Below are 112,400 nucleotides of genomic sequence, written 5' to 3'. Positions count from 1 at the left end.
CGCAGCCGGCCCAGCCGATCCCGAAGCTGGCGCCGACCCGCACGGCCCGGCCGTCCACCCGGATGGGCGGGATGATCGCGTTCCGCAGCCGTACGGCCAGGTCCTGGGCGTCCGCCTTGCCCAGCCCGTCCGCGAGCACGACGAACTCGTCACCGCCGAGCCGCGCGACCGTGTCGCCGTCCCGCACCCCGTTGGTCAGCCGCCTGGCCACCTCGATGAGCACCGCGTCACCCGTGTGGTGCCCGAACCGGTCGTTGATCGACTTGAAGCCGTCCAGGTCGCAGAAGAGCACGGCCAGCCCCTTGGCGCCGTCGTCCTCGGGCCCGTCCGACGGCGCCACCGCGTGCACATGGCTGTCGTAGACCGGACCCGTACGGGCGAGGTGGAAGCCCTCGAACGGTTCGCCGCCGCCGTCCGGCAGGAAGTCGTGCCCGTCGATGTCCCCGCCGACCGCCGAGGCGAAGGCGTCCGCCTCGTCCGCGCCCGGCGGCCGCGAGCACAGCCGGGCGCTGAGCCGGGCCCGCAGCTCGGCGGCGTTCGGCAGGCCGGTCAGCGAGTCGTGGCTGGCACGGTGCGCGAGCTGCAGCTCGTGCCGCTTGCGCTCCTCGATGTCCTCGACGTGCGTGAGCAGGAACCGCGGGCCGTCGGCGGTGTCCGCGACGACGCTGTTGCGCAGGTTCACCCAGACGTAGGAGCCGTCGCGGCGGGCCAGCCGCAGCTCCGCCCGGCCACCCTCGGCGGAGGTCCGCAGCAGCGTCCCGATGTCCTCGGGGTGCACCAGGTCGGAGAAGGAGTACCGGCGCATCACCGAAGCCGGGCGCCCCAGCAGCCGGCACAGCGCGTCATTCGTACGCAGCAGCCGTCCGTGCTGGTCGCCGCCCATCTCGGCGATGGCCATGCCGCTCGGCGCGTACTCGAAGGCCTGCCGGAAGCTTTCCTCGCTCGCCCGCAGCGCCTGCTGCTCCCGCTCCAGCCGGACCAGCGCGCGCTGCATGTTTGCCCGCAACCGGGCATTACTGATCGCAATCGCGGCCTGGAAAGCGAACATCTGGAGCGCCTCGCGGCCCCAGGCTCCCGGACGGCGCCCGTTGCGCGGCCGGTCGACGGAAATCACGCCGAGCAGGTCGCCGCCGCCGGAGGAGGCCGAGTACATGGGCGCGAAGAGGCGGTCCATCGGATGCCACTCGTCGGGGAAGCGCGGCGTGGGCCCGGCGGCGTGCCACTGCGGGACGTCGTCGTCGTCCAGCACCCAGCCCTCGGTGTGCGGGATGAAGCACAGGTCGCCCCACCGCTGGCCCATGCTCAGCCGGCGCTCCCAGGACTCCCGGGAGCCGACCCGGCCGGACAGCAGGGCCTCGGCACCCGCACTGCCTGCGACGGCGGCCACCACGAGGTCACCGTCGGGGCGTACGAGATTGACCGCGGCGAGCTCATAGCCCAGCCCGGTGATCGCGCCGTCGGCGACGGCCTGCAGCGTGTCTGCAAGGCTGCGTGCGGTGTTCAGGTCGGCGACCACTTGGTGCAGCTGCCGCAGGGTCGCAAGACGGACGTATGGCTCCGACTCGGTCTCCATCGCTCGCTCTCCCTGAGACCTCGACAGCAACTCCAGGCTTCTTGTCGTCCTCTAGTCGTCCGATTGCCACGGCCACTGAATCACAGTGAGCTGTTCACCCGGTACACAGGGTCAACAATTACCCCCCGCTGTGACTCAAGTCACAGAACACGCCGGGAAGTTACCCCACTCCCCCGAAAGCCCTTTCCTCGCTTCCATAAACTTCCTGAACGCAAATTCCGCCGACCGGAGTCCTCGGTCGTCAGCCCTAGGACGCGGCTGGTCCCAGGGCCCGATGCGAACCGCACGCGGATCCGATTAGCGTTCATTGTGTGTTCACGAACAACCCTGCCGCCGCCGTCACCGACCCGCGCACCGCCCCCACCCCGGGCACGGGGCCGAACCCGGACACGGAGCCGAGCCCCCGTTCGGAAGAGGCGGGTTCCCGCCCGGAGGAGATCACCTCGCGCCCCGACGCGATCGTCGAGGGCCAGGAGCTGATCCCGCATGCTGGTGGGGTGAGTGCCGACGAGTTCCGTGCCGCCCTGTCCCGGCTCGCTGCCGGGGTCGTACTGATCACCGCCCTCGACCCGGAGGACGACCCGGCCGACGGGGAGGTCCCGGACGGCGAGGACGCGGGGATGACCGCCACCGCGTTCATGTCCGTCTCGCTCGACCCGCCGCTGGTCATGGTGAGCGTCCGCAACGAGTCCCGGATGGACGACATCCTGGAGAGGCAGCCCCTGTGGGCCGTCTCGGTCCTGACGGAGGGCCAGCGCAACATCGCCGGCCAGTTCTCCATGAAGGGCCGCCTCAGCGACCGGCTCCTCTTCGCGAGCGTCCCGCACGTACGGGGCGAGGAGACCGGCGCCGCACTCGTGAAGGGCGCGCTCGCCACGATGGAGTGCCGTACGGAACAGCGCGTCGTGGCCGGCGACCACACCCTCATCATCGGCCGCGTACTGACCGCCCACACCCCGCACGTGGAAACGAATCCCCTGACGTACTTCCGGGGTCGGTACCGGAAGCTGGGGTAGCCGGGGGCGGTACCGGAAGCTGGGGTAGCCGGGGGCGGTACCGGAAATTGAGGTGATCGGGGGCGGTACCGGAAGTTGCAGTAGGGGGAGCCGGCGGGTACGGAGAGGGCCGAGGCGGCTCAGTGCCAGTCGCGGCCCGAACGCCCCCGCTTCGTGTCACCGCGCTGTTTCTTCTCCCGCAGCCTGCGCTCATTGATGCCCCGCGGTATACGCGTCTTGCGGCGCGGCTTCGGCGGCGGCGCGGACGCCTCCGCCAGCAAGGAGGCGAGCCGTACCGCGGCGGTCTCGCGGTTCCGCCACTGCGAGCGGTGCTCGGAGGCCCGTACGGATACCACGCCACCGTCCAGCAGCCGCCCGCGCTCGGCCAGCCGCTGGAGCGCGCGCTCCTTCCAGACCTCGGGCAGCGCAGTGGTCGCGGCGAGGTCGAAACGCAGCTCCACCTGACTGTCGGAGGTGTTGACGTGCTGGCCGCCCGGTCCGGATGAACGCGAGAAGCGCCAGACGAGCTCCGCCTCCGGAAGGACGACCGAACCACGGATGACATAGGGCCCGGACATGGACCAATGATCGCGCGCCCGCGCCGGTCCCGTCACCCGCATTTCGCCGCCCGGGCCCAGTCCGGGCCCCGTCCGGCCCCCGAGCCGCATCAGGACTTGGCAAAGAAAGTAAAGCCAGCTGGAACCTCATGGTCCTCGACCGACGTTGTGCAGGGTGACGGTAGCTTCGTCCGGAGTACGGAGCCCGACGAAACGACGAGGAAAGGGCACTCCCATGGCTGTAAGCCTGTCCAAGGGCGGCAACGTCTCGCTCACCAAGGAGGCTCCGGGCCTGACCGCCGTCACGGTCGGCCTCGGCTGGGACGTCCGCACCACCACGGGCACGGACTTCGACCTCGACGCGAGCGCGATCGCGGTCAACCCGAGCGGCAAGGTCTACTCGGACCAGCACTTCGTGTTCTTCAACAACAAGGCCACGCCGGACCAGTCCATCGTGCACACCGGTGACAACGTCACCGGCCAGGGCGAGGGCGACGACGAGCAGATCAACGTCAACCTCGCCGCGCTGCCCGCCGACGTCGAGAAGATCGTCTTCCCGGTCTCCATCTACGACGCCGAGAACCGCAGCCAGAACTTCGGCCAGGTCCGCAATGCCTTCATCCGCATCGTGAACCAGGCCGGCGGCACCGAGATCGCCCGCTACGACCTCAGCGAGGACGCGGCGACCGAGACCGCGATGGTCTTCGGTGAGCTGTACCGCAACGGCTCGGAGTGGAAGTTCCGCGCCGTCGGCCAGGGCTACGCCTCGGGCCTGGTCGGCATCGCCCAGGACTTCGGCGTCAACGTCTGAGCTGACCCGACTGCCACGTCGGCCGACGGTCACCCCGGCTGACAGCCGCCTCGGCTGACAGTCACGTCGACTGACGGCTGAGTCGGCTGACGGCTGCCTCGGCTGACAGTCACGTCGGCTGACGGCTGACTGATGGAGGCCGCCCGCACCGCACCCAGCGGCCGCGGGCGGCCTCCGCCTGCTCCGGCCTGCTTGCTCCGGCCGGGTACGGGGCAGCTCCGGGGCAGGCTTCCGCCACTCCGGCGCGAACCTCCCCGCCCTCCGGCGCGCCCTTCTCGGCACTCCGCCGAAATCTCTCGCTTCGGGGCGACCGACCGACGACCATGCGGCCATGACCGGTACGAGCCACCACCCGCACGAGGACGAGCCGCCCACTGACTCCCCCACCGACGCTCCCGCCGAGGCTCCCACTGAGGTCTCCGCTGAGGCCCCCGCTGAAGCCGCCGCTCTGGAACCGCTGAGCGCCCTGCTCGCCGAGACCGACGGCCGCCTTCCGGACCCGCTCCTCGACGAACTGACGGACCTCTACGCCTCCAACGCCGAGTTCTTCGCCCTCAGCGGCGACTTTCCCGACCCGTACGCCCTGCGGCGGGACGAGGTCGCCTCCAGCCTCAACGCCGAACTGGCGCACCCCGCCGCCGAGGTACTCCTCGCCCGCGAACCGGGACGCGTAACGGCTCCCGGATCGGACGACCGGCCGCCGGGACGGCTGACGGACGACCGGCCGCCGGGACGACTGACGGGCCTGGCGGCCACCCTCACCGAACACCCCGACCCGATCGACCCGTACCCCTGGATCGGCCTGCTCCTGATCCACGGCGACCTGCACCGTTCCGGCCGCGGCAGCCACCTGGCGGCATGCGTCGAGGACCGGCTGCGCGCCTCCGGCCACGACGGCGTACGCCTGGCCGTCCTGGACAACAACCCCGGCGCGCTCGTCTTCTGGACCGCCCTCGGCTACCGCGCCATCGACCATCGCACGGACCTCGCCATGGGCCGCCCGTGCACGGTCCTGCACAAGGACCTCTGACCTCTCCACCGGCCCTGACGAAGACAGCCGACCGTGGCCCCTCGCGGGAGGGGTGGGGGGACGGACGTGGGACGGGCGTGGGCCGGACGTGGAATCAGGCCCGTGCCCACACCCCTCAGGCGGCCGCGATGCCCGGCCGCGCAGCCGGCGACACCACCCCGCCCCCCTCGGACTCGGCCTCGGCGCCTGTTCCTTCCCCCGGTGGGGTAGCGAGAAATGCCAGCTCATCGAGCGACAGTCCGAGCGTCGAGGCGAGGGTCGCCACAGTGAAGAAGGCCGGGGTGGGCGCCCGCCCCGTTTCGACCTTGCGCAGCGTTTCGGCGGAGATCCCCGCGGCTGCCGCGATCTCGACCATGCTGCGGTCACCGCGCGCCGCCCGGAGCAGCGCCCCCAGCCGCTCGCCGCGCTCGCGTTCCCAGGGAGTGAGAGGTGTACGGACCATGCCGTGATACTAATACCGGTAAACAAATACCGGTATAAAAATTGGGCGCATCGGTGAGCCACGACTCGGGCGATCGGCGACAGGGCGACGGACGGCACCGCGCCCCCACGCAGCCACCCGTCCCGCCGCACACCGGCCACCCCGCCGACCGACCACCGCAGCGCCCCGAACACGAAGGACCCGACCATGGTGGAGATCAAGACCGACACCGCCCTCGACGCGATGCGCGCCACCGGCCGCGTGGTGGCCGACATCCTCACGGCCACACGCGAAGCCGCCACCCCCGGCACCCGGCTGACCGAGCTGGACGAGATCGCCCGCTCGGTACTGCGCGAGGCGGGCGCCACCTCGCCCTTCCTGCACTACCGACCGTCCTTCGCGCTCACCCCCTTCCCCGCCACCATCTGCACGTCCGTCAACGACGCGATCGTGCACGGCGTCCCGGGCCCGTACCGGCTCCGCGACGGCGACCTGCTCAGCATCGACTGCGGCGCGGTGGTGGACGGCTGGGCGGGCGACGCGGCCATCACCGTCGCGGTCGGCACCCCGCGCCCGGAGGACCAGCACCTGATGGACACCACCCGGCGCGCCCTGGAAGCCGGCATAGCGGCGGCCGTCGTGGGCGCCCGCATCGGCGACATCTCGCACGCCATCGGCAGCATCGGCCGCGCCGCCGGCTACGGCATCCCGGAAGACTTCGGCGGCCACGGCGTGGGCCGACAGATGCACGAGGACCCGTCCGTACCCAACGACGGCCGGCCCGGCCGCGGCTTCGTCCTCCGCCACGGCCTCGTCCTCGCCATCGAGCCGATGTTCCTGGCCGGCGGCGGCAACGCGTACTACACGGGCGGCGACGGCTGGACGCTCCACACCACGGACGGCAGCCAAGCCGCCCACTTCGAGCACACCATCGCCATCACCCACGACGGCCCCCGCATCCTCACCCAGCCCTGACCCCACCTCCCCCCCATCGATCAGCACCACCGGAGAGGCCCGGACCGTTCCCCGGGCCTCTCCGGGCCAGGGACGGGCCGGGGGCGCGCCTCCCTCTCTCCTCCGCCCTCCGCATGGCTCCTGTCGAACCTCCCCCTGACCTCTCCCCGACCCCTGCCCGATCTCTCGCTGGCCTCCCCAAGCGATCACCTCAACCGGCATGCGACCATCACCTACGTGATCGACCTCGGCTACTCGCTCTCCCGGCGCTTCCCGGACCCCCCGCAGACGGACTACCGCACCGCGGACACCCGCGCGCTGCGCCACGACCTGTTCTGCGGTGACGTCTACCTCGCCGACACCAAGGCGGACCGGGAGCTGTCCACGGCCTGGGGATGGGTACCGGTACTGGACTTCGCCTGGGCCCTCTGCGACATCGTCGAGCAGCTCGACCGCGACCCCCACGGCAGCCGCGCCGCCCGTCCGCAACACGCCGAGCTGGACTTCACCGAGTCGTCCGACCGCGTGCTCTTCGAGCGCCGTTTCGGCTGGGTGGACGTCACCGCCGACTGGATGCCGGTCGACGAGGCCCCGCTCAGCTTCAACCACGCCGCGCTGCGCCGCGAGGCCCGCGACTTCCTGCACGACCTGATCGCCGACCTCACGGACATGCACGACGGGCTGGCCGACAACCCCCTCGTATGGGACCTCCAGGCCCGCTTCCCCCGCGTCTGATCATCCCCAGCTCCCCCGCGCTCCCAGCACTCCTCAATTGCTGACGGTCTAACCCGCCGAGTCCCCTGATCCCCCGAGCTCCCCTCACTCCACCGCAACGCCCACCTGGGCCGCGAACGCCGGTGCCAGGTCCATGAGCTGGGACGTGCTGATCACCGCGCCCGCGAGCCGGTCGATGCCCCGGGCGATGTCCAGCGTCGCCGCACCCCGCAGGTCGACGTCCCGCATCCGCACCTCGCTGAAGTCGGTACGCGCCAAGGTGCAGCCGTCGAACGTCACCCGCTCCAGCTCGGCCCCGCCGAAGTCCGCCTCCACCAGCACGCATTCCTCGAACGCGACGTCCCGCAGCTTCGCCTTCCGCAGGTTGAGGAAGTCGATCTTCCCGCCGTGCACCACGACCCGCTCCAGCACCGCGCCGTGCAGCTGTGTCCCGCCCAGCCGCGCGTCCCGCATCTCCACATCGCGGAACGACGCCCCCGACAGATCCGTACCGACGCCCCGCACCCCCTCCAGCACGCTGTCGATGAAGCGGGTCCGGCTCAGCACCGCCTCGTCCAGCGAACTGCGCCGCACCGCGCAGTCGAGGAACCGCGCGCCCCGCGCCGACTGCCCCCCGAAGTCCGCGTCCGCGAACTCCAGCCCGTCGTAATCCCCCTCCGGCTCCCACTCCCCTCCCTCATAGGCGACCAGTTCCGGCAGGCGCACCTCCGGCCGCCGTACGGCCCGCCTCGCCCGCTCGGCGTTCCCGGCTCGCCCGGCCACACGACCACCGCCCATCTCCGCACCCTTCCGTCTCCGCCCACGCCCCCACGCGCAGCCACCTCACGAGCCCGCCCCGGCCGGCATCCACCCGACACCAGGCGCCCGGCGCCCGGCGCCCGGCGCCCGACACAAAGTGCCCGACCCCCGCCCCCGGCAGCCGACTCCGCCTTCATCCCGACCCATCCTGCACCCGGCCACTGACATTCCGCCGGCGCCCGTCCCGGCCTGTGGATAACCCTCTCGGCGGCCCGCCGACGTGGTCGTACTCGCCCTCGGCGGCCGACCGCATCGGCCGGATCCAGGAACCGGGGCCCAGAAGGCATCGGCCGAAGCCCGGGACCGGCCCAGCCCGGCCGCTATCCCACAATCCCCATCTCCCGCGCCGTGTTGTTCAGCCGCCGTCCGCCCGTCTCCGTACACGTCACGATGTCCTCGATCCGCACCCCGAAGCGCCCCGGCAGGTAGATGCCAGGCTCGATCGAGAAGCACATTCCCGGCACCAGCGGCAGGTGTTCGCCCTCGACCATGTACGGCGGTTCGTGCGTGGTCACGCCGATGCCGTGCCCGACCCGGTGAATGAAGTACTCGCCGTACCCCGCCGCCTTGATCACCTTCCGCGCCACCCGGTCGATGTCCTGGCACGCGGCGCCCGGCCGCACCGCCTCGAACGCCGCCTGCTGCGCCTCCCGCACGATGTCGTGGACCTTGCGCTCCTCCGCGGTCGGCTCGCCCACATGCACGGTGCGCGTCGTGTCCGAGCCGTACCCGTCCTTCAGCCCGCCGAAGTCGAGTACGACCATGTCGCCGTCCTCGATCACGCGGTCGCCCGCCTCGTGGTGCGGGTCGGCCCCATTGGGCCCGGAGCCCACCACCGTGAAGTCCACCTGGCTGTGCCCGTATTCGCGCAGCAGCCGCGCGAGATCCGTCGCCACGTCGCTCTCCCGGCGCCCCGCGAACGGCACAGCCAAGATCTCCTCGTACGTGGCGTCCGCCGCCGCACCCGCCGCCGCCAGCCGCTCCACCTCGTACGCGTCCTTGACCGCGCGCAGCATCGGCAGCGCTTCAGTGAGCGAGGCGTACGCGCTGCCCGGCAGCGTCCGCTGCATCCCGAGGAGGTGCATCGCCCAGGCCGAGTCGGAGATGCCGTACCGCCGCTCCGGCTCCAGCAGTCCGGCCAGTACCGCGTACGGGTCCTCGCCGTCCCGCCACCCCACGACCTCCGTCGCACCGGCGCCGGCGGCATGCTGCGCGTCCGACCGCTCCAGTACGGGCACCAACAGGCGCGGCCGCCGGTCGACGGCGACGACCAGCGCGGTCAGCCGCTCGGTCACGGCGGTCGGCGTGTACCCGGTGAGCCACGCCAGATCGGGCCCCGGCGTCACGATCAGACCGGCCAGCCCGGCGTCCGCCGCAGCCCGCCCGGCCCGCTCCATGCGCCGCTCGAAGTCCTCCCGCGTCAGCACAGCGCCCTCCTCAACCCCCTTCTCAGCACCCTTGTCAATCCCCTCGCCGGCGCCCTTGTCCGCACCCGCTCGTGCACTTGCCGCCATCCCGGCCTCCCCATCAACCGCCGTCGTCCTCACAGAACTCGCCATGCCGGGAACTTACGCCGGGAACGGCCCATCAGAGCCCGACCGTGCCGCACAATCCAGCCCCGATCACTCCCCCGCCTCCCACCCGGCCGACAACCCCCCGGGCTCACATCAGCGCCCCCGCCCAGCGCGCATCCACACCCGCACCCGCGTCCCCACACGCAAACGCGCAACTCCCCCTGGATAGAGTCATTTCAAGTCGGGATACAGACCCGGCGTACCGATCCAGCACACGGACGACCCGGCGCACGCAGGCGGGAGGAACGAACGCCCCATGTTCACCTTCCAGCTGGCCTCGCTCGGCATTCCGGCGGGCATCGTCGCGAACGCCACGGACCGGATCGACGACATGCAGGGCACCCGGCCCGCCGGCTGAGTGCCGGTATGGGCGCAGCAAGCCGAGCGCACCGCGCGGTAGGACAGGGGTAGGGGCAGGGGCAGCCACTGCTGGCTTCCCTCTGCTGGGGAGCAGCCCGGTTCCCCGTAATGGCGCCCCCCGAAGGCGTGCCGCCCACGAGCGGCAGCTGGAGTGGCACCTGAAGGCCGCCGACGGCTTCCCGGTCCGGTTCCAGCGGAAGATCGCCGAGGTGCCTCGTGGATCAGCTGCTGAAGAGGCGCGTCGAGCGCGAGCGGTGATCGTTCCGCCGGTCGGCATAGTCCATCGTGGATGTCAAAACGCCCCGGCCGGGCCCTCAAAGGGGCCCGGCCGAAGCGCTTGCGCTGTTCAGCGCTCTGAGCCCCCTGTCGGATTCGAACCGACGACCTTCGCTTTACAAGATCTTTTATGGCGTCCGTAGACGTGCCTCACAGGACCCGTCCTGAGGCAATAACGTGTACAAAGGGTTGCTCTGGTTTGGCAGCGTGCCCCTCTGTTGCCGTCAATAACTGCCGTCAGCACCCGCGTCACTAGCTAGGCTGCCGTCATGCGAACCCCACCTGTCGACGTTGTGATGCGTGTCGTCCGGAGCTTACGGGCGCGCGGCATGGAGCCCGCGTTGGGTGGGTCCGGTCTGCTGGTTGCGCTCGGACTCACGGAGATCGCTCATGACTGGGATCTGACCGTTGACTCCCCCGAGGCCGCGGTGCGCGAGGCACTGGACGACGGTGGTTTCCGGTTCTCGGACGGGACCGGTGGCGATCCGCTGTACGCGACGCGGCGGCGGTTCATCATCGACGGCGGGGGCCACTCAATCGACCTGCTGGTGGGGTTCGCCCTGCGGTCTGCAGACGAGGTGGTGCCGTTGCCCTCACAAGTCACCGGGTCGTGGAGGGGGCTTCCGCTGGCGGACCCGGTGGTGTGGGAGCGGGCGTACGTTCTGCTAGGACGGCCCAAAAAGGCAGCCGCGCTAAGGCAGTGGCTAAACGAGGATCCTCAGGCCGAACGGCCTCAGCGTAAATTTCTTGGTTGAGCCACCTCAACGTGGGATCCAAGCCCGAGAACTACGCATTACGCGCTATCCGACCTTGACCTGCCACCGCCCGCCACAGTCCGCTCTCCCAGTTCCACCGCGCTCCCGTGGCCCAGTGGACGCGCTGGAATGGCGGCGAACGATCGGTCAATGCAGACCTCAATCATGGAGGTAAAGTTGGAAGATTTGAACGCATCTACAGCGAGAGACGAAAGCACCTCAAATCGACGACCTGTCCGGGGCGCGCTAGAGGTCACCGTCTCCTCTTCCAACCCTGAGACAGTGGCAGGCACCGACTTCTCGATATTCGTTGTAATACGGAATCCTTTTGACGTGCCAGTAACCCTCCATGAAGTGGAAACCCACATCCCAGTAGAACTCGTCGACGTGAACAGATTGCGACTCCTTCAGAGCGAACACAATTTTCCACTCAACGGACCGATTACCTCTCTAAAGGAATGGCGATGGAAGCGACGACTGACCCGACAGGTTAACGGCGGGGTCGCCACAGCAGTCGGAACGGAATTTTCACCAGAACAACCCGCGAGCGCCATTAGTAGTCACATATCCATCGGAGGCGAGGTGGGCGAGGGTGCCACCATCGCCAGCGTCCAGTTCACATTTCCAGAAAATCCAAGACCCGAGGAGCTTGATCAAATATTTCGCCGCCTGATCGATTACCGTCGGGGCACTGTCCCGATTACCTTACAACCAGGAAACTCAACCGTTAGACAATTCGTACTACGAACACGTTCATGGCTATTCTTTAAGCCGCTAGCTCATAGTTTTGAGATTCAAGTTAACTTCTCCCTCGATGGCGCCGACCATACAACGACCGTTGCACACGATGTGCTCATCAATGCCCCTCTACCATCTACGGCAGTAGGCGGCGTATTTGGCGCTTTAGTCGGTACCTCATTGCGGGCTCTGGGAGCTAACCCCGTTCCCGATGGAATGGCTTGGCTCCGAGGCATACTGACTGGAGTTCTTGCCAGCCTAGTAGTGGTTGTAGCGTTTGCTCGAAAATCGTCTGCTCAGCCTTTCGTCTCTATCGAAGATTTTTGGGGAGGTACAATCATAGGTTTCTCGGTTGGCTACTTTGGGTTCCAAGGTTTCGCCGACATGCTAAAGCCATCAAAATAGGACTCGTTATCGACCGCGGCGGCAGTGTGACAGCTGGCCGCGTTCACGACGTCTAACCTGGAGATTTTCTCCATCTCTCTCCTCACGGGATACACACAGGGGAGTCATGAAAGCCCCGGCTGGCACAACGACCGTCACAGCGCGACGACGGACAGACCCACTGATGAGCCCGGCGGCGATGTTGCTCTGACGACCTGCGCCGGCAACGCGCCGGGCCGGCGGCCATCCCGGTTTCTGGGCCTGTCAATGCCTCAAGGGGGGCAGCAAGCGATCTTGAGCAGCAGTGGCTGTGCGTAGGCATTGGCGTACGGGTTGGCATGGCCGGCATCTCGCAGTCCGACAACGACAGGTAGTTGCGGAACGCTGCATTCCTGCGATCAAGATCTACGCGCTGGCAGTGCCAGCACCAACGATTCGGATCATTTATCTGCCTCGGAACCGGTAAAAGCCCAGGTCAAGGCTTCGCCGAGGATGCCATAGAGACGCCCTGATGACAGCAGACGGCAAGCGTCATACCTTGATTTCATGGCGGCAGGTGAGCAGCAACAGGAGAAGGGGCGCGAAGGCGCCTACTTCGCTCGTGAGTGGCTGGAGAGTACGACTCGCGTGACGGTCCCATGGGTAGTCTATGAAGCGCCAGCCATGACAACGTTGAGTTTGCTGGACGGGAGCACGGAGTCCTGGGATCTGGCCGGTTATTTCACCGGCCCGAAGAAGAATATGTTCTATGCGGAAATAAAAGCTTACGCTAGCGACAATCAGGGAACGAAGTATCGAGAGTATCTTGCAGATTGCTACTCGGCTACGGCGAGAATGCTCAATGATGGCCCTGATAGACAGTATGAGTTCATGTGGATAACTTGGCATCCTTTCTTGTCGAGCTCATGGACACAACTATGTAACGCCAATATGATTGAAGAGGCTGCCAAGGGGCACCCCGACAAGCTTGATAGCCATGAGTACAATCCGGATATTGGGCAAATGGTGGCCGACAGGCTGTGGCTTATAGTCTTGTCGAGTAGGCAGCAGGAACTGATGATGGATCGAGAGTATCTCGGCCACATTCGTAACTACATCACAAAGGGGGTGTGAGGAGTGGGAGGGACTGTCGATTCCCAGATTCAGGATGCTCTGCATCAGTCTTCTCCTGACGCGGCGATTCGTGATGTTAAGCATGTTATGGCGAAAGAACTGCAGTCCCTGGATCCAAAAAGCGAGATCAAGGCTACAGATTACTTCAATCACACGTTCGTCCCAGATTTTGTTCTATCTTGGAAAGATGCGAGCGAGCGGGCTAGTCGCGACGTTTATCTGCGACTCAACGTTGAAGGCCCGTTCATAGAGCGGGACTTGGCGAGTCTGCACGAGGATTCACCTGCTTTCATCTCGATTGGCCGAGAGATCCATTCGGATCCTGACGCAGAAGCGGTGACAACCGAGTACGAAGACTGCCTCCTTTCAAGCGCCCTCGCCCTAGAGAATATCTCTAGCGAGAGGTCCCGAACGCCTCTGACTCAGATGCTTAAGACGTCCCTCCTGCAAGGTGGCAAGGGGTACTTGATTGGCAGGTCCGCGGATGGTGTTCAGAAGGCCGTAAGGCGAACCGATTACGCGCTTACGCACTTGGACACAGAAGCGGTTGCCGAGTCGGTAAGGACCGTGAATGAGCACTTCACCGGGGGCTTCTCTTCCCGCATGGAGCGGGTGATGCAGGTTCTCTGGTCAAGCAGGGGAGGCGATGTAGAAAGATTCCCTGGATCTGGGCGGCGAGGTGGGGCACTCTCCGCCGAAGAGTTGGCAGAGATTCTTCCGTTTCTTCTGCGACTCGAAGAAATCCCGAACACTGAATTTTGGAGGAGCCTCGGGGAAAACATAAATGTTCGACTGCTGCAAGATCTTGAATCTTGGTCGGCGAGTCCGAACCTGAACGTTCTTGTGAATGCCAATCTTGATCGCATAAAGGTGAAGAGTGCGGCGCTAGACCACGCACAGCCGGACCTATTCGAAGATCCGGACGCTGGCTTTTCCTGGAAGGTCGAAGATTCTGCGCTATGTTTGTGTTCGTCAGAAGTTCGCCTCAAGTTCGTGGATGACAGGCGTAAGACAGCTCATCGCAGCCACGTAGGATCGGTACCGCGCTGGAGCGACATAGAACGCCGTTTGGACGCCTACGGGATCGAGGGAATTGAATTTACCTCACCAGCCAGCAAGATGCGCATTCAAAGCAGCACGGTGGCAGGCCTGAGGGAATCAACAGATATGGATGCCCTGAGCACTGCTCTTGGTGAACTCGCGCGAGTTATTTCGGTTCAACTTAGGCTTCCTGGCGCACGGGATGATGTAGAGGTTGACTTCGATCGATCCGTTGTAGACGTGGTTGGATCCCCCTTGGGGCCTCACGTATTGGCGCACTATGGGCTCGATCTACTTTTCCAGGCCCCGGCTACCACACTCGAGGATCTGCGGTCTTTTGTGACTGCCGACGGGTCGCTCCCGTGGTGGCGAGAGAAGGGTATGGAGCAGCTCGCGAATCAGGACGAGTGAGCGAGTGGGCTCGCCCCGCCGTCGACGGCGGGGCCTGCGAGCTCCCGGGGTCTGCGCCTCGTTAACGCTAATGCCGGTTACGGAAAACTTCGGGGCGGGACGGGTGCGCCCCCGATCACAGCCGCTTACAGGCCACGTTCGGGGCCGCTGTCGAGGAGCGCGAACCAATTCCCACCCGTGAGGAACGCGTCAGGTTCATCCAACTCAGGTCGATGCGAGCAAACGGTGCCCATCGTGAGCCCGTACGTAAGGAGTGCCTGCCGGGGCCAGGGCGTCCAGTACACGCACGGCGTAGACCGCGCCCATGCGCTTCTCGACTTCCTTGGAAGTCAGCCATTCCACGGCGGTGGACTCTTCCGACGTGCGCTCCACGCCATCGACCGGCCGACACCGGAAGACCAGGGCCACGATGCCTCGCGTCATGTTCTTGTAGACGCCGGTCAGGCGCTCGACCGAGACGTGGATGCCCGTCTCTTCCAGCACCTCACGTGCGGCGCCGTCCTCTGGGCGCTCGTCCAGTTCGAGCACGCCGCCGGGAGGCTCCCACGTGCCGTTGTCTGCGCGTCGGATCGCGAGTACACGGCCGTCGTCACGGACAACGACGCCGGCGACCGAGACCGAGTGAAGCGGCATAGACGCGCCCTCCAGGTAGCGTTGCTTATGTACAGGAGCTTAGGAGGTCCAGAAGGACATGGCGCCCACACCCTCCAGGGATGCCGGGAAACCACGGTACCTACAGATCGCTGACGACCTGATCCAGCAGATTGAGGAGAAGGTTCTGCCTGCTGGTGAGCAGGTGCCCAGCGAAGCTGAGCTCATGAAGAAGTACGCCGCGTCGCAGGGCACGGTCCGTAAGGCGATCGGCGAGCTGCGTACGACGGGCCTCGTGGAAACGCGGCACGGCAAGGGGTCGTACGTGAAGCGCCGGCCCCCGGTACGGCGGAAGTCCTCCGACCGTTTCCGCCGCTCGCACCGCATGGCGGGCAAGGCGGCCTACTTGGCCGAGGCAGAGCAGTCGGGCAGCAAGGCCACCGTGAGCGTCCTCTACGTCGGGCCGACCGATGCTCCGGAGGAGATCGCCGAGAGGCTGTCGGTGCCGACAGGCACGAAGGTCCTCTCCCGTCGTCGGCTCTACTTCAGCGACGGCATCCCGACTGAGGAGGCCACGTCGTACCTCCCGTGGGACATCGCCCAGGACATCCCGGAGCTGTTCGAGGAAAACCCCGGGGGCGGAGGCATTTACGCCCGACTGGAAGAGCACGGGCACGTCCTCAAGGAGCTAACGGAGACGCTTCGCGTCCGACTTGCCACGAAACATGAGGTCGCGGCACTGAGCCTGAGCCCTGGTTCGCCCATCATTCACTTGACGCGCAACGCAGAGTCCGAAGCGGGCCGGGTGGTGGAGGTCTGCGACACCTACATGGCCGCTGATCAGTTCGTTTTGGAGTACCGCGTCCCGGCTGGTGACTGACTCGCCCTGCTTCTGAGCACCTGACCCGCCGCGGCAACCTGCGCGGCGGGTTGACTCATGTACAGGAGTTGGGCACTCTTCTGCATGTCACTCCTGCACATAAGTGCATGAGTGCAGGTGCTGCTGTTTGCGGCGGCACCGTCATGCCCGGTTCGGGATAGCTCGCGGTGCGCTGCGGGTCCTCGCACTGGTCGTTCCTTGAGAACTCAACAGCGTGACGAGGCCGCCGCCTCCTCCGATAAGGCGGCCGGCGCGGGACAAGGCCCGCGCACCAACCTCTCCGCAGCACTTCATGCTGCGGCCGGTTGCCTCCTCCGCCCGTCCGGTCCCGTGGCCTTACGGGCGGGGCTGAGGGGAGCCGGAACCTCCTGACTCCACACGAGCGCGGCCCCGGTGCTGGCACACCGGGGCCGCTTCTTTGGGCCGTTCCACAACGAGAGGAGCCCGACCCATGAAGCACATCGGCACTGTTCAAACCCCTGTTACCGACCGCGAGCCGACCGCAGCGGAACTGGACGCGATCGAGCACGAGATGCCGCTCATCACGGCGGAGGTCGAGCTGCTGGACGCCTACATCGTCACCCTCTACCGGCCGGCCTCCGAGCTGGACACCCGCCGCCTCCTCCGCACCCGCCGCAAGGTGCTGGCCGCCCGCCGCGCCATGGCCCACCGCCGCGGCCTGGACGGATCGCCGGAGGCTGCCTGATGCCGAAGACGTTCCAGGCCCAGATGGCCGACAGCGGTGGCCGGTGGCATCTGTACGTCGTGCTGCTGAGCACGCCGGTCAGCCAGTGGCCCGAGCACGAATGGCCCCGTACCGCTCCCACCCCGACGCTCACCGAGCGGGCCCGGACGCTGGCCGGCCTCGGCTATGAGGTCGCCCCCGCGGCCGAGTGGGAGTGGATCGAGGACAGCGACACCCCCGGCGACCCGGCGTCGCCGGTCCGGCTGATCGCCACCGTCACCGTCCGCCCCCTCCGCAAGGAGGGGAGGGCATGAGAACGGTAACGACGCCGCTGGTGGAGCAGGTCAGGGCGCTGAACAAGCTCCAGGCCGGGCTGACCGCCGTCCTGATCGTGGTGGCAGTGATCGCTCTGGTCTTCACCGCCACCAACGTGACCACCTTCGCTACCGACCACCACGTCTCCCCCTGGATCGCCTGGCTGCTGGACCCGATGGTGGCCCTCGCCCTGGGGGCGGTGCTCGTCTTCGACGGCCGACTGTCGGAGTACGGGGTGCACCCCTCCGGCTGGGCCACGGGACTGCGCTGGTTCGCGGGCCTTGGCACCTGGGTCATGAACTGCTGGGGCTCGCTCTGGCCGGAGGGCACCCCGTTCGGTGTTCCCCGCGCGGTGGATCCGGCGGGGCTGGTTCTCCACTCCATCCCCCCGGCCCTGCTGATCATTCTGGCCGAGGCCATCACCCACTACCGGCGCGCGATCCTGGCGAAAATCGCCGAGCTGCGCGCCCAGGTGGACACCGCACCGGCCGAGGGGGACGCGGTGGTGGAGAAGGTGGACGGCCCGGCCGTCCACCCGGCGTCCACTTCACCGTCCACCTCCCGCCCGGCCCCGGTGGCCACTGAGCCTGCGGTGCTGCGGGGGCGGCGGCCTTCGCTGGTCATCTGCGGTGACCGCCGGGTGTACCCCCTCGCCGTCCCTGCGGCGTCCACCCGGGAGCTGGAGGAGGCGCCGGAGCCGGAGAAGCTGCCCTCTGTTGAGGCGATGAACGTCATCCGGACGTGCTGGGTGATGGGCGAGACCATCGCCGAAGCGGCCCGGAAATCCACCCGGTCCACCTCCTACGTCCACAAGGTCTACCAGCGCCTGACCAAGGAGCAGGAAGCCGCCGAGACGGTCCAGGAGGCCGACCGGTACGCGCTGGAGGCCGCCGGATGACCGTCCTCATTTTGGCCTGGTGGGCGGTCACGGCCCTGGCGCTGACCGGCCTGGCAGCCATCTCGCCCCGCCGCATCCTGCCCGCCCTGTGCACCACCGCCGTACTACTGCCCGTCGCCGTGGGCCTCGCCCTGGCCTGCGCCGCCCTGTGAAGGAGGGCTCCGTGACCACCCCACCACCGATGCCCTCCGAACCGCCCACCGTTCACCTCCCCGAGCAGGGGGACGCCTCGGACGACTGGTGGAACCGCCTGTACGCCGACGAGGACTCCCCGCCCGCCGAAGACCCGGCCCCGCACCGGATCGCCGTGCCATCGGACCGCCTCCCGGACTGGTGGGCGGACAAGCCCGTCCACCTCAGTCCGGAGGAGGACACCGAGCCGGAGCCGGTGGATACCGACGCCGACGAGGTGGACGAAGAGCCGGAGGAGCTGGAGGAGGACGAGGACCAGGAGGACGACCTCGCCGCTCCGGCTCCGGTCTCGAAGGCTCCGGCCGCTGACTCCTTCTGGCGGGGCTGGGCGCCTGCGGGCACGGTCGGCATGCAGCTGCTGCACCCCACCCGTGGCCGCAAGGTCCTCTACAACGTCTCGGCCGCCGTCCTGGGCTGGGGCCTGAACGCCGTCCAGCCGCTTGAAGAGCTCATCGAAGCGTGCGGCCGGGAGTACGGCCGGGTCGGCGCCGTGGTGCTGGGCGGCGTCGTCGTGCTCGCTGTCGGCGTGCTGATCGACCACAAGACCCGGCACTGGTGGCCCCCGCTGGCCTGGATGTGCCGCATCCCCCTGGCCACCACCGTCCTCGCCTTCCTCCTCGCCCAGTTCTAAGGAGCCCCACGTGAACGCCCTCGCCGCTGCCGGCATCCAGTCCGGGCAGATCCTCGGCACCCTCGGCGCCTCCGGCGCCGCCCTGGCCGCCACCGTCTTCCTCATCGTCGGCATCAAGGGCAAGCACAAAATCAAGCTCGACGCCGACCAGGCCGCCATCGTCGGTCTGATCGCCGGGACGCTCTACGCCACCGCTGCCGCGGTGTGGAGCACGCCCGGCAGCATCGCCAAGGGCATGGCCGCCGCCGTGCAGTCCGGCGTCGGCGGCAACGTCGGCATGGGCGCCATCGCCCTGGTCATGGTGATCGTCCTCTACGGGATGAAGCTCAAGCCCCGGACCGCCGCCCTCCTTGGCATCGCCGCCGCGAGCATCTTCGCGGCCGCCGGCGGCATCTGGGGCATCGTCTCCACCTTCCTGGCCTCCGGCCTCAACCAGGTCCTCGGAGTGGCCTGATGACCGACGAAACGACAGGGGAGCGGCCCATCGAGGAGGCCGGCCCCGACCGGGCCCGCATCGAACTGCGGCCCTACCTGCCCAACCGGGAGGCGTTCGAGGCGCTGTTCACCGGCTCCACCGCGCTGCTCGGCCGGGGCTGGGCCTGGATCACGGCGGAAGACTGGAAGGAAGCCCTCACCCGCCTCGGCTACGTCGCCGGGGGCGGGTACGTCGCCGCCTACCTCGCCTGGACCCATCCCGCCTACGGGATGCCGGTCGCCGTGGTCGGCTGGTGTGCAGCAGCCTGGATGCACGCCCCCTCCCCTCCCCCGGCCGAAAGGCCGGCGTTCTTCGAGGAGGACGACGACCAGGAGGAGCTGGAGCTCGACGAGGGGCTGGAGGAGGAAGCCTCCCCCACCCCGGAGCTGGTCGCCGCTCTCGTACGGAAGCTCGCGGGCACCGAGCACCAGGGCGCCCACCTCGCCCAACTCCTCGACAACGGCCTGCTCGGCGACTGGGACCAGGACGACCTCAAGACCGCACTCGCGAGCTGGGACATCCCGACGGACAAGTTCAAGCTCTACCTCGGCGGCCGCCAACGTGTGCGAATAGGGGTGCGAGTGCGGGACCTCCCGGCCGGGCTCGGGGAGGCCCCCGCCGCGGCCGGGGAGGAGGGCCCGTCGGCACCCGCCCTGGCGCCCGCCCCGGCTGCCGCCCAGCCCCCGCCCGTGGCCGCCGCGTCGGCCGCCCCGATGGGGGTCGTTGCGGCCGCCGCTGAGCCCTCCCCTACCCCCGCTCCCGGGCCCTCTCCTGAGACCGGGGTAGCGAGGTAGAAACCGCAGGTCACAGCGGCCGCTACCTGACCGGCTACCTGCTCGCTACCAACCCCCGCTACCACTCCGAAAGGGGCTTCGGTGACCCTTCACCGCTACCGCTGCGACCGCTGCCGCAAGACCTGGCCGCCCGTCGCCACCCCCGAAGAAGCCGACGCCCAGCGCGCCCGACACCGTGCCATCGCACACGGCGGGGCCGCCCCGGACGGCGACGACATCTGGCTCCTGGAGGACCGGCCCATCGAGGGTGCCGGCCTCTCTCGTCCGGCTCGCCGCATGCTCATCGGCCTCGGCGTCGGCGGCACGGTAATGGCCGTCTGGAACTGGATCCACGGCCGGTGACGGTTGCCTGTCCGCCCCGCGGCCATCGCCGGGGCGGGCGGGGAGCCGGACAGCGGTCCGCTCCAAGAAAAAGGCCGGGACGACCGCGACTTGGCGGAAGAGGTCGTCCCGGCTCCCATCTCGCAGAGATAGGAGCCCCATAGTGGCATTACGCCGCGACATGCCCATCAGCGACCCCGGCCGGGAGGGCGAACGGCCGCAGGACGTACGCGAATACAGCCAGACCACCGGCGGTTGGACCCGCGATCCCAGCACTCGTCCCGTTCCCGGCACCCCGCAGCACACGGGCAGGGGAGGTCGGCAGTGAGCGAGAAGGAAACCCTGCCCCCGATCGTGTACGAGTGGTGCGCCACCTGCGGCCAGTGGGTCCCGGCCGGCCACCAGTGCGGCGGGTAACCGATGGACAGGAACAACCCGGCTGACCGCATCTGCCGCATCCAGCGCTTCGGCAGCACTCCCATCACACCCCAGCAACGCGCCGCCGCCATCACGCTCCTACGGAGCCTGCTGCGGGCCTCCTCAGTCCACGGCATCACCCTCGCCGACTGGGACAAGGTCACCGACCTGCCCGCAGCCTGCCTCGGCGTGATCATCACAACCCACCACTGACCCACACCACGAACAAGGCCCCGCCCGACCGGGCGGGGCCTTCACCTCACGCATGACAAGAGCGACCCGCGCCTCGTCAAAGTTCGGATCGCTCTCGTCTGCCAGAACTCCCCAGAGAACTGGAGACCTCCAGCATGACCCACCCCACCGACATCCGGCGAGCCTCCGGCAGGAGCCCGCGTGGCGAAGGGGGTGCCGGCAAGTGAGCGCCCCGCCCCCGCCCCGCTACGACAACGTCCGCACCCTGCCCAGCATCCCGGAGCCGCGGACCGACCGAACGCCGCCGCAGAATCTGGAGGCCGAGCAGTCCGTCCTGGGCGCCATGCTGCTATCCACCGAGGCCATCGCCGACGTAGTCGAGACGCTCGATCCCGGCGACTACTACCGGCCCGCCCACGAGACGATCCACCGCGCGATCTGCGAGCTGCACGACCAGGGCCAGCCCGCCGACCCCATCACCGTCGCCCACCACCTCGGCAAGCGCGGCGATCTCAACCGCGTCGGCGGCGCCTCTTACCTGCACACCCTCGTCCAGTCCGTGCCCACCACGGCCCATGCCGAGCACTACGCCGAGATCGTGCGGGAGAAAGCCGAACGGCGCCGCCTCATCGAGGCCGGCATGCGCTTGGTGCGGGCCGCCTCCTCCGCCGACACCGACGCCGACCAGCTGCGCGCCACCGTGGTCGAGCAGGTCACCGAACTGACCGCCCGGCCCGCGGACGTCACCAGCACGGATGTGGCGCCGTCCGGGCCGCCGAACCCCTTCTATGACCGGCAGCCGAGCCTGCACCGCCCCCACCGCCCCGGCCCCACCCCGCACCCGGACGTGTTCTGCGGCTGGGTGGGCGAGACGGTGCGCGAGCTGGACCCCACCACCGAGGCCGACCCCGTCGCGGTACTCGTGAACCTGCTCTCCGCAGCAGGCGCGATCATCGGCCGCCGCCCGCACCTGATGATCGGCAACGACCGGCACCCCACCCTGATCTGGGCCCTGACCATCGGCCCCACCTCCTCCGGCCGCAAGGGCTCGGCGACCTCCACGGCCCGGCGGGTGCTGGCCGAGGCGCTGCCGGACTTCTTCGGCCCCGAGCACACCCCCCGCGGGCTGAACTCCGGGGAAGGGTTGATCGAGTACGTCAAGGACGACGACAGCGAGGACGCCGCCCTCGCCAGCTTCGACAAGCGGCTGTGGGTCGTGGAGTCGGAGTACGCCGTCACCATGAGCCGCGGCCGCCGCGAAGGCTCCAGCCTCCCCGGCGTGCTGCGGCAGGCCTGGGACGGGGACTCCCTCGGCTCGATGATCCGCGACTCGCTGAAGGCGACTGACCCGCACATCGCGATCCTGGGCCACATCACCCCGGAGGAGTTCCGGGCCAAGATGCAGGACTCGGAGATGGCCGGCGGCACCTACAACCGCTTCCTGCCGATCTTCTGCCACCGCAACCTCATCCTCCCAGGTTCCCGCGGCGCCAGCCCCGAGCTGGTGGCCAACCTCGCCGCCGGCTGGCGAACCGTCCTCGACGATGCGGCCCGCGTGGAACAGGTGAAGTTCAGCCCGGCCGCCTGGGAGCTCTACTGCGACCAGGTCTACCCCGCCCTCAGCGACGACTCCGCCGGCGGCGTCATCGCCCAATTCACCGCGCGAGCCGCCCCGTACGTCCAGCGAGTCGCCATGGTCTACGCCCTGTGCGACCACACCGACACCATCTCCGAAGCCCACATGCGCGCCGCCTGGCAACTCCTCAACTACGCCCGCGCCTCCGCCGTCCACCTCCTCGGCACCGACATCGGCGACCCCAAGGTCAACAAGCTCGCCGACGCCGTCCGCGCCGCCGGCCCCGACGGCCTCACCGCCGACCGCATCCGCCGCCTGTTCAAGAACACCACCCGCGCGGAACGGGACCGGCTCGCCACCGAACTGCTGGAACTGCCGGGCTACAGGCGCCGCCAGAAGGCCTCCGGCGGCCGCCCGACCACCGTCCTGACCTACTCCGGCTGAGGGCGGAAAGGGCGGAAAGGTCGATAGGCCCACTGACCTGCAGAAACGGTGGGGCGAGAAGGGGTGCGAGAAGCGGGGCGGTAAGTCAGCTGCCCAGCAGGGCCGGGACTTACCGCACCCCTTCCCAACCCCCTTACTGATCCATTGAAACCGCAGGTCAGACGCCTTATCACCCTTATCGCCCTTATCGCCCCACTCACCTTCTCTCCCGCCTGAGCCGTTCCCCTGCCGAGGAGGCATGCCCCGATGCATGTAGTACCGCCCACAACACCGGAGGCTCTCACCATCCCCGAGGTCATGACCGCCCTGCGCCTGAGCAGGAGCAAGGTCTACGACCTCATCCGATCCCGTCAGTTGGCGAGCTTCACCGTCGGGCGCGCTCGGCGCGTCTCCCCCGACAGCCTGCGCGCCTTCATCCAGGTACAGATCGAGGAGAACGCCGCCTGATGGCCCCCCGCAAGAGGAACCCCAACGGCGCCGGCAGCATCTGGCAGCGCAAAGACGGACGCTGGGAAGGACGCGTCTACGTCCCGCAGCCCGACGGCACCCGTAAGCGCAAGACCGTCTACGGCGCCACCTGGGAAGAGTGCGACGAGAAGCGGCAGGAACTCGTTCGGCGCGACCGGCAGGGCATTCCGACGCCTTCCCGGTCGCCCAAGCTCTCCGAATGGCTGCCCTACTGGCTGGAGGAGTACGTAAAGCCGCAACGGAAGCGCACTACGTACATCAAGTACGAGATGCACACGCGGCTCTACCTCGTGCCACTCCTGGGCAGCCGCCGCCTGGAGTCGCTCACCACGGCGAATGTGCGACGGATGCTTGCAGCGGTCATCCAGCAAACGTCGGCGGCAACCGCGAAGGAGGCTCACCGGGTGTTGCGCACGGCTCTGACGGCCGCCTGCCGAGAGGAAGTGATCAGCCGCAACGTGGCGCAGCTGGTCCCTGCACCGCAGGTCGAGCCGCGCGAACTGCACCCGTGGTCGCTGGACGAGACCCTGACGTTCCTGGAAGCCGCGCGGCGCGACCCGCTGTATCCCGCATTCGTCCTCGCTATCGCGCTCGGCCTGCGACGGGGAGAGATCCTGGGCTTGCACTGGCGAGACGTGGATTTCGACCGGCGGACGCTGACAGTCCGGACCACGCTGAATCGCGGTGGCAAGGATCTGTACCTGGATTCGACCAAGAACCGGCGCGCGAGGGTGATCCCCGTTCCGCTCATGTGCGTGGCTCCACTGCGGTGGCAGCGCCTGCGGCAGGCCGGTCAGCGGTCCGATGCCGGCGCGAAGTGGCATACCAACGGCCTGGTGTTCACTACGCGCAGCGGGCTGCCCATCGAGCCGCGGAACCTCTACCGGTCCTTCCTCCGGATCACGGAGTCAGCCGGCCTGCCACAGGTCCGTCTGCACGACACCCGGCACGGCTGCGCGTCTCTCCTCTTCGCGGCCGGCGTCGCACCGCGCACCGTGATGGAGATCCTGGGGCACTCCCAGATCGCCGTCACGATGAACGTCTACACCCACGTGAATGACGACCATCGGCGGGAGGCGATGAGTCACATGGACCGGCTGCTCAAGCGGCGCCGGTAACAGGGAATGCCGTCAACTTCTACCGTCAACGCCCCCGTGATCGTCGATCACGGGGGCGTTTTGCCTGGTCAAGGCTAGAGCCCCCTGTCGGATTCGAACCGACGACCTTCGCTTTACAAGAGCGGTGCTCTGACCAGCTGAGCTAAGGAGGCGTGTCATGTGAAGTGTACCCAGGGGTGAAGGTTACCTGGCGGGGGGATTTCGTGATGTCCGACCTACTGACACCGGGTGCCCTTGCGGGTACCGTCCCTGGCAGTCGGTGCGCAGTGGACTACACCACCCGCGCACGGGCTGCCCACAATCCTTCCTTTACTCGGATCGTCCGGCACGTTCCTGCCGGTGAAGGGACATATCACCATGGCTACGGTCACGTATGACCAGGCAACCCGGATCTACCCGGGTTCCGACAAGCCCGCCGTCGATCAGCTCGACATCCAGATCGAGGACGGGGAGTTCCTCGTCCTGGTCGGGCCGTCCGGTTGCGGCAAGTCCACCTCCCTGCGGATGCTCGCGGGCCTGGAGGACGTCAATGGCGGCGCGATCCGGATCGGGGAACGCGACGTCACTCACCTGCCGCCCAAGGACCGGGACATCGCCATGGTGTTCCAGAACTACGCGCTCTACCCGCACATGACCGTCGCGGACAACATGGGCTTCGCGCTCAAGATCGCCGGCGTGAACAAGACGGAGATCCGGCAGAAGGTCGAGGACGCGGCGAAGATCCTGGACCTGACCGAGTACCTGGGCCGCAAGCCGAAGGCCCTCTCCGGTGGTCAGCGTCAGCGTGTGGCGATGGGGCGCGCGATCGTGCGTGAGCCCCAGGTGTTCCTCATGGACGAGCCGCTGTCGAACCTCGACGCGAAGCTGCGTGTTCAGACGCGTACGCAGATCGCCGGCCTGCAGCGCCGCCTCGGGATCACGACCGTGTACGTCACGCACGACCAGGTCGAAGCCATGACGATGGGCGACCGGGTGGCCGTCCTCAAGGACGGGCTGCTGCAGCAGGTCGACTCGCCGCGCAACATGTACGACCGGCCGGCGAACCTCTTCGTGGCCGGGTTCATCGGGTCGCCTGCGATGAACCTCGTGGAGGTGCCCATCACGGACGGTGGCGTGAAGTTCGGCAACAGCGTCGTGCCGGTCAGCCGGGAGGCGCTCAGCACGGCGGCGGACAAGGGCGACCGTACGGTCACCGTCGGCGTCCGGCCCGAGCACTTCGACATCGTCGAGCAGAACGGCAGCGCCGCGAAGACCCTGACGAAGGAGTCCGCGGACGCGCCGGCGGGCCTGGCCGTCACCGTGAACGTCGTCGAGGAGCTGGGCGCGGACGGGTACGTGTACGGCACGGCCGAGGTCGGCGGCGAGGTCAAGGACCTGGTCGTGCGTGTCAACGGCCGCCAGGTGCCGGAGAAGGGCAGCCAGGTGCACGTCGTGCCGCGGCCGGGCGAGACGCATGTCTTCTCCACGTCGACCGGTGAGCGGCTCAGCGACTGAGGAACTGAGAAGTCACCTGCCGCGCGAGGCGCGGAACGTGATGGGCGGGGCGGTTTCCCTTGTGGGGCCGCCCCGTCGGCGTTTGCGAGACGTGCTGATCGGCAGGGGGTGCGCTCCGGGCACTGGCGCCGGGCTCCGCCGGCCGTGCCGCGCCCGCCCTCAGAGACGTGGCCCGGTTTGAAACGGGGGATGGGATGGGGAGGTACCGGGCTTCCGGTTGTCGACAATTGGACGGGCAGTTCCGCCATTTCGAGCAGCGTGCGTCAACATCATTTAACCCGCGACAGGCGATTTCATCCCTCGACCGGGTGACTAAATGTCGCCATATCATCACTGCTCGCTACCATCACGGACGTGAACTCCGCAGCCCGGCGTATCGGCCGAACTCTCGCTCTCGTCCTGCCCGTCGTCCTCGTACTCTCCGGGACACTAGCCGTCACTCGCGTGCCGTGGGCCTCACCGACTTCCGAGTCGCAGATGCTCACCGCCTCGTCCGGTACGGCCACCAGCCATCAGCCGCGCAACCGTGCCCCGCAGGACCTCCTGCGAGACCGTCTGCTGGCCGAACTCCAGGAGAAGGACCCGGGAACCGCCCTGACGCACCTCCAGGAGGCCACCACCAAGCGGCCGTCGCTGGCCAAGCACTGCGCGTCCATCGCCCGCGCGCTGGGCCGTGCCGCGGTCCAGAAGTACGGCGCATCACACCGCGCCCAGGCGTACTCGCGGCCCGTCTGTGACACGTCGTTCGCGAGCGGGGTCGCCACTGCGCAGTGAGCGGCCACCCCGTAACGACCGAAGCAACCATCGAAGCGACAACCGAAGCGACAACCGAAGCAACGGCCGAAGCAACGACCGAAGTCGTAGCGACAAGGCTCGCAAGACTCGTCACTACAGCAGGACCATGTGACGAACGGCGTGGCGGACCTCGACGTACGGCCGTCGGACGGCAACTTCTCGTACGCCGGCCCGTACGTCGGCTCGTACGTCCGCCCGTACGTCGAGTGACAGGCCGCAGCGCTCGCACCCGGTCCGTCACAGCCAGCACATAGGGTGCGGATCATGACAGGTGTCCCGTATCCGCATCCCACGCAGGCCGTGGTCCTGGCCGGCGGTCAGGGCTCGCGACTCCGCCCGTACACCGACGACCGGCCCAAGCCGATGGTCGAGATCCCGGGCACCGGGACCCCGATCATCGGCCATCAGCTCGCCTGGCTGGCGGCCGAGGGCGTCACCGACGCGGTCGTCTCCTGCGGCCACCTCGCCGAGGTCCTCCAGGACTGGCTGGCCGAGGCCGAACTCCCCCTGCGGGTCACCACCGTTGTGGAGACCGAACCGCTGGGCCGCGGTGGCGGACTCAAGTACGCCGCCGCCTCTCTCCCCCGCCCCGGTCAGCCCTGGTACGCGACCAACGGGGACATCTGGACGCGCTTCTCCCTGCGCGAGATGGCGGACTTCCACCACGAACGCGGCGCGGACGCCACGCTGGCGCTGGCCCGGCCGCGAATCCCCTGGGGCGCCGTCGAGACCGATCCCTTCGGGCACGTACTGGACTTCATCGAGGCGCCGCCGTCGCCGTATCTGATCAACGCGGGTGTGTACGTCTTCTCCGCGGCCTTCACGGATTTGCTGCCGGACCGTGGCGACCATGAGCGCACGACGTTCCCGCGGCTCGCGCGCGAGCGCCGGCTGGCCGGTTTCCCGCTGCCGCAGGGCGCCTACTGGCGCGCGATCGACACGGCCAAGGACCTCACCGAGGCGGCGCAGGAACTCGCCCGGTACGGGCCCGGAGACGGGCACGGGCACGGCCGTGGGCGTGCCCATGGCCTGAGGAACGGGCAGGGGTAGCAGGGCCCCCGGGGCATGTCCCTCCCAGGGCACGCCCCTCCCCCCGCACACCTACCTCTCCCCCTCCACACACCCCTCCGCCACCCGCCCCACAGCCCTTTCAGGCGGTGGAGGGGTGGCGGAGAGAGGTACGGGGCGGGGAAGTGGCCCGGGCCCCGGGGGCGGGTGGGTCAGCCCAGGAGGCCGCCCAGGGTGCCGCCGGAGGAGGAGCCTCCGGAGGAGCCGCCGCTGGAGGAGCCGCTCGGGGAGGAGCCACCGCCCGTGGTGCCGCCGCCGGTGCCGGCCGTGGAGGTCGGGGGCTGGGTGGCGGGGGCGGGGTCGGCCGGGACCGACTGCTGGGGCGGGCCGCTCGTCGTACGGCCCGGCTGGGCGCCCTGGGTGGCGCCGGCCGTCTCCCTGGCCGCGCCCGGCTGCGAGGCCGACGGGGAGACCGAGGAGTCCGTACCGCGGGAGGTGCCCGCCGTGGGGGACGCGCTGCCCTGGGTGGCGCCGCCGATGCGGCCGTTGCTCGTACGGTTCGGGGCCTCGCGCGGGGTGTGCAGGGAGCGGCCGGGCAGGGAGTTGGTCGGCGGTTCGCCCGGCTTGGGGACGGTCGGACCGGAGGCGGAGCGTACGGCGCCGCCGAGGAGGGAGCCGATCAGCAGCGTCAGGCCGGCGACCACGGCGGTCATCACGGCGCCGCGGCGCAGCACCCGGCGTCGCAGGTCCCAGACCTCCACGCGGGGGCCGAGGTTGCGCCAGGCCTCGCCGGCCAGCCGCGCGTCCAGGGAGTAGACGGGGGCGCCCGCGATGATCAGCGGGCTCCAGGCGGCGAGGTAGATGATGTCCGGCGCGTCGTACACAGGAACGTTGCGCCAGCTGACGGTCATCAGGAGGGCCGCCGAGAGCAGCGCGCCCATGGAGGCGGCGACCCGCTGCCAGAGGCCGCAGACGGTCAGTACGCCGACGACGACCTGGAGGAAGGCGACGGTGAGGCCGGCGCCGACCGGGTGCGCGAGCGCGAAGTCGCGGAGCGGGGTGGCGAGCGCCCAAGGGTGCAGCGACTCCAGCCACTTCACCATGGAGCCGCGCTCACCGCCGTCGAAGTAGACGGGGTCGCAGAGCTTGCCCATGCCGGCGTAGACGGTGATGAAGCCGAGGAAGACGCGCAGGGGCAGCAGGACGACGCCGAGGTTCATCCGGCGGTCGGGGTAGAACGCCTGCTTGTCACCGGCGAACCGGCGGCCGTCGCCGTGGCGGGGCTCGAATTCGGCGTCGCTGCACGGGCCTTCGTCCCAGTCGGGCCCGGGAGCGCCGATGCCACCGGAGCCGCCGGACGCGGCGCCGTACGCACCGGCGTACGAGCCGTCGGCCCCACCGGCGTACGAGCCGGCCTGGGTGTCGGCGTGCGCCCCTTCGTGCCACGTGCCGCCCGCGCCCGCCGTGACGTACGCGCCGTTCTCGTCCGCGGCGTACGCGCCGTCGGACCAGGTGTCGTCCGTGGGGCGGGAGTGCGGGAGCCGGGGCATCAGCTCGGTGTCGTCGGAGGCTCCGCGGGGCCCGATCACACCGGGCGACGGCGGCGGCGCGAAGGCACCCGCCCCGTCCGGCCTGATCCGGGGCAGGACCTGGGTCGCGCCGGCGTCGTCGCTGTGGCCGCCCGCGCTGTTCCGCACGGCGTGCAGGAGCTGGGTGGTGGGCGCCGAGGTGTCGCCGGGCGTCGTACGGCCGCTCCAGACGACGGGCGCGCGCCGCCTGGCGGGGGCGGGTCCGGCAGCGGCGGTGCCGGACGCGGCGGCGGCCGTGGCACCCCGCGCGGCGCCCGCCGGCGCGGGGGCCGCGAGCTGCACGCGGAAACTGGCGTGATTGACGATGACCTGCGCGGGGTCGCACGGCACCTTGACCGAGCTCAGTACCGGCTCGTCATCGAAGCCCGGCGAGCGTCCCCCCGTAGGCCTGCGGGGTGTTCTGGTGTCCACGCTCATCTAACCGAGTGACCAGCGTTTAAGACACTGCCTTGACCGTGTCGATCTGTCCGAGACCCGTCAAAACTTCCCGGGTTGCACGGAGGGTGATGTTCTGCCCCAGGTTGGCGGCGTGGTTCGTGCCGATATGCGACGCGGTTGCCGGGCCCGGTGGGCGACGGCTGCCGGGTGCGGTGCGGGACAGCTGCCGGGTGCGGTGCGGGACGGCTGCCGGGTGCGGTGCGGGACAGCTGCCCGTCCCGGTACACAACGACCTGCCCGTCCCGGTACACGACGACCTACCCGCCCCGGTACGCGACGGCTCCGACGAGGCCGCACAGCGCATCGCGGGGGCGGACCGAAGCCCACCCCCGCGATGCGCAGCGCCACAGATGCGTCACGCCCGGCGGCGCGCCGCCTCCCACAGCACCACGCCCGCCGCGACGCCGGCGTTCAGCGACTCGGCGCCGCCCGGCATCGGGATGCGGACGCGCACGTCGCAGGTCTCGCCGACGAGGCGGGAGAGGCCCTTGCCCTCGCTGCCGACCACGATGACGACCGGGCCGTCCAGCACCTCCAGGTCCTGGAGCTCCATCTCGCCGTCGGCCGCGAGGCCCACGACCGTCATGCCCGCCTTCTGGTACGTCTCCAGCGCACGGGTGAGGTTGGTGGCGCGCGCGACCGGCGTGCGCGCCGCCGTACCGGCGGAGGTCTTCCACGCGCCCGCCGTCATCCCGGCCGCGCGCCGCTCCGGTACGACCACACCGTGGCCGCCGAACGCGGAGACGGAGCGGACGACCGCACCGAGGTTGCGCGGGTCGGTGACGCCGTCGAGGGCGACGATCAGCGGGTCCTCGCCGTTGTCGAACGCGGCCGCGGGGAGGTCCTCGGGGTGCGCGTAGTCGTACGGCGGGATCTGCAGGACCAGGCCCTGGTGGTTCAGGCCGTTGGTCATGCGGTCCAGCTCGGGGCGCGGCGCCTCCATGAGGTTCATGCCGCGGTCGGCGGCGAGCTGGAGCGCCTCGCGCACCCGCTCGTCGCTGTCGATGAACTGCTGGACGTACAGCGTCGTCGCGGGGATGTCCTCGCGCAGCGCCTCCACGACCGGGTTACGGCCGACGACCAGCTCCGACGTGCCCTTGGCACCGCCGCGGCGCGGGGCCGGGCGGCGGTGGGCCGACTGCTTGGCCTGGGCGTTGGCGATGCGGTTCTTCACATGTCCCTTGCGGGCGGACGCGGGCGGGGTGGGGCCCTTGCCCTCCAGGCCCCGGCGCCGCTGGCCGCCGCTGCCGACCTGCATGCCCTTCTTGTTGGACGTGCGGCGGTTCCTGCGCTGGCTGTTGCCGGCCATGGGTCACCTGTCTCTTACTGCTCTCGACGTCTCGCGACGTGGATGTGATGTCTGCTGCGTATGCGTATGCGTATGAGTGTCGCCCGCGGTGCCCTGTGCGGGCTACCGGGACGGGACTGCGCCGCCCGCGCCCACCGGGGCGCGACCGCTGCCGTCCGCGTCGCCGCCGTCCGTCACGACAGCGACCAGCGCGGCCCCGACGGGGTGTCCTCGATGGCGAGGCCGGACTGCTGGAGCTGGTCGCGGATCGCGTCGGCGGTGGCGTAGTCCTTGCGGGCACGGGCCGCCTGACGCTGGTCCAGGACCATGCGCACGAGGGAGTCGACGACGCCGTGCAGGTCCTCGCCGCGCTCGGAGCCGCCGCCGGACCACTGCTCGTCCAGCGGGTCCAGACCCAGCACGCCGAGCATGGCGCGCACCTCGGCCAGTCGGGCGACGGCGGCTTCCTTGTCGTCGGCGGTCAGGGCGGAGTTGCCCTGCCGGACGGTCGTGTGCACGATCGCCAGCGCCTGCGGGACGCCGAGGTCGTCGTCCATCGCCTCGGCGAAGGCCAGCGGCACCTCGTCGGCGGGCTCGACCGGTCCCCCGGCCAGCTCCACGACGCGCTGTACGAAGCCCTCGATACGCGCGAACGCGGATTCGGCCTCGCGCAGCGCTTCCTCGCTGTACTCGATCATCGAACGGTAGTGCGGCGTGCCGAGGTAGTAGCGCAGCACGATGGGACGCCAGCGCTTGACCATCTCGGAGACGAGCACGGAGTTGCCCAGGGACTTGGACATCTTCTCGCCGCTCATCGTGACCCAGGCGTTGTGCGCCCAGTACCGCGCGAACTCGTCGCCGTAGGCCTTGGCCTGCGCGATCTCGTTCTCGTGGTGCGGGAAGACCAGGTCGACGCCGCCGCCGTGGATGTCGAAGCGCTCACCCAGGTACTTGTGGGCCATGGCCGAGCACTCCAGGTGCCAGCCGGGCCGGCCGCGGCCCCAGGGGGTCTCCCAGCTGGGCTCCCCTTCCTTGGCCGCCTTCCACATCGCGAAGTCGCGCGGGTCCCGCTTGCCGGTCTCGCCCTCTCCGGACGGCTGCTTCAACTTGTCCAGCTCCTGGCCGGACAGCTCCAGGTAGCCGGGGAAGGAGCGCACGTCGAAGTAGACGTTGCCGTCGACGGCGTAGGCGTGGCCGCGCTCGATCAGGCCGCGCATCATTTCGATCATCTCGGGGACGTGTCCGGTCGCGCGCGGCTCGTACGTCGGCCGCAGGCAGCCGAGGGTGTCGTACGCGGTGTTGAACGCGACCTCGTTCTCGTACCCGATCGACCACCACGGACGGCCCTGCTCGGCCGACTTCTTGATGATCTTGTCGTCGATGTCGGTGACGTTGCGCACGAACGTCACGTCGTAGCCGCGGTACTCGAACCAGCGGCGCATGATGTCGAAGTTCAGTCCCGACCGGATGTGCCCGATGTGCGGGGCGGCCTGCACGGTCGCGCCACACAGGTAGATCGAGACGCAGCCCGGCGTGAGCGGGGTGAAGTCACGGATCTGCCGGGCGCTGGTGTCGTACAGGCGAATGGTCACGCATCAAGGGTAGACGGAACGAGGCAGTGCCCCGCGACCCGATGGGCCACGAGGACACAGAAGCGTGACACTCGCGGGCGTTCTGTCACACTTCGCGCGATATGGGGCCTGTGTGCGGTCCGGGGTGGGCCGGTCCCGGCGGTCCGGGGTGGGCCGGTCGGACAGTCCCGGATGGGCCGGTCCGTACGACCAGGCGGGCCGGTAGGTACGACCCGGCGCCGCGGGCGGGGACGGAGTGCGTCCGTCCGTCTCCGTACCCCGCCAACACCCCTGCGAAGCGCGGCATTCCCCCTCGCACCCCCGAAGGGCGCCGCGAAGGGCGACCTGGAAGGCCCCTCGGAAAGGCGCCCCTGGGAGGCCCCTCCGGAATGCGTCCCTGGGGGGCGGGTGCGCTCAGTTCGCTCGGTACACCAGGGCCGTGGCCAACGCGGCCAGGCCTTCGCCGCGGCCGGTGAGGCCGAGGCCGTCGGTGGTGGTGCCGGAGACCGCGACGGGGGCGCCGGCCGCGGCCGAGAGGGACTTCTGGGCCTCCTCGCGGCGCTTGCCGACCTTCGGGCGCACGCCGATGACCTGTACCGCGATGTTGCCGATCTCGAAGCCCTCGGCGCGGACGATGCGGGCGGCCTCGGCGAGCAGGGTCACGCCGGAGGCCCCGGACCACTCGGGGCGGCTCGTACCGAAGTGCGCGCCGAGGTCGCCGATCCCGGCGGCGGAGAAGAGGGCGTCGCAGGCGGCGTGCGCGGCGACATCGCCGTCACTGTGCCCGGCGAGGCCGTAGCCGCCGCTCGCGGCCTCGTCCCACAGGAGACCGGCACACCACAGCTCACGCCCCTCTTCAAAGGCGTGCACGTCCGTCCCGATCCCCACCTGGGGCAACGCGACCATGAGATTTTCCTCCCTGCGAGTGAACATCTAACCGTGCGAGAACTCCGCCCCGCCCCCGCTCGTCGAACGGGTAGGGGGCCCACCCCGCAGCCCCCGTATACGCCCCGCCCCCGCCCAAACCCCCGGGCGGCCAAGGCCGGCGTATCCCTCCCTCAGGCGCGCCCGTCCGTCACGCGTACCCGTCCGTCACGCGCCGGCGGGCCAGTACGGCCTCGGCGAGCACCAGGTCCAGCGGGCGGGTGACCTTGAAGGCTTCCTCGTGGCCGGGCACGACCACGACCGGCGCGCCGAGCCGCTCGACCATGCCGGCGTCGTCCGTCGCGCCCTCGCCGTCGAAGGTGACGGTCGTGTGCGCCTTGACCAGGGTGTCCCGGTCGAAGCCCTGCGGAGTCTGCACGGCGCGCAGCCGGGCGCGCTCCGGGGTGCCGACGACCGGCTCGTTCCCGCCGTCGGGATCCGGCCGTACTTCCTTGACCGTGTCGGCGAGCGGCAGCGCAGGCACGACCGCGGGGGCGCCGCCCCGTACGGCGGCGATCACGCCGTCGACGGTGTCGACCGGCACGAGGGGCCGCGCGGCGTCGTGGACGAGGACCACGTCGACGTCGTCGGGCAGCGCCTTCAGGCCGAGGCTCACGGACTGCTGGCGAGTGTCGCCGCCGGGGACGACCAGCAGTTCCGTGCGCTCGGGGAAGGTGTGGCCGTCCAGCAGCGCGCGGACTTCGGGCGCGCCGTCGGGCGGCGCGACCACGACGACGAGCGAGACGGCGCGGGAAGCGGCCATGGCGCGTACGGCGTGGATGAGCATGGGCGTGCCGCCCAGCGCGCGCAGGGCCTTGGGGGCGCCGGGGCCGAGGCGTACGCCACGGCCGGCCGCGGGGATGACCGCCGCCGTGCGAAGTCGGCGGGAATCTTCAGACATCGGTAGCACTCCGTGAGCCGGGGGTCGCACCCCGAATTTCGAGCGGCAGGTTTGTTTACTCGGCCGAGGTGGGTATGGCCTCACCGTGCCGGGCGCGACGCCCCGACCGGACCCTTCCGTGACGACCGGTCGAGCCAGCTGCCCGGGCCCGGCACGTCAGTGCCCTTCACGTCGGCCGACAGGCTCGATGACCAGGCCGATCGAGGCAGGTCATCGAGGCGGGTCGCGAACATCTTCAGACGCCGTCGGCAACGCAGAGATCGCAGAGATCCTCGACGTCGCCGGCAACAGAGTCGCCGACCGTACGGCGGGCTCGTGGCTCGTCAGTAGCTCAGTGGCGTCAGATATGCCGCAGCGCCCGGCAACGGACCGCTTCCGTGGGAAGCAGTCGTCGCTCGGGCACCGCGGCATTTTCGTGCTGAGCCATTCTTCTGCTGAGCACCGCCGAGCACACCACTGTGGGCGATCACTGTGGATACCCAGCGGCGTGGGAACCCAGCAGCGTCCGGCGTCAGGACGCGAGGACCTCGTCGAGCAGAGCCTCGGCCTTGTCTTCGTTGGTGTTCTCCGCGAGAGCCAGCTCGCTCACCAGGATCTGGCGGGCCTTGGCGAGCATGCGCTTCTCACCTGCGGAGAGTCCGCGCTCGCGCTCACGACGCCACAGGTCGCGAACTACTTCGGCGACCTTGATCACGTCACCGGAGGCGAGCTTTTCGAGATTTGCCTTGTAGCGACGGGACCAGTTCGTCGGCTCTTCGGCATATGGTGCGCGGAGCACCTCGAAGACCCGGTCGAGCCCGTCCTGGCCGACCACATCGCGCACACCGACGAACTCCGCATTGTCCGCTGGCACACGAACCGTCAGGTCGCCCTGAGCGACCTTCAGCACCAAGTAGGTCTTGTCCACGCCTTTGATCTGGCGAGTTTCGATGGCCTCGATCAGCGCGGCCCCGTGATGGGGATAGACCACGGTGTCGCCAACCTTGAACGTCATGTGACAGGTACCCCTTCCGTGGCTATCCATCCTAACACGGGAACGGTTGGTTCTGAATGGCGTTTTCGCAGGTCAGGGCGTATCTCGGGGCTTGACAACGACGGCCGTGACGTGCATCGACCGCCTGCCGGAAGCAGGTATTCGCAGGTCGGAGGCGATTCTTGAGCGCAGCGAAACACGTACGTCACAGCCCCGGAAGAGCCTGATCGAGAGGACGAACGTCCCGTTTTGCCGGGATCCGGATGGCGGGCTTCCAGTGCTCCGTTCGGTGTCTCACGATCACTCTCCCGATCAGTCCCGTCCGAATCGGAAATTGATCACGGCGTCACCCGGACGGGTGGGCCGGACATGATCAATTCGTGTGACGCGGCGCATTCCTTATGCCTTTGCCGTTATTCCTCCGACGGGCGCGGCGGATTCGCGCGCCGCGGCCACTCGAACGGACGGCAGGTGAATTCTTCCGGCAGTTCCCGTGAGGACTTCGGCAATCCGGCCGCGCACCGGCGGGACACCACACCGGTGAGGCGCGGAGGAAGCACAGGGGAGGTCGCCGGAGAAGGTGACCGGAGAAGGTGATCCGATGCGTTCCGGGTGGCCGGTAGTGACCATGTGACCGGTGCGTGATCGCTCAGGGGCGGGTCGGGTGCGGCGCCGCAAGGGCGGCTCGGTAACCTAGCGGCGCTGACACACCCTTAGGGCGGTTTTACGTACGGCGCCGAAGCACGGCGTACGGAAGGGCCGCCCAGCCGTCCACCGCGACCGGGCATGACCGTTCGGCCGCCAAAGCTCGTCCTAGGAGATGCCGCCGCCGTGAGCCGCAGCCTTCGACGCGGCGCCCTCGCCGCCACCGTCCTCACGCTCTCGATTGCCTCGCTCTCCGCGTGCGGGGCCGGAAACGACGCCGCGACGCTGCAAGTCAAGCCGGACAACGCCGCGACCTCCGTCGGCGACATCAAGATCCAGAACGCCACTGTGATCACCCAGCCGAAGCCGGAGGCCAAGGGCCCGGCCGCCGTGTCCGCGACGCTGTTCAACGGCGGCGCGAAGGACCAGACGCTGGACTCCATCACGCTCGACGGCAGCGGCACGCAGGCCGAGCTGAAGCCCGCCAAGGGCTCCGGCAAGATCACCGTGCCGGCCGGCGGCTCCGTCGTGATCGGGGGCAAGGGCAACGCCTCCGCCGTGCTGGCCAGCGGCCGCGAGGCGGTCAAGGACGGCGACGCGCAGCCCGTGACCTTCGCGTTCAGCCGCACCGGCAAGGTGAAGCTGCGCGCGTTCGTCGTCCCGGCGAACAGCTACTTCAAGGAGTACGGCCCGAGCGAGGTCCCGCAGCCGGGTCAGTCCGGCGCCGCCACGCCGTCGGGCACCGGCTCGCCGTCCGAGTCGGCGTCCGGCAAGCCGTCGGAGTCGGGCAAGCCGTCCGACGCCGCTTCCGCCTCGGAGACCGCGCACGCCGGCCACTGAGCCGTAGCCGCGCTACTGAGCTGCGTCGGCGCCCGAGCGGCGCCCACAGCCCGGCTGACGCCCGTCGCGCCCCCGCCGCCCTGCGGGAGCACGGCGGGCGCGGTTGTGCGTACGACGGCCTACGGGCGTACGTGAGGCGGGTACACGTACGTGCTCATCGCTGCCCCGCCGGGCAGCCGGCTCCGCCCCCAACGCCACAAGCGCCCCACCCGGATCGGGGCGGAGCGCTGGAGCGACGCACATACTCCTTGCAGGAACAGGTCAGGAACAGGTCAGGAACAGGTACAGGCGCTGGTACAGCTAAAGGCACCTGTCCTGGTGGCCTGTGCCAGTGATCGGCTTACGGCTCGAACTTGTACCCGAGGCCGCGGACCGTGACCAGGTAGCGCGGGGCGCCCGGGTCCGGCTCGATCTTGGCGCGCAGGCGCTTGACGTGGACGTCGAGGGTCTTGGTGTCGCCCACGTAGTCGGCGCCCCAGACCCGGTCGATCAGCTGCATACGGGTGAGGACCCGGCCGGCGTTGCGCAGCAGCATCTCCAGCAGGTCGAACTCCTTGAGCGGCAGGTCGACCTTGCCGCCGGAGACCGTGACGACGTGCCGGTCCACGTCCATGCGGACCGGGCCCGCCTCCAGGGCCTGCGGGGTGACCTCCTCCGGCTCACCGCGGCGGCGCAGGACCGCGCGGATGCGGGCGACCAGCTCCCGCGAGGAGAAGGGCTTGGTGACGTAGTCGTCGGCTCCTATTTCCAGGCCGACGACCTTGTCGATCTCGCTGTCCTTGGCGGTCACCATGATGACCGGGACGTTGGAGCGGCCGCGCAGCTGGCGGCAGACCTCGGTACCGGGCAGACCGGGCAGCATCAGGTCGAGCAGGACCAGGTCGGCGCCGTTGCGCTCGAACTCGTCCAGTCCGTCGGGGCCGGTCGCGGCGATGGCGACCTCGAAGCCCTCCTTGCGGAGCATGTACGACAGAGCGTCGCTGAAGGACTCCTCATCCTCGACGACGAGCACTCGGGTCACGGAAGGACCTCCGGGGCAGGATAGGGCGCACGTAGCGCTTCCGGGGAAGTGTGGTGGTGGGTGACGGCCGGGCCGCTGTAGGTGTCGTACGGACCGTCCTCGCCATCGAGGTCGTCCGGGTCTGATCCGGCGGGGTCCCGGCGGGCCTCGCGGTCGCGGACCGCGCCGGCTTCCGGAAGCCGCAGGGTGAAGGTGGAGCCCTGTCCTTCGGCGCTCCACACCGTGACCTCCCCGCCGTGCGAGGCGGCCACGTGCTTGACGATGGCGAGACCGAGTCCGGTGCCGCCGGTGGCGCGGGAGCGCGCCGGGTCGACGCGGTAGAACCGCTCGAAGATCCGGTCCCGGTCCTTCTCGGAGATGCCGATGCCCTGGTCGGTGACGGCTATCTCGATCATCGTGCCGCCGGCCGCCGGGACGCGGCGGCCGGCTATCCCGACGCGAGTACGGGCCGGGGAGTAGTTGACGGCGTTCTCGACTAGGTTGCCGAGGGCGCCGGCGAGCTGGCTTCTGTGGCCCCATACGTACAGGTCGGCCGTGCCGCCGACGGCCATGGTGATGGACTTGCTGCTGGCCTGCTGGCGGCAGCGGTCCATGGCCTCCTCGACCAGCTCGTCCACGTGGACCGGCTCGGCGTCCTCCAGGGGGTTGTCGTTCTGCACCCTGGAGAGGTCGATCAGCTCCTGGACGAGGCTGGTCAGGCGGGTGGCCTCGGCCTGCATGCGGCCGGCGAAGCGGGTCACCGCCTCGGGGTCGTCGCTCGCGTCCATCACGGCCTCGGAGAGCAGCGAGAGCGCGCCGACCGGGGTCTTGAGCTCATGGCTGACGTTGGCCACGAAGTCGCGGCGGACCGCCTCTATGCGGCGCGCCTCGGTGAGGTCCTCGACGAGGAGCAGGACGAGCCGGGAGCCGAGCGGGGCGACCCGCGCGGAGACGGCGAGGGCGTCGCCGCGGCCGGTGCCGCGGCGCGGCAGGTCCAGCTCGACCTGGCGTATCTCGCCGTCCCTGCGGGTGTCGCGGGCCATCTGCATCATCGGGTCGACGGCGAGTTTGCCGCCGCGTACGAGTCCGAGGGCGTACGCGGCCGAGCTGGCCTTGACGACGCCGTCGGCCTCGTCGAGGACGACCGCGGAGGACCGCAGTACCGACAGGACGGTGTCCACGCCGGGCGGCAGGACGGCGTCGGTGTGCAGGGAGGTACGGGTGGGTTTGGCCTGGTCGCGTTCGCTCCAGCGAAACGCCAGCATGGCGATCACGCCGGTACAGCATCCGGCGATCGCTGCCACTGCGGCGATGGCCGCGTCCACGTTCATGAGTCCAGGTTATGCGCCGGTTGTGACAGTTCCACAGCCATCCGAGGGTCACCTCGAACACCCGTTGCCGAGAGTTCACCTTCACGTCGGTACTGGTTCACTCCGGATGGGCGAACCGGTCGCATCCGGGCTCGAACGTGGGAGCGTGGGGATCGTAGACCCACGCCACCAGGGGCGCAGCCCACGTTACGACGCGGGGCGCGGCCCGGAGGTCGGCGGGCATCGCAGGCCCACACCGAACGACTCGATGCGAGAGAAGGTCACTGATGCGGGACGCGTACCACGAGGAGCTTGACTCGATCGGCGAAGGCCTGGTCGAGATGGCCAGGCTTGTCGGCTCCGCGATCGGGCGCGCCACCACGGCGATACTCGACGCGGACCTGAAGCTGGCGGAGAACGTGATCGCCGGCGACGAGAAGGTCGATGATCTGCAGCGGGACCTGGAGGCGCGGGCCATAGCCCTGCTGGCGCGCCAGCAGCCGGTCGCCACCGACCTGCGGATAGTCGTCACGTCGCTGCGGATGAGCGCGGACCTGGAGCGGTCCGGTGACCTGGCGCAGCACGTCGCGAAGCTGGCGCGGCTGCGGTTCCCGGAGTCGGCGGTGCCCCGGGACCTGCACGCCACCATCCTGGAGATGGGGCAGTTGGCGCAGCGCCTGATGGCGAAGGCCGGCGAGGTCATCATTACGAAGGACGTCGACCTGGCGCTCCAGCTGGAGCAGGACGACGACGCGATGGACCTGCTGCACCGCACGCTGTTCCAGCACCTGATGGACGACCGCTGGAAGCACGGCATCGAGACGGCGGTGGATGTCACGCTGCTGGGCCGTTACTACGAGCGGTTCGCCGATCACGCGGTGTCGGTCGCCAAGCGCGTGGTCTACCTGGTCACGGGCGAGCACGCGGACGAGATCGCGCCACAGGCGGCGGTCGAGGGCGCCTGAGCACTCCGCGAGCGGGGCGTGCGGGAGCGCGCGCCCCGATCCGTGCGGCCGCGCGCCGTTGGTACGCCTCCCCGGGTGGGTAGGGGAGGGAAGGAACCTCCCTTATGGCTGCCAACCAGGAGGCACTTCATGACCCAGTCGTCTGTTTCCAGCACTCCCGCGCCCGAAACGGCCAACGGCTGCTCGTGCGGCCCCGGCTGCGCCTGCGGCTGCCAGTCGGGCGGCCCCTGCCAGTGCGGCGGCAGCTGCGGCTGACCCGCCCGGAACACCCCGAGCCCCCTGCCCGCGAAGTTCGCGAGCAGGGGGCTCGTCGTTGCGGACACCGGTGCCGATCCCGACGGATCAGCCCAGTACGCTCCTTTGCTGACAGCCATGGGACCGCTTCCATGGCCGGGGGACGGGGACCGCCATGTTTGCGCTGGGCATCATGTTCATGTACCTGCCGGCAGCGGCGATCATCAGCTTCACGTGCTTCGCGGCCTTCCGCGCCCAACGGCACAAGGCCTTCAAGATCCTGGCTACGCGTTCCTGACACTGGGACTGCTCTGCGGCGGCACCCCCGTGACATTCCTCCTCTGGCCCGAACTCCTCACGTAGCCCGGCCCCACCACGGCCCAGCACAGCGACGAGCCCCTCACCAGCAGGAAAACCCGCAGGCAGGGGGCTCGTCGTTGCGGTGACGCAGTGGGCTTACTTCTTCTTGCCCTGGTTCTTTACTGCCTCGATGGCTGCCTTGGCGGCTTCCGGGTCGAGGTAGGTGCCGCCCGGGTTCAGGGGCTTGAAGTCGGCGTCGAGCTCGTAGGAGAGCGGGATGCCGGTGGGGATGTTCAGGCCGGCGATGTCGGCGTCGGAGATGCCGTCCAGGTGCTTGACCAGGGCGCGGAGGCTGTTGCCGTGGGCCGCTACCAGGACCGTCCTGCCCGTGAGGAGGTCCGGGACGATGCCGTCGAACCAGTACGGGAGCATGCGGACGACGACGTCCTTGAGGCACTCCGTCTGGGGGCGCAGCTCCGGGGGGAGGGTCGCGTAGCGCGGGTCCTCGAACTGGGAGAACTCGGCGTCGCGGTCCAGCGCGGGCGGCGGGGTGTCGTACGAGCGGCGCCAGAGCATGAACTGCTCCTCGCCGAACTCGGCCAGGGTCTGGGCCTTGTCCTTGCCCTGGAGGGCGCCGTAGTGGCGCTCGTTCAGGCGCCACGAACGGTGGACCGGGATCCAGTGGCGGTCCGCCGACTCCAGCGCCAGCTGCGCCGTGCGGATGGCGCGCTTCTGGAGGGAGGTGTGGACCACGTCGGGGAGCAGGCCGGCGTCCTTGAGCAGCTCACCGCCGCGGACCGCCTCCTTCTCGCCCTTCTCGTTCAGGTTGACGTCCACCCAGCCGGTGAACAGGTTCTTCGCGTTCCACTCGCTCTCGCCGTGGCGGAGGAGGATGAGCTTGTACGGTGCGTCGGCCATGCCTTTGAGCGTAATCGAAAAGGGGGGCTGCTCTGGCAGGGGCCCGGCCTGTGGACGCGGGGCCGCTCGTCTGTGACACGGCAGTGTCGTTTGACGGTTCGTGTTAATTGAATGGCGGACTGTGACCTGCGTATGTAGTTTCCCCTTGGCGGGTGTGCCACTTACACCACCCGCCTGCGTCGCTGCTTGGGGGGAGACAGAGTGAGACGGGGCGTCGTCGCGAGTGTGGCCGGGTTGCCACGGCAGTTCTGGTGGCTGTGGACGAGCACGCTGGTCAATCGGCTGGGAGCGTTCGTCGCGACGTTCCTGGCGCTGTACCTCACGGTCGAGCGTGGCTACTCGGCCTCGTACGCCGGTCTGGTGGGGGCGCTGTACGGGCTGGGCGGGGTGGTGTCGTCGGTGGTCGCGGGCGTGGCGACCGACCGGCTCGGGCGGCGGCCGACGATGCTGATCGCGCAGCTGACGACCGCGGGCTCGGTGGCGCTGCTGGGCTTCATGACCGACCCGGTGGCCATCGCGGCGGTGGCCTGCCTGGTGGGCATGGCGACCAACGGCTCGCGGCCCGCGGTGCAGGCGATGATGGCGGACATCGTCGCGCCCGAGGACCGGGTGCGGGCCTTCGCGCTCAACTACTGGGCCCTGAACATGGGCTTCGCGATCTCCTCGGCGCTGGCCGGGCTGCTGGCCCAGTACGGGTATCTGCTGCTCTTCATCGGTGAGTCGGCGCTGGTGCTGGCCTGCGCGGTGGTGGTGTTCGTGAAGCTGCCCGAGTCCCGGCCGGCGGCAGGGACGGTGGAAGGCGATGCGGCCGAGGGACCCGTACGGCGTGTGTCGATGACGACCGTGGTGCGGGACGGGCGGTTCATGACCGTCGTCGGACTGAACCTGATGCTGGCGCTGCTCTTCCAGCAGGCGTACGTGTCGCTGCCGGTGACGATGGGGCTGGAGGGGTTCACCAGCTCCGACTTCGGGCTGGTGATCGCCACCAATGGCGTGCTGATCGTGCTGCTGCAGATCCCGGTGACCCGGTTCATCGAGCACCGCAGCCCGGCGGCGCTGCTGATCGGCTCGGCGCTGCTGACCGGATACGGGTTCGGGCTGACGGCGTTCGCCGGGTCGGTGGCGCTGTTCGCGGTGGCCGTCGCCGTCTGGACGCTCGGCGAGATCATCAACTCGCCCACCCAGATGGGGCTGGTGGTGCGCCTCTCCCCCACCCACGGCCGCGGCCGGTACCAGGGGATGTACTCGCTGTCCTGGTCGGTGGCGGCGCTGGCGGCCCCGCTGCTCGGCGGGACCGCCATCGACCGGTTCGGGCCGGAGGCGCTGTGGGCCGGCTGCGCGGTCGTCGGCACGGTCGCGGCGCTCGGCTACGGGCTGCTGCTGCGGCGGATGAACGCCGAGGAGCGGGAACGGGCCGCGGCCGAACCGACCGCGGCCGAGCCGACCACGGCCCCGGACCCGGGCCCCGTCACGGACACAGCAGCCACCTCCGTCACGGAAGCAACTCCCGCCCCCGTCAAGGCCGCAGGCGCCGCTGTGCCTCGTACAGATTCCGTGGCCTGACCGCGCCGGGGCGGCCGTAGTCCGTCAGCCTGCTGTGCAGGTCGCCCGTGAAATCCGGCTTGTCGATCTGGCCGAACTCGCGGACCTTCGAGATGCCGGCGGTGACGCTGTACGGGGCCAGGCCGTCGATCTTCACCATGCCGGCGCGCCCGTTGGTGACACGGATGTTCCAGTGGGTGAAGCGGGCCCCGAAGAGCGGCCCCGCACGCAGGTCGCCGCCGTGCTCGCCGGTGTTGTCGATGGTGATGTCGGTACGGACGTTGGCGAACGGCAGGCCCCGGTGGGAGTCGAACGTGCCCATCTCCATCCGGCCGCGCGACCAGACGTTGTAGCTGGACAGGTTCTCGACGTTGATGCCGTGCAGGATGGTGTCGGGCCGTGCGGGGACGGTGCGCTGCTCGATCACGAAGTCCTCGAAGAGGTTGTCGTGCGCGCCCTCGCGGCAGTAGTAGGGATGGTGGGAACCGCGGCCCGCGACACGGGTGTTGCTGACCGTGCAGGAGGACGAGGCGGTCAGCCCGATGCCGTTGTCGACGTGGCGCGCGACGACGTCCCGCACCCAGCAGTCGTACGCGCACTGCAGGACGACGCCGTTGTAGCCCTTGTCGTGCAGGTGCGGGGACTGCGGCGTCTCGACCGCCTCGATCGTCAGGCCCTCGACCCCGGCGCCGGTGAGCGCGGGGACATGGGTGGTGAGCCGCGGGTCCCACTCCGGGCGTACGTCGAGGGGCAGCGGGCGCTCGAAAGTCACCTCACGACCCTTGATACGGACGATGCGTACGGGCCACTCGTACGGGACGAAGCTGTTGAGCTTGGCCCTGCCGTCCCAGCGGTACGCCGCGGGCCCCGGGCCGCCGCCCGCCATGTGCTGGAGGAGGGTGTGGTCCCGGTCGTCGGCCAGCCGGAGGAGGACGAGGGTGCCGGGGCGCAGGCGTGCGGTGTCGGCGACCGTCACCGACCAGTCGCCGCGGCGGGCGGAGCGTACGGCGGTGAGCGTGCGCCACTCGTCGCGCCGGTTGCCCGTCCAGCCCTCGAACGGCCAGTCCTTCCGCCTGATCGCCGCGACGAGGGAGTCGTAACGGGCCGTGGGGCAGAGCCAGACGAGGCCGCCGGTCCAGGACCAGGCGGACTTGTCGCCGCCGTACCGGCTGCCGTACGGGCCGATCAGCTCGGTGAGGTGCTTGGTGGCCAGCAGCTTCGTACGGCCGCTGCCCGCGCCCCGCAGCACCACGCCGTCGCGGCCGATGCGGATCACGTCGTCGATGCGGAAGGTGCCGGGAGGCAGGGAGACGATGCCCCCGCCACGGCGGCCCGCGGCCTCGATGGCGCGGTTGAGGGCGGGGGCGGAGTCCTTGCTGCCGTCCGGGGTGGCGCCGTGGTCGCGTACGGCGTCGATCACCGGTTCCGCACCGGCGGCCCGTGGCCCGCGCCTGCTGCCCGCCCGGCCGACGTACGGGATCTGCGGATGCCTGAAGGGGCGTGCCGTGTATTCGTCCCAGAGCGCCGAGCGACGGTCGGCCCCCGCGTCCGCCGAGACTACCGAGGCCGCCGAGGCCGGGAGAGCGGGCAGCGCCGCGGCCGCCGCAGCGGCCGTCGCGCTGCCCAAAAGGGTGCGCCTGCTGATGTCCATGGGCCGCCCTTCATGCAGGTGAAGAGGTGCATGGGAGAGGAGGCCGCGAGCATGGCACGGCCCCGCCGCGCGGCGGAAGAGCCGAGAACGGGCGCGACGAGATGGGCCGGAAAGTGCTACTTGTCCCGGCCGGTCAGGTGGGCGAACGCCGCCAGGTTGCGGGTGGACTCACCGCGCGAGACCCGCCACTCGTACTCCTTGCGGATCGCCGAGGCGAAGCCCATCTCCAGCAGGGTGTTGAAGGAGCCGTCGGCGTTCTCCAGGACCGTGCCGAGGATCCGGTCCAGTTCGTCGGGGGTGACGGCCGCCAGCGGCAGCTTGCCGGCGAGGTAGACGTCGCCGAGCCGGTCGATGGCGTAACTCACGCCGTACAGCCGGGTGTTGCGCTCCAGCAGCCAGCGGTGCACCGCTTCGTGGTTCTCGTCCGGGCGGCGGACGACGAACGCGTTGACCGACAGGGAGTGCCGGCCGACCAGCAGCGAGCAGGTGGTGGAGAGCTTGCGGGTACCGGGCAGCTTGACGACGTAGCTGCCCTCCGCGGGCGACTCCCACTCCAGCCCGGCGTCGTTCAGCGTCTCCTCGACGACCCGCCGCGCGTCCGCGGCCCTGCTGTCCTCAGCCATGCAGTGATCGTAGGCGACGGCGCCGCTCCTGCAACGCGGCGGTGTACACCTCGGCGGTGGCCCCGGCCGCGGTGTCCCAGCCGAAGGACTCGGCGTGCCGGGCGGCCGCCGCGCCCATCCGCAGCGTGAGCGAGGGGTCGTCGGCGAAGCGGCGCAGCGCGTGGGCGTAGTCCACCGGGTCGTGCCCGTCGACCAGGAAGCCGCTGACGCCGTCCTTCACGGCGACCGGCAGGCCGCCCACCGACGCGGCGATCACCGGGGTGCCGCACGCCTCGGCCTCGATGGCCACCAGCCCGAAGGACTCGCTGTACGAGGGCATGACCAGCACGCTGGCCGCCCGGTACCAGTCCGCGAGCTGGTCCTGGCCGACCGGCGGCCGGAACCGCACCACGTCGGCGATGCCCAGCCGGGCGGCGAGCTTCTGCAGCCCCTCGGGCTTGGCCAAGCCGCTGCCGCTCGGCCCGCCGACGACGGGGACGACGATGCGGGAGCGCAGCGAGGGGTCCTGGTCGAGCAGGACGGCCACCGCGCGCAGCAGGATGTCGGGCGCCTTCAGGGGCTGGATACGGCCGGCGAAGAGCGGGATCAGCGCGTCCTGGGGCAGGTCGAGGCGCCTGCGCGCCGCGGCCCGCTCGTCCGCGACGTCGCTGCCCGTCACGCCGCTCGCCGGGCGGAAGCGGTCGAGGTTGACGCCCGGGTGCACGACGGCGACCCGGTCCGGCTCGGCCTCGTAGTGCCGGACCAGCTCGCCGGCCTCCTCGGCGGTGTTGGCGATCAGGCGGTCCGAGGCGCGCACGATCTGCGTCTCGCCGATGACACGCGCGGCCGGCTCGGGGGTGTCCCCCTCCGCCAGCGCGGCGTTCTTGACCTTGGCCATCGTGTGCATGGCGTGCACCAGCGGGACGCCCCAGCGCTCGGCGGCGAGCCAGCCGACGTGGCCGGAGAGCCAGTAGTGGGAGTGGACCAGGTCGTAGTAGCCGGGGCGGTGGCCGGCCCAGGCCTGCATGACGCCGTGCGTGAAGGCGCACAGCTGGGCGGGCAGGTCCTCCTTGTTCAGCCCCTCGTACGGGCCCGCGTCCACGTGGCGTACGAGGACGCCGGGGGCCAGCTCGACGGCGGGCGGCAGGGTGCCGGTAGTGGCCCGGGTGAATATCTCGACCTCGATATTGAGCGAGGCGAGCTTCCTGGCCAGCTCGACGATGTAGACGTTCATGCCGCCCGCGTCGCCCGTGCCGGGCTGGTGCAGCGGAGAGGTGTGGACGCTCAGCATCGCCACTCGGCGCGGCTTGCGGGAGCCGCCCAGCCGCAGCCTGGCCGGACCGGTGAACTGGCTCTGGGGACGGCCGCGGAGCCGGGACACGTATTGGCTCACTGCGAGCTACCTCCCACATTCCGGCAAAATCCGGCGGAAACCGATCCTGGTACCGCCTCTCAACCGGCCAACAACGGAGTCGGCCGAGCCATTTCCCGCCAGGCGCCCGGCCCCGCCCTCTTTGCCAAAGCGTGACCCTGGCGGCGAGGGACCGGGCCCACCGAGCGCCTTGGCGGGCGACGGACCGGGTGCCCGACGGGTCCCTGACAGGTGACAGGCCGGGTGCCCGCCGCGCAGCACATAAAGTCATGTCATGGCCCGCAGCTCCCCCACGCCCCCGTCCGCACGCCCGGTCGGGAGCGCCACCCGCGGGACCACCAACCCCAACCGGCTGCGCCGCATGGACCGCTGGATCGCCGCCGTGCACGGCCCCCAGCTGCGCCGCGCCGCCGATCCGGTCGCGGTCGACCTCGGGTACGGGGCCGCGCCCTGGACCGCCGTCGAGCTGCTGGACCGGCTGCGGACGGCGCGCGGGGACGCGGAGGTGGTGGGGGTGGAGATCGATCCGGCGCGGGTCGCGGCGGCCCGGCCGTACGAGCGGGCCGGGCTGGTCTTCCTGCACGGCGGCTTCGAGGTGCCGCTGCCGGGCGCCCGGGACCGCTCCCCCGCGCTCATCCGGGCCGCGAACGTGCTGCGGCAGTACAGCGAGGCCGAGGTGGCCGAGGTCTGGGCGCGGCTGTGCGACCGGCTGGCGCCGGGCGGGCTGCTGGTGGAGGGCACCTGCGACGAGATCGGCCGCCGGCACGTCTGGGTCGCGCTCGGCCCCGAAGGCCCCCGCACGGTCACCTTCGCGGCCCGCCTCGCCTCCCTGGAGGCCCCGTCCGACCTGGCCGAACGGCTCCCGAAGGCGCTGATCCACCGCAATGTGCCGGGCGAACCGGTGCACGCCTTCCTGCGCGACTTCGACCGGGCCTGGGCGGCGGCGGCTCCGTACGGCGCGCTCGGCGCCCGCCAGCGCTGGATCCGGTCGGTCCTCGCCCTGCGCGACGCGGGCTGGCCGCTCGCCGACGGCCCCCGCCGCTGGCGCCTGGGCGAGGTCACGGTCCGCTGGGAGGCGCTGGCACCGCGCGGCGGCACGGCCTGAGGGGCCCGGCTCGCGGCACCGCCCCCGGCGCTCAGCGATCACACATCGCCGCAGGTGGAGCAGCAGTACGCGCCCCGGCTCAAGCAGTACGCAGTGCCGCCATCAGCGCGTCGACCAGGGGGCGGTCGCGGTCCTGGGTGAGGCGGCCGCGGGCCGCGGCCGGGGACAGCCAGGCCACCCGGTCGACCTCGTCGTTCGGGGTGAACGTGCCGCCGCACGCCTCGGCCGCCCAGTAGCGGACCTCCTTGGGGCGGCCGTTCACCTCGTAGTGCGCGGAGGGCAGCTCGGGGCCCGGCCGGCAGGCCATGCCGGTCTCCTCCGCGACCTCGCGGACCGCCGCGGCCGGCGCCTCCTCGCCCCGCTTGAGCTTGCCTTTCGGGTGCGACCAGTCGTCGTACTTGGGCCGGTGCACCAGCGCGATCTCCAGCCCGCCCGACTCCGGCGAGCGGCGCCACAGGACGCAGCCCGCCGCGAGGATCACCGCTTCGTTCATCCGCCGGTCCTTCCTCATCGGGGCCAGTCGCCGCGTTCCGGTGCGCGGTCCCGGGGCCGGAAGGCGTCGGACGGGAGCGGGTGCCAGGCGCGGGTGAAGGCGTAGCGGGCTGCCTCGACCTCGTGCCGCTGGTCGGCGTGGAGGACGCCGAGGGCGTAGGCGGTGGCCGGGGCGATGCGCGGGGTGCGGGCGGCAGCGGCGGCGGCCGCCGCGGCCTCGGCGGCGTCCCGGTGCCGCTCCAGCGCCCGGCCCGCCTCCAGCAGCCGCAGGTCGGTGACGCCGCCGTCGGCGACCTCCTGCGCGTACCTGCTGTGCCGCAGCAGCAGCCGGACCTGGTGCCAGGGGGTGTCGTGACGGTCGTCGGAGGTCAGCGCCGCTGCGTTGTACGGGTGCCCCGCGCGGGTCAGCGGCAGCGCGGCGACGGCCTCGGCCAGTCGGCGGTGCGCCTGGTCGGCCAGCGGCGGCAGCGCCTCGGCGGCGAGCCGGTCCGCGGCGTTCTTGTCCAGCGGGGCCTCGGAGGCGAGCACCGCCACGGCGTCCGCGACGGCGTGGAAGCGCGAGGAGCCGAGCGCCTGCAGGGCGGCGGAGTGGGCGCGGGTGCGGGCCAGGGTCAGCTGGCGGTCGAGCAGCGCGCCGGCCCGTGCGGCTCCCGCCGCGGTGGTGGCGGCCGGGTCCTTGGGGTCCCGGCTCCGCTCCTCGCGGGGTCCGGCGTCCCTGCCCCGCGCCGCGCGTGCGGGCGTCCGCTGCGGCGCCGGCCCGTCCTCGGGCGATCTGGAGGTGCCGCCCGGGTCGGCGGGGCCGGCCACGCGATGCAGCGCGCCCAGCAGGCGTTCGAGCCGGTCGGCGTAGGAGTGCTCGCGGGCCAGGGTGCCCGACAGCCAGCCCAGCTCGGAGCGGAGCTGGTCGGCCCAGGTCTCGTCGGCCAGCGGCCGGAAGGTGTGCAGCGCGCCGCTGATCCGGCGGGCCGCGGCCCGCAGCTCCCGGGCCGCGTCCCCGGCGCCGCGCGCGTCCGAGCCGCTCTCGCGGTGCAGCCGCAGGCTGCGCAGGAACGCCGTCGACTGTTCGTGGAGGTAGGCCGAGAACACCTCGCCGGCCGTGGCGCGGTCCGGTGGCGGCTCCGTCACCGCGCCGAGCAGGCCGGCGGGTGCGGGTGCGGTGCTCCGGTTCGCTCCGTGCGTCATGCCGTCCTCCTCACGGTGACCGTGGCGGCCGGGCACGCGGCGGCAGCCGGTCCGGCCGCGGCGGCCGCGCGGGCACGGCTCCGTCCGCAGGGCGGGGAGCTGGGCGGGGAGGGGTCATGTCGCAGGGCCACGCCGGCGCCTCCGGGCGTCGATGAGCATTTCTTGTACGTTCCGCAGCGGCTTGCCGTCCGCGTCGGCGGCGTGCCGGGTCCAGTTGCCGTCCGGGCCGAGGTGCCAGGACGAGGTCGCGTCCGACATGCCGGTCTCCAGCAGCCGGACGAGCGAGGCGCGGTGTCCGGGGTCGGTGACCCGGACCAGCGCCTCGATCCGCCGGTCGAGATTGCGGTGCATCATGTCCGCGCTGCCCAGCCATACTTCCGGCTCCCCTCCGTTGCCGAAGGCGAACACCCGGGAGTGTTCGAGGAAGCGGCCCAGGACGCTGCGGACGCGGATGTTCTCGCTCAGACCCGGTACGCCGGGCCGCAGGGCGCAGATTCCGCGTACCCAGATGTCCACCGGTACACCGGCCTGGGAGGCGCGGTAGAGCGCGTCGACGACGGCCTCGTCCACCATGGAGTTGACCTTGATGCGGACGTGCGCGGCGTGTCCGGCGCGGTGGTGCGCGATCTCCTTGGTGATGCGCTGGACCAGGCCGTCGCGCAGCGACTTGGGGGCGACGAGCAGCCGTCGGTAGGTCTCCCGGCGGGAGTAGCCGGAGAGCCGGTTGAACAGGTCGGAGAGGTCGGCGCCCACCTGCTGGTCGGCGGTGAGCAGGCCGATGTCCTCGTACAGCCGGGCCGTCTTGGGGTGGTAATTGCCGGTCCCCACATGGGAGTAGCGGCGCAGCATCTCGCCTTCCTGGCGGACGACCAGGGAGAGCTTGCAGTGCGTCTTGAGTCCCACCAGGCCGTAGACGACGTGGCAGCCGGCCTCCTCCAGCTTCCGGGCCCACTTGATGTTGGCCTGCTCGTCGAAGCGGGCCTTGATCTCGACCAGGACGAGGACCTGTTTGCCGGACTCGGCGGCGTCTATCAGGGCATCGACGATCGGTGAGTCGCCGGAGGTGCGGTAGAGCGTCTGCTTGATCGCGAGGACGTGCGGGTCGGCGGCGGCCTGCTCCAGGAAGGCCTGTACGGAGGTGGAGAAGCTGTCGTACGGGTGGTGGAGCAGGACGTCGCGGGCGCGCAGCGCGGCGAAGACGTCGGGCGCCGAGGCGGACTCGACCTCGGCGAGGTCGCGGTGGGTGCCGGCGACGAACTTCGGGAACTTCAGCTCGGGCCGGTCCAGCGCCGCGATGCCGAAGAGGCCGGTCAGGTCCAGCGGTCCGGGCAGCGGGTAGACCTCGGCCTCGGAGATCTTCAGCTCCTGGACCAGCAGGTCCAGGACGGCCGGGTCGATGGACTCCTCGACCTCCAGCCGGACGGGCGGCCCGAAGCGGCGCCGCAACAGCTCCTTCTCCAGGGCCTTGAGGAGGTTCTCCGCGTCGTCCTCCTCGACCTCCAGGTCCTCGTTGCGGGTGACCCGGAACATGTGGTGCGCGCGTACCTCCATGCCCGGGAACAGCTCTTCCAGGTGCGCCGCTATGACGTCCTCTATGGGGACGTAGCGCTGCGGGGAGGCCTCCAGGAAGCGGGAGAGGAGCGGCGGGACCTTGACGCGGGCGAAGTGGTCGTGGCCGCTGACCGGGTTGCGGACGACCACGGCGAGGTTCAGGGAGAGGCCCGAGATGTACGGGAAGGGGTGCGCCGGGTCCACGGCCAGCGGGGTCAGCACGGGGAAGATCTGGTGGCGGAAGAGGGTGAACAGGCGGGCCTGTTCCTTCTCGGTCAGCTCCGGCCAGCGGATCAGGTGGATGCCCTCACCGGCCAGCTCGGGGGCGACGTCCTGCTGGTAGCAGGCGGCGTGCCGGGCCATGAGCTCGCGGGAGCGGGTCCAGATCAGGTCCAGCACCTCGCGGGGCTGGAGCCCGGAGGCGGAGCGGGTGGCGACGCCGGTGGCGATTCTGCGCTTGAGGCCGGCGACCCGGACCATGAAGAACTCGTCCAGGTTCGACGCGAAGATCGCCAGGAACTTGGCACGTTCCAGCAGCGGCGTGGCCGGGTCCTCGGCCAGCTCCAGTACGCGTTCGTTGAAGGCGAGCCAGCTGCGCTCGCGGTCCAGGAAACGGCCGACGGGCAGCTCCACGCCGTCGTCGCCCAGCACGCCGTCGACGTCGTAGGCATCGAGGTCGGCGTCGAGATCCGGTTCCAGCTCGGGCAGGGGCGGGGCCACCGTGTGCGGGCGGTGTGCCGCGATCGAGCCGACCGAGGGCTGAGCCTGTGCGGACGGCGTCTGGGGCGTTGCCTGGGCGCTGGTCTGCTGGTCCATGACCTCATTGTTCCGCGCTCCCGGCCGGGAAAGCGCGTCGGGAGGCGGCGGGGCGGCTCGGAGCCATCGGTCACCGGCCGGCTGCGCGGAGGGCTGCATTCAGTGATGCTCGCAAGCGAGTTTGAATCGCCGGTAACGCAGACATGACGGACAGGCAAGCGGGGGGCCACCCGGAGGGGACATTACGGTGCCGGGCGACGGCGCGGCGGCGGGACACGTACCCCGCCGCCGCCCCTGACACACCGTCAACACCGGTGCGGGGGAACCGCGCTGTCCGTCACAGCTCGGTGCGGTACATCAGGTCCGTCTCGTGCGTGACGAAGCCGAGCCGCTCGTAGACGGTGACGGCGGGGACGTTGTCCGCGTCGACGTACAGCATCGCCGTGGGCACGCCCTCGGCGGCCAGGTGGCGCAGGCCGATCGCGGTGAGCGCCTTGCCGAGCCCACCGCCCTGCGCGCCGGGCCGGACACCCACGACGTAGACCTCGCCCAGCCCCTCCTCGGCGTGCTTCTTGGTCCAGTGGAAACCGACCAGCTCACCGGCCTTCTCCGCCAGAAAAAAGCCCTTCGGGTCGAACCACGACTCGGCCTTGCGGTCGTCCAGGTCACGCTGGGTGAGCGAGCCCTGCTCGGGGTGGTGGGCGAAGGCCTCGGCGTTCGCGGCGAGCCAGGCCGCGTCGTCCGTGCCGGTCCGGAAGCTGCGGACGGTGACGCCCTCGGGCAGCACCGGCTCCGGCAGGTCCAGGTCGGTCAGCGGGCGGCGCATCTGCCGCAGCTCGCGGAAGAGGGTCAGGCCCAGGGTCTGCGCGAGGTGGCGGGCCGCGGGGTGGCCGCCGTGCGCCCAGAGCCGGAGCCGCCGCCCGGACTGCTCCAGCAGCGCGCTGCCGAGCTTGCGGCCCAGGCCGTGGCCGCGGAATTCGGGGTGGACGACCAGTTCGGCGGCGGGCGCCTCGACCGGGTCGGTGTCCTCCAGCTGTCCGTATCCGACGACGCGGTCGCCCTCGGCCCGCACGAGGAAGTGCTTGACGCCCTCCCGGTGCCCGCCGCGCAGCTGCAGCCGTCCCTGCTCGGAGACGGCCGGCTGCCCGTCCGTCCGCGCCGCCGTCTCGATCAGCTCCAGTACGGCACCCGCCACGTCCGGCGTGAGCTCGTCCAGTACCTGCATGCCCCGGTCGGGCCGGCCCGTTTCCTCTGCAGCGTCAGTCATGTCCCGAAGCGTACGGCGCCGCGCGCGCCCGGTGACGACCCCCGTCGCGCCGTACGCGTACCCGGCCGGTCCGCCGTCGCCGTGCCGCAACCGTGCCGTCACCCGACACCCCTGTTGCGCTACGCGCGTTGACCGTAGGCTTCCGGTCGCTCGCACACTCCTGATCCGCTGTCCACGAGGGGGACGACCCATGTCAGATACTCCGCACCGGCGCCGCCGGATGCGCCGCCTGGCGGCCGCCGCGACGGTGCTGGCCGCCGCTGCCGGTGTCACGGCCGCGGCCCTGCCCGCCGGCGCCGGCACGCACGGCGGCCCCGGCCACTCCTCCCGCACCGTCGACGTGCAGCTGCTCTCCTTCAACGACTTCCACGGCAACCTGGAGCCGCCGCAGGGCTCCTCCGGCACCGTGGACGAGGAGCAGGCGGACGGCAGCAAGAAGAAGGTCGAAGCGGGCGGCGTGGAGTACCTGGCCAACTCCCTGCGCACGGCGCGCAAGGGGCACCCGTACTCCGTCACCGCGGCGGCCGGCGACCTGGTCGGCGCGAGCCCGCTGCTCTCCGGCCTCTTCCACGACGAGCCGACCGTGGAGGCGATGAACAAGCTGAAGCTGGACGTGACGAGCGTCGGCAACCACGAGTTCGACGAGGGGCGCGCGGAGCTGGCCCGGCTGCAGAACGGCGGCTGCCACCCCAAGGAAGGCTGTTACGAGAAGGGCCGGACGTTCGCCGGCGCCGACTATCCGTACCTCGCCGCCAACGTCACCGACGAGAAGACCGGCAGGCCCGTCCTCGAGCCGTACACGGTCTGGAAGCACAAGGGCGTGAAGATCGGCTTCATCGGGGTCACGCTGGAGGGCACGCCCGACATCGTCAGCGCCGACGGCGTGAAGGGCCTGAAGTTCCACGACGAGGCCGAGACCATCGACAAGTACACCAAGGTGCTGCGCAAGCAGGGCGTGAAGTCGGTCGTCGCGCTGATCCACGAGGGCGGCGCGCCCGCGTCCACCGCGTACAACTACGACTGCGACAGCCCGGGTCCCGGCGACGGCATCTCCGGGCCGATCACGGAGATCGCCAAGAAGGTCTCGCCGGACGTCGACGCGCTGGTCACCGGCCATACGCACCAGGCGTACGCGTGCACGATCCCGGACCCGGCCGGGCAGCCGCGGATGGTCACCTCGGCGTCCTCCTTCGGCAAGCTCTACACCGACACCACGCTGACGTACGACCGGAAGACCAAGGACATCGTGCGCACGGCCGTGAAGTCGGCCAACCACGTGGTGCACCGCACCCAGCCCAAGGCGGCCGACCTGACCGCGCTGATCAAGCGCTGGGACAAGCTGGCCGCGCCGGTCGCGAGCAAGCCGGTCGGGTACATCTCCGCGGACATCGCGGGCCGCGGCGCGACCACCCCGGAGTCGCCCCTCGGTGACGTGATCGCCGACGCGCAGCTGGAGGCGACGGCGGACAGCGGCAAGGGCGGCGCCCAACTGGCCTTGATGAACCCCGGCGGGGTCCGCTCCGACCTGGCGTTCAAGGCGTCCGGCAGCGAGGGCGACGGGGTGGTGACGTACGGCGAGGCCTTCACGGTGCAGCCGTTCGCCAACATGACGAACGTCGTCTCACTGACCGGGAAGCAGCTCATCACCGCGCTCCAGCAGCAGGTCAGCGGCGCCAACGAGGCCTCCCCCAAGATCCTCCAGGTGTCGAAGGGCCTCACCTACACCCTGGACATGACCAAGTCCGGCGCCGCCCGGATCGTCGTGGACTCGGTGAAGCTCAACGGCGAACCGGTCGACCCGGCGAAGAGCTACCGCGTCGCGATGAACGAGTTCCTGGCGGGCGGCGGCGACGGATTCGCCGCATTCAAGGACGGAACGGACAAGTACGTCGGCCCCTCCGATCTGGAGGCATTCACCGCGTACCTCAGTGCGCACTCCTCGGCGTCCGGCCCGCTGGCCCCGCCGAAGGCGGACCGCATCACCGTGGTGAAGTAAGGGCTCATATCCCCACTTACCGACAGTAAGACTTGCGTTCGACAGCCGTACGCATGGTGGGATGTGCCGATGCGACCCCCCACACGCATAGCCGCGTCACACGCTCCGCAGGACGCGCGGGACTCCCAGGAGACCCGCGCGTCCCAGGGCCCTGGTGCCCAGGGTGACACCCGCGAGATGTCGCCGGTCAACCCGTACGCGGAGCTGGCCGGGCTGGCCGACCCCGAGCCGGAGCCGGGCCCCGCGCGGTCGTACCTCAACGAGCGCGACGACAGCGACGACCCCCTGGGGCTCGGGCTGCGCGCGGACCCCGAGGACGAGGACGCCTGGGCGCCGCCGAACCACCGCAAGGCCCGGCGCGGCCTCGGCCGGTTCGCCGCCGTGCCGCTCACCGTGAAGCTGGTCGCCACGGTCCTGGTGGCCGCCTCCTTCGCGGGTCTCGCCGACCGGTTCGCCGTGCTGTACGCGCAGAACAAGGCCGCCGAGAAACTCAAGGACTCGCTGCACCTCGCGGCCGACCCCGAGGTGGACATCGAGGGCTTCCCCTTCCTCACCCAGGTCGCCGACAAGCACCTGGACCGGGTGCGGGTGGCCATCCCCGACCTGGCCGCCGACCGCGTCTCGCTGGCGAAGTTCGAGGCGACGGCGGAGGACGTCACGCTCGACGGCGACCTGCCCACCTCCCTCAAGGGCGGCACGGTCGGCCGGATGCACGGTGACGTGCTGCTCTCCTTCGAGGACATGAACCGCGAACTGGGTGCCTCACAGGTGAAGTTCAGCGAGCTGGGGCCCGACGCGGTACGCGCCGAGGGGCGGCTGCCGATCGCCGGGCACGAACTGCGGATGCGCGCCCGGGCCCATATCCGGCAGGCCGGCGACCGCGGCATCTCCACCGAGATCAGCGGCATGCGGCTGGACATCGGCGACATCGCGGTCTACCGCCCCGGCACCGGCAAGGGCGAGGGGCTGCAGCTGACCCGCAAGACCGCCCGGCAGCTCAGCCGGGAGGCCGCCAAGATCAAGGCGATGCTCGGCGTACCGGCCATCGCCGACCGCATCGGCATCCCGCGGGACACCATCGACGCCGCGCTGCACAACGAGAAGAAGCTGCACGACCTCGTCGGCACGCCGCGCTTCATCGGCAAGCTGATGAAGGTCAACCTCGTCGACGTCGTGTCCGACCACCCCTGGCTGCTGCAGAAGGTCGGCATCGACCCGAAAATTCTCGGCGGCCTGGCGGGGCTCACCAAGCCGGAGATCGCGGACCGCTTCGACCTGTCCTTCCGGCTCCCCAAGACCCCCGGTGACGTGCGGCTGCGCACCGTCTCCGTGGAGCGGGACGGCATCCGCGCGCGCCTGACGGGCACTCAACTCCCCTTCGGTGACGCGGCGAAGAAACGTCCCTGACCCGATACGCACGGGACACAAGGGGCGTCAGTAAAGAACCACGGACGCGGTAATTCCGTCGTATGAGGTGAACGAACGGTGCACCCGGGATGTCCGGGTGCCGACGTCAGGAGGAACCGTGCGCCACCGTTCCACCCCCACCGCAGCGCGCTGCGCCGTGGTGGCCGCGCTGCTCACCGCCCCGCTCGCCTTCGCCGCCCCGGCGAGCGCGGCACCCGCAGACACGCCGGCCGCCGCCGCGAAGGGCCCGGCGGGCACCGCCCCGCAGGCCGACTTCAACCACGACGGCTACGCCGACATCGTTGCCGGAGCCCCCGGCGGCACGGTCGGCGGCAAGGCGAAGGCCGGTTACGTCACCGTGGTCTACGGCTCGGCCTCCGGTGCCGCCACCGGAAAGCACCAGGTCATCAGCCGCGCCACCGCAGGCGTGCCCGGCGATCCCGCCGAGGGCGCCGGCTTCGGCGACCGCACCGTCGCCCGCGACCTGGACGGCGACGGCACCAGCGACCTCGTCATCACCGGCTCCGGAGGCCCGGTGGTCCTGTGGGGCTCCACCGACGGCAAGGGCGGCGCGAGCGGCCTGCAGGGCGTCGGCGGCCGCAACCTCACCGCGGGCGACTTCGACGGTGACGGCCACACCGACCTGGTGGCCGATGGCGAGGGCGACGAGAACTCCGCCGCCCTGCACGTGATGTACGGGCCGTTCACCCGGGCCGGGGCGCCCGCCCGTACCTCGGAGCTCATGACCGGCCACCTCTTCGACTCCGAGGACCTGGCCGCCGGTGACCTCAACGGTGACGGCCGGGACGACCTGGTCAGCATGCACGCGTTCGAGGAGATGTCGGAGTCGAGCGAGTTCTGGAAGGGCACCGCCGACGGACTGTCCACCAAGTCCACGGAGCTGCCGGACGCCGCGGCGGCCACGGTCGGCGACGTCGACAAGGACGGCTACGGCGACCTCATCTACCGCCCCGTGCCCGGCGGCGTCGTCGAGGACCTCCCGTACGACAAGGGCACGGTCAAGGTCGCGTACGGCTCGGCCGACGGCCCGAGCAAGCGCACCACGACGATCACCCAGGACACCGCGGGCGTCCCCGGAGCGGGCGAGGAGGGCGACCAGTTCGGCTACTCGCTCAGCGCGGGCGACGTGAACGGCGACGGCTACGCGGACGTCGCGGCCGGCGTCCCCTACGAGGACCTGACCTCGGCCTCCGGCGCCGCCCTGAAGGACGCGGGCAGCGTGGTCCTGCTCAAGGGCGGCAAGGGCGGCCTGTCCGGCACCGGCGCGCAGGCGCTCAACCAGACGACCACCGGGGTCCCGGGGGTCGCCGAGGCCGGTGACCGCTTCGGCGAGGCGGTCTCGCTGCTGGACACCGACAAGGACGGCAAGGCCGACCTCGCGGCGGGCGCGCCCGGCGAGGACGGCACGAGCCTGAAGGACACCGGCGCGGTGTGGGCCCTGCGGGGCGCCACCGGCGGGCTGACCACGACCGGCGCCGTCTCCTACGGCCCCGGCGCGATCGGCGCCCCCGAGGCCGGCGCCGGCCTCGGTTCGGGCTTCGCCCACTAACCGCCGCTCACGCCGTCCCCCGGACCCGGCTCCGGCGCGTGGTCCGGGGGTGGCGTGGCCGCTCCCGGCAGGGTCAGCTCCACCAGCGTGCCGCCGCCCTCCGCCGCGAGGAGCCGGACGGCGCCGCCCGCCTGCTGTGCCGTGCGGGCCACGATCGACAGACCGAGGCCGCTGCCGGGCAGGCTGCGGGCCGAGGGCGAGCGCCAGAACCGCTCGAAGACGTGCGGGAGTTCGTCGGCCGGGATGCCGGGCCCGTGATCGCGTACGGTCAGCAGGCCGCTCTTCAGGCGGACCTCGACCGTGCCGCCCGCGGGGCTGAACTTCACCGCGTTGTCGAGGAGGTTGACCACCGCGCGCTCCAGCGCGGCAGGCTCGGCGCGTACGTACCAGGGGTCGAGGGCGGCGTCGAGGGTGAGGGACGGGCCGCGCAGCCGGGCCCGTTCCAGCGCCGTCGCCGCGACGTCGTGCAGGGCGACGACCGGCGGCGCGCCGTGGCCGCCGGCCCCGTGGTCCGGCGTCCTGGACAGCTCCTGGAGGTCGCCGATCAGCGCGGCCAGCTCGCCCATCTGCGCCTTCACCGAGTCCAGCAGGGCGAGCTTGTCGTCGGCCGGGATGGCCCGGCCGGTGCGCTCACTGCGCTCCAGCAGGTCGATGTTGGTGCGGAGCGAGGTCAGCGGGGTGCGCAGTTCGTGGCCCGCGTCCGCGATCAGCTGCTGCTGGAGGTCGCGGGAGGCGGCGAGCGCGGCGGTCATGGAGTTGAAGGACCGGGAGAGCCGGGCGATCTCGTCCTCGCCGTCGGTGGGGATGCGGACGGCCAGGTCTTCCGTACGGGCGACGTGCTCGACGGCGGCGGTGAGCCGGTTCACCGGCTTCAGGCCCGCCCGGGCGACCCACAGGCCGGTGGTCGCGGCGCCCAGCACGCCGACCCCGGAGACGATCAGCAGCACCAGCGCGAGCTGGTTGAGCGGCTGGGACACCTGGTCCATGGGCGTGGCGACGGACACCGCCACCTGGTTGCCGAACGCGTCGGTGGCGGACCCGCGGGACGCCTCGGTCGAGACCCGCATCTGCGCCCCGTTCGCGGCCCGCGCGGTGTGCATCGCGTCCCGGGCCCTGCCCTGCGCGACCTCGACGTCCGCCCGGGTGGCGGGGATCTGCGACCGCTCCGGCGAAGTGCACACCCGGCCGTCCACCGACACCAGCTGGACGGTGTACGGGCCGGCCGGCGGGAAGCTGACGCCCTGCGCGGTGCCGTTGCACTCGGCGCTCAGCGCCCGTACGTACGCGTCGTTCACGCTGACGCTCTTCAGGGTCGCGTCCAGCTGCTCGGTGAGCCGGTCGCGGGTGATGAGCCAGCAGGCGGCGGCCGAGGCGGCGACCGCGAGCGCGACGGCCAGCGCGGTGAGCATCGCCAGCCGGGACTGGAGCGGCAGCCGGCGGTAGCGCTGGGCCGCTCTCTCGCGGACGTTCACTCGGCACCGCCGGAACGCAGGACGTAGCCGACGCCGCGCACCGTGTGCACCAGCCGGGGCTCGCCGCCGGCCTCGGTCTTGCGCCGCAGGTACATCACGTACACGTCCAGGGAGTTGGAGGAGGGCTCGAAGTCGAAGCCCCAGACGGCCTTGAGGATCTGCTCGCGGGTGAGGACCTGGCGCGGATGGGCCAGGAACATCTCCAGCAGGGTGAACTCGGTGCGGGTCAGCTCCACCGGGCGGTCGCCGCGGGTGACTTCACGGGTGGCCAGGTTCATGGTCAGGTCGGCGAAGGTGAGCGTGTCGCCCTCGTCGGGGGCCGCGCCTGCGGCCGCCGCGTAGGAGCTGCGGCGCAGCAGCGCGCGGATGCGGGCCAGCAGCTCGTCCAGTTCGAAGGGCTTGACCAGGTAGTCGTCGGCGCCCGCGTCGAGTCCGGTGACCCGGTCGCCGACCGTGTCGCGCGCGGTGAGCATCAGGATCGGCACGGTCAGGCCGCTCGCGCGCAGCCGGCGGGCGGCGGTCAGGCCGTCCATGCGGGGCATCAGCACGTCGAGCACGATGAGTTCGGGCCGGTGCGCCGCCACCTTCTCGACCGCGTCCAGGCCGTCCACGGCCTCGTCGGTGGCGTACCCCTCGAAGGCGAGCGAACGGCGCAGGGCCTCGCGGACGGCGGGCTCGTCGTCGACGATCAGGATGCGGGCGGACGTCTCGCCCTGCTCGGCGGCGCTCATGTTCTCGGTGACCTCGGTAGGGGTGAAGGGAGGGGCCAGGACCCTCTCAGCCTCGCACGGCGCGTCTGCGGGAGCGCCGCGCGGCGCGGGACGGGGACCGGTACGGCGCGTGCGGCGGGTCGTGGGGTGCCGCGCCGCCCGCGCTCAGGCTGACGGCCGTGGCGAGCGCGCGCCGCGCGCGGTGCAGCGGAACGGTGGTACGGGCCCGCTTCGTACGGGTCCGCGCGGCGCGGGTGCGTGTCGTACGGGTCGCTGTGGTGCGGTTCCTCGTGGTCATGGTGCCTCCTCGTACGTGTACAGGTGGCGGGTTCCGGGTCAGCTGTCCGTCGTGCCGCCGGCGCGCAGGTCGGCCAGGTCCGCCTTGACGGTGTTGATCGGTATGGCGAAGCCGAGGCCGACGCTGCCGGCGCTGCCGCCGCTGCCGGCGGAGCTGCCGGAGGCGGAGTACATCGCGGAGTTGATGCCGATGATGCGGCCGGACATGTCGATCAGGGCGCCGCCGGAGTTGCCGGGGTTGAGCGAGGCGTCGGTCTGGATGGCCTTGTAGCTGGTGGTCGAGTCGCCGGTGTCACCGTTGTACTGGTTGCCGCCGAACTCGAACGGCCACGGCATGTCACCCTGCGCCTGCCCCTGGCCCTGCTGCTGTTGCTGCTGGTCCTCCTTGGGCACGGTCACCTCGCGGTCGAGCGCCGAGACGATGCCGCTGGTCACCGAGCCGGTGAGCCCCTCGGGCGAGCCGATCGCGACGACCTGGTCGCCGACCGCCAGCTTGCTGGAGTCGCCGAGGGTGGCGTGCGTGAGGTTCTTACCGCCCTTGATCTTGATGAGCGCCAGGTCCTTGCCGGGGTCGGTGCCGACGACCCGGGCGGTCCTGGTGGAGCCGTCGCTGAAGGACACCGAGACGGTGTCGGCGCCGGAGACCACGTGGTTGTTGGTGATGATCTCGCCGTCGCCGGTGATGACCACGCCGGAGCCGGTGGACTCCCCCTCGGCGGTGCGGGCCTTGATCTCGACTGTCGCGGGGCTGACCGCCTTGGCGACCGAGGAGACCCCGCTGTTCGACGTGGCGCCCGCGTTGACGACGGCGGTGCTCTGGCCGCTGCTGCCGCCCTGCGTGGTGCTCCCGATGAGCGCGGCGCTGCCGCCGCCGATCAGGCCGGAGGCCAGCGCGACCGCGGCGATCAGCGCGACGGGGCGGCGCACCTTGCGGCGCGGTGCGCCCTCGGGGCCGCCGTCGGGGCCGCCGTCGGCGGGCGGGGCCGGCGGGGCGTACGGGGGCGGCGGCGGGTAGGCCGCCTGCGCGGCACCGCCGTGCGGGCCGAAGGACGCGTACGGGGTGGTCTGCCGGGTGTCGTACTGCGGGGTCTCTTCGCCGCTTCGGCGGTAGCTCTCGGTCATGTCTACGACTCTGCGAGCCGTGCATGAGAACGAGCTGAGAGCACCCTGAGAGGTCCGGCAGAAGTGGGTATGCCCGGTATAAAGACGCCTCCGGGGCGCGCTCAGCCCGTGCAGCCGCAGGACTGGCGGACCACCAGCCGGGACGGGTACTGCCGCAGCCGCTCCCGGCGCGACCCGGCCAGCCGCAGCGCGTCGTCCAGCACCAGGTCCACCGCCGTACGGGCCATCGCCTCGCGGTCGGAGCCGACCGTGGTCAGCGGCGGGTCGGTCAGCGCCGCTTCCTTCACGTCGTCGAAGCCCGCCACCGCCAGCTCGCCCGGCACGTCGATACGCAGCTCGCGGGCCGCACGCAGCACGGCGATGGCCTGGTCGTCGGTGGCGCACATGATCGCCGGCGGCCGGTCCGGGCTTTCGAGGAGCTTCAGCGCGATGGGGTAGGCCTCGTAGCGGTTGTACGGGGCGTGGAAGTAGCGGCCCTCGGTCGGGCGGCCGGCCTCCTGCATGGCCCGCCGCCAGCCCTCGACGTGGTCGGTGACCGGGTCGCCGGACTTGGGGGTCTCCTCCAGGCCGCCGAAGAAGGCGACGTAGGGGTGGCCGTGCTCCAGGAGGTGGCGGGTGGCGAGCTGGGCGCCGCCGATGTCGTCCGCCATGACGGCGACGTCGTCTATGGCGTCGGGGCGGCGGTGCAGCAGCACCACGCGGGCGTCCCAGGTGTCGATCTCGGTGGCGGCGTGCTCGCTGGGGCCCTGACTGATCAGGATGAGCCCGGAGACCCGCATGCCGAGGAAGGCGCGGAGGTAGTGAACCTCGCGCTCGTCCTCGTAGTTGGCGTTGCCGACCAGCACCATCTTGCCGCGCTCGGAGGCGGCGCGCTCCACGGCGTGTGCCATCTCCGCGAAGAACGGCTGGCGGGTGTCGGGGACGATGAGCCCTATGAGGTCGGTGCGCCGGGAGGCCATGGCCTGCGCGACGCGGTCCGGCCGGTACCCCAGCTCCTTGATCGCGGCGAGCACCCGCTCGCGCGTGGCCGGGGCGACCGGCCTCGGTCCGTTGTTGATGACGTAACTCACCACGGCGGTGGACGTCCCCGCCAGCCTCGCCACATCATCCCGCGTCACCTTGGCCACGCGCGGCAGTCTACGCGGGTGGTGCTACCGCTTGGCAGGGCGTACGCCGCCCGCCGCCGCGCTCCGGTCGGCGGTGTGCTCGCGCGCCTCGGCCGCGGCCCGCGCAGCGGCGCGTTCGGCCTGCTGGGCGGCCTTCTCCTTGGCCTCCTCGGCGGCCCGCTCGACCTTCTCCGGTACGACGAAGCGGTAGCCGACGTTGCGCACCGTGCCGATGAGCGACTCGTGCTCCGGGCCGAGCTTGGCGCGCAGCCGCCGTACGTGCACGTCGACCGTGCGGGTGCCGCCGAAGTAGTCGTAGCCCCAGACCTCCTGGAGCAGCTGGGCGCGGGTGAAGACCCGGCCCGGGTGCTGCGCGAGGTACTTGAGCAGCTCGAACTCCTTGAAGGTCAGGTCCAGGACCCGGCCCTTGAGCTTGGCGCTGTAGGTGGCCTCGTCCACCGAGAGGTCGCCGTTGCGGATCTCCATCGGGCTGTCGTCCGTGGTGACCTGCTGGCGGCCCATGGCGAGCCGCAGCCGCGCCTCGACCTCGGCGGGGCCCGCGGTGTCGAGGAGTACGTCGTCGATGCCCCAGTCGGCGGTGACGGCGGCGAGGCCGCCCTCGGTCACGACCAGGACGAGGGGGCAGCCGGGGCCGGTGGAGCGCAGCAGCTGACAGAGCGACCGGACCTGCGGCAGGTCGCGGCGGCCGTCGATGAGGATGACGTCGGCGCCGGGGGTGTCCACCAGGGCCGGCCCCTCGGCCGGGGCGACACGCACGCTGTGCAGCAGGAGGCCGAGCGCGGGGAGCACCTCCGTGGAGGGCTGGAGGGCGTTCGTGAGAAGCAGCAGCGAGCTCATCGCTCATCACCCGCCCGGGTCGTCCGTCGTCGCCTGTCCGTTCGGGTCTTCTGCACGCTTCGCTCGCCCATCGGTTCCTCCTCGGTCCCTGCCTGCGAGGACTTTGCGGCACTGCTTCGTACGGTCGCGGGCCCCGCGCCGTTGCGAGGTTCGCGTGCCTCCGGAACGTGAGCGTTCCAGCACGCTCCGCACCCATGGAGCGCGCCTGCGCTCATCCGCGCACCGCACGTCCGAAAGCACAAAAGGACCCGGGGGCTACGCTGCCCGGATCCTCCATGCCCGACAGAATAGCCCACATGCCTTCCCAGTCGACGGCCGACTTTGCGCGATCTTGTGTTCCTTCGATCACTTCGAGTGGCCGGCGCGTAGCCCTGTTGACGGACGACGGCGTGTGCATCGAGGCCGAGCGGCCCCCTGCGCCCACGCGCCGTCCGGCCCGCCGAACGGCCTCGTCGTGGTCCCCGCGCACGGCTTCACCGGCTCGCTGGACCGCCCCGCGCTGCGCCGTGCCGCCGCCGCGTTCGCGCAGTACAGCCCCGTGATCACGTTCTCGTTCCGGGGTCACGGCCGTTCGGGTGGGCGGTCCACGGTGGGTGACCGGGAGGTGCTGGACCCGGCGGCCGCGGTGCGCTGGGCGGGCACCCTGGGTCACACCCGTGTGGCCTCGGTCGGACTCTGGGGGCGCCTCCCACGCCTTCAGGGCAGTGGGGGAGGGCGGGTCGGTCGTGATCCGGCACGCGGCCCAGTACCGCCCGGAGCATGAGGGGCGCACAGGTGCGCACACCGACATGGTGGTGGCCGTGTGCGCCCCTGCCCGCTGGTATTACCGCGGTACCGCGGCGATGCGACGGCTGCACTGGGTGGTGGAACGGCCGCTGGGCCACCTCGTGGGGCGGCTGGGGCTGCGCACCCGTATCCACTCCGAGGCATGGGACCCGGTGCCGCTCTCCCCCACCGAGACCGCCCCGACGATCGCCCCGACCCCGCTGCTCGTCGTGCACGGCGACCGCGACCCGTACTTCCCGCCCGACCGTCCCCGCGCGCCGGCGGCCGCCGCCGCGCCCGGCTCCACCGATCTGTGGATCGAGCGCGGCTACGACCACGCGGAGAACGCCGCCGCCCCGGAACTGCTGGACCGGATCGCGGGGTGGCTCGGCACGCGGACGGCCGGGCCCGCCGGGGACTGATCAGGCGGCGGGCTTCCGCACCAGCTCGATCAGGCTGGTGAAGCTCTCCGTGCCGTACCCCGCCGCCACGCCCCGGCCGAAAAGGGCCGCCAGGGCCGCGGGGACCGTGGTGTCCAGGCCCGCGTCCCGCGCCGCCTGCAGCGCGTGCTCGGTGGTGGCCGCGCACATCGCGAGGGTCGCCTCGTCCCCCGGGTACCGCCCGGCGGCCACGTCCGCCGCGATCGCCGGCAGGAAGGACGACGCGGTCTCCGCCGCCCGCGCCGCGTACGGCAGGTACTCCGCCGCCGGGATGCCGTGCGCCCCGGCCAGCGCCTGGGCCTGCAGGTGCCCGGTCAGCGTGGTCCAGAAGACGGTCATCAGCGCCTGGTAGTAGACCTGCGAGAGGCCCGGGTCGGCGCCGCGGTAGTCGGCTTCGGTGAGCACCTCCAGCGTGGCGCGGTGCGCCTCGAAGACGTCCTCGGGGCCGCTGTAGAAGGTGGCGGACCCCGGCTGCCCGACCAGCGGCGCCGGGACCTGCACACCGCCGGTGAGGTACCGCGCCCCGCGCCCCGCCGCCCACTCCGCGCCCTCGCGGGCCCGCTCCGGGGTGTCGGAGCTGAGGTTGACCACGACCCGTCCGTCCAGCGCGGCCGCGGCCGGCTCCAGTACCGCGTACATCGCGGCGTAGTCCGTCAGGCTCAGCACCACCAGCTCGTTGGCCGCGAGCGCGTCCGCCACCGTGCCGGCCCGCGCCGCCCCCTCCGCCACCAGGTCGTCCGCCCGGCTCGCGGTCCGGTTCCAGACCGTCACCGGGTGCCCGGCCGCCAGCAGCGCCCGGACCATGGCCCGCCCCATCGGTCCGAGCCCGATCAGTGTCACGCCCTGCTTGCTCATGCCCACCCCTTCGACATTCACTAAAACGAGCGTTCTATTCAGAACGCGAGCACGATAGCACCGTCTAAAACGAACGCTCTACTCAATTGCGCGCGCGGATACGATCGGCACCATGCAGAAGACCAAGGGCGGCACGGCCGGGGCCGGGCCGGCCGGAACGGACGGCGGCCCGGCCGCCCCCGGCACCCGCGACCGGATCCTCGCGGCCACCGCACGGCTGCTCCAGCGACAGGGCTACGAGGCCAGCGGCATCAAGCAGATCGCCCGCGAGGCCGACGCCACCCTCGGCTCCGTCTACCACTTCTTCCCCGGCGGGAAGCAGGCGCTGGCGGCCGAGGCGATCCGGCACGGCGACGAGGAGATGACCGAGCTGCTGCGGACGGCGATGGCGAGCGCCGAGGACCCCGCCGAGGCCGTCGTGACCTGCACCCGCATGCTCGGCGAGGCGCTGCGCGCCTCCGGCTGGACCGACGGCTGCCCGGTCACCACCACGGCCCTGGAGACCGTCGGCCGCGCCCCCGACCTGGAGCGCGCCTGCGCCGAGGCGCTCCAGCACTGGCAGGACGTGCTGCGCGACAAGTTCCGTACCGCCGGCATCTCCGCGGCCGACGCGGCAGACCTGGCCCTCACCGTCATGAACACCCTGGAGGGCGCGGAGATGGCCGCCCAGCTCCGGCGCAGCGAAAAGCCGCTCCAGGTGGCGGGACACCACCTGGAGCGGCTGATCAGGCTGTACCTGTAGGCCCGCCGGCCGGGCGCGACGTCAGTCGGTCTCCGCCACGGCCTCCGCGAACTGGGCCGCGTAAAGCCGCGCGTACGCGCCGTCCGCCGCCAGCAGGGCGTCGTGCGTGCCCTGTTCGACGATCGAGCCGGACTCCATGACCAGGATCAGGTCGGCGTCGCGGATCGTGGAGAGCCGGTGCGCGATCACGAAGCTCGTCCGGCCCGACCGCAGCTGCGCCATGGCCTGCTGGATGAGGAGCTCGGTACGGGTGTCCACCGAGCTGGTCGCCTCGTCCAGGACCAGGATCGCGGGCTCGGCGAGGAAGGCACGGGCGATCGTGATCAGCTGTTTCTCGCCGACCGAGACATTGCCGCCCTCCTCGTCGATGACGGTGTCGTAGCCGTCGGGGAGGGTGCGCACGAAGCGGTCGACGTGGGTGGCCTTCGCCGCCTCGACGATCTTGTCCATCGAGGTGCCCGCGGGGGCGCCGTACGCGATGTTCTCCGCGATGGTGCCGCCGAAGAGCCAGGTGTCCTGGAGCACCATGCCGATGTTCGCGCGCAGTTCCTCGCGGGCCATCGCGGCGATGTCCACGCCGTCCAGCGTGATCCGGCCGCCGCTCACCTCGTAGAACCGCATGAGGAGGTTGACCAGCGTCGTCTTGCCGGCCCCCGTGGGCCCGACGATGGCGACGGTCTGGCCCGGGCTGACGGCCAGCGACAGGTCCTCGATGAGCGGCTTCTCCGGGTCGTACCGGAAGGAGACGCGCTCGAAGGCGACCTTGCCCGTGACGTGGTCGGGGCGCGGCGGCTGCTGCGCATCCGGCTCCTGCTCCTCGGCGTCCAGCAGCTCGAAGACCCGCTCGGCAGACGCGACGCCGGACTGCACCAGGTTGGCCATCGAGGCGACCTGGGTGAGCGGCTGGCTGAACTGCCGGGAGTACTGGATGAACGCCTGCACGTCACCGATGGAGAGCGCGCCCGAGGCGACGCGGAGGCCGCCGACCACGGCCACCAGGACGTAGTTGAGGTTGCCGATGAACATCATCGCGGGCTGGATGACGCCGGAGATGAACTGCGCCCTGAAGCCCGCTTCGTAGAGCGCCTCGTTCTCCTTGCGGAAGATCTCGGCGGACTCCTGCTGGCGGCCGAAGACCTTGACCAGGGAGTGCCCGGTGTACATCTCCTCGATGTGCGCGTTGAGCGTGCCGGTGGTCTTCCACTGCTGGACGAACTGCGGCTGCGCCCGCTTGCCGATCCGGGTGGCGACCACCACCGACACCGGCACGGTGATCAGCGCGACCAGCGCCAGCAGCGGCGAGATCCAGAACATCATCGCCAGCACGCCGACGATCGTCAGGAGCGAGGCGACGATCTGGCTGAACGTCTGCTGGAAGGTCTGCTGGATGTTGTCGATGTCGTTCGTCGCGCGGGAGAGCACCTCGCCGCGCGCCTGCTGGTCGAAGTAGCTCAGCGGCAGCCGGGCCAGCTTCTCCTCCACCTGCTCGCGCAGCCGGTAGACGGTCCGCTGCACCACCGTGGTGACGATGCGGGCCTGCACGAAGCCGAAGAGGGAGGACGCGAGGTAGATCGCGAAGACCCAGAGGAGCACCGTGCCGACAGCGCCGAAGTCGATGCCGTGGCCGGGAACCACCGGCATCGTGCCGAGGATGTCGGCCAGTCCGTCCTTGCCCTGATCGCGCAGGGCCTCGACGGCCTGCTCCTTGCTGATCCCCGCGGGCAGTTGGCGGCCGACGATGCCGGCCATGATCAGGTCGGTGGCGTGGCCGAGCACCTTGGGCCCGGCGACCGTCAGCGCGACGCTGACCGTGCCGAGCAGCAGCGCGACGGTGACGACGGCGCGCTCGGGCCGCATCTGGCGCAGCAGCCGCTTGCCCGAGCCCTTGAAGTCCATGGACTTCTCGGTGGGCTGGCCGCCCATGAAGCGGGCCGGGCCCGCGCCGGGTCTGGGGCCCGCCTGCGGGGCCGCCTTCCGCGGGGCCGCGCCCTTCGCCGGGGAGCCGCCCTTGTCCGGGGTACTCACGCCGCCTCCTGCTCGGTGAGCTGGGAGAGCACGATCTCCCGGTACGTCTCGTTCGAGGCCATCAGCTCGGTGTGCGTACCCGTGCCGACGACCCGCCCCTCGTCCAGGACCACGATCCGGTCGGCGCCGCGGATGGTGGACACCCGCTGCGCGACGATCACCACGGTCGCCCGGCCGGTCTCGCGCGCGAGCGCGGCCCGCAGGGCGGCGTCGGTGGCGTAGTCCAGCGCGGAGAAGGAGTCGTCGAAGAGGTAGATCTCGGGCCTGCGGACCAGCGCGCGGGCGATGGCCAGGCGCTGCCGCTGGCCGCCGGAGACATTGCTGCCGCCCTGCGCGACCGACGCCTCCAGGCCGCCCTCCATCCGCTCGACGAAGTCGCGGGCCTGCGCGGTCTCCAGCGCGTGCCACAGCTCCTCGTCGGTGGCGTCCGGCTTGCCGTAGCGCAGGTTGCTCGCGACGGTCCCGGAGAAGAGGTACGGCTTCTGCGGTACGAGGCCGATGGCGTCGGAGAGGGTGCGCGGATCGAGGTGGCGTACGTCCTCGCCGTCCACGAGCACCGCGCCGCCGGTCGCGTCGAACAGCCGGGGCACCAGCCCGAGGAGGGTGGACTTGCCGCTGCCGGTGGAGCCGATGACGGCGGTGGTCTCGCCGGGCCGGGCCACGAGGGAGACGTCCCTCAGGACCGGCTCCTCGGCACCGGGGAAGCGGAACTCCACGCCGCGCAGCTCCAGCTCGCCGTGGCGGCGCAGCTCGGTGACGCCGGCGGCGGGCGGGGTGACGCTGGTGTCGGTGGCCAGTACTTCCTGGATGCGCTCGGCGCAGACCTCGGCGCGCGGCAGCATCATGACCATGAACGTGGCCATCATGATCGACATGAGGATGTACATGAGGTAGCTGAGGAAGGCCGTCAGCGCGCCGATCTCCATGCCGCCGCTGTCGATGCGGTGCCCGCCGAACCAGACGACGGCCACGCTGGAGGCGTTCACGATCAGCATGACCAGCGGGAACATCATCGACATCAGCCGGCCGGCGCGCAGCGAGACGTCGTAGAGGTCGGTGTTGGCCTTCTCGAAGCGGGTCCGCTCGTGCTGGTCCCGGACGAAGGCGCGGATGACGCGGATGCCGGTGATCTGCTCGCGCAGCACGCGGTTGACGGTGTCGATGCGCTCCTGCACGCCGCGGAAGAGCGGCCGCATCCGCCGGACGACCGTCGCCACCAGCACGCCGAGCAGCGGGACGATGACCAGCAGCAGGCCGGAGAGCGGCACGTCCTGGTTGAGCGCCATGACGACGCCGCCGATCATCATGATCGGCGCCGCGACCATCATCGTGAACGTCATCAGCACCAGCATCTGGACCTGCTGGACGTCGTTGGTGGTGCGGGTGATGAGCGAGGGCGCGCCGAAGGAGCCGAGCTCGCGCGCGGAGAAGGACTGCACCCGGTCGAAGACGGCGGCCCTGATGTCGCGGCCGAGCGCCATGGCCGTACGGGCGCCCAGGTAGACGGCGCCGATCGCGCAGACGATCTGCAGCAGCGTCACGGCGATCATGAAGCCGCCGGTGCTGACGATGTAGCCGGTGTCGCCCGCGACGACACCGTTGTCGATGATCTCGGCGTTGAGGGTGGGGAGATAGAGCGTGGCCAGCGTCTGGACGAGCTGGAGCAGCACGATCAGGGATATCGAACGTCTGTGGGGGCGCAAATGCGCCATGGCGAGTCGGACCAGCACCCGCCGAAGCCTATGCGAACGTTTGCCCGCAGCAACCGATATTTCTGTCTTACGGGGTTCCGGCCGCGAGGCTTTGCCATCCCTTGCCCGGGGCAGCGCGTCCGGCGGCGTAGGCCATCATGGAGGCGGCAACGAAGGAGAAGGGGCCGTCCGTGACAACAACAGGCACCGTCCGCTACTGGGCGGCGGCGAAGGCCGCGGCCGGCACGGCCGAGGAGCCGTACACCGCACGCACGCTCGCCGAGGCGCTGGATGCGGCGCGCGCGGCGCACGAGGCGAACCCGGAGTTCGCCCGCGTCCTGCTGCGCTGCTCGTTCCTCGTCGACGGCACCGCGGTCGGCAGCCGCGACCACGCCGCGGTCCCACTGTCCCAGGGCGGCACCGTCGAGGTCCTCCCACCGTTCGCGGGAGGATGAGCGCCGAGATGAGCGACCAGCAGCACGGCCCGTACGGGCAGCGGTACGGGTCCTACGAGGACCCGGCGTACGACAACGGCGCGTACGGCGGTCACGCCTACGGCCAGGGCCAGGGCGGCCACTTCCAGGGCGGCCACCCGCAGGCCCCGTACGCCGGCACCCAGGATCCGTACGCCCAGGACCAGTACGCACAGGGCCAGTACGCCCACGCCCAGGGCCCGTACGCCAACGGCCAGGACCCGTACGCCGACCCGTACGCGCAGCCCCAGGCTCCGTACGCGCAGCCGCAGACGCAGACCTGGGACGGCGCGACCTGGGAGACCGAGGCGGGGCAGCCCGCGCACGCCCCGGCCGCGGCGGAGACCACGCACGTCCCCGCCCAGCCCGCGGCAGCGCAGCCGGCGACCGAGGAGCCCGCGCAGCGGGCCGCGGCCGACGACGACCTCGCGCACCTCGCGCCCAACCAGCGCGCCCGCGCCCTGGGCCACTCGCCGATCATTCCGCCCGGGTTCCAGCCGGCCGCGCTCACGGCGGGGCTCGCCGTGCTGCTCGCGCTGGCGGCGCCGCTGCCCCGGGTGTTCCCGGCCGTGGTGGTCGCGGTTCTGCAGGCGGTCACGGCGGCCGGCTGGTTCCGGCTGAACGGCATGTGGCCGGCCCGGCAGGGCATCGCGCTGGCGTTCCTCGGCGGCCTGGTCACCGACGTCGCGCTGCTGGCCACCGACCGCGAGGCCGCGCCCGTGGTGGGCATCGGCACGCTCGGCGTGTGGTGCCTGCTCGTCCTCGTCCTGCAGCTGCGCAACCGCAGCAGCGCGGACGAGCGGATGTACGCGCTGACCGCGGGGCTCACCTCGTCCGCGCTGGCGGTGCTGGCCGCCGGCCACCTCGCGGCCGAGCCGCACGCCACGGTCACCGGCGCCGTCGCCGTGGCGGTCGCGGTGCTCGCCCGCGCGCTGCCGCTGCCCGGACCGGTCTCGGTCGTCCTGGCGCTGCTGGCCGCGACCGGTGCGGGGATCGCGGCCGGACAGTTCGGCGGCGACGGCGCGGCCGGTGCCGTCCTCGGCTTCGCGGCCGGCGGCTGCGCGCTGATCGGCCTGCGGGTCGCCAGCTACGACTACCCCTCACGGTTCGTGCACCTGACGGCCGGCGTCGCGCTGCCGCTGGCGCTCGCCGCCCCCGCCGTCCACGTCCTGGGCCGCACGCTGGGCTGAGCGGTTTCCCGGTACCCGTGTGCAACCTCTTCAGGCCGGTCACGCTCCTTACGGAGGAAGCGTGACCGGCCTGTTCATGCCGTCGCACAAGGTGCCCGGTTAGGCTCGGCGTCACACCGAAGCATGGGGGGAAGGGGTTCGATGCGTGCTCTGAGAAGGCTCTTGGTGTTCGTGGTCGTCGTCGCGGCGCTGTTCGTCGCCGCGGACCGGCTGGCCGTGAACTTCGCCGAGGACAAGGCCGCCGAGAAGATACGGGGCAGCCTGGGGCTGAGCGAGTCGCCCCAGGTGTCCATCAAGGGCTTCCCCTTCCTCACCCAGGTCGCGAGCGGCACCCTCACCGAGGTCGACGCCTCGCTCGGCGGTATCGAGGCCACCGCCGAGGGGCACCGGCTGCGGGTCACGGAGCTGTCGGCCCAGTTCCACGACGTGAAGCTGAGCAGCGACTACACCTCCATCGAGGGCGCCGCCTCGGCGACCGGCGAGGCCCGTATCGGCTACGCCGACCTGACCAGGGCGGCGGGGGACGGCGTGCGCATCTCGTACGGCGGCACGAGCGGCGGCAAGAGCCAGGTCAAGATCTCGCCGGACATCCCCGTGCTCGACTCCCTCGACGTGGTCGGCACCGTCTCGACGGTGGGCGGCGACACGATACGGCTGCGCGCCGACGAGCTCCCGACGCTGTGCACCGCGGTCCCCGGCTGCGAGGACAAGGTGCGGGCCCGTACGGACCACGACTGGAAGCTGGGCGAGCTGCCGGCCGGGCTGAAGCTGGACCGCGTGACGACCACCCGCGACGGGATAGCGATCTCCGCGAAGGGCACCGACGTCAAGCTGCCGGGCTGACCCGGCGGCCGCCACGGAGCCCCTTGTCCATCCCTTGAGACGGGCTTGTCCGTACCGCGACCCGTGGAGGCCGTCCGGCCCGCCGCCGGACGGCCCGCGCACCGCCGTTCCCACCCTCCGCTTCCACATCGCGGACGCTCATGTCTCAGCATTCGACACACCGGTGACACGCCCCACCGTCCCTCTTTACGATCGGAGCCATGCAGAGCCTGATGAGCCGTTCCCGTACGCGGGGACAGGCGGATCTCACGAAGCGGCGGGCAGTCGACCTGTGCCGCGTCGCCGCCATGCTCTGTCGCTCTGTCTGACGGGTTTCTGCCACCCGTTCTCCCGGCCGTGAGGCCATTCCGCCTGTACCCCCGCGCAGCGCCGCGCGCCTCTGATGCCGCCGCGCGTACCGGCGTACTCCTGCGCAACCGCATCCGAAACTGCCCCGGAGGAGAAAACCATGAGCCGTAGCGACGTCCTCGTCGACGCCGACTGGGTCGAGGCCCACATCGACGACCCCAAGGTGGTCCTCGTCGAGGTGGACGAGGACACCTCGGCCTACGACAAGAACCACATCAAGAACGCGGTCCGTATCGACTGGCAGCAGGACCTGCAGGACCCGGTGCGCCGTGACTTCGTCGACCAGGAGGGCTTCGAGAAGCTCCTGTCGGAGAAGGGCATCGCCAACGACGACACCGTCGTCCTCTACGGCGGCAACAACAACTGGTTCGCCTCCTACGCGTACTGGTACTTCAAGCTCTACGGCCACCAGGACGTCAAGCTCCTCGACGGCGGCCGCAAGAAGTGGGAGCTGGACTCCCGCGACCTGGTCGACGGCTCGCAGGTCCCGAACCGCGCGAAGACCGAGTACAAGGCCAAGCCGCAGGACACCTCCATCCGCGCCTTCCGCGACGACGTCGTGAACGCGATCGGCAACAAGAACCTGGTGGACGTCCGCTCCCCCGACGAGTTCAGCGGCAAGCTGCTCGCCCCGGCGCACCTCCCGCAGGAGCAGTCGCAGCGCCCCGGCCACGTGCCGAGCGCCCGCAACATCCCGTGGTCGAAGAACGCCAACGACGACGGCACCTTCAAGTCCGACGAGGAGCTCAAGGCCCTCTACGAGGACGAGCAGGTCGACCTGGCGAAGGACACCGTCGCCTACTGCCGCATCGGTGAGCGCTCCGCGCTCACCTGGTTCGTGCTGCACGAGCTCCTGGGCCAGGAGAACGTGAAGAACTACGACGGCTCCTGGACCGAGTACGGCTCGCTCGTCGGCGTGCCGATCGAGCTCGGCGCCAACAAGTAAGCCCCGACCCCACCTTCCCTACCCCTCAAGGAATTCCCATGTGTGGAGCACAGGCCGGCGGCCCCGACGCGTCGACCATCAAGCCCGGCGAGACCACGATCCAGGGCAGCGTGACCAAGGACGGCGAGCCCGTCACCGGTTACGTCCGCCTGCTGGACAGCACCGGTGAGTTCACCGCCGAGGTCCCCACCTCGGCCACCGGACAGTTCCGCTTCTACGCGGCCGAGGGCACCTGGACGCTGCGCGCGCTCGTCCCGGGCGGCACCGCCGACCGCACCGTGGTCGCCCAGCAGGGTGGCCTCGCGGAGGTCGCCATCGCCGTCTGACGCAGACCGTCCCCGGACGGTCCGCGACACGGCTGGAGGGCCGCACCCCAGGGGTTTGGACGCCTTGGCTGGGGGTGCGGCCCTCCGCGCTTTCCCGCCCTCCCTACGGCTCGCCGTACGGAGGGCTCAGCGCTGTTCAGGCCCGTCGCGCGGATCTACCGTGGAGGTATGTCCGTGCAGCGCCGTCACCGCAGGTACTACGCCATGATGGCCACCTGCATCGCGCTCTTCGTCCTGGCGTGGGGCGTCGTGCGGCTGTGGTCCATTCCCGCGGCGGTGGCCATGTGCGTGGTCGCCATGGTCATCCCGCCCTTCGCGGCGATCGTGGCGAACCGCAGGGAGCCGGGTGAGCGCTGGTGGGACGAGTCCGGCGACCCGGAGTCCGACCGCTGGTGGCGCGAGCTGGACGACAAGGACCACAGGTGAGCGCCTGTCCGGCCCCTGGGGCGGACCTCACAGCGCCGTCGCTCCCTGCGGCGACTAGACTCACCTACGGTCCGTAAACCCTCACTCTGTCCGAGGAGCGCGCTCGTGCTTGAGGCATTCTTCACCGCCCTGCTTGTCCTGGTCGCCGTCGGCGTCGTCGCCTTCGCCGGTCTGACCTGGAAGAAGCTGTACCAGGGTCAGCGCTGACCGCGCCCGGACCGAGACTGTCCACCTCCTATAGATCGCCTGAGCTCTCATGATCGAGATCCCGTCCGACCTGAACCCGGCCCTCGTACCGCTGGCCTTCCTCCTGGGCAACTGGGAGGGTGCGGGCGTCGCCGACTTCCCCGGCACCGAGAAGTGCAACTTCGGGCAGGAGGTCACCTTCTCCCACGACGGCCGTGACTTCCTGGAGTACCACTCGCACAGCTGGGTGCTCGACGGCGAGGGCAAGAAGGTCCGCCCGCTGGAGTCCGAGAGCGGCTACTGGCGCATCGACAAGGACCGCAAGGTCGAGATCGTCATGGTCCGCGACCAGGGCGTCGTCGAGGTCTGGTACGGCGAGCTGGCCGACCAGAAGCCGCAGATCGACCTGGCGACGGACGCCGTGGCCCGTACCGAGGCCTCGGGCCCGTACAGCGGCGGCAAGCGGCTCTACGGCTACGTCAACAGCGACCTGATGTGGGTCGGTGAGAAGGCCACGCCGGACGTCCCGCTGCGCCCGTACATGTCGGCCCACCTGAAGAAGGTCGCGGACGCCGACCTCAAGCAGTGGGCGGAGAGCCTGCCCGAGGACATGCCCGACGGCGTCTCCTTCTTCAACCCGGACGGCACGCCCTACAAGCCGTAACACCCCGCCGACGGGCGTACCTACACTGGGGGGCGTGGTGACCACCGACTGGCAGAGCGACCTCCGCAAGCGCGGATACCGTCTGACGCCCCAGCGGCAGCTCGTGCTGGAGGCGGTCGACCGGCTGGAGCACGCCACGCCCGACGAGATCCTCACCGAGGTGCGCAGGACGGCGGGCGGCGTCAACATCTCCACGGTCTACCGCACCCTGGAGCTGCTGGAGGAGCTGGGCCTCGTCAGCCACGCCCACCTCGGGCACGGCGCGCCCACGTACCACCTCGCCGACCGGCATCACCACATCCACCTGGTGTGCCGGGACTGCACCGAGGTGATCGAGGCCGACCTGTCGGTCGCCGCGCCCTTCCGGGAGACGCTGCAGAAGACGTTCGGGTTCGACACGGACCTGAAGCACTTCGCGATCTTCGGGCGGTGCCGGGAGTGCACCGCGAAGGCGGGCGGCGAGGACGAGGCACCCGCGGCGGATCCCGGCTGAGACCGGGCTTCCCGCTCTCGCACCGGGACGGACCGGCCGACCGGTACTACCGGGACGTACGCTGGAGCACATGCTGCGTCCATCAGAAGCCAGCCCCTTGCTGTCGCTGCCCGGTGCCGTCCCCGCCGAGGCCCCCGACGAAGGCGTCGCCGCGCACTACGGCGACCTCTTCCGCGAGCAACGCGCCCTTGCGGACGGCGCGGGCTTCGTGGACCTCTCGCACCGCGGCGTCCTCGCCGTCTCCGGCCCCGAGCGGCTGAGCTGGCTGCACCTGCTGCTCACCCAGCACGTCAGCGAGCTGGCGCCCGGCCACGCCACCGAGGCGCTGATCCTCTCCGCCAACGGCCACATCGAGCACGCGCTCTACCTCGTCGACGACGGCGAGACGACCTGGCTGCACACCGAGCCCGGCACCCAGGAAGCGCTGCTCGCGTACCTGGAGAGCATGAAGTTCTTCTACCGGGTCGAGGTGGCCGACCGTACGGACGAGCTGGCCGTCGTGCACCTGCCGGCCGGCTCCATCGCCGAGACGCCCAAGGACGCCGCCGCCGTCCGCGAGACGCCGCACGGCCGCGACCTCTTCCTGCCGCGTGCCTCCCTGGAGGAATTCGCCGGGACGCACGGCCCGGCGATCGGCGTGCTCGCCCTGGAGGCGCTGCGCGTCGAGGCGCACCGGCCGCGGCTGGGCCTGGAGACCGACCACCGCACCATCCCGCACGAGCTGGGCTGGATCGGCACGGCCGTCCACCTCCAGAAGGGCTGCTACCGCGGCCAGGAGACCGTCGCCCGCGTCCACAACCTGGGGAAGCCGCCGCGCCGGCTGGTCTTCCTGCACCTGGACGGCAGCGAGGTGAAGCTGCCGGGACACGGCGCGCCGGTCCGGCTCGCCGCCGACGGCCCCGAGGGGCGCCAGATCGGGTTCATCACGACCTCGGCCCGCCACCACGAGCTGGGCCCGATCGCGCTGGCCCTGGTCAAGCGGAACGTGAAGGCGGACGCCGAACTCATGGCGGACACCACGGCGGCGGCCCAGGAGATCGTGGTCGAGCCGTAGCGGGGCCCGCGGCCCGCCGGGCCGCCTCAGACCTCCAGGAGCACCGTGAACGGGCCGTCGTTCGTCAGTGAGACCTTCATGTCCGCGCCGAACCGGCCCGTTTCCACCTGCGCGCCGAGCGTCCGCAGCTGCGCGACGACCTCGTCGACGAGCGGCTCGGCGACCGGCCCCGGCGCCGCCGCGTTCCAGGTGGGGCGGCGGCCCTTGCGGGCGTCCCCGTACAGCGTGAACTGGCTGATCACCAGCAGCCCCGCGCCCGTGTCCGAGCACGACTTCTCACCGTCGAGGATGCGTACCGACCACAGCTTGCGGGCCAGCTGGGCGGCCTTCTCCGGGGTGTCGTCGTGCGTCACGCCGACCAGGACGCACAGGCCCTCTCCCACGACCTCGCCGACGGTCTCGCCGGCCACGTCGACGCGTGCGCCGTTCACCCTCTGCACCACTGCTCGCATACCGCCATGATGCCGGTCGCCACCCCACACCACCCCAGGGGGTGCGGGGTGCTTTACCACCCGGACAGCCCAACCGCGCCGCCCGCCGTACCCCCACACGGACCGTTCGCGGGCCAATGACCCTGCGCGCGCACCTCTCGCAGTGGCACGATGCCTGCACGCGGTGCGCGGGACCACGTGGCTCCGGACCGCGCCGCACGAGGGGACGGACACACGCATGAGCACCGCCGGCACCGGGCAGACATCCTCCGGTTCCGTACCTTTTGCCCGTACATCCGCCCAAGGGGCAGCGGCGGTCTCCGCGCGCGGGCCCCAGCCCCTGCCGACGACGATGTCCACGTCCCGGCCCGAGCCGCCGCCCCCGCCCGGGCGCCCGGCGCGGCCCGGCGACCGCACCGAGGATGGCCCCATGCTCCCCGCAGGCCCGGCTCAGCCCCGCCCTCCGCTGCAACGCGACCGCTTCCGTCCGGCTCCCCGGCCCGACCTCTCGGGCCTCGGCCTGCCCGAGATCCGCAAGCTGCGCCGGGACGCGCAGCAGGAGGAGGCCGACCTCAGCTACGTACGGCGGCTGCTCCAGGGCCGGATCGACATCCTCCGCGCGGAGGCCGCCCGGCGCGCGGCGCCCCAGACCACGGTCCTGGACCGGCTGCCGGAGATCCTGACGGACGGGCCCTCGCGGCACCGCTCCTCGGCCCGGCACGTGACGGTCGGGACGCCGCACAGCGAGGAGTACCGCCGGCTGGCCGAGGACATGCTCGGCGAGGTCGAGCTGTCCGACCTGGGGGCGCGCACGGACGCCGAGCTGCGGGAGGCGATGGGCCGGCTGGTCCAGTACGAGCAGCAGGTCTCGCTGCGCCGCCAGTCGCTCCAGCGCACGGCCGACGATTGCAGCGCGGAGATCGCCCGCAGGTACCGTGAAGGGGAAGCACAAGTAGACGACCTGCTCTCCTGATCCGGCGGTCCCCCGCCGTCCGGTCCTCGTGGGAGGCGGGTCCGCGACCCCGGAAGGCCCGCGATGACCTCCTCCGCCGACACCCCCGGTGCGATAACCGAGCAGCAGCCGTCCCTCCCGCCCGTGCTCGCCGAGGTCGTCCGCTCCGGCTTCGTCGAGGGCGTGCACCGCGGCTCGCTGGTCGTCCTGGCCGCGGACGGCAGCGTGGACCTGGCCCTGGGAGACGTGGCCGCGCCGGTCTTCCCGCGCTCCACGAACAAGCCGATGCAGGCCGCCGCGATCCTCCGCGCGGGCCTGGACCTCTCCGGCGAGCGCCTGGCCCTGGCTGCCGCCAGCCACTCCGGAGAAAGCTTTCACCTCGATCTCGTGCAGAAGATGCTCGCCGAGTACGACCTCGCCCCCGAGCAGCTGCAGACCCCGCCCGACCTGCCGCTCGACCCGGCCGAGGCGGAGAACTACCTGGCCGCCGGCAAGGTCCGCGACCCGCTGACCATGAACTGCTCCGGCAAGCACACCGCGATGCTCGCCGCCTGCGCCGCCAACGGCTGGCCCCTGGAGAACTACCTCGATCAGCACCACCCGCTCCAGCGGCTGGTCCTGGAGGCCGTACGGGACGCGAGCGGCGAGGCCGTCGACCACATCGGCACCGACGGCTGCGGCGCGCCCCTGATGGCCCTCTCGCTGACCGGCCTGGCACGCGCGTACCGGCACTTCGTCCTGGCCGCGCCCGGCACGCCCGAGCGCCGGGTGGCGGACGCGATGCGCGCCCACCCGGAGTACGTCGCGGGCACCCGCCGCCCCGACACCTGGCTGATGCGGGAGATCCCCGGCGTGCTGTCGAAGATGGGCGCCGAGGCCGTACAGGCGCTGGCGCTGCCCGACGGCCGCGCGCTCGCCTTCAAGATCGACGACGGCGCGACCCGCACGCTCGGCCCGATACTCGCCCGCACGCTGCGCCTCATGGGCGTCGATGCCCCGGTCCTCGACCGCATCGCGGACGTCCCGCTGCTGGGCGGCGCCGAGCGCGTGGGCGAGATCCGGGCGGCGGCGTTCTGAATCGGCGGCCGGCGCGCTGACGTTCGCGCCCCCGCGGCACGGCGTTAATCCGGGCGACAACCCGTCAGGACGGTGGCTAGCGTACGCACATGAGCCTTGAGGTGCGCGCGGTCGACGAGGCGGAGTTCACCGGCTGGATGGAGGCGGTGGCCACCGGCTTCACCCGGCCGCCGGGGACGCTGACCAAGGAAGAGCTCGAATTCCGCCGCGGCGGCGTCGACTTCGCCCGTCTGCAGGGCGGTTTCGACGACGGGCAGTGCGTCGCGACCTTCCGCAGCTTCGCGCAGGAGCTGACCGTCGTGGGCGGCGCCCGGGTGCCGGCCGACGCCGTGAGCCAGGTGACCGTCTCACCCACGCACCGCCGCCGCGGCCTGCTCAGCCGGATGCTCGAGCGGGACCTGGCCGCGGCGCGCGAGCGCGGCGAGGCGGTGGCCACGCTGATCGCCGCGGAGTACCCGATCTACGGGCGGTACGGCTTCGGGCCCGCCACCCACTTCACCGAGTGGCGCATCGACGTGGCCCGCGCCCAGCTCGGCCCCGGCCGCCCGGGAGCGGAGAGCGGCGGCCGGGTGGAATTCGTGAGCCCCGCCGAAGTGCGCGCCCTCGGCCCGGCCCTGCACGACCGCTTCCGGGCACAGCAGCACGGCGCCGTCTCGCGCGACGCGCGCTGGTGGCAGCTCGCGACCGGCGAGGTCCAGTGGCCGGCGCTGGAGTGGAAGGACCCCTTCCATGCCGTGTACCGGTCGGCGTCCGGCGAGGTCGACGGTCTGGTCACGTACACCTGTGACGACCGCTGGGAGCAGAAACAGCCCGAGCAGACCGCCTACGTCAGAAAGCTGATCGCGGTCAGCCCGGAGGCCGAGCGCGCCCTGTGGCACTTCCTGTGCTCGATCGACTGGGTGTGGCACGTACGGACCGGGGAGCGCCCACCGGACGACACCCTGCCGCTGCTGCTCGGCGACCCGCGCGCCGCGAACATCGAGGAGCACGCCGACTACCTGTGGATCCGCCCGCTGGACGTACCGCGCCTGCTGGCGGCGCGGACGTACGCCGTACCGGGATCCTTGGTACTGGAGGTGGCCGACGCTGCCGGGTACGCCGCCGGCCGGTACCACCTCGACGCCGGGCCCGCGGGCGCCACGTGTACGTCCACGACGCGCTCAGCCGATCTCACCCTGGACGTACGCGACCTGGCCTCGCTGTACCTGGGCGACGAGTCGGCCACGCGACTCGCGGCGCTCGGCCGCATCCAGGAGGACCGGGCGGGAGCGCTGGCCACCGCGGACGTACTGCTGCGGGCCGCGCGGCGGCCCTGGTGCCCGGACATGTTCTGAGGCGTCCTGCCGCCGACTCGCCGCCCGCGGCCCTGGCCTGCATAAAGTGGCGGGTGCAAGCGCACACCACGAGAGCAGGAGGCCGACAGCATGAGCGAGACGACCCCAGGCGCGCAGGGGCCCGAGTCGATCGAGCACGCGCACGACCCCGAGGTGCTGCAGCTGGCGGCCAAGGTCTTCGACCTGGCCCGGCGGGGCGACACCGACACCGTCGCCGCCTACGTGGACGCGGGGGTGCCCGCCAACCTCACCAACGACAAGGGCGATTCACTCGTCATGCTGGCCGCGTACCACGGCCACGAAGCGACCGTCGAAGCCCTGCTCCAGCGCGGCGCGGACGCCGACCGGCCCAACGAGCGCGGCCAGACCCCGATCGCGGGCGCCGTCTTCAAGGGTGAGGACGCCGTCGTACGGCTCCTCCTCAGCCACGGCGCCGACCCGAACGCGGGCACGCCGTCGGCGGTCGAGACGGCCCGCATGTTCGAGAAGAAGGAGCTGCTCCAGCTGTTCGGCGAGGGCTGAGGGGCGAGGGCTGAGGGGCGGGGGCTGAGAAGCGGGGGCTGAGGAGTGGCCTCGGGGCGGGTGCACGACAGCCGCCCCTCGGAGGCGGGTGCACATCCGGAGGCGGGTGCGCATCCGGCATGGCGCCCGATCACGATCACGCTTGACCTCAAGTTTTATTGAGGTTTTAGCGTCGTCTCTGCATTCGCCACCACACCTCATTCCAGAGAGGCATGTTCATGTCTGCAGAGACGCTCCACCTCGCCGTCATCGTCGCCAGCACCCGGGAGGGCCGGTTCGCGCCCGTCGTCGCGGACTGGTTCACCGGGCACGCGGCGGCCCGGCCGGACCTCGGCGTGGACGTCCTGGACCTCGCCGAGATCCAGCCGTACGCGCTGCGCGGCGGGCCCGACGCGGAGGCGTTCGCCAAGCGCGTCGACGCGGCGGACGCCTTCGTCGTGATCACCCCGGAGTACAACCACTCCTTCCCCGCCCCGCTCAAGCACGCCATCGACCTGCTGCACGCGGAGTGGCAGGCCAAGCCGGTCGGCTTCGTCTCCTACGGCGGGATCTCCGGCGGCCTGCGCGCCGTGGAGCAACTGCGCCTGGTCTTCGCCGAACTGCACGCCACGACGGTCCGCGAAACCGTCAGCCTCCCCATGGCCGGCCAGCTCTTCGACGGCCGGGGCCGGCTGCACGCCCCGGAGGGCCCGGACCGCGCGGCCGCCGTCCTGCTCGATCAGCTGACCTGGTGGGCCCACGCCCTGCGCGACGCCCGGCTGGCCCGGCCTTACGGGGCCTGAGGGGACGGCGGGACGACGGGACGGGGCGGCTAACGGTCGTCGCCCGGGATCACCCGGTCCACCAGGGCAGCGATCAGCCCGTCCGTCTCCTCGCCCGGCACCACACCCGGCAAGGTGAGCTGCTCCAGCATCAGCCCCGTCATCGCGAGGTACATCAGCATCACCGCCGTACGGTCCCCCGGCAGCCCGCCCTCCTCATGGAAGCGGATGTCGTCCTCCAGCACGCCCCGCAGGGTGGCGGTCAGCTCCGCGCGCAGCTCGGGCCGCCGGGTGGCCTCCAGACGCAGCTCCAGCATCGCGAGGTAACCGGTGCGGTTCGCGGTCACCCGGCGGTTGATCCAGCCCATCAGCTCGGTCACCAGCTCACGCCCGTGCGGCGCCTTCATGACCTCGGTGACCTCGTCCGGGTCCGGCGCGATGCGCTGGTGGATCTGCCCGGTGACCTGCGCGAGCAACGCGTCCCTGCTGGCGAAGTAGTTGGAGGCGGTGCCCTTCGGCACGGCCGCCTCCGCGTCCACGGCGCGGAACGTCAGGCCGCGCGCACCGTCCCGCGCCAGCACCTCGATCGCCGCGTCCACCAGCGCCGTACGCCGCTCCGGATTGCGCACCACCGGCACCCTCCTCGCAATTCCCTGCAATTCCCTTGCAACCACTACACCCAACGTACTACAACTAGAGTACTTCGAGTCACTACAAGCGGAGTGGTTGGTGGCACCGTGCCACCGACCGGGAGGGAACCGCATGCGCTTCGAAAAGCTCGGCATCGCCGTACTCAGCGACGACACGGCCGCCAGCAGCCGCTTCTACACCGACCACTTCGGCTTCACCCAGGTCGCCGACCTCGGCTGGTACGTCAGCCTGCACCATCCCGAACACCCCGCGTACGTCCTCGACTTCGTCCAGCGCGGCCACGAGAGCATGCCGGCGGGTTTCCGCACCCAGGACACGGCGGGCCTCTGCCTCGCCTTCCTCGTCGCGGACGCGGCAGCCGAGGAGGCCGCACTGCGCGCCCGGGGCGTACGCATCACCGAGCCGCTGCGCGACGAACCCTGGGGTCAGCGCCGCTTCAACCTCGAAAGCCCGGAGGGAATCCTCATCGAAGTCCTCCAAACCATCGAGCCGGACCGGGAGTGGATGGCGGCGAATGGGGGGTGAGGCGCCGGCTTGGGAGGTGAGGCGTCCGCTTGAGGGGTGAGGCGCCGCCTTGGGAGGTGAGGCGCCGCCTTGGGAGGTGACCGTTCCCTTGGGGGGAGAGACATTCCCTGACGCTGCCCCTCGGGGGCCCCTCCCCCCCCGCCCCCACCCCTCCCCCATATAAAGCCTCAGGTCGGCCCAGCCCCCGCCGACGACCCAAGACTCACCACTTCGGTCGCCTCACGACTCCGCTACGCCTCACGACTTCGGTTCGTCGCCGGGAGGCGCGGGCGGGCGGCTCCACAGGCGTTCCATTTCGCGGCGGTCGCGCTTGGTCGGGCGGCCCGCGCCCCGGTCGCGGATCGGGACTTGCAGGGCCGTCTCGCGCGGGGGCGGGGGTGGGCTGTTGTCGACGTAGCACTCGACCGCGACCGGCGCGCCGACTCGCTTCTTCACGAGCCGTTTCACGACCACGATCCGCTCGCGTCCGGCGTGCCGCAGCCGGACCTCGTCGCCGTTCCGTACGCCGTGCGCCGCCTTCACGCGCTCGCCGTTGACCCGCACGTGGCCGCCCCGGCAGGCCGTGGCCGCCGCCGATCTCGTCTTCATGAGCCGCACGGACCAGATCCAGCTGTCGATCCGCACGCTCCCCTCGTCCTCACTCATGTCCCCGACTTTACGGCGGCACGGCGGGCGGCGCGGTGGCCTGTGGAAAACCTCAGCGGTTGACGAAGGCCAGGCTCGACTCGTCGTAGCGGGTGCCGGCGACCGCCTCGGCCGGGGCGACGGCGTCGATGGCGGCAAGCTCGTCGGCGGACAGCCCGACGGCGACCGCGGCGACGTTCTCCAGCAGGTACTTCTCGCGGCGCGTGCCCGGGATCGGCACCACGTCGGCGCCCCGGTGCTGCACCCAGGCCAGCGCCAGCTGCCCGGCGGTGACGCCCTTTTCCACAGCCAGCTCGTTCAGCTTCTCGACGATGGCGAGGTTGCGCTCCAGGTTGCCGTCGGCGAAGCGCGGCTGGGTACGGCGTACGTCGCCCTCCGCCATCCCCTCCACGGACGTGTACCGGCCGGTGAGGAAGCCGCGGCCGAGCGGCGAGAACGGTACGAGGCCGATGCCCAGCTCCTGGCAGACCGGCGCGATCTCCTGCTCCAGGTCGCGCGTCCACAGCGACCACTCGCTCTGCAGCGCGGCGATCGGGTGCACCGCGTGCGCCCGCCGGATCGTCGCGGCGCTCGCCTCGGAGAGGCCGAGGTGCCGCACCTTGCCCGCCGCGACCAGCTCCGCCATCGCCCCGACGGTCTCCTCGATCGGCACCTCGGGGTCGACGCGGTGCTGGTAGTACAGGTCGATGTGGTCGACGCCGAGCCGGCGCAGCGAGGCGTCGCAGGCCTGGCGTACGTATGCGGCGTCGCCCCGGATCGCGGTCGGCTCGCCGAGCTTGTTGGCGAAGCCGAACTTGGTGGCGATCACCGCCCGGTCGCGGCGGTCGGCGACGGCCCGCCCGACCAGCTCCTCGTTGTGCCCGGCCCCGTAGAAGTCGGAGGTGTCCAGGAGGCTGACGCCGAGGTCGAGGGCGCGGTGGATGGTCGCGATCGACTGCGCGTCGTCCGAGGCGCCGTACCCGTGACTCATCCCCATGCAGCCCAGGCCCTGGGCGGAGACGGTCAGATCGCCGAGCTGTCGAGTGGGGATGCCGGTCATGCGCGTAACCTCCTGGAAGTGCCCCGTCCCCCGTGGGCGAGGACCGTGTCGGGCTCACGTCAGGGACGGTAGGAGTTGGAGCGCACTCCAAGTCAAACCCCTTGGAGGCAGGGGGCGTCGGGCTGCTGTCTCCCCGACTCGCGCGCCTCGTAAAGCAGAACTCGTCGCCTCCCCGACTCGCGCGCCTCGTAAGCAGAGCGCGACGTCACTCCGGCTCGCACACCTCGGAAAGCAGGCCGCGTCGTCACTCCGGCTTGCGCGCCTCGAAGAGGGAGCGGGTGGAGTGGGCGACGAACGGCCCCTCGGCCCGGATCTTTTCGTGCAGTTCGCGCAGCCGGTCGCGGTACTGCTCGACGGTGAAGCCGGGCACCATCCAGATCACCTTGCGCAGGAAGTAGACGACCGCGCCGATGTCGCGGAACTCCATGCGCAGCCGCTCGAACCGCAGGTCGGTGATCTCCAGCCCGGCCGCCTCGGCCGCCGCGCGCTCGTCGTCGGGGTGGCGCCCCCGCCGGGCCTCGGGCTGCGGTCCGAGGAAGTATTCGACCAGCTCGAAGACGCTCTCGTGCGCCACGTGCTGGGCGAAGTACGTGCCGCCGGGGCGCAGTACGCGGGCGATCTCCGCCCACCAGATCGTTGCCGGGTGCCGGCTCGTCACCAGGTCGAACGCGTCGTCGGCGAAGGGCAGCGGCGGCTCGTCCGGGTCGGCGACGACGACCGCGCCGAGCGGGTGCAGCAGCCGGGTGGCCTTGGTGACGTTCGGCTGCCAGGACTCGGTGGCCACCATCACGGGTGGCAGCTTCGGCGCCCCGGCGAGCACCTCGCCCCCGCCGGTCTGGATGTCCAGTGCGGCCGACGCGTCGGCCAGCCGCTCCCCCATCAGCCGCTGGTACCCCCACGAGGGCCGCGCCTCGGTCGCCCGCCCGTCCAGCCAGGAGAAGTCCCAGCCCGCCACGGACACGTTCGCCGCCTCGGCCACCAGATCGTCAAAACCGCGCTCCATCCCTGCATCCTCGCGCCGCTCCCGATCAGCGGCAAACGATTTCCGTACGCGGACGGCCGGACGGCGACCGGCCGCGCGCCGACCGGTCTGACAGTGACCGAGCGCCCGGCGCGACCGGCCGCACATGACACGGAACACTTTTGCTAGCGGCTGCTTGCAAAAGTTAGCGAACGGAGGCACGATCGGAGACATGGCATCACTCAACGTCGGCAATCTCGGGGAGTTCCTGCGGGAGCAGCGGCGCAACGCGCAGCTGAGCCTCCGGCAGCTCGCCGATGCCGCCGGGGTGTCCAACCCGTACCTCAGCCAGATCGAACGGGGTCTGCGCAAGCCGAGCGCGGAGATCCTGCAGCAGCTGGCGAAGGCCCTGCGGATCTCGGCCGAGACGCTGTACGTCCAGGCGGGGATCCTCGACGAACGACGGGACCCGGACGGCCTGGAAGTGCACAGCGCGATCCTGACCGATCCGGCCCTGAACGAGAAGCAGAAGCAGGTGCTGCTGCAGATCTACGAGTCGTTCCGCAAGGAGAACGGCTACAGCTCGGACGTCGCACGCGCCGAGGGGCTGGACCTCGACCGCCCCGCGCCGGAAGGCGAGCACGGCGGCGACGACGAGCGGCACGGCGGTACGGGCAAGGGCAAGAAGGGCACCCGTGGGGCCGACGGCGAACCGCACGCCACCTGAGCAATCCGATTCCAGGAGGAAGAACGGCATGGCCATCACCGACGACATCGTCAAGAAGGTGACCGACCCCACCCCCCTGTACGCCCTGGCCGGCACCGCGGATCTCGCGAGCGAGAAGCTCAAGGAGGTGCCGGGGCTGGTGGAGCGGCTTCGCGCCGAGGCGCCCAAGCGCTTCGAAGAGGTGCGCTCCACCGAGGCCAAGGCCGTGCAGGACCGCGTGTCCAAGCAGGCCAAGGAGGCCCAGGACAAGTTCTACGAGCTGCTCGGCTCCCTGGACACCGACCTGAAGAAGATCCGCGAGCAGGCTCAGGACCTCGCGCTGCAGGGCGTCGGCCGGGCGGCGGAGTACGCCGTCAAGGCCCGCGAGACCTACGACGAGCTGGCCGAGCGCGGGCAGCGCGCCGTGCAGACCTGGCGCGGTGAGGTCGCCGAGGAGGTCGAGGAGCTCGCGGTCGCGATCGAGCCGGAGCCCAAGACGGAGCCGAAGCCGACCGAGGCCAAGGCCACGGAGACCAAGCCGGCCGCGGTCAAGAGCGAGCCGGCGAAGGCCGGGGAGAGCAAGCCGGCCGCCGCCAAGGCCGGTACGGAGGCCAAGCCGGCGTCGGCAAAGAAGACGGCGCCGACGGCGCCCGCCGCCCGCAAGACCACGACGGCGAAGAAGACCACGCCGCCGTCGAAGTGAGCGACGGACCAACGGAGCGGGCCGGGCACGCTGGACGTGCCCGGCCCGTTCTACCGGTACGGTGACGAGGACAGTCCGACAGTCAACGGGTGGTGGAACGGCGTGCTGATCCAGGGGTTCAACAATCTGCTGTGGCTGCTTTCGCTGGCCATGCTGGTCTTCAGCGGGTTCGCGTTCATCGATTCCGCCATCCGCCGCGAGGACGCCTACCGCGCCGCCGACAAGAAGACCAAGCCGTTCTGGCTGATCATTCTGGGCTTGGCGACGCTGGTGAACGTGCTCTTCGGGATCATGTCGTTCCTGCCGATCATCGGTCTGATCGCGACGATCGTGTACATGGTCGACGTCCGGCCCGCGCTCAAGCGGGTCTCCGGCGGCGGCAAGGGCCCGCGCCGCGGCGGCTCCAGCTCCGACGGCCCGTACGGCCCGTGGAACGGCGGCCGCTGAGCCCCTGACGGGCCCGGCCCCGGCGGGGTCAGCCCCACGCCTCCCCGCGGTCCAGCAGCAGCACCGCGAGGTCGTCGGTCAGCTCGCCGCCGTTGAGGTCACGCACCTCCGTGACGGCGGCGTCGAGCAGCGCCTCCCCGCGCAGCCCCGCGGCCATCTTGGCGGCGACCAGATCGACCATGCCGTCCTGCCCGAGGCGCTGATTGCCGTCCCCGACCCGGCCTTCGATCAGGCCGTCGGTGTACATCAGCAGGCTCCAGGCGCCGCCCAGCGTCACCTGATGGCGCGGCCAGCGGGCGCGCGGCAGCAGGCCGAGCGCGGGGCCGCCGCTCTCGAACGGCAGCAGGCGCGGCGCGCGGCCGGCCCTGGCCAGCAGCGGTGCCGGGTGGCCCGCCATGCAGACCCCGGCGTTCCGTCCGTCCGGCGCGATGTCCACGGTGCACAGCGTCGCGAAGATCTCGTCGTTGTCCCGCTCGTTCTCCAGCACCCGCTGCAGGGTGGAGAGCAGTTCGTCGCCGCACAGGCCCGCGAAGGTCAGCGCGCGCCAGGCGATGCGGAGTTCGACGCCGAGGGCCGCCTCGTCGGGGCCGTGCCCGCAGACGTCGCCGATCATGGCGTGAACTGTTCCGTCCGGTGTGCGGACGGTGTCGTAGAAGTCTCCGCCGAGCAGGGCGCGGCTGCGCCCGGGCCGGTACCGGGCCGCGAAGCGCAGGTCGGAGCCGTCCAGCAGGGGCGTGGGCAGCAGCCCACGCTCCAGCCGGGCGTTCTCCTGGGCGCGCAGCCGGGACTCGGTGAGCTGGCGCTGCGCGAGGTCGGCGCGCTTGCGTTCCACGGCGTAGCGCACGACCCGGCTGAGCACCGTGGCGTCGAGCTGGTCGCGGGGGAGGTAGTCCTGGGCCCCGACGCGTACCGCCTCGGCGCCGCGCTCCGCGTCCGCCTCCGCCGTCAGCGCGAGGACGGCGTGGCGCGGGGCGAGCCGCAGGACCGCGCGCAGCGGCTCCAGCTCGTCCGGCGTCCCGGCCTCCTCGGCCTCGGCGCGGCTCTCCCGGTCGCCGGGCTCCCGCGCTTCCTGGCTCGGCATGGCCGCCAGGTCGAGCAGGACGCAGTGCACGTCGTCGGTGAGCAGCCGCTGGGCCTCGGTGAGGTTGCGGGCGGTGCGGACCCTGACCTTGTGGCCCTGGCCGTCGGACATCTCGGGGACGGAGCTGGTCGGGTCGTCGCCGATCACCAGCAGGGTCAGCCCGTGGCTGCCGTTCCCGGCCGCGGCCGGGCGCAGGGCATCAGCGGGGCCGGGGGCCGGGGCGGTGGGCTCGGTGTCCGCCGGGGCGGTGCCGTCGTGCGGGCGCGCGGCGTCCCCCTGCGCCGGGCACGCGGGCTCGGGCGCGCCGTTCAGCGGGCCTGCCGCCTGGGGCAGCACGGCCGTGCGCTCACGCGGACCGGGTACGGACATGTCCTCTGTTTCCTTCCCTCCCCCCGAGGGTGCGGCGGCGGTGACCGACCGGCGCACCACCGTGCCCGGTTCCGCGCCGCTCATTGGTCGGTACGAGCGGTGCGCCACCGGGCACTGGAAGGCGACCTTAGCGCCAGTACGGGCCCGTACGGAATGGCGTACAGCACGCCGCCAGGGGCATATACCGGGGTGGGGAAGCGTTTTGGCCGTCCCCGGGAGAAATGCGGAATGACGAACATCACTCCCGGGCACACGCTGGGCTACCGGACGGTGACGGGGTTGTTTCGGCCGGATGCCGGAATCGCCGGGCGGCCACGGCACGCACGCGCCGCGCTCCGGCGCGTCGACTCAGGCCTTCGCGTCCGGCCGTACGACGCCCAGAATCCGCATCGAACCGGCCCCCGCGACCGTCACCTGCCGGCCGGGCCGCGGGGCGTGCACGATCGCCCCGTCGCCGAGGTACATCCCCACGTGGCTGGCGTCCTCGTGATAGATGATCAGGTCGCCGGGGCGCATGTCGTCGATGTCGATACGGCGCAGCTGCCGCCATTGTTCCTGCGAGGTGCGCGGAATGGTCCGGCCGGCGGCTTCCCATGCCCGCATGGTGAGTCCGGAGCAGTCAAAGGTGTCCGGGCCCTCCGCGCCCCACACGTAATTCTTGCCGATCTGCGCGGTGGCATAGGAAATGGCCTTTTTCCCCTGTGCGGACGCGTCCCCGCCGATCTCCCGCAGAATTCCGGAGTCCAGCCATTTCGTCTGCGCACGGTGGGCGCGGTCCTCTTCCAGCTTCTTCAGCCGCTCCTTTTCCTCGGCCTTCAGCTGTGACTCGATCCGTTCGGCGGCGTCGATCTTCTTCTCGATGTCCTTCTTCGCCGCGGCCTTCTTCTTGCGTTCCTTCTCCAGCCTGTCCCAGCGCTCGGTGGCGTCCTGGGCGTAGCCCTGCAGGTCGTCCTCGGTCCGCGCCAGTTGCCCCAGTACGGTGCGGACCGCGTGCTGTCCCTTGCGGGCGAGCGTGGCGTTGTCGAGGAACCCCTCCGGGTCCTTGTTCAGCATCAGTTTCGCCTCGGCGGGCAGTCCGCCGCCCCGGTACTGCGCGCTGGCCAGCGAGCCGGCCCGCTTCTTGAGCCGCTTGCGCCGCTCCTGGGTGCTGACGATGTTCTTCGCCAGCTTCACGATCTCCTTCTGCTGGCGCTCGACCTGCTCCTTGGCGCCGTTGTAGGCGTCGGTGGCCCGCTCGGCGCGGCGGTAGAGGTCGTCGATGCGCTGGCGTACGTCCTCCAGGTCCCGCTTGCCGTCGGGGGCCGGGTCGGCGTACGCCGCCGGGGCCGCGCCCACCAGGACGCCCGCCACGCACAGCACCACGGCCGCGCGGGCCGCCGCCGCGCCTCGTCCCACGTTCCGCCGTTCCACCGGGCCCACGGGCCACCTCCGGTCACTCGCCGTACGCCTCGTCCGGGCGCGAGCGCACCGCCCTGGGGCGGGTCTCAGGCGCGGATGCTGCCATACCGGTCGGTAATACAGAAGAGCAGCGCACTACTTCTTCCGGGAGATCACCGCTCGGCACGGTGCGGAGCGGGCAATACCGGCCGCACCCGTCCGACGGCCGAGGTTCACCCCTCGTTCACTCTCCTCCATCGACGCCTTCACCTGATCTGCCTAATTTCAGCCTTACCGAGTGCGCGTCGTGCCCCGGAGGCGGACGCCGCACCGCATAGCTGGACATCTCTCACCTGATTCATTTCACGGCCCAGCACGCCACTGACCACGGCGGGCCCCAGGAAGGAACCTTCGACAGTGAAGCTTCAGCGCAAGAACCGGGTTCGCGCCCTCGCGGTTGGCGCTCTCGCCGTCTCCGGAGCCCTGGCCCTCTCGGCGTGCGGCTCGGACGACACCACCGGCGGCCCCGGCGCCTCGTCCGCGAAGGCCGCGAACATCAAGTGCGACGGCAAGGGCAAGCTGCTCGCGTCCGGCTCCTCGGCACAGAAGAACGCCATGGACGTCTGGGTGCAGAACTACTCCGGTGCCTGCAAGGACACCGAGATCAACTACCAGCCCACGGGCTCCGGCGCCGGCATCACCACCTTCCTCCAGGGCCAGACCGCCTTCGCGGGGTCCGACTCGGCGCTCAAGCCCGAGGAGGTCGCCAAGTCCAAGAAGATCTGCAAGGGCGGCGAGGCCATCAACCTGCCGATGGTCGGCGGCCCGATCGCGGTCGGCTACAACGTCCCGGGCGTGGACAACCTGGTCCTGGACGCCGAGACCCTCGGCAAGATCTTCGACTCGAAGATCACCAACTGGAACGACCCGGCGATCAAGAAGCTGAACCCGGGCGTCAAGCTGCCGGACCTGAAGATCCAGGCGTTCCACCGCTCGGACGACTCCGGCACCACCGACAACTTCACCAAGTACCTCAAGGGCGCCGCGCCCAAGGCGTGGCCGCACGAGCCCGCGAAGACCTGGGAGGGCAAGGGCGGCCAGGCGGCCTCCGGCTCCTCCGGCGTCTCCTCGCAGGTCAAGCAGACCAGCGGCGCGATCTCCTACTTCGAGCTGTCCTACGCGACGGCCGGCAAGATCGACACGGTCAAGCTGAACACCGGTGCCCAGAAGCCCGTCGAGGCCGACGTGGAGAACGCCTCCAAGGCCATCGCCGAGGCCAAGCAGGTCGGCGAGGGCAAGGACCTGGCCCTGGACCTGAACTACACCACCAAGGCCGAGGGCGCGTACCCGATCACGCTGGTGACGTACGAGATCGCCTGCGACAAGGGCAACAAGGCCGAGACCCTGCCCGCCACCAAGTCCTTCCTGACCTACCTCGCCAGCGAGGACGGCCAGGCCACCCTCAAGGAGCAGGGCTACGCGCCGCTGCCCACCGAGATCGCCGACAAGGTCCGCAAGGCCGTCTCGTCGCTCTCCTGACCCACCGGGCGGCGGCCGGCGCACCACGCGCAGGCCGCCGCCCGTCCGGTGCACCGCCGCCTGGAGCCCACCGGCTCCGCAGACCGGAGAAACCCATGGATACCTCAGCGATACCCCAGAACCCACCCCCCGCAGCGCCCGCAGAGCCCTCCGCGGTCAGCGGCAAGTCCGTACGCCCCGGTGACCGTGTCTTCCTCGGTCTCTCGCGCGGCTCCGGCATCGCGCTGCTGGTGATCATGGCCGCCATCGCGGCCTTCCTCACCTACCGCTCGGTCCTCGCCATCCAGGGCGACAAGGCCAACTTCTTCACCACCTTCGAGTGGGACCCCAGCGGCGCCGAGCCGAAGTTCGGCATCGCCGTCCTCGCCTTCGGCACCGTCGTCAGCTCGATCATCGCGATGGTCATCGCGGTCCCCGTAGCGGTCGGCATCGCGCTGTTCATCTCGCACTACGCGCCGCGCAAGCTGGCCTCGCCGCTGGGCTACGTCATCGACCTGCTCGCCGCGGTCCCCAGCATCATCTACGGCCTGTGGGGCGCCCTCTTCCTCGTCCCGCACCTGAGCGGCCTGTACAGCTGGCTGGACGACTACTTCGGCTGGACCGGGATCTTCAGCTACTCCCAGGGCGCAGCGCGCTCGCTGTTCACCGTCGGCATCCTGCTGGCGATCATGATCCTGCCGATCGTCACCAGCGTCAGCCGCGAGGTCTTCCTCCAGGTGCCCAAGATGCACGAGGAGGCCGCGCTCGCCCTCGGCGCCACCCGCTGGGAGGTCATCCGCATGTCGGTGCTGCCCTTCGGCCGCTCCGGCATCATCAGCGCCTCGATGCTGGGCCTGGGCCGCGCGCTCGGCGAGACCATGGCCGTCGCCACGGTCCTCTCCCCCAGCTTCCTCATCGGGCTCAGCCTGCTGGACCCGGGCGGCGGCACGTTCGCCCAGAACATCGCCAGCAAGTTCAGTGAGGCGGACACCTTCGGCCAGGACGCGCTGATCGCCTCCGGCCTCGTCCTCTTCGTCATCACCCTGCTGGTCAACGGCGCGGCCCGCCTGATCATCGCCCGCCGCAAGGAGTACTCGGGGGCCAACGCATGAGTAACGTGATCACCGAGAAGCGTCCCGTGGCGGACAGCGCACCGCTGCCCCCCGTCTCCCTCCGGCAGGCCCGGCTGCCGCGCTGGTCGCCCCCCGTCTTCGCGCTCGCCGCGCTCGCCGCGGGCGTCGGCATCGGCCTCGGCGCCGGCCTGGACAGCAAGATCCAGTGGGGCCTGATCGCCGCACTGCTCTTCATCGTCGGCACGTACGCGGTCGCCGCGAAGGTCGAGGGCGCCCGGCAGGCCAAGGACCGGCTGGCCACCAGCCTGGTCTGGATCGCCTTCCTGCTCGCCGTCCTCCCGCTCGCCTCCCTGATCTGGGAGACCGTCGCCCGCGGCAGCAAGGTCCTGGACGTCTACTTCCTGACCCACTCCATGGGCACCCTGCCGGACGCCATGGTCGGCGGCGGCATCAACCACGCGATCACCGGCACCCTGCAGCAGGTCGGCCTGGCCACCCTGATCGCCGCGCCGATCGGCCTGCTCACCGCGATCTACCTGGTCGAGTACGGGCGCGGCAGGCTCGCCAAGGCCGTCACCTTCTTCGTCGACGTCATGACGGGCGTCCCCTCGATCGTCGCCGGCCTCTTCGTCCTGTCGGTGTGGATCCTGATCCTCGGCTTCGGCCCCTCCGGCTTCGCCGGCGCCATGGCCCTGGCCATCCTGATGATGCCGGTCGTGGTCCGCTCCACGGAGGAGATGCTCAAGCTGGTACCGAACGAGCTGCGCGAGGCCTCCCTCGCCCTCGGCGTACCGAAGTGGCGCACCATCCTCAAGGTCGTCCTGCCCACCTCCATCGGCGGCATCACCACCGGCGTCATGCTGGCCATCGCCCGGATCACCGGCGAGACGGCCCCGGTGCTGCTCCTGGTGTGGGGCGCCAAGACGATCAACAACAACCCCTTCGAAGGCGCCCAGCAGTCCCTGCCGCTGTACGTGTACCAGCAGTGGCAGCAGGGCTCCGACGCGAGCTACGACCGCGCGTGGGCCGCGGCCCTCGTCCTCATCGCCTTCGTCATGATCCTCAACCTGGTGGCCCGCGGCATCGCCCGCTGGAAGGCCCCCAAGACCGGCCGTTAAGGCACCCGATGATGCGGCTCCGCCGAATCGGGGCCACCAGAAAGAAGCAGTGATTCCCATGGCCAAGCGAATCGACATCAGCGGCCTCTCCGCCTTCTACGGCAGCCACAAGGCCATCGACGACATCTCCATGACCGTCGAGCCCCGCTCGGTGACGGCCTTCATCGGCCCCTCCGGCTGCGGCAAGTCCACCTTCCTGCGGACCCTGAACCGCATGCACGAGGTCACCCCCGGCGGCCGCGTCGAGGGCAAGGTGCTGCTGGACGACGAGAACCTCTACGGCTCGGGCGTCGACCCGGTCGCCGTCCGCCGCACCGTCGGCATGGTCTTCCAGCGCCCCAACCCCTTCCCCACCATGTCGATCTTCGACAATGTGGCGGCCGGCCTGCGGCTGAACGGCGCGGTGAAGAAGAAGTCCGAGCTGAACGACGTCGTCGAGAAGTCCCTCAAGGGCGCCAACCTCTGGAACGAGGTCAAGGACCGGCTGAACAAGCCCGGCTCCGGCCTCTCCGGCGGCCAGCAGCAGCGCCTCTGCATCGCCCGCGCCATCGCGGTCGAGCCGCAGGTCCTGCTGATGGACGAGCCCTGCTCCGCGCTCGACCCGATCTCCACCCTCGCCATCGAGGACCTGATCGGGGAGCTCAAGGAGCGCTTCACGATCGTCATCGTCACGCACAACATGCAGCAGGCGGCGCGCGTCTCGGACCGTACGGCGTTCTTCAACCTGGCCGCCGTCGGCCAGCCCGGCAAGCTCATCGAGATCGACGAGACCGAGCGGATCTTCTCCAACCCGTCGGTCCAGGACACCGAGGACTACATCTCCGGCCGCTTCGGCTGAGTCGCCGCCGCTCCGGCGGCACGGCGACCGGCATGCCGAGTGTCCTGTGGTGCTGCATGGCGGTGCCACCACAGGACGAGGGCCCGCCCCCCGGGAACGGGGGCGGGCCCTCATCATGTCTGCGCGCGTTCACCCGCGCCCGGCGAGCCGGCCGGCTCAGCCGAACGCCAGGTTCACCACCCAGTACGAGGCGGCGGCCACCGCGCCGGCCGCCGGCATGGTGATGAACCAGCCGAGGATGATGTTCTTGGCGACGCCCCAGCGGACCGCGCTGACCCGCTTGGTCGCGCCCACACCCATGATCGCCGAGGTGATCACGTGGGTGGTGGAGATCGGCGCGTGGAAGAGGAACGCGGTGCTGAACATGATCGACGCGCCGGTCGCCTCGGCCGCGAAGCCCTGCGGCGGGTCCAGCTCGATGATCTTGCGGCCGAGGGTGCGCATGATGCGCCAGCCGCCCGCGTACGTACCGAGCGACAGCATCGCGGCACAGGCGATCTTCACCCAGATCGGGATCGGGTCGCCGTGGCCCTCGACACCGCCGATGACCAGCGCCATCACCACGATGCCCATCGTCTTCTGGGCGTCCTGGAGGCCGTGGCCGAGCGCCATGCCCGCCGCCGAGACCGTCTGCGCGATACGGAAGCCGCGCTTGGCCTTGTGCGGGTTGGCGCCCTTGAACATCCACAGGATGGCGACCATGACGAAGTAGCCGACGATCAGACCGACCAGCGGCGACAGGAACATCGGGAGGACGATCTTCTCCCAGACGCCCGACCAGTAGACGACCGACGAGCCGGCGAGCGCCGCGCCCACCATGCCGCCGAAGAGCGCATGGGAGGAGGACGAGGGCAGACCGAAGTACCACGTGATCATGTTCCACGCGATGGCGCCCACCAGAGCCGAGAAGAGGATCATCATCCCCTGCTTGCCGCTGGGCGTCTCGATCAGGCCCTCACTGACGGTCTTGGCGACCCCGCTGCCCAGGAAGGCACCGGCGAGGTTCATCACCGCCGCCATCGCGAGGGCGGCCCGCGGCGTCAGCGCACGCGTCGAGACCGAGGTCGCGATCGCGTTCGCGGAGTCGTGAAAGCCGTTGGTGTACGTGAATCCGAGCGCGACCGCGATGGTCACGACGAGCGCAAAGGTGTCCATGGCCGGGGCTCAGGACTCCTTCACCGCGATGGTTTCGACGGTGTTCGCCACATGCTCGAACGCGTCGGCCGCCTCTTCGAGGATGTCCACGATCTGCTTGAGCTTGAGCACCTCGATGGCGTCGTACTTGCCGTTGAAGAGGTGCGCGAGCAGCTTGCGGTGGATCTGGTCGGCCTGGTTCTCCAGCCGGTTGACCTCGATCCAGTACTCGGTGAGGTTGGACATCGTCCGCAGGTTCGGCATGGCCTCGGCGGTCAGCTCGGCCGCCCGCGCCAGGACCTCGATCTGCTGGTCGACGCCCTTGGGGAGTTCCTCGACGTTGTAGAGGACGACCAGGTCGACGGCCTCCTCCATGAAGTCCATGATGTCGTCGAGCGACGAGGCGAGGTTGTAGATGTCCTCGCGGTCGAACGGCGTGATGAACGAGGAGTTCAACTGGTGGAACACCGCGTGGGTGGCGTCGTCCCCCGCGTGCTCCGCCGCTCGCATCCTCTCGGCGATCTCTGCCCGCGCGGAGGCGTCCGCCCCGAGCAGTTCCATCAGGAGCTTGGAGCCCGTGACGATGTTGTCCGCGGAGGCGGCGAACATGTCGTAGAAGCTCGTCTCCCTGGGGGTCAGACGAAAGCGCACGTGAAATCCTCGGGGTGCATCGGATTCGGTCGGGACGATGCTAGGCGCATCATCCAGCCACTGCTAACCGGCATTACCTCAGTGTCGCCCATCGGGCAGCATGCTCTGCACGGGGTACCTGCCCCGCGAGGTGCGCGGGGTATCTCTCTCGCGCGCGAAATTCTGTAACATATACCCACCAGGGGTATATGAACCGGCTACGTACCAGGGGAGAAGCCCATGCCGACCACGGACTCCGAGACCGATGGCACCACCGCTGCCGCCGGGTCCTGCCACGGCGCGGAGCCGCAGGGCGACCCCAATGCCATGACAAATCACGACCTGGGCATCCATGGGTACGCACAGCAGAAGGACGCCCACATCAAGCGGCTACGCCGCATCGAGGGGCAGATCAGGGGCCTCCAGCGGATGCTGGAGGAGGACGTCTACTGCATCGACATACTCACCCAGGTCTCGGCCAGCACGAAGGGCCTGCAGTCCTTCGGCCTGCAGCTTCTCGAGGAACACCTGCGGCACTGCGTCGCCGACGCGGCCGTGAAGGGCCCCGAGGCCATCGACGAGAAGGTCAGGGAAGCGACCAGGGCGATCGAGCGCATGCTGCGCACCTGAGCCGCGTCGACGGCCAGCCGGAGCGGGGCAGGGTCAGGGCCCCGGTTGCTGGTCCGGTCGTGCGGGTGAGCGATCCGGCGTGACGAATTCCACGCCGGGGCCGCGGCCGAAAACGGACGTTCGTCACGCCCGGTCGGCGGTCGCGGAGCGCTGTCGCGCCTCCACCGCGGCCCTTCTGTCGCCACGGTCCGCGCTCACGTCCAAAACCTCGTCGATCCGGTCCGGACTGAGGCGGTCCTCGGGGGACGTCGCCGCCGCGATCATCAACTCACCAGCCAGATCGATCTCGATGAGGGCCACGTGGTCCTGAGTCGTCTGACTGCGGTGCGGCGCCACGTACAACACCTCCTCCTTCGAGGCCCATGCCACTCTTCTGGCCGTTACCACCAAGGGTAGGGACGGGCACACACCCCGCGCATGGCACGGATGGACCATTTACGCCGACCCGCCGGACCGGTTTTGCGGGGCCGGTCGCGCAGGCGCACGGCCGGACCCCGTCCGCTCTCCCCGGCGCCGTCAGCCGCTGCCGGGCGCCGCGATCCGGCCCGTGTAGATGTCCTCGCGGTGCGGCAGCTCGACCGGCGCCCCGGCCCCGAAGCGGCCGTAGGCGACCGTCGACGTCACCTCCGTGCCGCGCGGCGAGCCGTTGGCGAAGGAGAACCGGTACTGCACCTTGCGCAGCCGCCCCGCCTCGTCCAGATACGCGTCGAAGGGGACCACGTCGGTGGTGAAGCCCTTCTCGGCCGCGGTCAGCGAGGGCCCGATGCCCTTCGAGGCGGCGTCGGCGGCCACCCCGATGTCGGCCGTGCCCCGGTAGTGCCGCACCCGCTCGCCCCGCAGCCGCTTCTCACCCTCGTACGTCGCCCGGCGGGTGCCGCGCAGCAGCTCCGCCGCGGCCATCGGATCGGTCGCGCCGCCGGTGACGAGATTGCCGTCGGACAGCGCGGTGGTGTCCACCCGCACCCACTTGTCGGCGGGCACCCCGGCGCCGCGGTTCTTCATGTAGAGCGCGCCCGGCGCGAAGATCTCCGTGATCGGCTTGCGCAGCCGGCCGTCCGGGCCCGCCGGCTCCGGCAGCACCAGCCGCAGCCGGCCGGCGCCGCGGCGGTAGTCGTAGTGGCCGGTGCCGCTGATGGCGACGCGGGTGCCGCCGCTGGTGGTCTCCAGCGACGTACGGACCTCGGAGGTGGCCGCCCGTACCAAGGCGTCGGCGGCCTGCCGGAGCGTCACCGAGGGGGGCGGTCCCGCGGGCGCGTCATCGGCGGCGGCGCCGTCCGTCGTACATCCCGATGCCAGCAGGCCGGCCCCGAGCGCCAGTCCCGCCGCCGTGGCGGCGGCGACGGCTCCGCCGATCCGTCTGTCCTGCACCACCATCGCGCACGGGCCCCCTGCCGGTGTCGCGCCGCCGTCCCGCCGCCGCGTGGCGCGGCCGGCATCGGGCAACCATTTCGTTCAACGACCGTTCATCTGGCCCGTCACGCCCGCCCGGTACAACCGGCAGTAGCGTGGTGATGTGCCGTACCTGACCCAGGACCCGCAGCAGACCGCCGAACCCGACAGCGCCGGCAGCGGCGCGAGCGGGGGCCACCGCACCTCCACCGTCGAGCGCGGCGCCTTCTGTCTGGCCCGCTGCAACTGCGGCTGGTCGGGCCCCGCCCGCCGCGCGCGCTCCCAGGCCCGCACGGACGCCGACCGGCACATCGCCGACGACCGCTGACCCGGGCCACCGAACGCCGCCGACCCGGGACACCGGGGGCCACTGACCCGAGACCGGGGACCACTGCCCGGAGCGACCGGGGCAAAGCGCCCCGCACACCCCCGAAGCACCCTCCGTCACTTGGCGCGCGCCTTCCCCGGCGGAACCCGTAGCCCCACTTCCGCATCTGGCTGGGCGGAAGGCATCGGGAAAGCGCCTCGGGCGCTGTTCGGCAAGGGGGCGGCCGTGAGGCGGCGCACAATTCTGCAGGCGGGCGGCGGGCTCGCGGCGACCACGGCGGCCTGGTTCGCCGCGGGCGGTACGGGAGCGGGCCACGCGGCCGCGAAGACGTCAGGGACGTCCTGGGACGCGCTCCGCAAGGGCCTGGACGGCCGGCTGATACGGCCGGGCGACGCCGCGTACGCCACCGCGCGCCGCCTCTACAACACCCGTTTCGACACACTGAAGCCGTCGGCCGTGGCCTATGTGAAGCACGCCGGGGACATAGCGGAGTGCCTGGCCTTCGCACGCCGGAACGGCACGCCCGTCGCCATACGCAACGGCGGCCACTCCTACGCGGGCTGGTCCAGCGGCGACAAGCGCCTGATCGTCGACGTCTCGGCGCTGTCCAAGGTCGCCGCGCCGTCCGGCGGCACCACCCGCATCGGGGCCGGCGCCAAGCTCATCGACGTCTACGAGGGCCTGGGCAAGCACGGCGTGACCATCCCGGGCGGCTCCTGCCCGACCGTCGGCGTCTCCGGCCTGACCCTCGGCGGCGGCCATGGCGTCGTCTCCCGCGCGTACGGCCTGACCTGCGACAGCCTCGTCGGCGCGACGCTCGTCACGGCCAACGGCAAGACCGTGCACTGCGACACGAAGGAGCACGCCGACCTCTTCTGGGCGCTGCGCGGCGCGGGCAACGGCAACTTCGGCGTGGTCACCGAGCTGCGCTTCCGTACGCACAAGGCGCCGGACGCGGTGATGGCGTACCTGACCTGGCCCTGGTCCAAGGCCGCCGCCGTGCTGCGCTCCTGGCAGGAGTGGGGCCCGGACCAGGCCGACGAGATCTGGTCCAGCTGCCACCTGGACGCCCGGCCCGGCGCCACCCCGACCGTCTCCGTCGCCGCGTTCTCGCTCGGCTCGTACCGCGGCCTCCAGAACGCCGTCGACAAGCTCGCCGACCGCGCGGGCGGCCCCGGCCCCGCGTCCTCCGTCTCGCTCAAGCCGAAGGCGTACCTGGACGCCATGGAGGCGTACGCGGGCTGCGCCTCGAAGTCCACCGCCCAGTGCCACCAGCCGGGCAGCACCCCTGGGCGGAACCCGGCCGGGCAGCTGGGCCGGGAGACCTACGCGGCCCGCTCCGACTTCTTCGACCGCTCGCTGAGCGCTGCCGGCATCCGTTCGGTCCTCGACCAGATCGAGCGCGCGGGCCGCAACGGCGTCAACGGCAACGTCGCCTTCACCGCCCTGGGCGGCGCGATCAACCGTGTGCAGCCCACCGCCACGGCCTTCGTGCACCGCCGCTCGCGGTTCCTCGCGCAGTACCTCGCCTCCTGGGCGCCCAGCGGCACGGGCAAGGCCCAGAACGCCTGGCTGGCCGGAATGCACACCGCGATGCGCCGGTACGCCTCGGGCGCCGCCTACCAGAACTACGCCGACCCGACCCTGAAGGACTGGAAGAAGGCGTACTACGGGGCGGCCGCCGGGCGGCTGGCCGAGGTGAAGCAGACGTACGACCCGAAGCACCTGTTCCGGACGTTCCCGCAGGCGCTGTAGCGGCGGGCGCGGGCCGGGCCATGGGTCCCGCGGCGGGTGCGGCGCCCGGCCGGCGGTGGATACGCGTCGGCCCCGCCCGGTGTCCGGGCGGGGCCGAGATGCGGATCGTCCGTCGGGCGACGGGACCGTCAGGCCGCGAGGTCCTTGTCGCGGTTCACGCGGCCGTCGCGCGGCGCGCCCGGCGGTTCCGGAAACCCGTCGGGGCCCCCGGCCCCGACGGCACCGGCCGCCCCCGCGGGCCCGAACGCGTCCGTCACAGCCGCGCCGTCCCCCTCGCCCGCTCCGCCTGCGTGCGCCGTCCCCGCGCGGGGCACCTGGACGAGCGCCCCGATGCGGGAGGCCGCGATCGCCTTCATCAGCGGCACCAGCAGCGCCTGGGCCAGCGGCGCGAAGAGCAGCGCGACCGCCGTACCCAGCGCGAATCCCCCGATGACGTCCGTCGGGTAGTGCACGCCCATGTAGACCCGGCACAGCCCTTCGAGCAGCGCGAGCGCGATGCCCACCAGCCCGAACTTGCGGTGCGCGATGAAGATGCCGACACCGACGGCCATGGTGAGCGTGGCGTGGTCGCTCACGAACGAGAAGTCGTTCTTGCCCTCCACCAGGACCTGCAGCCCCGTGTGGTCCTTGAAGGGCCGCGGCCGGGCCACGAACTCCCGGATCGGGATGTTGGCCAGCAGCGCGATACCGGCCGCCAGCGGTGCCCAGACCAGGCCCGCCACCGCGGCGGGCGCGTCGGACTTCTTGCGGGCGCCCCACCAGGCGACCAGACAGAGGATCGCCAGTCCGGCGATGATGCCGTACTCGCCGACGTACTCCATCACCTGGTCGAACCAGTGCGGAGCGTCCTTGGCGAGGCCGTTGACCTCATAGAGCAGGCCAACGTCGGGGTTCGACCCGTCCAGTGCGAGTCCAGCCATGTGCCGCGGCCCCTAACCTTTCGCGCGCGCGAGCGCCATCCGAGTGCTGCCAACCCCCGTGGTCGTCGAGCAGTGCCGTGCCGGCCGCGTCATTCGACAGCCCGCTCCGCAGTGCCTCTCACACCCACTCCAAGGAAACGTCATGCACCCGCACGACGTTCCACTTTCCACCGGATGATCACCAGGACGTTATCGAAGCTTGACTCATCGCCGCAGCTCAGGCCCCATGTTCACGCAGCGTTTCGACGGGGGAGTGCTTTTGCGCCATCTTCTGTGACGCGAGTGGCGCCGATGTAGTCAGGGGTGTCGATCTTGTCGAATCTGATCACCGCGCCCGTGTACGGAGCGTTGATCATGTAGCCGCCGCCCACATAGATGCCCACGTGGTGGATCGACCGCGGGTCGTTCAGGTTGTGGGCGAAGAACACCAGGTCGCCGGGGAGCAGTTCGTCGCGCTTCGGGTGCGGCCCGGCGTTCCACTGGTCGTTCGCGACACGGGGCAGCTCGATGCCGACCGTCTTGAAAGCGGCCTTGGTCAGACCCGAGCAGTCGAACCGGCCGCCCTGGTCCGCCGTCCCGTTGCCGCCCCAGAGGTACGGCGTGCCGAGCTTCTTCTGTGCGTAGTAGATCGCGCCGGCCGCCTGCTGCGAGGGCTCCACGTTCTGGACCGGCGCCTCGAAGCTCTTCGCGAGGGTCGTGATGACCTTGACGTAATTCTGCGTCTCCCGGTACGGCGGCACACCGTCGTACTGGATGACCCGGTAGGCGCCCGCGTTGTACGCCGCCAGCATGTTGTGCGTGGCATCCCCGGGGACGTTCTTCACGTACTTGGCCAGTTCGCAGTCGTACGAGGCGGCCGACGCGATCGCGTCCACCGGATCCCAGACGTCCTTGTCGCCGTCGCCGTCGCCGTCGACGCCGTGCGTGGCCCACGTGCCGGGGATGAACTGCGCGAGCCCCTGCGCCGCCGCCGGGCTCTGCGCCTTGGGGTTCCAGCCGCTCTCCTGGTACAACTGCGCGGCGAGCAGCGCCGGGTTGATCGCGGGACAGAGCGCGCCCCACTTCTGCACATGCGCCTGGTACGCCGCCGGCACCGACCCCTTGGCCAGGCCGACGGCCCGCCCCGCGGCGCCGCCGATGCCGCCGGCCGCGGCGTACGTACCGATGATCAGCAGCGCGAGAAAGCCGGCACCGAGGCCGGCGCCGATCCCCGTTCCCACCCAGACCTTGCGCACTGCACCCCTCACCCCCACATCGATCCCCGTCAGGCTACCGACGAACCGTGCACCTGTCCGCCCCGTCTCACGCCACGGGTACGGCGCGACACCGCCCGCCCCTCAGCCGCTCCACGGCCCCCGGACCGGAGGCACATTGACCACGCGTCAGCTACTCCCCCTGCACCGACCGCGCTGCGTGTTCACTTCCTGCCTCAATATTGCTCAGAGTGACCAAGCATGGTACACACGGTGAGAATAATGGGCCCTGTGGGCGACGTACGCACCCCTGCTCCCGCCGCCCACACGGGATCCGCCAAAGTTTGACGCCAAGTCGACATCGTCACGGGCAATCGTCAGCGAAGATAGAGACTGGCCGTGCCATGTGGTACGGGAGACAACTACCCAATTGGGGCGGTGAGTTCACAAATGTTCATTGCGGCCGAAAAGGGCGACATCACCACCATTATCGGCGGAATCGCCCCGGACTGGGGCCCGTTCGGGAGCCTGGGCAACGAAGCCCGCGTGATGGTCGAAGTGGTGATGGCGGTGGCCATCCTGCTCTGCCTGGGCATCGCGATCTGGGGCGCGGCGAAGCAGCGCATCGGCGCCACGGCCCTCCGCGACACCTTCAGCGCCGAACAGGGCAAGGGCCTGATCGTCGCCGGCCTGACCGGCGTCTTCATCATCGGGTCACTGGGCACCCTCTTCACCATCGTCTACGGCATGGCGGTCTAGCGGCCGAAACGTCCCCTCCGCCGGGCCGCGCGGCCGCTGCCGTACGCCTGCCCGCCGTGCCCCGACCCGTACATCCGTCGTACGCCCGTGCGTACGCCCCGACCGTCCGTCCACGCGCCTGCCGCGCGCTCTACCGCGCCGTGCCCCGGCTCACGTCCCATGGGTCATCGGCTGTGCGCGGCCGCCACACCTGGCCCATATCCCTGTCCGAGGCCACATGCTGATGTCCACTCCGCCCACTCGTCCACAGCCCGCTCCGCACCGGCCGTGCAGTTGTCCACAGGCGATGCGGACGGGTTCGCCGTTCCGTCACAGTGGGGTGTACTCGTATCAGGACGACCGGGCCGCCTCCCACGCGGCTACGGTCGTACCCGGGTTGCGGCAAGGCGACGGCGAAGACGGCAGCGATGCCGGTTGAGGGGGCACAGGCACCATGAGTCTCGGTGACGACGGAGCGTACGGCGGCGGGGAGTACAGCGGCCAGGGCCCCGGCCAGACGCGTACCAGACTTCCCGGCGGCGAGGGCGACGTCTACGGCTCCGGCCGCCGGCCCCGCGGCGGCATGTCCAGCCGCAACCTCGTCACGATCGTCGGCGTGGTCGTGCTGCTCATCGCCGCCATCGCCTTCGCCAACCGCGGCGGCTCCGGCTCCGGTTCGGACTCCGCCGACGGCGACTCCGGCGCCCCGGCCGCCCAGCCCACCGCCCCGACGGGCCAACGCCCCGTCTCCGGCAAGAACTCCGACACCCCCACCATCCCCTCCGGCTTCCCCAAATCCGAACAGGGCGCCCAATCGGCGGCTGCGAACTACGCGGTGGCGCTCGCCAGCGACGGCATGTACCGCTCCGACACGCGTGACGCGATCGTCGAGGCGGTCTACGCCCCCTCCGCCGCGACCGCCCGCAAGGAATCACTGCGCAAGGTCTACGCCGACCCGCAGTTCCTGGCGGGCGTCGGTCTGGACAAGGAGGGCAAGGCGCCGGAAGGCCAGACGTTCGTGTCCCGGGCCAACCCGGTCGGCACGAAGGTCGACTCGTTCGGGGGCACGTCCGCGAAGGTCGCCGTCTGGTACTCCTCCCTGTTCGGCCTGGCCGGCGAGGGCTCGGAGAACCCGGTCACGGAGAGCTGGTACACGACCACCATGAAGCTGCAGTGGGTCGGAGGCGACTGGAAGGTCACCGGGGTCTCGCAGAAGAAGGGGCCGGCGCCGGTCGGCCGCGACCAGGCCGCCGCGACGGCCGAGGAGATGTCCAAGGCCGTCGAAGGGTTCGGAGGGTTCACGTATGCCCGGTAAGTCTCCCCGCACCAGCAGGCCGGGACGCGGCCTCTCGCTCGCGGCAGTGTTCGCCGGCCTCCAGGTCGGGGCCGTCCTCTTCGCCTCGCGTGCCTTCGCCGCGCCCTCCCCGAAGCCGAGCGACAACCCCTGCGACCTCCTCACCGACAAGGCCAAGGAGCTCTGCGAGGAGCGCGGCTCGGGCGGGAGCGGCGGCTCGACCCCGCCCGCCTCCGGCAGCAACCCCCTCGACCCCCTCCAGTCCCTGGCCAAGGGGTGTGCCGACGCCGCCGCGTGGATCGTCACCAAGCTGTCCGATGCCGTGAAGGCGACCTCGCAGGTCGACTTCACGAACGCCGCGTTCCTGCGGCAGTACGCCGTCGTCTTCGCCGCTTCCACGATCCTCACGCTCGTGCTCTGGCTGCTCGCCGTCGCCAAGCGCGCCGTACGCGGCGTACGCCTCACCGAGGCGATCAGTGAGGCGGTCGGCTTCCTGTGGCTCACCGTCCTCGCCTCCGCCTTCACCCCCCTGATCCTCTACACCGTCGTCTCCGCCACCGACGGCGTCACCGAGATCATCGCCAGAGGCACCGGCGCCCAGACGGACATTTTCTTCGGGTCGTTCTCCGAGGCCCTCAAGAAGGGCACGGACATCGGCGGCGGCCCGATCATGCTGATCGTCGTCGCGCTCGTCTCCGTGCTCGCCGCCGGCATCCTCTGGCTGGAGCTGGTCATCCGCGCCGCCCTGCTCTACGTCGGCGCCCTGCTCGGCACGGTCGTCTACGCCGGCCTCGTCGACAAGAACATGTGGGGTCACGTCCGCCGGTGGGCCGGCATCATGATCGCCGTGATCATGGTGAAACCGGTCATCGTGATCGTGCTGGGCATCGCCGGCGCGCTCTCCTCCGAGAAGGGCCCCGACTCCTTCTCCGCCGTCGTCTCCGGCCTCGCCATCATCCTGCTCGCCATCTTCGCGAGCGCCATGATCTACCGCTTCGTCCCCGGCTTCGGCGACGAGATCATGGCGGCCCGCACCAACAAGAAGGCCGCAACCGACGGCAGCCAGGCCGCGGCGCTCGTCTCCTCCCCCGCCGCCCTCGTCTCGCAGGGCATCAAGACCCACAGCTCCCGCGGCAGCGGCGGCAACACCGGCGACACCGGGAACAGCAACGGCGGCCAGTCCCGCCCGGCCGACGCCGTGGCCGGCGGCGTCGCCGCGCACAGCTCACGCGGCGGCTCCGGCACCGCCGGCCCGCCCGCGCCCCGTACGAGCCCCGGCCCGCGTCCCGGCGCGGCCTCGGGCGGTTCCGCCCGCACCGGTAAGACAGCAGGAGGTGATGGGCGTTGAGCACCCAGTCCCACCCGGTCACGCCCCGACGCACGTATCTCATCGGCCGCGCCCGGCCCAACGCGGTCATCGGCAAGAACCGCGAGACCGGCGAGATCGGGCTGATCATCGCGGGCGCGTTCCTCGGGATGATGTGCGGCCTGCTGGTGCCCGTCCTGCCGCTGCGCATCGTGACGCTCACCGGCTTCCCGCTGATCGCGCTGGCCGCCGTGTACGTCCCGTACCGCGGCCGGACGTTCTACAAGTGGTTCGAGATCAACCGCAGCTACAAGCGGACACTGCGCCAGGGCGCGACGTACCGCTCCGGCACCCAGGAGGCGGGCATCAGCATGGACGGCCGTGAGGTCGAGATCGGCCCGCCGCCCGGCATCGGCCGCATCAACTGGCTCTCCGCGCCCTTCGGCCCGGACGAGATCGCCGTACTGCTGCACGCCGACCGGCGTACGGTCACCGCGGCCATAGAGATCGAGGGCCCCGGCGTCGGCCTGCGCGACAGCGAGGACCAGGAGGCCCTGGTCGACCGCTTCGGGACGCTGCTCAAGCACGTCGCGAACGGCGACGGGTTCGTCACCCGCCTCCAGATGCTGGCCCGTACGCTCCCCGCCGACCCGGACGCACACGCCAAGGACGTCGCCCAGCGCGGCGACCGGACCTCCCCCCAGTGGCTGCAGGACTCCTACGACCAGCTGCAGTCCATGGTCTCCACCTCCTCCGAGCAGCACCGCGCGTACCTCGTCGCCTGCATGCACTACAACCGCGAGCTGGCCACCGAGGCCGAGACCATGGCCCGCGCGGCGCGCATGCACAACGGCGGACTGCTGCGGAAGCGCCTGGACAAGGACGCGGGCCTCGCCGTGGTAATGGCCCGCGAGCTGACCGACATCTGCGCCCGCCTCGCCGAGGCCGACATCCGGGTGCGGCAGCCCCTCGGCCAGGCCCGGCTCGCCTCCCTCGTGCACTCCATGTACGACCCGGACCACCCCATCGACCACATCCAGGCGATGAGCAAGCGCAACGCCTGGCCGGCCGAGCTGGACGCCATGGAGCCCACCTACCTCCAGGCCAAGACGCGCGAGTCCATGACGCGCGCGCCCTGGTGCCACGCCACCGCGTGGGTCAAGGAGTGGCCGCTGACCCCGGTCGGCGTCAACTTCCTGGCCCCGCTGCTCGTCCATACCCCCGACGTCATCCGCACCGTCGCCGTCACCATGGACCTCGAACCGACCGAGGTGGCGATCGAGCGCATGCTGACCGAGAAGACCAACGACGACGCGGAAGCCAGCCGCGCCGCCAAGATGAACCGCGTGGTGGACCCGCGCGACGTGGCCCACCACGGGCGCGTCGACCAGCGCGGCGAGGACCTGGCGTCCGGCGCGGCCGGGGTGAACATCGTCGGGTACATCACCGTCTCGTCCCGTTCGCCCGAGGCGCTGGCCCGTGACAAGCGGACCATCCGCGCCTCGGCCGGCAAGTCCTACCTCAAGCTGGAGTGGTGCGACCGCGAGCACCACCGGGCCTTCGTCAACACGCTTCCGTTCGCGACCGGGATCCGCCGCTAAGCCGCTGGGAGGCGCGTACGTCATGGCCATGCTCGATCCGCTCGCCGCGATCACCGAGGCCTTCACCAGCTTCCTCTTCGGGAAGGTGGAGACGACCAGGCTGCCCGTACGGACCTCCACCGGGCAGGCCCAGGCCGTCTATCTGCCCACCGCCGCACCAGGACTGGGCGACTCCGGCGTGATCATCGGCCGCGAGGTGTACAGCGGCAAGGGATACATCTACGACCCGTTCCAGCTGTACGGCCAGCAGCTGCCGGCACCGCACTGGCTCGTCCTCGGCGAGTCCGGCAACGGCAAGTCCGCGCTGGAGAAGACCTACGTCCTGCGCCAGCTCCGGTTCCGCGACCGCCAGGTCGTGGTGCTCGACGCCCAGGGCGAGGACGGCGTCGGCGAGTGGAACCTCATCGCCGAACAGCTCGGCATAACCCCGATCCGGCTGGACCCCACAGCGGCGCTGAACGGCGGCATCCGCCTGAACCCGCTGGACCCGTCGATCACCACCACCGGCCAGCTGGCGCTGCTCCGCACGATCATCGAGGTGGCCATGGGCCACGGCCTCGACGAGCGTTCCGGCTTCGCCCTCAAGGTCGCGCACGCCGCTGTACTCAATGGGGTCGGCTCCGCCAAGGGCAACGAGACCGGCACCGACCGCCAGCCGATCCTCACCGACATCGTCGAGCAACTCCGCCATCCGAAGCCGGAGTCCGCCGAGGCGATGAACGTCGACCTGGACGACGTACGGGCCTGGGGCCTGGACGTCGCCCTCGTGCTGGACCGCCTCGTCGACGGTGACCTCCGCGGCATGTTCGACGGCCCGACGACCGCGGGCATCGACCTCGACGCGCCGCTGATCGTCTTCGACCTCTCCCACATCGACCGCAACTCCATCGCGATGCCGATCCTGATGGCGATCGTGGGCGTGTGGCTGGAGCACACCTGGATCCGTCCCGACCGGAAGAAACGGATCTTCCTGGTCGAGGAGGCCTGGCACATCATCAACTCTCCGTTCGTCGCCCAGCTCTTCCAGCGCCTGCTGAAGTTCGGCCGACGGCTCGGCCTCTCCTTCGTCGCCGTCGTCCACCACCTCAGCGACGTGGTCGACGGCGCGGCCGCCCGAGAGGCGGCAGCCATCCTCAAGATGGCGTCGACCAGGACCATCTACGCCCAGAAAGCCGACGAGGCACGGGCCACAGGACGCGTACTGGGGCTGCCACGCTGGGCGGTGGAGATCATCCCCACCCTCACCCCCGGCATCGCGGTCTGGGACGTCAACGGCAACGTCCAGGTCGTCAAGCACCTGATCACCGAGGCCGAACGCCCGCTGGTCTACACCGACCGCGCCATGACCGAGTCCTCCATCGCCGACGCGTCGGCGCAGCCCACGGAGGAGGCCCGCGCCCTGGAGCGCGCCGCGGACGCCGAGGCCGAAGCACGCGCGGAAGCCATGGCCATGGCACGCCAGCTCAGCAACGAATCGAGCGAAACGGTGGCGTGAGGGCCTCATTGGCCTCATTGGCCTCCTTGGCCCCGGACGGACAGCACGGCAGCACGAAGGACAGGTCGGTGGCGTGAGCGGCGACGGGTACGACCGGTACGACCGGCAGGGGCACGCGTACGGAGAACACGGCCCCGGCGGACCGGGCCGGGACGGCGGGGCCGGGCCCCGGCGACGGGAGCGCGGCGTCCCCGACTCCCTGCTCGTCGGCGTCCTCGCCTTCCTCCTCGGCCTGACCGTGCTGGTCTGGCTCGCCACGGGCCTCTCCGGCCTCTTCGCCCACGGCGGCTGGCCCGAGCACCTGACCTTCCCGCGCACGCCCCTCGCGATGCGCGAACTGGTCACCGAGCCGCACGACCTGGCCGGCGCCTGGCCCGCCACCCCAGCAGGCCAGCTCTCCGGCTACGGCCTCTTCTGGGGCGTCCTCATCAGCGAGCTGATGGTCCTGGTCGTCCTCACCGTCTTCGTCATGGGCACGGTCACCCGCTTCCGCGCGGTACGCGCCCAGCGCCGAGCCGAACGGAACGCCGCCCAGCGGCGGGTGGCCGGCGAACGCCCCGAAGGCGCCCAGCCTCCCGTACCGATGACCAAGGAGCCACAGGCAGGGCAGGCGCCTCCCGCCCCGGTGCCCGCGCCTGCCCCCGCCGTGACCGCTGCTCCTGACCCCGCCTCAGAGGCGGCGGACACCGCCGTGGGTGGCGGCACGACGGCCGCAGCAGCCGCCGCCGTCCCCACAGCCGCACCGGCGCCGCAGCAGGCCTCAGATGCCCATACAGACGTTCCCGCACCGGCCGTGCCCGCGGAGGCCCGTACGAGCGCCCCCATCCCCGGTACCGCCGACACCGCCGGCACGACCGCCGCAGCCGGGGCTGCGGGAGCAGCAGGGGCGATCACCGCGCTGGGCGCGGCCCGTACCGGCCCGGCAGCCCCTCCCCCCACCCTCGTCGGCGGCGGCAGCGTCACCGAGGCGGCTGCCGGCGCCCCGCTCCCCCAGGTCCACTACCACCACCGCACCGAGCGCCCCGCTGCCCGCGCCGCCGCGCTCGACGTGATCAACGCCGCCGAGGGCCCGCTCCTCGTAGCGACGACCGATCCGACCCTCTGGGCCGAGACCAAGGACGCACGGGCAAAACTCGGGCCGCTGCACGTCTACGACCCGCTGCACGCCCTCGACACCCCCGCCCGCCTCCGCTGGTCCCCCACCGCGGGCTGCGCGGACATCGCCGTCGCCGGTACGCGTGCCGCCGCGCTCCTCGCGCCCGTACGCCCCGCGAGCACGCTCGATTCCGCTCTCGCCGACGCCGCAGAAACGCTGCTGCGCTGCTGGCTGCACGCCGCCGCCGTGGACGGCCGACCCTTCCGGCAGATCCACCGCTGGGCACAGGGCAGCGGCGCCGCCCACGAGCCCGTACGCATTCTCCGTACGAACTCCAAGGCGGCGTCCGGCCGGGCCGGCGAGCTGGAGTCCGTGCTGACCGCGCACCCCGAACGCCGCGACATGGCCCAGCAGCTGGTCGCCCGCGCGCTGGCCGCCCTGTCCTCCGTCCACATCCGGGACGCGTGCAATCCAGGGCGAGCTGATGCCCTCGCCCTCGAATCATTTGTCGGCGAAGGGGGAACGCTTTACGTTGTGGGCGAGTCCCTCGAGGACCCGCGCACGACGCCGGGTGCGATGCCACTGCTCACCGCACTCGTTTCAAGCGTGGTCGAGCGCGGCCGCCGCATGGCCGAACGGTCATCTGACGGTCGCCTCGACCCACCACTCACCCTCGTCCTCGACGACATCGCGGCGCTCGCCCCCCTGCCGGCCCTTCCCGAGCTCATCGCCTCCGGCGCCACGCAGGGCCTGCTGACGCTCGCCACGCTCCGCTCCCCCGAACAGGCCCGCGCCCGCTGGCCCCACGCCACACTGCCGGCCTGAGCCCCAGACCGTCGGGCTCAACGGGCTGACCGGCTCACCGGGTCGGCGGGCTCACGACGTCCGCTTCCGTACGTACTCCCATATCGTCCCCGTGGCGTCCTCCTCGGTCTCGCCGGTGCGTACGAACCCCTGAGCCTCGTACAGCCGTTGCGCCCGGACGTTCTGCTCATGCACCGACAGGAAGACGCTCTCGGCTCCCGCCGGTCCGTCCGTGGCCCGCGCCGCTGCCGCTTGCAGCAGCTCGGCGGCCACGCCCGTCCGCCGGTGTTCGGGGCGGACGTAGAAGCCCACCACCTTGGCCTTCGGCTGGTCGGCGGTCTCCAGGAGTACGGTCGCCATCCCCGCCCAGTTGCCGTCGGCGGCCACCGCTACGTACGTGACGACGCCGAGTCCCGACTCGCTTGCCTGAGCGTTCTCCTGCCAGCGCTCGTCGGGGTACGCCGACGCCTGGGCATAGGTCGTGAGAAAGGCGATGGATGCCGCCGGGTCCGAAAGTGCCGCGAGCCGCAGTTCCTTGAGCTCGCGCCATTCGCCGGCTGTCACCGGCCTGATGTCGTATCCCATCTCCGCACCCTAGACGCGGACCCGCACACCATGGCCCTAAACGCAGAAAAGCCCCGCACCATACGGTGCGGGGCTTTCCCTCAAAGTTTGTTCGGCGGCGTCCTACTCTCCCACAGGGTCCCCCCTGCAGTAC

110 protein-coding genes, 1 tRNA gene and 2 pseudogenes (1 of these 113 running past the window's edge) are annotated in these 112,400 nt (G+C 70.9%); 67 read left to right on the top strand and 46 right to left on the bottom strand.

All coding sequences use genetic code 11. The annotated features are described in order from the left end of the window. Positions 1-1,573 carry the 5' portion of a diguanylate cyclase CdgB gene (cdgB, locus tag ABZ840_RS15405; RefSeq protein WP_361559159.1) on the bottom strand. The gene continues 92 nt to the left of window position 1, outside the view, so the window shows 1,573 of its 1,665 coding nt (coding positions 1-1,573); its start codon is at positions 1,571-1,573; its stop codon lies beyond the left edge, outside the window. Positions 1,574-2,010: 437 nt separating this feature from the next. On the opposite strand from cdgB, the gene ABZ840_RS15400 reads away from it, so the two are divergent. Next, positions 2,011-2,589, top strand: coding sequence for a flavin reductase family protein (locus ABZ840_RS15400; RefSeq protein WP_361559885.1), 579 nt, complete (start codon positions 2,011-2,013; stop codon positions 2,587-2,589). A gap of 119 nt (positions 2,590-2,708) precedes the next feature. Here ABZ840_RS15400 and arfB read toward each other — a convergent pair whose 3' ends face one another. Continuing rightward, positions 2,709-3,146, bottom strand: coding sequence for an alternative ribosome rescue aminoacyl-tRNA hydrolase ArfB (arfB, locus tag ABZ840_RS15395; RefSeq protein WP_361559156.1), 438 nt, complete (start codon positions 3,144-3,146; stop codon positions 2,709-2,711). Between the two features lie 214 nt (positions 3,147-3,360). Here arfB and ABZ840_RS15390 point away from each other — a divergent pair, with 214 nt between their 5' ends. Continuing rightward, positions 3,361-3,936 (top strand): TerD family protein, encoded by a 576-nt coding sequence (locus tag ABZ840_RS15390; RefSeq protein ID WP_052863614.1) that lies wholly within the window; start codon positions 3,361-3,363, stop codon positions 3,934-3,936. Between the two features lie 331 nt (positions 3,937-4,267). Beyond that, positions 4,268-4,966, top strand: coding sequence for a GNAT family N-acetyltransferase (locus ABZ840_RS15385; protein ID WP_361559153.1), 699 nt, complete (start codon positions 4,268-4,270; stop codon positions 4,964-4,966). A gap of 115 nt (positions 4,967-5,081) precedes the next feature. Here ABZ840_RS15385 and ABZ840_RS15380 read toward each other — a convergent pair whose 3' ends face one another. Further along, a complete protein-coding gene (locus tag ABZ840_RS15380; protein ID WP_361559150.1) occupies positions 5,082-5,408 on the bottom strand; it encodes a helix-turn-helix transcriptional regulator in 327 nt (108 codons plus the stop codon). Between the two features lie 186 nt (positions 5,409-5,594). Between ABZ840_RS15380 and map the strand changes: the two genes are divergently transcribed. Both map and ABZ840_RS15370 read left to right on the top strand, forming a co-directional pair. Further along, on the top strand, positions 5,595-6,362 hold the full coding sequence (gene map, locus ABZ840_RS15375; RefSeq protein WP_361559147.1) for a type I methionyl aminopeptidase: 768 nt from the start codon (positions 5,595-5,597) through the stop codon (positions 6,360-6,362). A gap of 216 nt (positions 6,363-6,578) precedes the next feature. After that, the gene (locus ABZ840_RS15370; RefSeq protein ID WP_361559144.1) at positions 6,579-7,076 is read left to right on the top strand and encodes a hypothetical protein; all 498 of its coding nucleotides are present in this window, start codon (positions 6,579-6,581) and stop codon (positions 7,074-7,076) included. 84 nt (positions 7,077-7,160) lie between these two features. Here ABZ840_RS15370 and ABZ840_RS15365 read toward each other — a convergent pair whose 3' ends face one another. Together ABZ840_RS15365 and ABZ840_RS15360 are read right to left on the bottom strand one after the other, a co-directional pair. Beyond that, positions 7,161-7,853 (bottom strand): pentapeptide repeat-containing protein, encoded by a 693-nt coding sequence (locus tag ABZ840_RS15365; protein WP_361559141.1) that lies wholly within the window; start codon positions 7,851-7,853, stop codon positions 7,161-7,163. 341 nt (positions 7,854-8,194) lie between these two features. After that, positions 8,195-9,298, bottom strand: a complete 1,104-nt coding sequence (locus ABZ840_RS15360; RefSeq protein WP_361559882.1) for an aminopeptidase P family protein — start codon at positions 9,296-9,298, stop codon at positions 8,195-8,197. A 1,055-nt stretch (positions 9,299-10,353) separates the two neighbouring features. On the opposite strand from ABZ840_RS15360, the gene ABZ840_RS15355 reads away from it, so the two are divergent. From ABZ840_RS15355 to ABZ840_RS15340, 4 genes are all read left to right on the top strand, one after another. Beyond that, positions 10,354-10,839 (top strand): hypothetical protein, encoded by a 486-nt coding sequence (locus tag ABZ840_RS15355; protein WP_361559138.1) that lies wholly within the window; start codon positions 10,354-10,356, stop codon positions 10,837-10,839. Between the two features lie 282 nt (positions 10,840-11,121). Further along, positions 11,122-11,982 carry a hypothetical protein gene (locus tag ABZ840_RS15350; RefSeq protein WP_361559135.1) on the top strand — a complete coding sequence of 287 codons (861 nt, stop codon included), beginning with the start codon at positions 11,122-11,124 and terminating at the stop codon, positions 11,980-11,982. A 525-nt stretch (positions 11,983-12,507) separates the two neighbouring features. Further along, a complete protein-coding gene (locus ABZ840_RS15345; protein ID WP_361559132.1) occupies positions 12,508-13,074 on the top strand; it encodes a hypothetical protein in 567 nt (188 codons plus the stop codon). Between the two features lie 3 nt (positions 13,075-13,077). After that, positions 13,078-14,526 carry a hypothetical protein gene (locus tag ABZ840_RS15340; protein WP_361559129.1) on the top strand — a complete coding sequence of 483 codons (1,449 nt, stop codon included), beginning with the start codon at positions 13,078-13,080 and terminating at the stop codon, positions 14,524-14,526. A gap of 204 nt (positions 14,527-14,730) precedes the next feature. On the opposite strand, the gene ABZ840_RS15335 is transcribed toward ABZ840_RS15340, so the two are convergent. Then, positions 14,731-15,159, bottom strand: coding sequence for an NUDIX domain-containing protein (locus tag ABZ840_RS15335; RefSeq protein ID WP_361559126.1), 429 nt, complete (start codon positions 15,157-15,159; stop codon positions 14,731-14,733). 58 nt (positions 15,160-15,217) lie between these two features. On the opposite strand from ABZ840_RS15335, the gene ABZ840_RS15330 reads away from it, so the two are divergent. The 13 genes and pseudogenes from ABZ840_RS15330 (at position 15,218) to ABZ840_RS15270 (ending at position 24,523) form a co-directional block, all read left to right on the top strand. Further along, entirely contained in the window at positions 15,218-15,997 is a 780-nt protein-coding gene (locus ABZ840_RS15330; RefSeq protein ID WP_361559123.1) for a GntR family transcriptional regulator, read from the top strand. Positions 15,998-16,448: 451 nt separating this feature from the next. Continuing rightward, the gene (locus ABZ840_RS15325) at positions 16,449-16,703 is read left to right on the top strand and encodes a DUF6284 family protein (protein ID WP_361559120.1); all 255 of its coding nucleotides are present in this window, start codon (positions 16,449-16,451) and stop codon (positions 16,701-16,703) included. After that, complete coding sequence (locus ABZ840_RS15320) at positions 16,703-16,996, top strand: DUF6303 family protein (RefSeq protein WP_361559117.1); 294 nt, start codon at positions 16,703-16,705, stop codon at positions 16,994-16,996. Before ABZ840_RS15325 ends, ABZ840_RS15320 begins: the two co-directional genes overlap by 1 nt. After that, entirely contained in the window at positions 16,993-17,895 is a 903-nt protein-coding gene (locus tag ABZ840_RS15315; RefSeq protein WP_361559114.1) for a hypothetical protein, read from the top strand. The genes ABZ840_RS15320 and ABZ840_RS15315 overlap by 4 nt, the downstream gene beginning before the upstream one ends. Further along, positions 17,892-18,047 (top strand): hypothetical protein, encoded by a 156-nt coding sequence (locus ABZ840_RS15310; RefSeq protein WP_361559111.1) that lies wholly within the window; start codon positions 17,892-17,894, stop codon positions 18,045-18,047. Before ABZ840_RS15315 ends, ABZ840_RS15310 begins: the two co-directional genes overlap by 4 nt. Before the next feature lie 11 nt (positions 18,048-18,058). Continuing rightward, positions 18,059-18,718: a hypothetical protein gene (locus tag ABZ840_RS15305; RefSeq protein WP_361559108.1), complete on the top strand. Its 660-nt coding sequence runs from the start codon at positions 18,059-18,061 to the stop codon at positions 18,716-18,718. A gap of 10 nt (positions 18,719-18,728) precedes the next feature. Then, positions 18,729-19,172, top strand: coding sequence for a hypothetical protein (locus ABZ840_RS15300; protein ID WP_361559105.1), 444 nt, complete (start codon positions 18,729-18,731; stop codon positions 19,170-19,172). Next, entirely contained in the window at positions 19,172-19,987 is an 816-nt protein-coding gene (locus ABZ840_RS15295; RefSeq protein WP_361559102.1) for a hypothetical protein, read from the top strand. The genes ABZ840_RS15300 and ABZ840_RS15295 overlap by 1 nt, the downstream gene beginning before the upstream one ends. A gap of 81 nt (positions 19,988-20,068) precedes the next feature. Beyond that, a complete protein-coding gene (locus ABZ840_RS15290) occupies positions 20,069-20,329 on the top strand; it encodes a hypothetical protein (protein WP_361559099.1) in 261 nt (86 codons plus the stop codon). A 399-nt stretch (positions 20,330-20,728) separates the two neighbouring features. Continuing rightward, positions 20,729-20,938, top strand: a complete 210-nt coding sequence (locus ABZ840_RS15285) for a hypothetical protein (RefSeq protein ID WP_361559096.1) — start codon at positions 20,729-20,731, stop codon at positions 20,936-20,938. A 244-nt stretch (positions 20,939-21,182) separates the two neighbouring features. Further along, positions 21,183-22,706, top strand: a pseudogene (locus tag ABZ840_RS15280) (DnaB-like helicase N-terminal domain-containing protein); the annotation flags it as partial. 477 nt (positions 22,707-23,183) lie between these two features. Next, positions 23,184-23,384 (top strand): helix-turn-helix domain-containing protein, encoded by a 201-nt coding sequence (locus tag ABZ840_RS15275; protein WP_361559094.1) that lies wholly within the window; start codon positions 23,184-23,186, stop codon positions 23,382-23,384. After that, entirely contained in the window at positions 23,384-24,523 is a 1,140-nt protein-coding gene (locus ABZ840_RS15270; RefSeq protein WP_361559091.1) for a site-specific integrase, read from the top strand. Before ABZ840_RS15275 ends, ABZ840_RS15270 begins: the two co-directional genes overlap by 1 nt. A 78-nt stretch (positions 24,524-24,601) precedes the next feature. On the opposite strand, the gene ABZ840_RS15265 is transcribed toward ABZ840_RS15270, so the two are convergent. Next, positions 24,602-24,675: transfer RNA gene (locus ABZ840_RS15265), tRNA-Thr, on the bottom strand. A gap of 205 nt (positions 24,676-24,880) precedes the next feature. Here ABZ840_RS15265 and ugpC point away from each other — a divergent pair. From ugpC to ABZ840_RS15250, 3 genes are all read left to right on the top strand, one after another. Further along, positions 24,881-26,017, top strand: coding sequence for a sn-glycerol-3-phosphate ABC transporter ATP-binding protein UgpC (ugpC, locus tag ABZ840_RS15260; RefSeq protein WP_361559088.1), 1,137 nt, complete (start codon positions 24,881-24,883; stop codon positions 26,015-26,017). Between the two features lie 354 nt (positions 26,018-26,371). Beyond that, positions 26,372-26,791, top strand: a complete 420-nt coding sequence (locus ABZ840_RS15255) for a hypothetical protein (RefSeq protein WP_361559085.1) — start codon at positions 26,372-26,374, stop codon at positions 26,789-26,791. A 285-nt stretch (positions 26,792-27,076) separates the two neighbouring features. Further along, positions 27,077-27,862, top strand: a complete 786-nt coding sequence (locus ABZ840_RS15250) for a nucleotidyltransferase family protein (RefSeq protein WP_361559082.1) — start codon at positions 27,077-27,079, stop codon at positions 27,860-27,862. Positions 27,863-28,032: 170 nt separating this feature from the next. Here the strand turns inward: ABZ840_RS15250 and ABZ840_RS15245 are convergent, their stop codons facing one another. The 6 genes from ABZ840_RS15245 to ABZ840_RS15220 form a co-directional block, all read right to left on the bottom strand. Further along, positions 28,033-29,826, bottom strand: a complete 1,794-nt coding sequence (locus ABZ840_RS15245) for a DoxX family membrane protein (RefSeq protein WP_361559079.1) — start codon at positions 29,824-29,826, stop codon at positions 28,033-28,035. 376 nt (positions 29,827-30,202) lie between these two features. After that, positions 30,203-31,156, bottom strand: a complete 954-nt coding sequence (rlmB, locus tag ABZ840_RS15240; RefSeq protein ID WP_361559076.1) for a 23S rRNA (guanosine(2251)-2'-O)-methyltransferase RlmB — start codon at positions 31,154-31,156, stop codon at positions 30,203-30,205. A gap of 173 nt (positions 31,157-31,329) precedes the next feature. Continuing rightward, a complete protein-coding gene (cysS, locus tag ABZ840_RS15235; protein WP_361559073.1) occupies positions 31,330-32,727 on the bottom strand; it encodes a cysteine--tRNA ligase in 1,398 nt (465 codons plus the stop codon). A gap of 393 nt (positions 32,728-33,120) precedes the next feature. Further along, positions 33,121-33,612 (bottom strand): 2-C-methyl-D-erythritol 2,4-cyclodiphosphate synthase, encoded by a 492-nt coding sequence (gene ispF / locus ABZ840_RS15230; RefSeq protein ID WP_361559070.1) that lies wholly within the window; start codon positions 33,610-33,612, stop codon positions 33,121-33,123. A gap of 169 nt (positions 33,613-33,781) precedes the next feature. Beyond that, complete coding sequence (gene ispD / locus ABZ840_RS15225; RefSeq protein WP_361559067.1) at positions 33,782-34,531, bottom strand: 2-C-methyl-D-erythritol 4-phosphate cytidylyltransferase; 750 nt, start codon at positions 34,529-34,531, stop codon at positions 33,782-33,784. Positions 34,532-35,042: 511 nt separating this feature from the next. Beyond that, a complete protein-coding gene (locus ABZ840_RS15220) occupies positions 35,043-35,525 on the bottom strand; it encodes a CarD family transcriptional regulator (protein ID WP_003953493.1) in 483 nt (160 codons plus the stop codon). A gap of 810 nt (positions 35,526-36,335) precedes the next feature. Here ABZ840_RS15220 and ABZ840_RS15215 point away from each other — a divergent pair. Then, positions 36,336-36,989 (top strand): DUF461 domain-containing protein, encoded by a 654-nt coding sequence (locus tag ABZ840_RS15215; RefSeq protein ID WP_361559064.1) that lies wholly within the window; start codon positions 36,336-36,338, stop codon positions 36,987-36,989. 340 nt (positions 36,990-37,329) lie between these two features. On the opposite strand, the gene ABZ840_RS15210 is transcribed toward ABZ840_RS15215, so the two are convergent. Further along, the gene (locus ABZ840_RS15210; protein WP_006603892.1) at positions 37,330-38,010 is read right to left on the bottom strand and encodes a response regulator transcription factor; all 681 of its coding nucleotides are present in this window, start codon (positions 38,008-38,010) and stop codon (positions 37,330-37,332) included. Beyond that, a complete protein-coding gene (locus tag ABZ840_RS15205; protein ID WP_361559060.1) occupies positions 38,007-39,320 on the bottom strand; it encodes an ATP-binding protein in 1,314 nt (437 codons plus the stop codon). Before ABZ840_RS15205 ends, ABZ840_RS15210 begins: the two co-directional genes overlap by 4 nt. 266 nt (positions 39,321-39,586) lie before the next feature. On the opposite strand from ABZ840_RS15205, the gene phoU reads away from it, so the two are divergent. Together phoU and ABZ840_RS15195 are read left to right on the top strand one after the other, a co-directional pair. Continuing rightward, positions 39,587-40,264, top strand: coding sequence for a phosphate signaling complex protein PhoU (gene phoU / locus ABZ840_RS15200; RefSeq protein ID WP_361559057.1), 678 nt, complete (start codon positions 39,587-39,589; stop codon positions 40,262-40,264). Between the two features lie 409 nt (positions 40,265-40,673). Beyond that, positions 40,674-40,796, top strand: coding sequence for a hypothetical protein (locus ABZ840_RS15195; RefSeq protein WP_361559054.1), 123 nt, complete (start codon positions 40,674-40,676; stop codon positions 40,794-40,796). 158 nt (positions 40,797-40,954) lie between these two features. Here ABZ840_RS15195 and ABZ840_RS15190 read toward each other — a convergent pair whose 3' ends face one another. Then, complete coding sequence (locus tag ABZ840_RS15190; protein ID WP_361559051.1) at positions 40,955-41,716, bottom strand: phosphoglyceromutase; 762 nt, start codon at positions 41,714-41,716, stop codon at positions 40,955-40,957. 201 nt (positions 41,717-41,917) lie between these two features. Between ABZ840_RS15190 and ABZ840_RS15185 the strand changes: the two genes are divergently transcribed. Further along, positions 41,918-43,279 carry an MFS transporter gene (locus ABZ840_RS15185; RefSeq protein ID WP_361559048.1) on the top strand — a complete coding sequence of 454 codons (1,362 nt, stop codon included), beginning with the start codon at positions 41,918-41,920 and terminating at the stop codon, positions 43,277-43,279. On the opposite strand, the gene ABZ840_RS15180 is transcribed toward ABZ840_RS15185, so the two are convergent. The 3 genes from ABZ840_RS15180 to mshA all read right to left on the bottom strand — a co-directional run bounded on the left by ABZ840_RS15180 (position 43,233) and on the right by mshA (position 46,904). Then, a complete protein-coding gene (locus tag ABZ840_RS15180; protein ID WP_361559045.1) occupies positions 43,233-44,909 on the bottom strand; it encodes a glycosyl hydrolase family 28-related protein in 1,677 nt (558 codons plus the stop codon). The two genes, ABZ840_RS15185 and ABZ840_RS15180, sit on opposite strands and share 47 nt — an antisense overlap. 116 nt (positions 44,910-45,025) lie before the next feature. Next, a complete protein-coding gene (locus ABZ840_RS15175) occupies positions 45,026-45,532 on the bottom strand; it encodes a YbjN domain-containing protein (RefSeq protein ID WP_361559042.1) in 507 nt (168 codons plus the stop codon). After that, positions 45,525-46,904, bottom strand: coding sequence for a D-inositol-3-phosphate glycosyltransferase (gene mshA / locus ABZ840_RS15170; RefSeq protein ID WP_361559039.1), 1,380 nt, complete (start codon positions 46,902-46,904; stop codon positions 45,525-45,527). Before mshA ends, ABZ840_RS15175 begins: the two co-directional genes overlap by 8 nt. Before the next feature lie 253 nt (positions 46,905-47,157). Between mshA and ABZ840_RS15165 the strand changes: the two genes are divergently transcribed. Continuing rightward, the gene (locus ABZ840_RS15165) at positions 47,158-47,988 is read left to right on the top strand and encodes a class I SAM-dependent methyltransferase (RefSeq protein ID WP_361559036.1); all 831 of its coding nucleotides are present in this window, start codon (positions 47,158-47,160) and stop codon (positions 47,986-47,988) included. Between the two features lie 79 nt (positions 47,989-48,067). Here the strand turns inward: ABZ840_RS15165 and ABZ840_RS15160 are convergent, their stop codons facing one another. The 4 genes from ABZ840_RS15160 to mshD form a co-directional block, all read right to left on the bottom strand. Further along, positions 48,068-48,481 (bottom strand): NUDIX hydrolase, encoded by a 414-nt coding sequence (locus ABZ840_RS15160; protein WP_361559033.1) that lies wholly within the window; start codon positions 48,479-48,481, stop codon positions 48,068-48,070. Positions 48,482-48,495: 14 nt separating this feature from the next. Continuing rightward, positions 48,496-49,662, bottom strand: a complete 1,167-nt coding sequence (locus tag ABZ840_RS15155; protein ID WP_361559030.1) for a CHAD domain-containing protein — start codon at positions 49,660-49,662, stop codon at positions 48,496-48,498. 114 nt (positions 49,663-49,776) lie between these two features. Beyond that, a complete protein-coding gene (locus tag ABZ840_RS15150) occupies positions 49,777-52,029 on the bottom strand; it encodes an RNA degradosome polyphosphate kinase (protein ID WP_361559027.1) in 2,253 nt (750 codons plus the stop codon). Between the two features lie 277 nt (positions 52,030-52,306). Continuing rightward, positions 52,307-53,236: a mycothiol synthase gene (gene mshD, locus ABZ840_RS15145; RefSeq protein WP_361559024.1), complete on the bottom strand. Its 930-nt coding sequence runs from the start codon at positions 53,234-53,236 to the stop codon at positions 52,307-52,309. Positions 53,237-53,426: 190 nt separating this feature from the next. Between mshD and ABZ840_RS15140 the strand changes: the two genes are divergently transcribed. From ABZ840_RS15140 to ABZ840_RS15130, 3 genes are all read left to right on the top strand, one after another. Next, positions 53,427-55,232, top strand: a complete 1,806-nt coding sequence (locus ABZ840_RS15140) for a bifunctional metallophosphatase/5'-nucleotidase (protein ID WP_361559021.1) — start codon at positions 53,427-53,429, stop codon at positions 55,230-55,232. A gap of 69 nt (positions 55,233-55,301) precedes the next feature. Then, positions 55,302-56,639, top strand: coding sequence for a DUF2993 domain-containing protein (locus ABZ840_RS15135; protein WP_361559018.1), 1,338 nt, complete (start codon positions 55,302-55,304; stop codon positions 56,637-56,639). Between the two features lie 118 nt (positions 56,640-56,757). Further along, the gene (locus ABZ840_RS15130) at positions 56,758-58,209 is read left to right on the top strand and encodes an FG-GAP and VCBS repeat-containing protein (protein ID WP_361559015.1); all 1,452 of its coding nucleotides are present in this window, start codon (positions 56,758-56,760) and stop codon (positions 58,207-58,209) included. Here the strand turns inward: ABZ840_RS15130 and ABZ840_RS15125 are convergent. From ABZ840_RS15125 to ABZ840_RS15100, 6 genes are all read right to left on the bottom strand, one after another. Then, positions 58,206-59,618, bottom strand: coding sequence for a HAMP domain-containing sensor histidine kinase (locus ABZ840_RS15125; RefSeq protein WP_361559879.1), 1,413 nt, complete (start codon positions 59,616-59,618; stop codon positions 58,206-58,208). The genes ABZ840_RS15130 and ABZ840_RS15125 overlap by 4 nt on opposite strands. 59 nt (positions 59,619-59,677) lie before the next feature. Further along, positions 59,678-60,412 carry a response regulator transcription factor gene (locus ABZ840_RS15120; protein ID WP_361559012.1) on the bottom strand — a complete coding sequence of 245 codons (735 nt, stop codon included), beginning with the start codon at positions 60,410-60,412 and terminating at the stop codon, positions 59,678-59,680. A gap of 46 nt (positions 60,413-60,458) precedes the next feature. Continuing rightward, the gene (locus ABZ840_RS15115) at positions 60,459-60,689 is read right to left on the bottom strand and encodes a hypothetical protein (RefSeq protein ID WP_361559009.1); all 231 of its coding nucleotides are present in this window, start codon (positions 60,687-60,689) and stop codon (positions 60,459-60,461) included. A gap of 38 nt (positions 60,690-60,727) precedes the next feature. Then, a complete protein-coding gene (locus tag ABZ840_RS15110) occupies positions 60,728-61,810 on the bottom strand; it encodes a trypsin-like peptidase domain-containing protein (RefSeq protein ID WP_361559006.1) in 1,083 nt (360 codons plus the stop codon). Positions 61,811-61,911: 101 nt separating this feature from the next. Then, positions 61,912-62,937, bottom strand: coding sequence for a LacI family DNA-binding transcriptional regulator (locus ABZ840_RS15105; RefSeq protein ID WP_361559003.1), 1,026 nt, complete (start codon positions 62,935-62,937; stop codon positions 61,912-61,914). Positions 62,938-62,961: 24 nt separating this feature from the next. After that, entirely contained in the window at positions 62,962-63,774 is an 813-nt protein-coding gene (locus ABZ840_RS15100) for a response regulator transcription factor (protein ID WP_361558999.1), read from the bottom strand. 296 nt (positions 63,775-64,070) lie between these two features. On the opposite strand from ABZ840_RS15100, the pseudogene ABZ840_RS15095 reads away from it, so the two are divergent. Next, positions 64,071-64,961: pseudogene (locus tag ABZ840_RS15095) on the top strand (alpha/beta hydrolase). On the opposite strand, the gene ABZ840_RS15090 reads toward ABZ840_RS15095, so the two are convergent. Further along, positions 64,962-65,834, bottom strand: coding sequence for an NAD(P)-binding domain-containing protein (locus tag ABZ840_RS15090; protein WP_361558996.1), 873 nt, complete (start codon positions 65,832-65,834; stop codon positions 64,962-64,964). 112 nt (positions 65,835-65,946) lie between these two features. On the opposite strand from ABZ840_RS15090, the gene ABZ840_RS15085 reads away from it, so the two are divergent. Beyond that, positions 65,947-66,576 carry a TetR/AcrR family transcriptional regulator gene (locus ABZ840_RS15085; RefSeq protein WP_361558994.1) on the top strand — a complete coding sequence of 210 codons (630 nt, stop codon included), beginning with the start codon at positions 65,947-65,949 and terminating at the stop codon, positions 66,574-66,576. Positions 66,577-66,597: 21 nt separating this feature from the next. On the opposite strand, the gene ABZ840_RS15080 is transcribed toward ABZ840_RS15085, so the two are convergent. Both ABZ840_RS15080 and ABZ840_RS15075 read right to left on the bottom strand, forming a co-directional pair. Continuing rightward, the gene (locus ABZ840_RS15080) at positions 66,598-68,499 is read right to left on the bottom strand and encodes an ABC transporter ATP-binding protein (protein WP_361559876.1); all 1,902 of its coding nucleotides are present in this window, start codon (positions 68,497-68,499) and stop codon (positions 66,598-66,600) included. A 98-nt stretch (positions 68,500-68,597) separates the two neighbouring features. Beyond that, complete coding sequence (locus ABZ840_RS15075; RefSeq protein ID WP_361558991.1) at positions 68,598-70,331, bottom strand: ABC transporter ATP-binding protein; 1,734 nt, start codon at positions 70,329-70,331, stop codon at positions 68,598-68,600. Positions 70,332-70,483: 152 nt separating this feature from the next. On the opposite strand from ABZ840_RS15075, the gene ABZ840_RS15070 reads away from it, so the two are divergent. The 10 genes from ABZ840_RS15070 (at position 70,484) to ABZ840_RS15025 (ending at position 77,241) form a co-directional block, all read left to right on the top strand. Then, a complete protein-coding gene (locus ABZ840_RS15070) occupies positions 70,484-70,747 on the top strand; it encodes a MoaD/ThiS family protein (RefSeq protein WP_361558988.1) in 264 nt (87 codons plus the stop codon). Between the two features lie 8 nt (positions 70,748-70,755). Then, positions 70,756-71,955 (top strand): hypothetical protein, encoded by a 1,200-nt coding sequence (locus ABZ840_RS15065; RefSeq protein WP_361558985.1) that lies wholly within the window; start codon positions 70,756-70,758, stop codon positions 71,953-71,955. A 141-nt stretch (positions 71,956-72,096) separates the two neighbouring features. Then, positions 72,097-72,798, top strand: a complete 702-nt coding sequence (locus tag ABZ840_RS15060; protein ID WP_361558982.1) for a DUF2993 domain-containing protein — start codon at positions 72,097-72,099, stop codon at positions 72,796-72,798. A 200-nt stretch (positions 72,799-72,998) separates the two neighbouring features. Next, positions 72,999-73,106: a putative leader peptide gene (locus ABZ840_RS15055; protein WP_361558979.1), complete on the top strand. Its 108-nt coding sequence runs from the start codon at positions 72,999-73,001 to the stop codon at positions 73,104-73,106. Between the two features lie 140 nt (positions 73,107-73,246). Beyond that, positions 73,247-74,092: a sulfurtransferase gene (locus ABZ840_RS15050; RefSeq protein ID WP_361558976.1), complete on the top strand. Its 846-nt coding sequence runs from the start codon at positions 73,247-73,249 to the stop codon at positions 74,090-74,092. 38 nt (positions 74,093-74,130) lie between these two features. Then, entirely contained in the window at positions 74,131-74,418 is a 288-nt protein-coding gene (locus tag ABZ840_RS15045; protein WP_030254814.1) for a DUF1416 domain-containing protein, read from the top strand. Positions 74,419-74,586: 168 nt separating this feature from the next. After that, entirely contained in the window at positions 74,587-74,844 is a 258-nt protein-coding gene (locus ABZ840_RS15040; protein ID WP_361558972.1) for a DUF3099 domain-containing protein, read from the top strand. Between the two features lie 256 nt (positions 74,845-75,100). After that, positions 75,101-75,694 carry an FABP family protein gene (locus ABZ840_RS15035; protein ID WP_361558969.1) on the top strand — a complete coding sequence of 198 codons (594 nt, stop codon included), beginning with the start codon at positions 75,101-75,103 and terminating at the stop codon, positions 75,692-75,694. 34 nt (positions 75,695-75,728) lie between these two features. Further along, a complete protein-coding gene (locus tag ABZ840_RS15030) occupies positions 75,729-76,187 on the top strand; it encodes a transcriptional repressor (RefSeq protein ID WP_361558966.1) in 459 nt (152 codons plus the stop codon). 70 nt (positions 76,188-76,257) lie between these two features. Beyond that, positions 76,258-77,241 (top strand): glycine cleavage T C-terminal barrel domain-containing protein, encoded by a 984-nt coding sequence (locus ABZ840_RS15025; RefSeq protein ID WP_361558963.1) that lies wholly within the window; start codon positions 76,258-76,260, stop codon positions 77,239-77,241. 26 nt (positions 77,242-77,267) lie between these two features. On the opposite strand, the gene dtd is transcribed toward ABZ840_RS15025, so the two are convergent. Then, complete coding sequence (gene dtd / locus ABZ840_RS15020; RefSeq protein WP_361558960.1) at positions 77,268-77,693, bottom strand: D-aminoacyl-tRNA deacylase; 426 nt, start codon at positions 77,691-77,693, stop codon at positions 77,268-77,270. Between the two features lie 409 nt (positions 77,694-78,102). Between dtd and ABZ840_RS15015 the strand changes: the two genes are divergently transcribed. The 5 genes from ABZ840_RS15015 to ABZ840_RS14995 all read left to right on the top strand — a co-directional run bounded on the left by ABZ840_RS15015 (position 78,103) and on the right by ABZ840_RS14995 (position 82,339). Then, a complete protein-coding gene (locus tag ABZ840_RS15015; protein ID WP_361558957.1) occupies positions 78,103-78,645 on the top strand; it encodes an ABC transporter substrate-binding protein in 543 nt (180 codons plus the stop codon). 63 nt (positions 78,646-78,708) lie between these two features. Beyond that, positions 78,709-79,701: an asparaginase gene (locus ABZ840_RS15010; RefSeq protein WP_361558954.1), complete on the top strand. Its 993-nt coding sequence runs from the start codon at positions 78,709-78,711 to the stop codon at positions 79,699-79,701. A gap of 89 nt (positions 79,702-79,790) precedes the next feature. Continuing rightward, complete coding sequence (locus ABZ840_RS15005) at positions 79,791-81,035, top strand: GNAT family N-acetyltransferase (RefSeq protein WP_361558951.1); 1,245 nt, start codon at positions 79,791-79,793, stop codon at positions 81,033-81,035. A 90-nt stretch (positions 81,036-81,125) separates the two neighbouring features. Next, positions 81,126-81,557, top strand: a complete 432-nt coding sequence (locus ABZ840_RS15000; RefSeq protein WP_361558948.1) for an ankyrin repeat domain-containing protein — start codon at positions 81,126-81,128, stop codon at positions 81,555-81,557. Positions 81,558-81,775: 218 nt separating this feature from the next. After that, positions 81,776-82,339, top strand: a complete 564-nt coding sequence (locus ABZ840_RS14995; RefSeq protein ID WP_361558945.1) for an NAD(P)H-dependent oxidoreductase — start codon at positions 81,776-81,778, stop codon at positions 82,337-82,339. Between the two features lie 29 nt (positions 82,340-82,368). Here the strand turns inward: ABZ840_RS14995 and ABZ840_RS14990 are convergent, their stop codons facing one another. Continuing rightward, positions 82,369-82,950: a TetR family transcriptional regulator gene (locus tag ABZ840_RS14990; RefSeq protein WP_361558942.1), complete on the bottom strand. Its 582-nt coding sequence runs from the start codon at positions 82,948-82,950 to the stop codon at positions 82,369-82,371. A 130-nt stretch (positions 82,951-83,080) separates the two neighbouring features. Between ABZ840_RS14990 and ABZ840_RS14985 the strand changes: the two genes are divergently transcribed. Then, positions 83,081-83,494, top strand: coding sequence for a VOC family protein (locus ABZ840_RS14985; protein WP_361558939.1), 414 nt, complete (start codon positions 83,081-83,083; stop codon positions 83,492-83,494). Between the two features lie 237 nt (positions 83,495-83,731). On the opposite strand, the gene ABZ840_RS14980 is transcribed toward ABZ840_RS14985, so the two are convergent. The 3 genes from ABZ840_RS14980 to ABZ840_RS14970 form a co-directional block, all read right to left on the bottom strand. Further along, positions 83,732-84,139 carry an RNA-binding S4 domain-containing protein gene (locus ABZ840_RS14980; RefSeq protein WP_361558936.1) on the bottom strand — a complete coding sequence of 136 codons (408 nt, stop codon included), beginning with the start codon at positions 84,137-84,139 and terminating at the stop codon, positions 83,732-83,734. A 52-nt stretch (positions 84,140-84,191) separates the two neighbouring features. Further along, entirely contained in the window at positions 84,192-85,178 is a 987-nt protein-coding gene (locus tag ABZ840_RS14975; protein ID WP_361558933.1) for an aldo/keto reductase, read from the bottom strand. 244 nt (positions 85,179-85,422) lie between these two features. Next, complete coding sequence (locus ABZ840_RS14970) at positions 85,423-86,181, bottom strand: class I SAM-dependent methyltransferase (protein ID WP_361558930.1); 759 nt, start codon at positions 86,179-86,181, stop codon at positions 85,423-85,425. 190 nt (positions 86,182-86,371) lie between these two features. Here ABZ840_RS14970 and ABZ840_RS14965 point away from each other — a divergent pair, with 190 nt between their 5' ends. The 3 genes from ABZ840_RS14965 (at position 86,372) to ABZ840_RS14955 (ending at position 87,995) form a co-directional block, all read left to right on the top strand. Further along, on the top strand, positions 86,372-86,866 hold the full coding sequence (locus ABZ840_RS14965) for a helix-turn-helix transcriptional regulator (protein WP_361558927.1): 495 nt from the start codon (positions 86,372-86,374) through the stop codon (positions 86,864-86,866). A gap of 28 nt (positions 86,867-86,894) precedes the next feature. Then, positions 86,895-87,548, top strand: coding sequence for a hypothetical protein (locus tag ABZ840_RS14960; protein WP_361558924.1), 654 nt, complete (start codon positions 86,895-86,897; stop codon positions 87,546-87,548). A 102-nt stretch (positions 87,549-87,650) separates the two neighbouring features. Continuing rightward, on the top strand, positions 87,651-87,995 hold the full coding sequence (locus ABZ840_RS14955) for a DUF2516 family protein (RefSeq protein ID WP_361558921.1): 345 nt from the start codon (positions 87,651-87,653) through the stop codon (positions 87,993-87,995). A 28-nt stretch (positions 87,996-88,023) separates the two neighbouring features. Here ABZ840_RS14955 and ABZ840_RS14950 read toward each other — a convergent pair whose 3' ends face one another. Then, positions 88,024-89,445: a SpoIIE family protein phosphatase gene (locus ABZ840_RS14950; protein ID WP_361558918.1), complete on the bottom strand. Its 1,422-nt coding sequence runs from the start codon at positions 89,443-89,445 to the stop codon at positions 88,024-88,026. Positions 89,446-89,793: 348 nt separating this feature from the next. Then, complete coding sequence (locus ABZ840_RS14945) at positions 89,794-90,840, bottom strand: NlpC/P60 family protein (protein WP_361558915.1); 1,047 nt, start codon at positions 90,838-90,840, stop codon at positions 89,794-89,796. A gap of 399 nt (positions 90,841-91,239) precedes the next feature. Between ABZ840_RS14945 and pstS the strand changes: the two genes are divergently transcribed. The 4 genes from pstS (at position 91,240) to pstB (ending at position 95,369) form a co-directional block, all read left to right on the top strand. Continuing rightward, positions 91,240-92,361 (top strand): phosphate ABC transporter substrate-binding protein PstS, encoded by a 1,122-nt coding sequence (gene pstS, locus ABZ840_RS14940; protein ID WP_361558912.1) that lies wholly within the window; start codon positions 91,240-91,242, stop codon positions 92,359-92,361. 95 nt (positions 92,362-92,456) lie between these two features. Next, a complete protein-coding gene (pstC, locus tag ABZ840_RS14935) occupies positions 92,457-93,452 on the top strand; it encodes a phosphate ABC transporter permease subunit PstC (RefSeq protein WP_361558909.1) in 996 nt (331 codons plus the stop codon). Further along, positions 93,449-94,531, top strand: a complete 1,083-nt coding sequence (gene pstA / locus ABZ840_RS14930) for a phosphate ABC transporter permease PstA (RefSeq protein ID WP_361558906.1) — start codon at positions 93,449-93,451, stop codon at positions 94,529-94,531. The genes pstC and pstA overlap by 4 nt, the downstream gene beginning before the upstream one ends. Positions 94,532-94,589: 58 nt before the next feature. Beyond that, positions 94,590-95,369, top strand: a complete 780-nt coding sequence (gene pstB / locus ABZ840_RS14925; RefSeq protein WP_361558903.1) for a phosphate ABC transporter ATP-binding protein PstB — start codon at positions 94,590-94,592, stop codon at positions 95,367-95,369. Positions 95,370-95,525: 156 nt separating this feature from the next. On the opposite strand, the gene ABZ840_RS14920 is transcribed toward pstB, so the two are convergent. Continuing rightward, positions 95,526-96,524 carry an inorganic phosphate transporter gene (locus tag ABZ840_RS14920; protein ID WP_361558900.1) on the bottom strand — a complete coding sequence of 333 codons (999 nt, stop codon included), beginning with the start codon at positions 96,522-96,524 and terminating at the stop codon, positions 95,526-95,528. Between the two features lie 9 nt (positions 96,525-96,533). After that, complete coding sequence (locus ABZ840_RS14915; protein ID WP_030267458.1) at positions 96,534-97,154, bottom strand: DUF47 family protein; 621 nt, start codon at positions 97,152-97,154, stop codon at positions 96,534-96,536. A gap of 219 nt (positions 97,155-97,373) precedes the next feature. Here ABZ840_RS14915 and ABZ840_RS14910 point away from each other — a divergent pair, with 219 nt between their 5' ends. After that, positions 97,374-97,763, top strand: coding sequence for a metal-sensitive transcriptional regulator (locus tag ABZ840_RS14910; protein ID WP_361558896.1), 390 nt, complete (start codon positions 97,374-97,376; stop codon positions 97,761-97,763). Between the two features lie 123 nt (positions 97,764-97,886). On the opposite strand, the gene ABZ840_RS14905 is transcribed toward ABZ840_RS14910, so the two are convergent. After that, complete coding sequence (locus ABZ840_RS14905; protein ID WP_361558893.1) at positions 97,887-98,108, bottom strand: hypothetical protein; 222 nt, start codon at positions 98,106-98,108, stop codon at positions 97,887-97,889. 171 nt (positions 98,109-98,279) lie between these two features. Next, positions 98,280-99,137 carry a hypothetical protein gene (locus tag ABZ840_RS14900; RefSeq protein WP_361558890.1) on the bottom strand — a complete coding sequence of 286 codons (858 nt, stop codon included), beginning with the start codon at positions 99,135-99,137 and terminating at the stop codon, positions 98,280-98,282. 148 nt (positions 99,138-99,285) lie between these two features. On the opposite strand from ABZ840_RS14900, the gene ABZ840_RS14895 reads away from it, so the two are divergent. Together ABZ840_RS14895 and ABZ840_RS14890 are read left to right on the top strand one after the other, a co-directional pair. Then, on the top strand, positions 99,286-99,480 hold the full coding sequence (locus ABZ840_RS14895; RefSeq protein ID WP_361559873.1) for a hypothetical protein: 195 nt from the start codon (positions 99,286-99,288) through the stop codon (positions 99,478-99,480). Positions 99,481-99,705: 225 nt separating this feature from the next. Continuing rightward, positions 99,706-101,235 carry an FAD-binding oxidoreductase gene (locus ABZ840_RS14890; RefSeq protein WP_361558887.1) on the top strand — a complete coding sequence of 510 codons (1,530 nt, stop codon included), beginning with the start codon at positions 99,706-99,708 and terminating at the stop codon, positions 101,233-101,235. Positions 101,236-101,363: 128 nt separating this feature from the next. Here the strand turns inward: ABZ840_RS14890 and ABZ840_RS14885 are convergent, their stop codons facing one another. Next, positions 101,364-102,155: a phosphatase PAP2 family protein gene (locus tag ABZ840_RS14885; RefSeq protein WP_361558884.1), complete on the bottom strand. Its 792-nt coding sequence runs from the start codon at positions 102,153-102,155 to the stop codon at positions 101,364-101,366. 230 nt (positions 102,156-102,385) lie between these two features. Beyond that, positions 102,386-103,390 (bottom strand): bifunctional lytic transglycosylase/C40 family peptidase, encoded by a 1,005-nt coding sequence (locus ABZ840_RS14880; RefSeq protein WP_361559870.1) that lies wholly within the window; start codon positions 103,388-103,390, stop codon positions 102,386-102,388. Between the two features lie 408 nt (positions 103,391-103,798). Between ABZ840_RS14880 and ABZ840_RS14875 the strand changes: the two genes are divergently transcribed. The 6 genes from ABZ840_RS14875 to ABZ840_RS14850 all read left to right on the top strand — a co-directional run bounded on the left by ABZ840_RS14875 (position 103,799) and on the right by ABZ840_RS14850 (position 111,703). Beyond that, entirely contained in the window at positions 103,799-104,107 is a 309-nt protein-coding gene (locus tag ABZ840_RS14875; RefSeq protein ID WP_031067282.1) for a hypothetical protein, read from the top strand. A 433-nt stretch (positions 104,108-104,540) separates the two neighbouring features. Continuing rightward, entirely contained in the window at positions 104,541-105,401 is an 861-nt protein-coding gene (locus tag ABZ840_RS14870) for a hypothetical protein (RefSeq protein ID WP_361558881.1), read from the top strand. Then, positions 105,391-106,728, top strand: a complete 1,338-nt coding sequence (locus tag ABZ840_RS14865; RefSeq protein WP_361558878.1) for a hypothetical protein — start codon at positions 105,391-105,393, stop codon at positions 106,726-106,728. The genes ABZ840_RS14870 and ABZ840_RS14865 overlap by 11 nt, the downstream gene beginning before the upstream one ends. Next, entirely contained in the window at positions 106,725-108,287 is a 1,563-nt protein-coding gene (locus ABZ840_RS14860; RefSeq protein WP_361558875.1) for an SCO6880 family protein, read from the top strand. Before ABZ840_RS14865 ends, ABZ840_RS14860 begins: the two co-directional genes overlap by 4 nt. A 28-nt stretch (positions 108,288-108,315) precedes the next feature. Further along, positions 108,316-109,782 (top strand): ATP-binding protein, encoded by a 1,467-nt coding sequence (locus tag ABZ840_RS14855; protein ID WP_361559867.1) that lies wholly within the window; start codon positions 108,316-108,318, stop codon positions 109,780-109,782. 73 nt (positions 109,783-109,855) lie between these two features. Then, positions 109,856-111,703 (top strand): type VI secretion protein, encoded by a 1,848-nt coding sequence (locus ABZ840_RS14850; protein WP_361558872.1) that lies wholly within the window; start codon positions 109,856-109,858, stop codon positions 111,701-111,703. Between the two features lie 51 nt (positions 111,704-111,754). Here ABZ840_RS14850 and ABZ840_RS14845 read toward each other — a convergent pair whose 3' ends face one another. Further along, the gene (locus ABZ840_RS14845) at positions 111,755-112,267 is read right to left on the bottom strand and encodes a GNAT family N-acetyltransferase (RefSeq protein ID WP_361558869.1); all 513 of its coding nucleotides are present in this window, start codon (positions 112,265-112,267) and stop codon (positions 111,755-111,757) included. Positions 112,268-112,400: the final 133 nt, after the last annotated feature.

It is taken from the genome of Streptomyces sp. NPDC047117 (assembly GCF_040643545.1).
Classification (GTDB): Bacteria; Actinomycetota; Actinomycetes; order Streptomycetales; family Streptomycetaceae; genus Streptomyces.
The sequence above is the reverse complement of the archived record's forward strand: the minus strand, read 5'-3'. Positions and strand labels throughout refer to the sequence as shown.

Coding starts and splice junctions, on each gene's coding strand:
- ABZ840_RS14950 (WP_361558918.1), bottom strand. CDS start 89,445: ATGTCCGTACCCGGTCCGCGTGAGCGCACGGCCGTGCTGCCCCAGGCG.
- map (WP_361559147.1), top strand. CDS start 5,595: ATGGTGGAGATCAAGACCGACACCGCCCTCGACGCGATGCGCGCCACC.
- ABZ840_RS14855 (WP_361559867.1), top strand. CDS start 108,316: ATGCTCGATCCGCTCGCCGCGATCACCGAGGCCTTCACCAGCTTCCTC.
- ABZ840_RS15090 (WP_361558996.1), bottom strand. CDS start 65,834: ATGAGCAAGCAGGGCGTGACACTGATCGGGCTCGGACCGATGGGGCGG.
- ABZ840_RS15155 (WP_361559030.1), bottom strand. CDS start 49,662: ATGACGCACGGAGCGAACCGGAGCACCGCACCCGCACCCGCCGGCCTG.
- ABZ840_RS15250 (WP_361559082.1), top strand. CDS start 27,077: ATGACAGGTGTCCCGTATCCGCATCCCACGCAGGCCGTGGTCCTGGCC.
- ABZ840_RS15330 (WP_361559123.1), top strand. CDS start 15,218: ATGGCGCCCACACCCTCCAGGGATGCCGGGAAACCACGGTACCTACAG.
- ABZ840_RS15355 (WP_361559138.1), top strand. CDS start 10,354: ATGCGAACCCCACCTGTCGACGTTGTGATGCGTGTCGTCCGGAGCTTA.
- pstA (WP_361558906.1), top strand. CDS start 93,449: ATGAGTAACGTGATCACCGAGAAGCGTCCCGTGGCGGACAGCGCACCG.
- dtd (WP_361558960.1), bottom strand. CDS start 77,693: ATGCGAGCAGTGGTGCAGAGGGTGAACGGCGCACGCGTCGACGTGGCC.
- pstB (WP_361558903.1), top strand. CDS start 94,590: ATGGCCAAGCGAATCGACATCAGCGGCCTCTCCGCCTTCTACGGCAGC.
- ABZ840_RS15120 (WP_361559012.1), bottom strand. CDS start 60,412: ATGAGCGCCGCCGAGCAGGGCGAGACGTCCGCCCGCATCCTGATCGTC.
- ABZ840_RS15285 (WP_361559096.1), top strand. CDS start 20,729: ATGGACAGGAACAACCCGGCTGACCGCATCTGCCGCATCCAGCGCTTC.
- ABZ840_RS15035 (WP_361558969.1), top strand. CDS start 75,101: ATGATCGAGATCCCGTCCGACCTGAACCCGGCCCTCGTACCGCTGGCC.
- ABZ840_RS15050 (WP_361558976.1), top strand. CDS start 73,247: ATGAGCCGTAGCGACGTCCTCGTCGACGCCGACTGGGTCGAGGCCCAC.
- ABZ840_RS14975 (WP_361558933.1), bottom strand. CDS start 85,178: ATGACCGGCATCCCCACTCGACAGCTCGGCGATCTGACCGTCTCCGCC.
- ABZ840_RS15160 (WP_361559033.1), bottom strand. CDS start 48,481: ATGAACGAAGCGGTGATCCTCGCGGCGGGCTGCGTCCTGTGGCGCCGC.
- ABZ840_RS14900 (WP_361558890.1), bottom strand. CDS start 99,137: ATGGTGGTGCAGGACAGACGGATCGGCGGAGCCGTCGCCGCCGCCACG.
- ABZ840_RS15085 (WP_361558994.1), top strand. CDS start 65,947: ATGCAGAAGACCAAGGGCGGCACGGCCGGGGCCGGGCCGGCCGGAACG.
- ABZ840_RS15315 (WP_361559114.1), top strand. CDS start 16,993: ATGAGAACGGTAACGACGCCGCTGGTGGAGCAGGTCAGGGCGCTGAAC.
- ABZ840_RS14870 (WP_361558881.1), top strand. CDS start 104,541: ATGAGTCTCGGTGACGACGGAGCGTACGGCGGCGGGGAGTACAGCGGC.
- ABZ840_RS15385 (WP_361559153.1), top strand. CDS start 4,268: ATGACCGGTACGAGCCACCACCCGCACGAGGACGAGCCGCCCACTGAC.
- ABZ840_RS15060 (WP_361558982.1), top strand. CDS start 72,097: ATGCGTGCTCTGAGAAGGCTCTTGGTGTTCGTGGTCGTCGTCGCGGCG.
- ABZ840_RS15140 (WP_361559021.1), top strand. CDS start 53,427: ATGTCAGATACTCCGCACCGGCGCCGCCGGATGCGCCGCCTGGCGGCC.
- ABZ840_RS15175 (WP_361559042.1), bottom strand. CDS start 45,532: ATGGCTGAGGACAGCAGGGCCGCGGACGCGCGGCGGGTCGTCGAGGAG.
- ABZ840_RS14845 (WP_361558869.1), bottom strand. CDS start 112,267: ATGGGATACGACATCAGGCCGGTGACAGCCGGCGAATGGCGCGAGCTC.
- ABZ840_RS15040 (WP_361558972.1), top strand. CDS start 74,587: ATGTCCGTGCAGCGCCGTCACCGCAGGTACTACGCCATGATGGCCACC.
- ABZ840_RS15390 (WP_052863614.1), top strand. CDS start 3,361: ATGGCTGTAAGCCTGTCCAAGGGCGGCAACGTCTCGCTCACCAAGGAG.
- ABZ840_RS15195 (WP_361559054.1), top strand. CDS start 40,674: ATGTTTGCGCTGGGCATCATGTTCATGTACCTGCCGGCAGCGGCGATC.
- ispD (WP_361559067.1), bottom strand. CDS start 34,531: ATGTCTGAAGATTCCCGCCGACTTCGCACGGCGGCGGTCATCCCCGCG.
- ABZ840_RS15150 (WP_361559027.1), bottom strand. CDS start 52,029: ATGGACCAGCAGACCAGCGCCCAGGCAACGCCCCAGACGCCGTCCGCA.
- ABZ840_RS15320 (WP_361559117.1), top strand. CDS start 16,703: ATGCCGAAGACGTTCCAGGCCCAGATGGCCGACAGCGGTGGCCGGTGG.
- ABZ840_RS15135 (WP_361559018.1), top strand. CDS start 55,302: ATGCGACCCCCCACACGCATAGCCGCGTCACACGCTCCGCAGGACGCG.
- ABZ840_RS15275 (WP_361559094.1), top strand. CDS start 23,184: ATGCATGTAGTACCGCCCACAACACCGGAGGCTCTCACCATCCCCGAG.
- ABZ840_RS15245 (WP_361559079.1), bottom strand. CDS start 29,826: ATGAGCGTGGACACCAGAACACCCCGCAGGCCTACGGGGGGACGCTCG.
- ABZ840_RS15100 (WP_361558999.1), bottom strand. CDS start 63,774: ATGAGCTCGCTGCTGCTTCTCACGAACGCCCTCCAGCCCTCCACGGAG.
- rlmB (WP_361559076.1), bottom strand. CDS start 31,156: ATGGCCGGCAACAGCCAGCGCAGGAACCGCCGCACGTCCAACAAGAAG.
- ABZ840_RS15205 (WP_361559060.1), bottom strand. CDS start 39,320: ATGAACGTGGACGCGGCCATCGCCGCAGTGGCAGCGATCGCCGGATGC.
- ABZ840_RS14960 (WP_361558924.1), top strand. CDS start 86,895: ATGGCCATCACCGACGACATCGTCAAGAAGGTGACCGACCCCACCCCC.
- ABZ840_RS14875 (WP_031067282.1), top strand. CDS start 103,799: ATGTTCATTGCGGCCGAAAAGGGCGACATCACCACCATTATCGGCGGA.
- ABZ840_RS15310 (WP_361559111.1), top strand. CDS start 17,892: ATGACCGTCCTCATTTTGGCCTGGTGGGCGGTCACGGCCCTGGCGCTG.
- phoU (WP_361559057.1), top strand. CDS start 39,587: ATGCGGGACGCGTACCACGAGGAGCTTGACTCGATCGGCGAAGGCCTG.
- ABZ840_RS15325 (WP_361559120.1), top strand. CDS start 16,449: ATGAAGCACATCGGCACTGTTCAAACCCCTGTTACCGACCGCGAGCCG.
- arfB (WP_361559156.1), bottom strand. CDS start 3,146: ATGTCCGGGCCCTATGTCATCCGTGGTTCGGTCGTCCTTCCGGAGGCG.
- ABZ840_RS14885 (WP_361558884.1), bottom strand. CDS start 102,155: ATGGCTGGACTCGCACTGGACGGGTCGAACCCCGACGTTGGCCTGCTC.
- ABZ840_RS15115 (WP_361559009.1), bottom strand. CDS start 60,689: ATGACCACGAGGAACCGCACCACAGCGACCCGTACGACACGCACCCGC.
- ABZ840_RS14970 (WP_361558930.1), bottom strand. CDS start 86,181: ATGGAGCGCGGTTTTGACGATCTGGTGGCCGAGGCGGCGAACGTGTCC.
- ABZ840_RS14865 (WP_361558878.1), top strand. CDS start 105,391: ATGCCCGGTAAGTCTCCCCGCACCAGCAGGCCGGGACGCGGCCTCTCG.
- ABZ840_RS14980 (WP_361558936.1), bottom strand. CDS start 84,139: ATGAGTGAGGACGAGGGGAGCGTGCGGATCGACAGCTGGATCTGGTCC.
- ABZ840_RS15365 (WP_361559141.1), bottom strand. CDS start 7,853: ATGGGCGGTGGTCGTGTGGCCGGGCGAGCCGGGAACGCCGAGCGGGCG.
- ispF (WP_361559070.1), bottom strand. CDS start 33,612: ATGGTCGCGTTGCCCCAGGTGGGGATCGGGACGGACGTGCACGCCTTT.
- ABZ840_RS14965 (WP_361558927.1), top strand. CDS start 86,372: ATGGCATCACTCAACGTCGGCAATCTCGGGGAGTTCCTGCGGGAGCAG.
- pstC (WP_361558909.1), top strand. CDS start 92,457: ATGGATACCTCAGCGATACCCCAGAACCCACCCCCCGCAGCGCCCGCA.
- ABZ840_RS15065 (WP_361558985.1), top strand. CDS start 70,756: ATGAGCGACCAGCAGCACGGCCCGTACGGGCAGCGGTACGGGTCCTAC.
- ABZ840_RS15015 (WP_361558957.1), top strand. CDS start 78,103: ATGCTCCCCGCAGGCCCGGCTCAGCCCCGCCCTCCGCTGCAACGCGAC.
- ABZ840_RS15125 (WP_361559879.1), bottom strand. CDS start 59,618: ATGCTCACCGCGCTGGCCGTCGCGCTCGCGGTCGCCGCCTCGGCCGCC.
- ABZ840_RS15010 (WP_361558954.1), top strand. CDS start 78,709: ATGACCTCCTCCGCCGACACCCCCGGTGCGATAACCGAGCAGCAGCCG.
- ABZ840_RS15025 (WP_361558963.1), top strand. CDS start 76,258: ATGCTGCGTCCATCAGAAGCCAGCCCCTTGCTGTCGCTGCCCGGTGCC.
- ABZ840_RS15110 (WP_361559006.1), bottom strand. CDS start 61,810: ATGACCGAGAGCTACCGCCGAAGCGGCGAAGAGACCCCGCAGTACGAC.
- ABZ840_RS15345 (WP_361559132.1), top strand. CDS start 12,508: ATGGCGGCAGGTGAGCAGCAACAGGAGAAGGGGCGCGAAGGCGCCTAC.
- ABZ840_RS15180 (WP_361559045.1), bottom strand. CDS start 44,909: ATGGACATCAGCAGGCGCACCCTTTTGGGCAGCGCGACGGCCGCTGCG.
- ABZ840_RS15055 (WP_361558979.1), top strand. CDS start 72,999: ATGCAGAGCCTGATGAGCCGTTCCCGTACGCGGGGACAGGCGGATCTC.
- ABZ840_RS14995 (WP_361558945.1), top strand. CDS start 81,776: ATGTCTGCAGAGACGCTCCACCTCGCCGTCATCGTCGCCAGCACCCGG.
- ugpC (WP_361559088.1), top strand. CDS start 24,881: ATGGCTACGGTCACGTATGACCAGGCAACCCGGATCTACCCGGGTTCC.
- ABZ840_RS15005 (WP_361558951.1), top strand. CDS start 79,791: ATGAGCCTTGAGGTGCGCGCGGTCGACGAGGCGGAGTTCACCGGCTGG.
- ABZ840_RS14985 (WP_361558939.1), top strand. CDS start 83,081: ATGCGCTTCGAAAAGCTCGGCATCGCCGTACTCAGCGACGACACGGCC.
- ABZ840_RS15165 (WP_361559036.1), top strand. CDS start 47,158: ATGGCCCGCAGCTCCCCCACGCCCCCGTCCGCACGCCCGGTCGGGAGC.
- ABZ840_RS15000 (WP_361558948.1), top strand. CDS start 81,126: ATGAGCGAGACGACCCCAGGCGCGCAGGGGCCCGAGTCGATCGAGCAC.
- mshD (WP_361559024.1), bottom strand. CDS start 53,236: ATGACTGACGCTGCAGAGGAAACGGGCCGGCCCGACCGGGGCATGCAG.
- ABZ840_RS15270 (WP_361559091.1), top strand. CDS start 23,384: ATGGCCCCCCGCAAGAGGAACCCCAACGGCGCCGGCAGCATCTGGCAG.
- ABZ840_RS15295 (WP_361559102.1), top strand. CDS start 19,172: ATGACCGACGAAACGACAGGGGAGCGGCCCATCGAGGAGGCCGGCCCC.
- ABZ840_RS15080 (WP_361559876.1), bottom strand. CDS start 68,499: ATGGGCGGCCAGCCCACCGAGAAGTCCATGGACTTCAAGGGCTCGGGC.
- ABZ840_RS15190 (WP_361559051.1), bottom strand. CDS start 41,716: ATGGCCGACGCACCGTACAAGCTCATCCTCCTCCGCCACGGCGAGAGC.
- ABZ840_RS15335 (WP_361559126.1), bottom strand. CDS start 15,159: ATGCCGCTTCACTCGGTCTCGGTCGCCGGCGTCGTTGTCCGTGACGAC.
- ABZ840_RS14920 (WP_361558900.1), bottom strand. CDS start 96,524: ATGGACACCTTTGCGCTCGTCGTGACCATCGCGGTCGCGCTCGGATTC.
- ABZ840_RS14910 (WP_361558896.1), top strand. CDS start 97,374: ATGCCGACCACGGACTCCGAGACCGATGGCACCACCGCTGCCGCCGGG.
- ABZ840_RS15220 (WP_003953493.1), bottom strand. CDS start 35,525: ATGACGTTCAAGGTTGGCGACACCGTGGTCTATCCCCATCACGGGGCC.
- ABZ840_RS15045 (WP_030254814.1), top strand. CDS start 74,131: ATGTGTGGAGCACAGGCCGGCGGCCCCGACGCGTCGACCATCAAGCCC.
- ABZ840_RS15380 (WP_361559150.1), bottom strand. CDS start 5,408: ATGGTCCGTACACCTCTCACTCCCTGGGAACGCGAGCGCGGCGAGCGG.